The sequence below is a fragment of the Xanthomonas sp. NCPPB 3174 genome, from assembly GCF_056725205.1.
In genome coordinates, this window is record NZ_CM161517.1 from 1637717 (window position 1) to 1751616 (window position 113900).

General features: G+C 69.9%; 95 protein-coding genes and 2 tRNA genes (2 of these 97 running past the window's edge). 46 read left to right on the top strand and 51 right to left on the bottom strand.

What is annotated here, in order from left to right:
* On the bottom strand, positions 1–726 hold the 5' portion of the coding sequence (purM, locus tag AC1PK7_RS07205; RefSeq protein WP_481070626.1) for a phosphoribosylformylglycinamidine cyclo-ligase. Its footprint begins 333 nt before the window's first position; only the first 726 of its 1059 coding nucleotides appear in the window; it begins with the start codon at positions 724–726; the stop codon falls past the left edge of the window.
* Positions 727–832: 106 nt separating this feature from the next.
* Between purM and AC1PK7_RS07210 the strand changes: the two genes are divergently transcribed.
* Genes AC1PK7_RS07210 through hda form a run of 3 tightly spaced genes read left to right on the top strand, consistent with a single transcriptional unit; the run spans position 833 to position 3818 of the window.
* Complete coding sequence (locus tag AC1PK7_RS07210) at positions 833–1936, top strand: DUF2066 domain-containing protein (protein WP_481100326.1); 1104 nt, start codon at positions 833–835, stop codon at positions 1934–1936.
* Positions 1933–3102, top strand: a complete 1170-nt coding sequence (locus AC1PK7_RS07215; protein ID WP_010344087.1) for an AI-2E family transporter — start codon at positions 1933–1935, stop codon at positions 3100–3102. Before AC1PK7_RS07210 ends, AC1PK7_RS07215 begins: the two co-directional genes overlap by 4 nt.
* Entirely contained in the window at positions 3099–3818 is a 720-nt protein-coding gene (gene hda, locus AC1PK7_RS07220) for a DnaA regulatory inactivator Hda (RefSeq protein WP_481100327.1), read from the top strand. The genes AC1PK7_RS07215 and hda overlap by 4 nt, the downstream gene beginning before the upstream one ends.
* A gap of 149 nt (positions 3819–3967) precedes the next feature.
* Here hda and murU read toward each other — a convergent pair whose 3' ends face one another.
* The 4 genes from murU to AC1PK7_RS07240 form a co-directional block, all read right to left on the bottom strand.
* A complete protein-coding gene (gene murU, locus AC1PK7_RS07225; RefSeq protein ID WP_481100328.1) occupies positions 3968–4708 on the bottom strand; it encodes an N-acetylmuramate alpha-1-phosphate uridylyltransferase MurU in 741 nt (246 codons plus the stop codon).
* Positions 4705–5733 (bottom strand): aminoglycoside phosphotransferase family protein, encoded by a 1029-nt coding sequence (locus AC1PK7_RS07230; RefSeq protein ID WP_481100329.1) that lies wholly within the window; start codon positions 5731–5733, stop codon positions 4705–4707. Before AC1PK7_RS07230 ends, murU begins: the two co-directional genes overlap by 4 nt.
* Positions 5734–5806: 73 nt before the next feature.
* The gene (locus AC1PK7_RS07235) at positions 5807–6076 is read right to left on the bottom strand and encodes a GlsB/YeaQ/YmgE family stress response membrane protein (protein WP_010344083.1); all 270 of its coding nucleotides are present in this window, start codon (positions 6074–6076) and stop codon (positions 5807–5809) included.
* Positions 6077–6325: 249 nt separating this feature from the next.
* Positions 6326–7816, bottom strand: coding sequence for a M20 family metallopeptidase (locus AC1PK7_RS07240; RefSeq protein WP_481100330.1), 1491 nt, complete (start codon positions 7814–7816; stop codon positions 6326–6328).
* 204 nt (positions 7817–8020) lie between these two features.
* Between AC1PK7_RS07240 and AC1PK7_RS07245 the strand changes: the two genes are divergently transcribed.
* The 4 genes from AC1PK7_RS07245 to xopAW all read left to right on the top strand — a co-directional run bounded on the left by AC1PK7_RS07245 (position 8021) and on the right by xopAW (position 11115).
* Positions 8021–8353 carry a ComEA family DNA-binding protein gene (locus AC1PK7_RS07245; protein ID WP_010344081.1) on the top strand — a complete coding sequence of 111 codons (333 nt, stop codon included), beginning with the start codon at positions 8021–8023 and terminating at the stop codon, positions 8351–8353.
* A gap of 240 nt (positions 8354–8593) precedes the next feature.
* Positions 8594–9202, top strand: a complete 609-nt coding sequence (locus AC1PK7_RS07250) for a HutD/Ves family protein (protein WP_481100331.1) — start codon at positions 8594–8596, stop codon at positions 9200–9202.
* 117 nt (positions 9203–9319) lie between these two features.
* Positions 9320–10027, top strand: coding sequence for a response regulator transcription factor (locus AC1PK7_RS07255; RefSeq protein WP_010344079.1), 708 nt, complete (start codon positions 9320–9322; stop codon positions 10025–10027).
* Positions 10028–10359: 332 nt separating this feature from the next.
* Positions 10360–11115 carry a XopAW family type III secretion system calcium-binding effector gene (gene xopAW, locus AC1PK7_RS07260; protein WP_481100332.1) on the top strand — a complete coding sequence of 252 codons (756 nt, stop codon included), beginning with the start codon at positions 10360–10362 and terminating at the stop codon, positions 11113–11115.
* A 315-nt stretch (positions 11116–11430) separates the two neighbouring features.
* On the opposite strand, the gene AC1PK7_RS07265 is transcribed toward xopAW, so the two are convergent.
* From AC1PK7_RS07265 to AC1PK7_RS07280, 4 genes are all read right to left on the bottom strand, one after another.
* Complete coding sequence (locus AC1PK7_RS07265) at positions 11431–12405, bottom strand: FAD:protein FMN transferase (RefSeq protein WP_481100333.1); 975 nt, start codon at positions 12403–12405, stop codon at positions 11431–11433.
* A gap of 100 nt (positions 12406–12505) precedes the next feature.
* Complete coding sequence (locus AC1PK7_RS07270) at positions 12506–13198, bottom strand: Fe2+-dependent dioxygenase (protein WP_481100334.1); 693 nt, start codon at positions 13196–13198, stop codon at positions 12506–12508.
* Positions 13199–13261: 63 nt separating this feature from the next.
* Positions 13262–15556 carry a catecholate siderophore receptor Fiu gene (locus tag AC1PK7_RS07275; protein WP_481100335.1) on the bottom strand — a complete coding sequence of 765 codons (2295 nt, stop codon included), beginning with the start codon at positions 15554–15556 and terminating at the stop codon, positions 13262–13264.
* Positions 15557–16184: 628 nt separating this feature from the next.
* Positions 16185–17681, bottom strand: coding sequence for an aminotransferase class III-fold pyridoxal phosphate-dependent enzyme (locus AC1PK7_RS07280; protein WP_481100336.1), 1497 nt, complete (start codon positions 17679–17681; stop codon positions 16185–16187).
* A gap of 128 nt (positions 17682–17809) precedes the next feature.
* On the opposite strand from AC1PK7_RS07280, the gene AC1PK7_RS07285 reads away from it, so the two are divergent.
* From AC1PK7_RS07285 to AC1PK7_RS07295, 3 genes are all read left to right on the top strand, one after another.
* Positions 17810–18241, top strand: coding sequence for an Lrp/AsnC family transcriptional regulator (locus AC1PK7_RS07285; RefSeq protein ID WP_010344072.1), 432 nt, complete (start codon positions 17810–17812; stop codon positions 18239–18241).
* Positions 18242–18365: 124 nt separating this feature from the next.
* Positions 18366–19415 carry a tRNA preQ1(34) S-adenosylmethionine ribosyltransferase-isomerase QueA gene (queA, locus tag AC1PK7_RS07290; RefSeq protein WP_481100337.1) on the top strand — a complete coding sequence of 350 codons (1050 nt, stop codon included), beginning with the start codon at positions 18366–18368 and terminating at the stop codon, positions 19413–19415.
* A gap of 317 nt (positions 19416–19732) precedes the next feature.
* Positions 19733–21580: a S8/S53 family peptidase gene (locus tag AC1PK7_RS07295; RefSeq protein ID WP_481100338.1), complete on the top strand. Its 1848-nt coding sequence runs from the start codon at positions 19733–19735 to the stop codon at positions 21578–21580.
* A 259-nt stretch (positions 21581–21839) separates the two neighbouring features.
* Here the strand turns inward: AC1PK7_RS07295 and AC1PK7_RS07300 are convergent, their stop codons facing one another.
* Positions 21840–23651 carry a DUF885 domain-containing protein gene (locus AC1PK7_RS07300; RefSeq protein ID WP_481100339.1) on the bottom strand — a complete coding sequence of 604 codons (1812 nt, stop codon included), beginning with the start codon at positions 23649–23651 and terminating at the stop codon, positions 21840–21842.
* Positions 23652–23906: 255 nt separating this feature from the next.
* Between AC1PK7_RS07300 and AC1PK7_RS07305 the strand changes: the two genes are divergently transcribed.
* Entirely contained in the window at positions 23907–24734 is an 828-nt protein-coding gene (locus AC1PK7_RS07305) for a DUF4349 domain-containing protein (protein ID WP_481100858.1), read from the top strand.
* A gap of 371 nt (positions 24735–25105) precedes the next feature.
* On the opposite strand, the gene AC1PK7_RS07310 is transcribed toward AC1PK7_RS07305, so the two are convergent.
* From AC1PK7_RS07310 to AC1PK7_RS07325, 4 genes are all read right to left on the bottom strand, one after another.
* The gene (locus AC1PK7_RS07310) at positions 25106–25399 is read right to left on the bottom strand and encodes a hypothetical protein (RefSeq protein WP_209244258.1); all 294 of its coding nucleotides are present in this window, start codon (positions 25397–25399) and stop codon (positions 25106–25108) included.
* Between the two features lie 66 nt (positions 25400–25465).
* Complete coding sequence (locus AC1PK7_RS07315; RefSeq protein ID WP_481100340.1) at positions 25466–26899, bottom strand: DUF2867 domain-containing protein; 1434 nt, start codon at positions 26897–26899, stop codon at positions 25466–25468.
* Between the two features lie 30 nt (positions 26900–26929).
* A complete protein-coding gene (locus AC1PK7_RS07320; protein WP_019798027.1) occupies positions 26930–27244 on the bottom strand; it encodes a metalloregulator ArsR/SmtB family transcription factor in 315 nt (104 codons plus the stop codon).
* Positions 27245–27469: 225 nt separating this feature from the next.
* Positions 27470–28411 carry a LysR substrate-binding domain-containing protein gene (locus AC1PK7_RS07325; RefSeq protein ID WP_481100341.1) on the bottom strand — a complete coding sequence of 314 codons (942 nt, stop codon included), beginning with the start codon at positions 28409–28411 and terminating at the stop codon, positions 27470–27472.
* Between the two features lie 213 nt (positions 28412–28624).
* Here AC1PK7_RS07325 and AC1PK7_RS07330 point away from each other — a divergent pair, with 213 nt between their 5' ends.
* The gene (locus AC1PK7_RS07330; RefSeq protein WP_481100342.1) at positions 28625–29551 is read left to right on the top strand and encodes a DMT family transporter; all 927 of its coding nucleotides are present in this window, start codon (positions 28625–28627) and stop codon (positions 29549–29551) included.
* A gap of 208 nt (positions 29552–29759) precedes the next feature.
* Positions 29760–30272 carry a DinB family protein gene (locus AC1PK7_RS07335; RefSeq protein WP_481100343.1) on the top strand — a complete coding sequence of 171 codons (513 nt, stop codon included), beginning with the start codon at positions 29760–29762 and terminating at the stop codon, positions 30270–30272.
* Positions 30273–30302: 30 nt separating this feature from the next.
* Here AC1PK7_RS07335 and AC1PK7_RS07340 read toward each other — a convergent pair whose 3' ends face one another.
* Complete coding sequence (locus tag AC1PK7_RS07340) at positions 30303–31223, bottom strand: peptidylprolyl isomerase (protein WP_481100344.1); 921 nt, start codon at positions 31221–31223, stop codon at positions 30303–30305.
* A 101-nt stretch (positions 31224–31324) separates the two neighbouring features.
* The gene (locus AC1PK7_RS07345) at positions 31325–33103 is read right to left on the bottom strand and encodes an XVIPCD domain-containing protein (RefSeq protein WP_481100345.1); all 1779 of its coding nucleotides are present in this window, start codon (positions 33101–33103) and stop codon (positions 31325–31327) included.
* Between the two features lie 171 nt (positions 33104–33274).
* On the opposite strand from AC1PK7_RS07345, the gene AC1PK7_RS07350 reads away from it, so the two are divergent.
* Together AC1PK7_RS07350 and AC1PK7_RS07355 are read left to right on the top strand one after the other, a co-directional pair.
* Entirely contained in the window at positions 33275–33640 is a 366-nt protein-coding gene (locus AC1PK7_RS07350; RefSeq protein ID WP_420009417.1) for a PadR family transcriptional regulator, read from the top strand.
* Positions 33637–34566, top strand: a complete 930-nt coding sequence (locus tag AC1PK7_RS07355) for a sensor domain-containing protein (RefSeq protein WP_481100346.1) — start codon at positions 33637–33639, stop codon at positions 34564–34566. Before AC1PK7_RS07350 ends, AC1PK7_RS07355 begins: the two co-directional genes overlap by 4 nt.
* 51 nt (positions 34567–34617) lie before the next feature.
* On the opposite strand, the gene AC1PK7_RS07360 is transcribed toward AC1PK7_RS07355, so the two are convergent.
* Positions 34618–35928 carry a polyhydroxyalkanoate depolymerase gene (locus tag AC1PK7_RS07360; protein ID WP_481100347.1) on the bottom strand — a complete coding sequence of 437 codons (1311 nt, stop codon included), beginning with the start codon at positions 35926–35928 and terminating at the stop codon, positions 34618–34620.
* A 63-nt stretch (positions 35929–35991) separates the two neighbouring features.
* Positions 35992–36597: a class I SAM-dependent DNA methyltransferase gene (locus tag AC1PK7_RS07365; RefSeq protein ID WP_481100348.1), complete on the bottom strand. Its 606-nt coding sequence runs from the start codon at positions 36595–36597 to the stop codon at positions 35992–35994.
* A gap of 81 nt (positions 36598–36678) precedes the next feature.
* Here AC1PK7_RS07365 and AC1PK7_RS07370 point away from each other — a divergent pair, with 81 nt between their 5' ends.
* Positions 36679–37134 carry a CopD family protein gene (locus AC1PK7_RS07370; protein WP_481100349.1) on the top strand — a complete coding sequence of 152 codons (456 nt, stop codon included), beginning with the start codon at positions 36679–36681 and terminating at the stop codon, positions 37132–37134.
* A 152-nt stretch (positions 37135–37286) separates the two neighbouring features.
* Here the strand turns inward: AC1PK7_RS07370 and AC1PK7_RS07375 are convergent, their stop codons facing one another.
* The 23 genes from AC1PK7_RS07375 to AC1PK7_RS07485 form a co-directional block, all read right to left on the bottom strand.
* Positions 37287–38246: an acetyl-CoA carboxylase carboxyltransferase subunit alpha gene (locus tag AC1PK7_RS07375; protein WP_481100350.1), complete on the bottom strand. Its 960-nt coding sequence runs from the start codon at positions 38244–38246 to the stop codon at positions 37287–37289.
* 197 nt (positions 38247–38443) lie between these two features.
* Positions 38444–42031 carry a DNA polymerase III subunit alpha gene (dnaE, locus tag AC1PK7_RS07380; protein WP_481100351.1) on the bottom strand — a complete coding sequence of 1196 codons (3588 nt, stop codon included), beginning with the start codon at positions 42029–42031 and terminating at the stop codon, positions 38444–38446.
* 173 nt (positions 42032–42204) lie between these two features.
* Entirely contained in the window at positions 42205–42897 is a 693-nt protein-coding gene (locus tag AC1PK7_RS07385; RefSeq protein WP_481100352.1) for a ribonuclease HII, read from the bottom strand.
* The gene (lpxB, locus tag AC1PK7_RS07390; RefSeq protein ID WP_481100353.1) at positions 42894–44204 is read right to left on the bottom strand and encodes a lipid-A-disaccharide synthase; all 1311 of its coding nucleotides are present in this window, start codon (positions 44202–44204) and stop codon (positions 42894–42896) included. Before lpxB ends, AC1PK7_RS07385 begins: the two co-directional genes overlap by 4 nt.
* Entirely contained in the window at positions 44201–44992 is a 792-nt protein-coding gene (lpxA, locus tag AC1PK7_RS07395; RefSeq protein WP_481100354.1) for an acyl-ACP--UDP-N-acetylglucosamine O-acyltransferase, read from the bottom strand. The genes lpxB and lpxA overlap by 4 nt, the downstream gene beginning before the upstream one ends.
* A 19-nt stretch (positions 44993–45011) precedes the next feature.
* On the bottom strand, positions 45012–45482 hold the full coding sequence (fabZ, locus tag AC1PK7_RS07400) for a 3-hydroxyacyl-ACP dehydratase FabZ (protein ID WP_010344048.1): 471 nt from the start codon (positions 45480–45482) through the stop codon (positions 45012–45014).
* On the bottom strand, positions 45479–46501 hold the full coding sequence (gene lpxD / locus AC1PK7_RS07405; RefSeq protein ID WP_010344047.1) for a UDP-3-O-(3-hydroxymyristoyl)glucosamine N-acyltransferase: 1023 nt from the start codon (positions 46499–46501) through the stop codon (positions 45479–45481). The genes fabZ and lpxD overlap by 4 nt, the downstream gene beginning before the upstream one ends.
* Positions 46502–46755: 254 nt before the next feature.
* A complete protein-coding gene (gene bamA, locus AC1PK7_RS07410; RefSeq protein WP_481100355.1) occupies positions 46756–49176 on the bottom strand; it encodes an outer membrane protein assembly factor BamA in 2421 nt (806 codons plus the stop codon).
* 80 nt (positions 49177–49256) lie between these two features.
* Entirely contained in the window at positions 49257–50615 is a 1359-nt protein-coding gene (rseP, locus tag AC1PK7_RS07415; protein WP_481100356.1) for an RIP metalloprotease RseP, read from the bottom strand.
* Between the two features lie 26 nt (positions 50616–50641).
* Positions 50642–51847 (bottom strand): 1-deoxy-D-xylulose-5-phosphate reductoisomerase, encoded by a 1206-nt coding sequence (locus AC1PK7_RS07420; protein ID WP_481100357.1) that lies wholly within the window; start codon positions 51845–51847, stop codon positions 50642–50644.
* 5 nt (positions 51848–51852) lie between these two features.
* Positions 51853–52677 carry a phosphatidate cytidylyltransferase gene (locus AC1PK7_RS07425; protein WP_209029776.1) on the bottom strand — a complete coding sequence of 275 codons (825 nt, stop codon included), beginning with the start codon at positions 52675–52677 and terminating at the stop codon, positions 51853–51855.
* Positions 52674–53414 carry a polyprenyl diphosphate synthase gene (gene uppS / locus AC1PK7_RS07430; RefSeq protein ID WP_254460956.1) on the bottom strand — a complete coding sequence of 247 codons (741 nt, stop codon included), beginning with the start codon at positions 53412–53414 and terminating at the stop codon, positions 52674–52676. The genes AC1PK7_RS07425 and uppS overlap by 4 nt, the downstream gene beginning before the upstream one ends.
* Before the next feature lie 38 nt (positions 53415–53452).
* Positions 53453–54010, bottom strand: coding sequence for a ribosome recycling factor (frr, locus tag AC1PK7_RS07435; RefSeq protein ID WP_010344041.1), 558 nt, complete (start codon positions 54008–54010; stop codon positions 53453–53455).
* 203 nt (positions 54011–54213) lie between these two features.
* Positions 54214–54936: a UMP kinase gene (pyrH, locus tag AC1PK7_RS07440; RefSeq protein ID WP_010344040.1), complete on the bottom strand. Its 723-nt coding sequence runs from the start codon at positions 54934–54936 to the stop codon at positions 54214–54216.
* A gap of 81 nt (positions 54937–55017) precedes the next feature.
* Positions 55018–56514: an HDOD domain-containing protein gene (locus AC1PK7_RS07445; RefSeq protein WP_481100358.1), complete on the bottom strand. Its 1497-nt coding sequence runs from the start codon at positions 56512–56514 to the stop codon at positions 55018–55020.
* Positions 56515–56633: 119 nt separating this feature from the next.
* The gene (tsf, locus tag AC1PK7_RS07450; RefSeq protein ID WP_019801311.1) at positions 56634–57512 is read right to left on the bottom strand and encodes a translation elongation factor Ts; all 879 of its coding nucleotides are present in this window, start codon (positions 57510–57512) and stop codon (positions 56634–56636) included.
* Between the two features lie 151 nt (positions 57513–57663).
* Complete coding sequence (rpsB, locus tag AC1PK7_RS07455; protein ID WP_010344037.1) at positions 57664–58461, bottom strand: 30S ribosomal protein S2; 798 nt, start codon at positions 58459–58461, stop codon at positions 57664–57666.
* A 275-nt stretch (positions 58462–58736) separates the two neighbouring features.
* A complete protein-coding gene (locus AC1PK7_RS07460) occupies positions 58737–59450 on the bottom strand; it encodes a fimbrial biogenesis chaperone (protein ID WP_481100359.1) in 714 nt (237 codons plus the stop codon).
* A 17-nt stretch (positions 59451–59467) separates the two neighbouring features.
* Complete coding sequence (locus AC1PK7_RS07465) at positions 59468–59788, bottom strand: hypothetical protein (RefSeq protein ID WP_481100360.1); 321 nt, start codon at positions 59786–59788, stop codon at positions 59468–59470.
* Positions 59789–59869: 81 nt separating this feature from the next.
* Complete coding sequence (locus AC1PK7_RS07470) at positions 59870–60892, bottom strand: Csu type fimbrial protein (RefSeq protein ID WP_481100361.1); 1023 nt, start codon at positions 60890–60892, stop codon at positions 59870–59872.
* The gene (locus AC1PK7_RS07475; RefSeq protein ID WP_481100362.1) at positions 60889–63258 is read right to left on the bottom strand and encodes a fimbria/pilus outer membrane usher protein; all 2370 of its coding nucleotides are present in this window, start codon (positions 63256–63258) and stop codon (positions 60889–60891) included. The genes AC1PK7_RS07470 and AC1PK7_RS07475 overlap by 4 nt, the downstream gene beginning before the upstream one ends.
* Positions 63209–63949 (bottom strand): fimbrial biogenesis chaperone, encoded by a 741-nt coding sequence (locus AC1PK7_RS07480; RefSeq protein WP_481100363.1) that lies wholly within the window; start codon positions 63947–63949, stop codon positions 63209–63211. Before AC1PK7_RS07480 ends, AC1PK7_RS07475 begins: the two co-directional genes overlap by 50 nt.
* 14 nt (positions 63950–63963) lie before the next feature.
* The gene (locus AC1PK7_RS07485) at positions 63964–64467 is read right to left on the bottom strand and encodes a Csu type fimbrial protein (protein WP_209244285.1); all 504 of its coding nucleotides are present in this window, start codon (positions 64465–64467) and stop codon (positions 63964–63966) included.
* Between the two features lie 226 nt (positions 64468–64693).
* Between AC1PK7_RS07485 and map the strand changes: the two genes are divergently transcribed.
* The 8 genes from map to asnB all read left to right on the top strand — a co-directional run bounded on the left by map (position 64694) and on the right by asnB (position 75024).
* The gene (map, locus tag AC1PK7_RS07490) at positions 64694–65470 is read left to right on the top strand and encodes a type I methionyl aminopeptidase (RefSeq protein WP_010344028.1); all 777 of its coding nucleotides are present in this window, start codon (positions 64694–64696) and stop codon (positions 65468–65470) included.
* Positions 65471–65499: 29 nt separating this feature from the next.
* Positions 65500–68100 carry a [protein-PII] uridylyltransferase gene (locus tag AC1PK7_RS07495; protein ID WP_481100859.1) on the top strand — a complete coding sequence of 867 codons (2601 nt, stop codon included), beginning with the start codon at positions 65500–65502 and terminating at the stop codon, positions 68098–68100.
* Positions 68100–69110, top strand: a complete 1011-nt coding sequence (gene dapD, locus AC1PK7_RS07500; RefSeq protein WP_267104447.1) for a 2,3,4,5-tetrahydropyridine-2,6-dicarboxylate N-succinyltransferase — start codon at positions 68100–68102, stop codon at positions 69108–69110. The genes AC1PK7_RS07495 and dapD overlap by 1 nt, the downstream gene beginning before the upstream one ends.
* Before the next feature lie 862 nt (positions 69111–69972).
* A complete protein-coding gene (locus AC1PK7_RS07505; protein WP_481100364.1) occupies positions 69973–70749 on the top strand; it encodes a hypothetical protein in 777 nt (258 codons plus the stop codon).
* A gap of 230 nt (positions 70750–70979) precedes the next feature.
* Entirely contained in the window at positions 70980–71336 is a 357-nt protein-coding gene (locus tag AC1PK7_RS07510) for an arsenate reductase (protein ID WP_209229458.1), read from the top strand.
* Entirely contained in the window at positions 71333–71791 is a 459-nt protein-coding gene (locus AC1PK7_RS07515) for a GNAT family N-acetyltransferase (RefSeq protein ID WP_420009441.1), read from the top strand. The genes AC1PK7_RS07510 and AC1PK7_RS07515 overlap by 4 nt, the downstream gene beginning before the upstream one ends.
* A 159-nt stretch (positions 71792–71950) precedes the next feature.
* On the top strand, positions 71951–73081 hold the full coding sequence (dapE, locus tag AC1PK7_RS07520) for a succinyl-diaminopimelate desuccinylase (RefSeq protein ID WP_481100365.1): 1131 nt from the start codon (positions 71951–71953) through the stop codon (positions 73079–73081).
* 251 nt (positions 73082–73332) lie between these two features.
* Positions 73333–75024: an asparagine synthase B gene (asnB, locus tag AC1PK7_RS07525; protein ID WP_371181551.1), complete on the top strand. Its 1692-nt coding sequence runs from the start codon at positions 73333–73335 to the stop codon at positions 75022–75024.
* A 281-nt stretch (positions 75025–75305) separates the two neighbouring features.
* On the opposite strand, the gene AC1PK7_RS07530 is transcribed toward asnB, so the two are convergent.
* The 3 genes from AC1PK7_RS07530 to AC1PK7_RS07540 all read right to left on the bottom strand — a co-directional run bounded on the left by AC1PK7_RS07530 (position 75306) and on the right by AC1PK7_RS07540 (position 80229).
* Positions 75306–76379 carry a GGDEF domain-containing protein gene (locus AC1PK7_RS07530; protein ID WP_481100366.1) on the bottom strand — a complete coding sequence of 358 codons (1074 nt, stop codon included), beginning with the start codon at positions 76377–76379 and terminating at the stop codon, positions 75306–75308.
* A 336-nt stretch (positions 76380–76715) separates the two neighbouring features.
* The gene (locus AC1PK7_RS07535; protein WP_209244296.1) at positions 76716–77762 is read right to left on the bottom strand and encodes a right-handed parallel beta-helix repeat-containing protein; all 1047 of its coding nucleotides are present in this window, start codon (positions 77760–77762) and stop codon (positions 76716–76718) included.
* An 82-nt stretch (positions 77763–77844) separates the two neighbouring features.
* Complete coding sequence (locus AC1PK7_RS07540; RefSeq protein WP_481100367.1) at positions 77845–80229, bottom strand: penicillin acylase family protein; 2385 nt, start codon at positions 80227–80229, stop codon at positions 77845–77847.
* Between the two features lie 191 nt (positions 80230–80420).
* Here AC1PK7_RS07540 and bfr point away from each other — a divergent pair, with 191 nt between their 5' ends.
* The 10 genes from bfr to AC1PK7_RS07590 all read left to right on the top strand — a co-directional run bounded on the left by bfr (position 80421) and on the right by AC1PK7_RS07590 (position 91000).
* Complete coding sequence (gene bfr, locus AC1PK7_RS07545) at positions 80421–80912, top strand: bacterioferritin (protein ID WP_026143459.1); 492 nt, start codon at positions 80421–80423, stop codon at positions 80910–80912.
* Positions 80913–81480: 568 nt separating this feature from the next.
* Positions 81481–81924: a DUF2147 domain-containing protein gene (locus AC1PK7_RS07550; protein WP_481100368.1), complete on the top strand. Its 444-nt coding sequence runs from the start codon at positions 81481–81483 to the stop codon at positions 81922–81924.
* A 116-nt stretch (positions 81925–82040) separates the two neighbouring features.
* The gene (locus AC1PK7_RS07555) at positions 82041–82934 is read left to right on the top strand and encodes a TorF family putative porin (protein WP_481100369.1); all 894 of its coding nucleotides are present in this window, start codon (positions 82041–82043) and stop codon (positions 82932–82934) included.
* A gap of 3 nt (positions 82935–82937) precedes the next feature.
* Positions 82938–84581 (top strand): xylulokinase, encoded by a 1644-nt coding sequence (locus AC1PK7_RS07560; RefSeq protein WP_481100370.1) that lies wholly within the window; start codon positions 82938–82940, stop codon positions 84579–84581.
* Entirely contained in the window at positions 84568–85209 is a 642-nt protein-coding gene (locus AC1PK7_RS07565) for a class II aldolase/adducin family protein (RefSeq protein ID WP_420009447.1), read from the top strand. The genes AC1PK7_RS07560 and AC1PK7_RS07565 overlap by 14 nt, the downstream gene beginning before the upstream one ends.
* Before the next feature lie 49 nt (positions 85210–85258).
* Complete coding sequence (locus AC1PK7_RS07570) at positions 85259–86707, top strand: aspartate aminotransferase family protein (protein WP_481100371.1); 1449 nt, start codon at positions 85259–85261, stop codon at positions 86705–86707.
* 3 nt (positions 86708–86710) lie between these two features.
* Positions 86711–87349 carry a hypothetical protein gene (locus AC1PK7_RS07575; protein WP_481100372.1) on the top strand — a complete coding sequence of 213 codons (639 nt, stop codon included), beginning with the start codon at positions 86711–86713 and terminating at the stop codon, positions 87347–87349.
* Between the two features lie 84 nt (positions 87350–87433).
* Complete coding sequence (locus AC1PK7_RS07580) at positions 87434–88585, top strand: MFS transporter (protein ID WP_481100860.1); 1152 nt, start codon at positions 87434–87436, stop codon at positions 88583–88585.
* Between the two features lie 122 nt (positions 88586–88707).
* A complete protein-coding gene (locus tag AC1PK7_RS07585) occupies positions 88708–90150 on the top strand; it encodes an aldehyde dehydrogenase family protein (protein WP_481100373.1) in 1443 nt (480 codons plus the stop codon).
* 145 nt (positions 90151–90295) lie between these two features.
* On the top strand, positions 90296–91000 hold the full coding sequence (locus AC1PK7_RS07590) for a TetR/AcrR family transcriptional regulator (protein ID WP_481100374.1): 705 nt from the start codon (positions 90296–90298) through the stop codon (positions 90998–91000).
* 72 nt (positions 91001–91072) lie between these two features.
* Here AC1PK7_RS07590 and AC1PK7_RS07595 read toward each other — a convergent pair whose 3' ends face one another.
* Positions 91073–91963: an SDR family oxidoreductase gene (locus AC1PK7_RS07595; RefSeq protein WP_481100375.1), complete on the bottom strand. Its 891-nt coding sequence runs from the start codon at positions 91961–91963 to the stop codon at positions 91073–91075.
* A 97-nt stretch (positions 91964–92060) separates the two neighbouring features.
* Between AC1PK7_RS07595 and AC1PK7_RS07600 the strand changes: the two genes are divergently transcribed.
* On the top strand, positions 92061–92951 hold the full coding sequence (locus tag AC1PK7_RS07600) for a helix-turn-helix transcriptional regulator (RefSeq protein ID WP_481100376.1): 891 nt from the start codon (positions 92061–92063) through the stop codon (positions 92949–92951).
* A gap of 56 nt (positions 92952–93007) precedes the next feature.
* Here the strand turns inward: AC1PK7_RS07600 and parC are convergent, their stop codons facing one another.
* Positions 93008–95251, bottom strand: coding sequence for a DNA topoisomerase IV subunit A (gene parC / locus AC1PK7_RS07605; RefSeq protein WP_481100377.1), 2244 nt, complete (start codon positions 95249–95251; stop codon positions 93008–93010).
* A gap of 57 nt (positions 95252–95308) precedes the next feature.
* The gene (locus AC1PK7_RS07610) at positions 95309–96193 is read right to left on the bottom strand and encodes an AraC family transcriptional regulator (RefSeq protein ID WP_481100378.1); all 885 of its coding nucleotides are present in this window, start codon (positions 96191–96193) and stop codon (positions 95309–95311) included.
* Positions 96194–96334: 141 nt separating this feature from the next.
* Between AC1PK7_RS07610 and AC1PK7_RS07615 the strand changes: the two genes are divergently transcribed.
* The 5 genes from AC1PK7_RS07615 (at position 96335) to AC1PK7_RS07635 (ending at position 102789) form a co-directional block, all read left to right on the top strand.
* Positions 96335–96784, top strand: coding sequence for a MarR family winged helix-turn-helix transcriptional regulator (locus AC1PK7_RS07615; protein ID WP_209029804.1), 450 nt, complete (start codon positions 96335–96337; stop codon positions 96782–96784).
* 10 nt (positions 96785–96794) lie between these two features.
* A complete protein-coding gene (locus AC1PK7_RS07620; RefSeq protein ID WP_481100379.1) occupies positions 96795–98279 on the top strand; it encodes an efflux transporter outer membrane subunit in 1485 nt (494 codons plus the stop codon).
* Positions 98280–98289: 10 nt separating this feature from the next.
* The gene (locus tag AC1PK7_RS07625) at positions 98290–99471 is read left to right on the top strand and encodes a multidrug transporter (RefSeq protein ID WP_481100380.1); all 1182 of its coding nucleotides are present in this window, start codon (positions 98290–98292) and stop codon (positions 99469–99471) included.
* A gap of 8 nt (positions 99472–99479) precedes the next feature.
* The gene (locus tag AC1PK7_RS07630; protein WP_041500323.1) at positions 99480–101057 is read left to right on the top strand and encodes a DHA2 family efflux MFS transporter permease subunit; all 1578 of its coding nucleotides are present in this window, start codon (positions 99480–99482) and stop codon (positions 101055–101057) included.
* 199 nt (positions 101058–101256) lie between these two features.
* Positions 101257–102789, top strand: a complete 1533-nt coding sequence (locus AC1PK7_RS07635) for a GDSL-type esterase/lipase family protein (RefSeq protein ID WP_481100381.1) — start codon at positions 101257–101259, stop codon at positions 102787–102789.
* 171 nt (positions 102790–102960) lie between these two features.
* Here the strand turns inward: AC1PK7_RS07635 and AC1PK7_RS07640 are convergent, their stop codons facing one another.
* Entirely contained in the window at positions 102961–103308 is a 348-nt protein-coding gene (locus AC1PK7_RS07640) for a helix-turn-helix domain-containing protein (protein WP_029562242.1), read from the bottom strand.
* A 251-nt stretch (positions 103309–103559) separates the two neighbouring features.
* Here AC1PK7_RS07640 and AC1PK7_RS07645 point away from each other — a divergent pair, with 251 nt between their 5' ends.
* Positions 103560–103757: a hypothetical protein gene (locus AC1PK7_RS07645; protein ID WP_010343993.1), complete on the top strand. Its 198-nt coding sequence runs from the start codon at positions 103560–103562 to the stop codon at positions 103755–103757.
* 74 nt (positions 103758–103831) lie between these two features.
* Here the strand turns inward: AC1PK7_RS07645 and AC1PK7_RS07650 are convergent.
* From AC1PK7_RS07650 to AC1PK7_RS07660, 3 genes are all read right to left on the bottom strand, one after another.
* Positions 103832–103916, bottom strand: a tRNA-Leu gene (locus AC1PK7_RS07650).
* A 192-nt stretch (positions 103917–104108) separates the two neighbouring features.
* Positions 104109–105527 carry a HEAT repeat domain-containing protein gene (locus AC1PK7_RS07655; protein WP_481100382.1) on the bottom strand — a complete coding sequence of 473 codons (1419 nt, stop codon included), beginning with the start codon at positions 105525–105527 and terminating at the stop codon, positions 104109–104111.
* Positions 105528–105763: 236 nt separating this feature from the next.
* Positions 105764–106213, bottom strand: a complete 450-nt coding sequence (locus AC1PK7_RS07660; RefSeq protein WP_481100383.1) for a VirK family protein — start codon at positions 106211–106213, stop codon at positions 105764–105766.
* A 317-nt stretch (positions 106214–106530) separates the two neighbouring features.
* Here AC1PK7_RS07660 and AC1PK7_RS07665 point away from each other — a divergent pair.
* From AC1PK7_RS07665 to AC1PK7_RS07685, 5 genes are all read left to right on the top strand, one after another.
* A tRNA-Leu gene (locus AC1PK7_RS07665) sits at positions 106531–106615 on the top strand.
* A gap of 139 nt (positions 106616–106754) precedes the next feature.
* Positions 106755–109193: a ribonuclease R gene (gene rnr, locus AC1PK7_RS07670; protein WP_481100384.1), complete on the top strand. Its 2439-nt coding sequence runs from the start codon at positions 106755–106757 to the stop codon at positions 109191–109193.
* A gap of 105 nt (positions 109194–109298) precedes the next feature.
* On the top strand, positions 109299–109766 hold the full coding sequence (locus AC1PK7_RS07675; protein ID WP_481100385.1) for a GFA family protein: 468 nt from the start codon (positions 109299–109301) through the stop codon (positions 109764–109766).
* 340 nt (positions 109767–110106) lie between these two features.
* Positions 110107–110853 (top strand): 23S rRNA (guanosine(2251)-2'-O)-methyltransferase RlmB, encoded by a 747-nt coding sequence (gene rlmB / locus AC1PK7_RS07680; protein ID WP_010343988.1) that lies wholly within the window; start codon positions 110107–110109, stop codon positions 110851–110853.
* A gap of 1302 nt (positions 110854–112155) precedes the next feature.
* A protein-coding gene (locus tag AC1PK7_RS07685) for a two-component regulator propeller domain-containing protein (RefSeq protein ID WP_481100386.1) crosses the window boundary here: on the top strand, positions 112156–113900 show its 5' portion. 1198 nt of this gene lie beyond the right edge of the window; only the first 1745 of its 2943 coding nucleotides appear in the window; it begins with the start codon at positions 112156–112158; its stop codon lies beyond the right edge, outside the window.

Here is a 113900-nt window from a genome sequence, read left to right on the forward strand (position 1 = left end):
GCGCAGCAGCGACAGGATCGGCTTGACGTACAGCGCGGTCGGCGCCATCAGCGCGTCGGCCAGGGCCACGCCACCGACCTGCAGGTCGGCCGGGCGCCCGGCGCGGTCGTAGATGCGGCGGATCAGCGAGTAGCCGTTGGAATGCGGACCGGAGGAGGCGATGCCGATCAGCACGTCGCCCTGGCGCACGCGGGCGCCGTCGAGCAGTTGCGACTTCTCCACCGCGCCGACGGTGAAGCCGGCCAGGTCGTATTCGCCCGGCGGGTACATGTCGGGCATTTCCGCGGTCTCGCCGCCGATCAGCGCGCAGCCGGCCAGCTCGCAGCCGCGGGCGATGCCGCCGACCACCGCCACGGTGGTCTCCACGTCGAGCTTGCCGGTGGCAAAGTAGTCCAGGAAGAACAGTGGCTCGGCGCCCTGCACCAGCACGTCGTTGACGCACATGCCGACCAGATCGATGCCGATGGTGTCGTGGCGGCCGAGCTGCTGCGCCAGCTTCAGCTTGGTGCCGACGCCGTCGGTGCCGGACACCAGGACCGGCTCGCGGTACTTGCCGGACAGGTCGAACAGCGCGCCGAAGCCGCCCAGCCCGCCCATCACCTCGGGGCGGAAACTGCGCTTGACCAGGGGCTTGATGCGTTCGACGACGGCGTTGCCGGCATCGATGTCGACGCCGGCGTCGCGGTAGGTCAACGGGGCGGCGGCGGGGGGCTGGGAAGTGGTCACGGGCGGCGGGGTCGGCGGAAAGGCGGCGATTTTAACAGGCCGCATTGGCGCTAGGCCCGCATTCGGGCAACAATTCGCCCCGGATACGTCGAGTACTGGACCCTTCATGCGCCGCAGCCTTGCCTTCCTCCTGTCTTTCGCGCTGTGCCTGCCTGCCGCGAGCGCCCTGGCCCAGGCCGAGCTGCGCACCGAGGGCGACGTGGCCGGCGCCACCGGCCCCTACGACGCCGAAGTGCCGGTCAACAGCCAGAGCGAGGCCGACCGCAACGGCGCCCTGTCCCGCGCGCTCGGCGTGGTGCTGGGCAAGATCTCCGGCGACAAGGGGGTGATGTCGCGGCCCGGGGTGACCCAGGCGCTGCGCAACGCCAAGACCCTGGTCGACACCTTCGATTACCGCCAGGACCAGGGCACCTCGCCGAGCGGCGCGCCGACCTTCCGCACCATCCTGGTGGCGCGCTTCCGTCCGCAGGACGTGGACGGCCTGGCCGCGGCGCTGGGGCTGCCGGTGTGGCCGCAGCCGCGGCCCAAGCCGGTGGTGTGGCTGGCCATCGACGACGGCAGCGGCCCGCGCCTGGTCGGCGTGCAGCAGTCCAACGCCGCGCGCAGCCTGCTCGATCGCGCGATCGAGCGCGGCTTCCGCCTCGGCCTGCCCACCGGCAACGCCGCCGAGCAGGCCCTGGCCGGAGCGATCTGGCGCCAGGACACCGCCGCGGTGGCCAGCGCCTCGTCGCGCTACAGCCCGCCGATGCAACTGATCGGCAAGCTGTACCGCGGCAAGGCCGGCGGCTGGACCGCGGACTGGACGTTCGTGGATGGCGGCAAGGTGCTGTCGACCTGGTCGGCCAGCGACGCCGATGCGCGCCGCGCCATGGCCAGCGGTGCCGACGGCGCCGCCGACGCACTGGTCAAGCGCTACGCCAAGGCGGTCAGCGCCGGCCCGGCCGGCATCTACCGGGTGGCGATCACCGGCATCCGCAGCGCCGACGACTACCTGCGCGCCTCCGCCGCGCTGCAGAACGCCTCGGTGGTGCGGCGCATCGTGCCGGTCCGCGCCGACGGCGATCGCCTGGAGCTGGACCTGGACCTGCTCAGCGGCGTGTCCGGCCTGAACCGCATGCTCGGCCCGGACGCCGCGCTGCAGCCGGTGGTCGCGCCGGTCGAGGGTCCGGTGATCCTCAACAGCGAGCCGACGGAGTACCGCCTGAAATGACGTTGTCGCCCGAAGCCGAGATCGCGCTGTTCCTGCGCCGCCTGAAATGGACGGCGGTGATCGTTGGCGTGCTGTGGGTGGTGTGGCTGCTGGCGCCGATCCTGACCCCGTTCGTGCTTGCGCTGCTGCTCGGCTGGCTCGGCGACCCGCTGGTGGACCGCCTGGAGCGCGCCGGACGCTCGCGCAACATGGCGGTGACCCTGGTGTTCGTGCTGATGGTGCTGCTGCTGGTGCTGGCGCTGGTGATCCTGGTGCCGATGCTGGAGCGGCAGATCGTCACCTTCATCGACGTGCTGCCGCAGGCGCGCGACTGGTTCATCGGTACCGCGATCCCGTGGGCCGAGCAGAAGACCGGGCTGGAGCTGATGGCCTGGCTGGATCCGGAGCGGCTGATCGACTGGATCCGCGGGCACTGGCAGCAGGCCGGCGGCGTCGCCGCGACCTTCTTCGGCTACCTGTCGCGCTCGGGCTTCGCGATGGTGACCTGGGTGGTCAACCTGGTGCTGCTGCCGATCCTGACCTTCTACTTCCTGCGCGACTGGGACCTGCTGGTCGCGCGCGTGGCCGCCACCATTCCGCGCAACCACGTCGCCACGATCACCCGCCTGGCGCTGCAGTCCAACGAGGTGCTGGGCGCGTTCATCCGTGGCCAGTTCCTGGTGATGCTGGCGCTGGGCGTGATCTACGCCGGCGGCCTGACCTTGGTCGGGCTCAAGCTCGGCCTGTTGATCGGCATCGTCGCCGGCCTGATCAGCTTCATTCCCTACCTGGGCGCGACCACCGGCATCCTGCTGGCGGTACTGGCCGCGCTGGTGCAGGCCAAGGGCTTCGACCTGCAGTTGCTGATCCTGGTCGGCGTGGTGTTCACCGTCGGCCAGTTGCTGGAGAGCTACGTGCTGACCCCGCGCATCGTCGGCGACAAGATCGGCCTGCACCCGGTGGCGGTGATCTTCGCGGTGATGGCCGGCGGCCAGCTGTTCGGCTTCCTCGGCATGCTGCTGGCGTTGCCGGTGGCGGCGGTGGCCAACGTGCTGCTGCACTACCTGCACGAGCAGTACCGGCAGAGCGATCTGTATGCGGGCGAGAAGTCGGCGATCCTGCTGGATACCGCCACCGAGCGCACCACCATCATCGAACTGCCGCCGCGCAGCCCCGACCAGCCGTGAGCGTGCCGCAACTGCCGCTGGCTTTGCGCTATCCGCCGGAACAGCGCCTGGACCGCTATCTGGGCGCGCCGGACGGGCTGCTGGCGCAGCTGCAGGCGGTCGCCGACGGCGCCGCCGACGACTGGGTGTACCTGTCCGGCCCTGCCGGCACCGGCAAGACCCACCTGGCCCTGGCGCTGTGCGCGGCCACCGAACAGGCGGGGCGCAGCGCCGCCTACCTGCCGCTGCAGGCCGCCGCCGGCCGCCTGCGCGATGCGTTGGAAGCACTGGACGGCCGCGATCTGGTCGCCCTCGACGGCCTGGAAGCGATCGCCGGGCAGCGCGAGGACGAGGTGGCACTGTTCGATTTCCACAACCGTGCGCGCAGCGCCGGGGTGACCCTGCTGTACACCGCGCAGGCCATGCCCGACGGCCTGGCGCTCAGCCTGCCGGACCTGCGCTCGCGGCTGTCGCAGTGCACCCGCATCGCGCTGGCGCCGCTGGACGACGCCGGCCGCGCCGCAGTGCTGCGCGAACGCGCCCAGCGCCGCGGCCTGGTGCTGGAGGATGCGGCGATCGACTGGCTACTGACTCATGCCGGCCGCGACCTGGCCGGCCTGATCGGCCTGTTGGAACGCCTGGACCGCGAATCGCTGGCGGCGCAGCGGCGGGTGACGGTCCCGTTTTTGCGTAGGGTGGGAATCGGGAATGGGGAATCGGGAATGGGGAAAACCTGAGATTCCCGCAACCGAAGCCGGACTGCGGCATTCGAGAAAAACCGCGCTTCGCGCCGTGACCGGGCACGGCGCCGCTGATGTTCCGCGTGCCCCGTGCTCGGAATCGGAGTGTTCTGGAGATGCCCGCGTGCCGCCGTGGCGCAGACAACCTATGGGACCTCGGCTTTTCCCATTCCCGATTCCCGACTCCCCATTCCCAGCACCTCATCCAGTTCCGCCAATCGCTGTGGCGTGCCGACATCCGTCCAGCGTCCGTGGTGCCGCAGGCCGTGGAGTCGTCCCTGTTCGGCCTGCGCGCGCAGCAGCGGCACCACCGAGAAACGGGGCGGCACGCCCGGCGCGGTCGGCGCCGGGGCGGCGATGGTCTGCCAGTCGCGCAGCAGGGCAGGGCGGTACATGCCGATGCCGGCGTAGGTGAGCAGCGGGTCGCCGGCGTTGTGCACGTGTCCGTCGTCCTGCAGGGCGAAATCGCCGTGCGCCGCATAGGCTGGCGGATCCACCAGCACCAGTTGCGCCAGGCCGGGCGGCTCGGGAGCCAGCCGGGCGAAATCGAAGTCGGTCCAGATGTCGCCGTTGACCAGCAGGAACGGCGCCTCGCCGAGCAGCGGCAGCGCGTGCAGCATGCCGCCGCCGGTTTCCAGCGGCGTGGCGCCTTCGTAGGAATAGGCGATATGCAGCCCGAACGCGCTGCCGTCGCCGAGCGTCTGCGGGAACTGCTCGGCCAGCCAGGACGTGTTGATCACCACCTCGCGCACGCCCAGCGCAGCGAGCTTGCGCAGGTGCCAGACGATCAGCGGCGTGCCGCCCACCGCCAGCAGCGGCTTGGGCGTGTGCGCGGTCAGCGGCCGCATGCGCTCGCCGAGGCCGGCGGCGAAGATCAGCGCCTTCATGCGCCGGCCGCCGCGCGCTGCGCCAGCGCCGGCTTGATCCGCGTCTGCAGCAACTGCGCCAGCGGCTGCAGGCTGGGGTGCCGCGGCAACGCCTCGTCGAGGTAGGCGATGAAGCGCGGCACGTTGTCCAGGTACCAGGTCTTGCCGTCGCGGTAGTTCAACCGCGCGAAGATGCCCAGGTTCTTCAGGTGGCGCTGGATGCCCATCCACTCGGCGTCGCGCAGGAACTGCGCCAGCGGCGGCACCGGAATGCCGGCCTGCAGCGCGCGCGCGTGGTAGCCGGCCAGCCAGGCGTCCACCCGTGCCAGCGGCCAGCTGACCGTGGTGTCCTTGAACAGGCTGACCGGGTCGTAGGCCACCGGCCCGATCACGCAGTCCTGGAAATCCAGCACCGCCGGGCCGTCGGCCACCGGCATCAGGTTGCGCGGCATGAAGTCGCGATGCACCAGCACCTGCGGCTGCGCCAGCGCGTTGTCCATGAGCTGGCGCTGCACTGCGTGCAGGGCCGCGCGCTCGTCGTCGTCCAGGGGGATCCCCAGGTGGCGTTGCAGGAACCACTCCTCGAACAGCCCGGCATCGCGCTGCAGCAGCGCCTCGCCGAACACGCCCATGCCCGGCGGCGGCGCGATCGCCTGCAGGCGCAGCAACTGGCCGAGCGCAGCGTCGAAGTGCGCGTCCGCCGTGGTCACGTCCAGGCGTTGCGCCAGGGTCGGTTGCCCCAGGTCTTCCAGCAGCAGGAAGCCGGCCTCCGCGTCCTGCGCCAGGATTTCCGGGACCCGCACGCCGCCGCCGTGCAGCAGGGCGTGCATGCGCAGCCACGGCCGCACGTCTTCCAGGTCCGGCGGCGAATCCATCACGATGCGGCTGACGCCGTGGCCGTGGCTGCGCCAGTAGCTGCGCTGGCCGGCATCCACCGAGGCGCGCTCCAGCGTCGCCTGTGCATCGCCCAGCGCCGTGCGTGCCCAGGCCAGGCGGTGTGCGGCGCGTGCCGCAAGGACATCGGGACTGGTCGGGCTGGCGCTCATCGGCAGGCTGCGGCGGAAACGAGCCGCACAGCGTAAACGGGCGCCGCCGCCGTGGCGAGCGGCGCGCCGCGCCTCAGCGCTTGCTGGAGAACAGCCGCAACAAGGCGAGCAGGGCGATGGCGCCGAGCAGCGCACCGAGGAAGCCGGCCGGCTCGCCGCGGCTGTACCAGCCCATGTAGTGGCCGAACCAGCCGGCCAGCAACGCACCGGCGATGCCCAGCAGCACGGTGAACAGGCAGCCGGAGCGCCCGCTGCTGGGGCCGAGGAAACGCGCCAGCAGGCCGACCACGAAGCCCACCAGGATGATGTAGAGCCAGCTGTCGCTGCCGAACAGAGTGTGCATGGGAAGCGTTCCGGACGCGGAAGGGAATCAGCGTCGGATCGTGCCAGATCGACGGTGATGGCGTCGATGCTTGCGTGGGCGGCGCAGGCGGCCCAGCCAGCGGGGCTGGCCGCTCACGCTACCCAGCGATCACGCCACGGATGAGGCGTCGCATCTGGATCGACGCCTCTCCAGCAATAACCCGGGCAGTCAGTTACTCAGGAAGCCGGCTTCGCCAATCCCGAATCCCGACTCCCTAATCCCGGCCCCTCAGCAGCAGCCATGCCCGCCATGCTGCTCGCCGCCGGCCACCGCCGCGCTGCCGGTAGTCTCGCCGCGCAGGCTGGCGGCATGGTGGGAGGCGATCACCCGCGACACGCAGGCGGTGACCCGCTTGCCCATCGGGATGTGCAGGAACTCGTTGGGGCCGTGTGCGTTGGAATGCGGGCCGAGCACGCCGGTGATCATGAACTGCGCGCCGGGGAACTTCTCGCCGAGCATGCCCATGAACGGAATCGAGCCGCCTTCGCCCATGTACATCGCCGGCTTGCCGAACGCCGCCTGCGAGGCCGCTTCGATCGCATCGGTCAGCCACGGCGACTGCGCCGGCGCGTTCCAGCCGGACGAGGACTTCTCCAGCGCCAGCGACACCTCGGCGCCGTACGGCGGGTCGCGCAGCAGCACCTCCTTGAGCAGTTCGCCGGCACGCTTGCCGTCCAGCGTCGGCGGCAGGCGCAGCGACAGCTTCACCGCGGTCTCCGGGCGCAGCACGTTGCCGGCCGAGGCCAGCGGCGGCAGGCCGTCGGCACCGGTCACCGACAGCGCCGGGCGCCAGGTGCGGTTGAGCACCAGCTCGGACAGGTCCTCGTGCATCGGACGCATGCCGGGCAGGAACGGGAACTTGCTGTAGACCTCGTCGCCCAGTACCTCGGCGACCTTGCGCGCCTGCGCCAGCCGCTCCTCGGGGATGTCGGCGTATAAGCCGTCGATCTTGATCTTGCCGGTGGCTTCGTCCTCCAGCCGCGACAGCAGGTCGCGCAGCACGCGGAAGCTCGACGGCACCACGCCGGAGGCGTCGCCCGAGTGCACGCCCTCGCTGAGCACCTTGACGCTGAAGTTGCCGCCGGCCAGGCCGCGCAGCGAGGTCGTGCACCACAGCTGCTCGTAGTTGCCGCAGCCCGAATCCAGGCACACCACCAGCGAGGGCTTGCCGATCCGCGCCGCCAGGTGGTCGACGTAGGCGGGCAGGTCGTAGCTGCCCGATTCCTCGCAGGCCTCGATCAGCACCACGCAGCGCGCGTGCGGGATGCCCTGGTCCTGCAGCGCCTGGATCGCCGCCAGCGAACCGAACAGGGCATAGCCGTCGTCGGCGCCGCCGCGACCGTACAGGCGGTCGCCCTTGAGCACCGGCGTCCACGGGCCCAGATCGGCGTCCCAGCCGGTCATTTCCGGCTGCTTGTCCAGGTGCCCGTACAGCAGCACGGTGTCCTCGCCGGTGGCGTCGCTGCTGGCCGGCACCTCCAGGTAGATCAACGGGGTGCGGCCTTCCAGTTGCACCACCTCCACCTGCAGGCCGGGGATCGCCTGCGCCCGCGCCCAGCGCTCCATCAGCGCCACCGCATCGGCCATATAGCCGTGCGCGACCCAATCGGCGTCGAACATCGGCGATTTGTTGGGGATGCGGATGTAATCGACCAGTTGCGGGACGATGTCGTCATCCCACTTTTCGCTCAGGAAACGGTCGATCTTGGCACTGTCCATGAAAAACTCCGGGGTGATTGCACACGTGTGCAGCCATTCTACGCCCCGGTGCCCGTGTAGGGTTTTTCCTACACGGCGACGCGCCGTTTACCTGCTGTTTGTGACGCGCTCCGACGATAGGCTGTACCCATGTGGCGAGCGATGCTGACCACGCCGGCAGGAAAGGCCGGCGAAGTCCCCATCCAAGTCACAAGGAGCGTTGCCATGCAGTCTTTTATCGTGGTCCTGAAGTCGCTGGTCGTTGCCCTGATGCTGTCCGGTTCCGCGCTCGCCGCGGACAAGGTCAACATCAACTCCGCTGGAGCGGAGGAAATCGACCAGGTGTTGGTGAACGTGGGAGCCGCCAAGGCTCAGGCGATCGTCGACTACCGGCAGGCGCACGGACCTTTCAAGAGCGCCGAGGAACTGGCACTGGTGAAGGGCATCGGACTCAAGACGGTCGAGCGGAACCGCGACCGGATCGATGTGGGCGCCACGAAGGCACCCGCGCCGACAGCCGCCAAGCAGGCAGCTGCCAAGCCGGTGGAAAGGCGTTAAAGGGATTTGCAACGAAAGGATAGGGCCGGCGCTGGATGCGCGGCCGCAGCCTCACTGAGCAGGACGCGAAGGGGGAAGGCAGGAAGCCGACAGGGAGGTACATCGTCGCCCGGCGTTGCACAGTGACGTGCAGCCGGGCGATGTTTTTTTTGGGGCCATGGCGCGTCTTGCGTTGCCCCCGCGTCCCCGCGGGCGGGCCAGGGGACCGGCGCCGTTGCCGCGATCGTGCAGAATGTGCGGATGGATGGGTGCACGCTGTCTGCGCGGGTCATTCCCGCCAACGAGTATCGCCGCGAACGCTGGCGCAACGGCCTTGGCTGGACCCGGGAGATCCTGCGACTGCCGGCGGTCGGCGACGACTGGCTGCTGCGCCTGTCCATCGCCGAGATCGAGCAGGACGCCGCCTTTTCGCCCTTTCCCGGGATCGACCGCGAACTGGTCCTGCTGCGCGGCAACGGCGTACGCCTGCGCTTCGACGACGGCGAGGAGCAGGTGCTGCAGGACCCGTGCGCGCGCCTGCGCTTCGCCGGCGAGCGGCCGCTGCGCGGCGAGTTGCTGGATGGCCCGACCCACGATTTCAACCTCATGTGGCGACGCGACCGGCTGCGCACGCAACTGCTGCACCGACCGCTGGTCGGGCCGATGCTGTTCTTCGCCGAACCCGGTGTCGCCTGGGCCGTTCATCTTCTGGCAGGGCAAGCGCAGTTCGATGCGGCCAGCGGACTGCCGCCATTGGCGGCCGGCGACAGTGCCTGGTTGGCCGCCGATGCCAGGCGCCGCTTCGCTTTGAGCGGGGGTGGGGAGTTGCTGGCGATACGCATCGAGGCCTTGGCGACCCCCGCCGACTGAGCCTGCGACGCCGTGCGCGCGGGTCTTGCGGCGTCGGCGCCGACCGCGTCCAATGCGCGGACGCGGCCACCCGGGCCGAACAGCGGAAGCCGACAGGTGGTCTCGGATAACAGGTGGATGGCGAAAATTCTGGTGGCGGACGCGGACGCGGCCTTGCGCGACCGGATCCGCGGTTACCTGGCCTGTTTCAACCTGCAGACCCACGACGCCGACAGTGCGCCGCAGCTGCAGGCGCAACTGGCGGCCGGGCATTACGACGCCGTGGTGCTCGACGCCGGCCTCGACGGCGCCGAGGGCTTGCGCCTGTGCCGGCATCTGCGCGACCGCGGCGACATCGCCATCGTGATGATGGCCGATCGCGCCGAGCCGGTTGATCGGGTGATCGGGCTGGATCTGGGCGCGGACGACTTCCTGGTGCGGCCGCCCGACCTGCGCGAACTGGTGGCGCGGCTCAATGCGGTGTTGCGCCGGGTCCGTGCCACGCAGCCGCCGCCGGCGGCGCATGGCGGCTGGCAGGTCGATGCCGCGCGTCACCAGGCGGTGGCGCCGGACGGGCGGACGATTCCGCTGTCGCCCGGCGAACTGCGGTTGATGGCGGTCTTCCTCGAGCAGCCCGGCGAGGTGCTCACGCGCGAGACGCTGCGCACCGCACTCGGCGATGGCGAGGCCAGCGCCGCGGCGGGCAGCCGCGGCATCGATCTGCAGGTCTCGCGGTTGCGCCAGAAGCTCGGCGACGACCCGCTGGTGCCGCAATGGATCCGCACCGTGCGCGGCAAGGGGTATCTGTTCGAGCCGCATCAGGTGGGGGCGCCCGCCGTCCGCTGAGCGGGCCAGCCTGGCCGCGTGCCCAGAGCGGCGTGGCCCGGTCCCGCCGGACCTGCGTTTTCCGCCCCGCAGCGTTGCTGCCTCACCGATGGCCGGCCTCGTCTGGCCCGGGCATGCGCCGGTGCACTGGTGCCGCGCGACACCAGCCGCTGGCACGCCTTTTGGCACGCTAGATGTGAATTCAGCGTGTGTTTCAATGCTGATACAAAGCCGATATCTTGCTGACAAGCCATGCCTCGACACTGCGGGTGTCGGGTTGACCCGTCGGAGCAGCCATGACCGCAGCGATCGCTGCATTCCACGACTGCACTTCATGACACTAGGGGGTTCGCATGATCAGCAGCATCAGCAGTGGCAGTTCGGCCTATGCTGCCAGCCGCTTCAGTACGGCCAGCAGTGCGTCCGCACAAACGGCGCAAACGACGCAAACCGCGGAGCAGAATCCGCTGCAGAAGTTGTTCAAGAGCATCGACAGCGACAACGACGGCAGCCTCAGCAGTTCCGAGCTGAGCGCGGCGCTGAAGTCCAGCGAGAGCGACAGCAGTTCCAGCATCGACATCGATGGCCTGATGAGCATGCTGGACCAGGACGGTGGCGGTACCGTCAGCGAGAGCGAGTTCTCCCAGGCCCTGGCGCCGCCACCGCCGCCGCAGGGCGGTGCCGACAAGGACGCCAAGTCGATCCTGAGCAGCCTGGATACCGATGGCGACGGCGTCATCAGCAGCAAGGAGTTGAGCGCCGCCGCCAATGGCAGCGACAGCAGCGACCTGTTCGCCAAGCTCGACAGCGACAAGGACGGGGGCATCAGCCTGCAGGAACTGAAGAGCGGCATGCGTCCGATGGGGCCGCCGCCGCCGCCGCGGGGTGGCGAGGGCGGTGCCAGCGCCAGTGCCAGTACCAGCAGTGCCGATACCAGCGCCGCCAGCAGTTCGAGTTCCAGTTCTGCCAGCAGTCCCGATTCCAGCTCCGCCTCCAGTACCAGCAGCGCGCAGGATGCCTACGCGTTGCTGCTCAAGTTGGCGTCGGACCAGTATCGCAGCTACGGCAGCAACGCCAGCGCGTCGACCTCGTTCTCGGTCGCCGCGTAACCGCGACGGTCCGCCTTCGCGGCGGACCGTGGCCATCGGCGCGCGATGCGCGCCTCCCGCGCGGCGCGAGGCGCGCATCGCTGTCGAGCCTCCCGCTACACCCGCATCCGGCCGGCACGCGACGGCCCGACACAGTGCGCCGCCTGCGCTGTACCCGATGTCGCGCGATCACGCCTTCGAGCATCGCGCGGTGGAGGCGGGGTGCGATCGATGCGGTCGCGATGACACTGCAGACATGGGTGGCAGAAAACGGCGGCAGGCAGCGGGCTGTCTGCGCATTCGTGCCGAAGCGCGGTCACCGCGACCGGCGCACGCTCATGCGTCGCGCAATGCGGCGAAGGCGCTGCTGAGCTGTTCCCGCACGCCGTCGGCGTGGCGCAGCAGGAAGCGCACCGCCAGCCCCTCGCGCTCGGCGCAGGCCAGTCCGGCCTCCACGCCAAGCACGCCCAATGCCGTGGCCCAGGCATCGGCCCGCATCGTATCGGCAGCCGCCACCGTGACCGCGGCCAGCGTCGCGGCGATCGGGCGGCCGCTGCGCGGGTCCAGCAGGTGTCCGTAGCGCCGGCCGTCCTGCTCGAAGTGGTGCCAGCGATCGCCGGACGTGGCCACCGCCAGGCCATCGACCGCGAGCGCGCGTGGCGCCACGTCGCCACGCCGTTCCTCTGCAGGCGCAGCCTCGATCAGCACGCGCCACGCCTGTCCATCCGGCTTGCGGCCATAGCCGTAGAGGTCGCCGCCAACCTCGACCAATGCGCTTTCCACGCCATGCGCACGCAGTGCCGCCGCCGCCAGGTCGACACCGTAGCCCTTGGCGATCGCCGACAGATCCAACTGCAGCCCGCCCGGCTGCTGCCAGCGGCCAGCGCCGTCGACGTGCAGCCGGCGCCAGTCGCCGGAGGCGCGGGCCTGTTGCAGGGCGACGGCGCCCGGCACCCGCCGATCGCCGGCCTCGGCGCCGAACCCCCACAGGCCGACCACGGCCCCGACGGTGGGATCGAAGGCGCCGTCGCTGCGCTGTGCCACCTCCAGCGCGCAGCGCAGCACCGTGTCCAGCGCGGCCGGCAAGGCGTGCCAGCTCCCGGCGTCGGCACGGTTGTAGCGGACCAGATCCGACTGCGCGTCCCAGGTGCTCATCTGCGCGACCACCAGATCGAGCCGGGCCTGGATCGCGTCGCGCAGCATCGGCAGTGCGTGTTCGTGCGGTGCGACCAGTCTGGCGCTCCAGTGCGTGCCCATGCTGCGGCCGTGCAGGGTGGCGATGCCGGCATTGGGGCGGGATGCGGCGGTCATGCGCCGACCACGCGCTGCGCTGCAATGCCGGGATGCCGGCACCCGGCGCTGCGCGAACGCACGCTGGCGGTGCGGGCCGCGTCCGCGTCGCCGCGCACGCTTAGGTCTCCGACCAGTCGCGCAGCAGGTTGTGGTAGACGTTGGTCAGGCGCAGCAGCGCCGCCGCGTCCGCGCCGCTGGCGGTCAGCGCCTGGATCGCGGTGTCCAGGTCGAACAGCGTCTGCCGGCGGCCGGCATCGCGTACCAGGCTCTGCACCCAGAAGAACGAGGCCAGCCGCGCGCCGCGCGTCACCGGCGCCACCCGGTGCAGGCTGCTGGACGGGTACAGGATCAGGTCGCCGGCGGGCAGCTTGACCTCGTGCTCGCCATAGGTGTCGTGGATCAGCAGTTCGCCGCCGTCGTACTCCTCCGGCGCACTGAGGAACAGCGTGCAGGACAGGTCGCTGCGCACGGTCAGCGCCGGCTGCGCGGCGGTGGCGGCCTGGGTCATCACCGCGCCATCGACGTGCAGGCCGTAGCTGCCGCCGCCGGCATAGCGATTGAAGCGCGGCGGGATGGTGCGCAGCGGCAGCGCCGCGGCGAAGTACAGCGGGCTGCGCGCCAGCGCGCTCAGCACTGCCTGGCCGAGTTCCTGCTTCAGCGGCGAGGCATCGGCCAGTTGCAGGTTGCGTTTGACCTGCGCGCCCTGCGTGCCGACGGTTTCGCGGCCGTCCACCCAGTCGGCGGATGCCAGCGCCTGGCGGAACCGTGCGACCTCATCGGCGCTGAGGATGTCGGGAATGTGCAGCAGCATGCGACGCTCCGGCGGTGGACGCCCAGGATAGGGCGTCCACCGCGCATTGAAAGGCGCGGTCGGTCAGAACCGGACCTCGGCGGTCAGCAGCACCGAGCGCGGCGCGCCCGGCGTGTAGCGGAAGCCGCTCTTGTTGATCGCGGCGACGTAGTCCTTGTCGAACAGGTTGTAGGCGTTCAGGCGCAGCGCCAGGTGGTCGTTGACCGGGTAGCTCAACACCGCATCCCACACCGTGTACGATTTCACGAACGCCGGCGTGCCGACCGCGCCGTCGCGCCCGCGCTTCATCTCGCCCGAGTAGCGCACGCCACCGCCGACGGTCAGTCCGAACGGCAAGGTGTAGGTGGTCCAGGCGGTGAACGCGCTGTCCGGCGTGTAGGCCAGGTCCTGGCTGCCGTCCTGCGAGACCGTCGTGCCTTGCCGTACCCGCGCATCCAGCTTGGTGTAGCCGCTGGACACGGACCAGCGCTCGGTCAGCTTGCCCACCGCCGACAGTTCGACGCCTTGCACGCGCTTTGCGCCGCTCTGGTAGTACAGCCCGTCGCTGCTCTGCACGATCTCGTTGTTCACGTCGGTGCGGAACAGCGCCAGCGTCGCGAACAGCGCATCGTCGAGGAAATTCCACTTCGTGCCGACCTCAGCGGTCTTGGCCTTCTGCGGATCGAAGCGCGGATTGTTGGCGTTGTTGGCCGAGGCGCTCAGTTCCAGTGTGCTGCCGCCGGGCGGCTGCTGCGAGGTGGCGAAGTTCGCGTACACGCTCACGTCCTCGTTGGCCTTGTAGACCGCGCCGAGTTTCCAGCTGAACAGCGTGTCGGCGATGTCGGTGTCCAGGCCGACCACGGTGGTGCAGGGCGCGGCGGTGGAGGTGGCGGAGGTGCACACCAGGCTGTCGAAGTCGGTCTTGTAGCGGTCCGCGCGCACCCCGGCGGTGACCAGGAAACTCTCGCCGAACTTCAGCGTGTCGAACGCATACGCCGAGTAGGTGGTGGTTGTGCCGTGGCTGCGCGCGCCGTTGCGTGCGGTGCGCAGCGGCGTTGTGTTCCAGTCCGGCGCATACAGGTTGGCCGGATTGGCCGCCAGCCAGGCCGCACGGTCGACGAGGTTGTGCCCCCAACTGCGCAGTTCCTCGCGCGAGGCTTCCACGCCGGTGCTCAGGTTGTGCCGTACCGCGCCGGTGGCGAAGTCCACACGCAGGTTCAACTGGTCGGCGAGGATGGTGTACTGCTGGTCCTTGAAGGTCGGCAGGCTGCGCAGCACCGTCCAGGTCGATGCATCGGCCGGATTCGGCGTGCGCAGGTTGGCGGCGTTGGGCATGAATGCGAACAGCAGGTAATCCTGTTCGTTGCGGCCCCAGCGCGCGGTATTGGTCAGCTTGACCGTGTCGGAGACGTCGTGCTCGATGCGGAAGGTGGCCATCTTCGCGGTCACGTCGTCGTGGTCGGCGCGGGTGCCGTAGAAGTTGCTGCTGTCCACGCGCGCGGCGCCGCCGAGCCACGGCCGTGTGGGATCGGGCGAACTGTAGCCGGGCAGCCCGATCGTCGGCACGCCGCCATCGGGCACGTTGTCCTGCTTCACGTACAGCAGGTCGAGCAGGTAGCGGGTGTCGGTGCCGAGGCCGAACGCCAGCGACGAGGCCAGGCCCCAGCGCTTGTTGGCGACATGGTCGCGGCCGATGGCGTCGCTGTCCTGGCCCATCACGTTCACCCGCAGCGCGCTGCTGGCGCCCAGGGCCTGGTTCCAGTCCGCGGTCGCGCGGCGCTGGCCATGATCGCCACCGGACAGGGTGGCGCTGCTGGCGTTGTCCAAGTGCGCCTGCTTGCTCACCAGGTTGATCGCGCCGGTCGGCGCACTGCGGCCGTTGTCGGTGCCGGCCGGGCCTTTCTCGACCTCGATCTGCTCGATGTTGAACACGTCGCGCGAGATCGAGCCGAGGTCGCGCAGCCCGTCGACGAAGATGCTGCTGGAACTGTCGAAGCCGCGCATGTAGATCGCATCGCCGGTGCTGGTGTTGCCGTTCTCGCCGACGTAGAACGTGCCCACGCCGGGGCTGTTGCGCAGCGCTTCGGTGAGGGTGGTGGCGCCCTGTTCGTTGAACAGGTCCTTGCCGATGATGTTGAGGGTCTGCGGGGTATCGATCAGCGGCTGGGTGAACTTCGGCGAATCCGGCACTTCCACCAGGTAGCGCTTGGCGCGCTGGGCCTGCACGTCGACCTTGTCCAGGGTGGTGGGCTGGTCGCCGGTCTCCGCATGCGCGGGGGAGAGCAGGCTCAGCCCGCCGAGCAGCACGGCGGTGCTGAGGGTCGGTGCGGCGACCTGGCGGGTCACGGTGTGTTTGCGGCGCTTGATCGGAGAGGTCATGGGCGGTTCGGTTGCAGGATGAAGGGCGGCCCGATCGGGTAAACCGTCGTCCCTGCTGGGAGCGACGGCGGCTCGATCGGGCCGTTGGCCGAAGGGGTGTCTGCCGCGGATGCGCTGCAGGCAGGACGCTCATTTTCCATGCAAATGCGAATTGTTTGCAATATCTTTTGTGGTTGGCGCCGATCCGCGATTGCTTGCATGCCGCCAGCACACACAAAAGGCGTGTTCCGTTGGCCTAGGCGGACCATTGGTAGATGGCGAAGGGTGGGGACGGGGTTCGCCGTTTGGACGGCGCCGCCGAGCGCGGCGATGCGAGCGCTGTGGCTGCGTGAAAGTCCGAGGCGAAGGATCAGAAATGAGCGCCGCTGTCAGGCAGCGCATGTACCTGGGGATGACCTGGTGCCGACGGTGCATCGGCGCGGCCGGGCCGTCGCGCGACATCCGCGGTATGCACGGCCACGCAGCGCTGCGCCGTGCCCGCTCCGGTGCCGCGATGGAGTTTCTTGTGCCGCTGACGACGAGGCCGGGCCGGGACGGCGTATGCCGGCCGGCCAATGAAAACACACGCCGATGCGTGCGTGATTTGGCTCCTGCGGCGCCGGTGTGCCGGCGCCGTCAGCGGGAGGGTTTAGGCCGCCGCGGCCTGGGCGACGCGCGGGCCTTCGCGCAGGGCGCGGCCGATCAGCCCGACCAGCAGGTCGAGTTCTTCGCTGTCCATCGCGAAGTGCGGGGTGAAGCGCAGCGAATTCTCGCCGCCGTGGATCACGTTGACGCCGTGCTGGCGCAGCCACTCCTCGGTGGAGCCGGCGCCGTAGCACTTGTACTGCGGGGCCAGTGCGCAGGAGAACAGCAGGCCGGTGCCCTGCACCTGGGTGATGGCGCCGCCGAGCTCGGCCTTGAGCTTCTCCAGCTTCTGCACCGCCTCGGCGCCGCGCTCGCGGATGTTGGCGCGCACCTGCGGGGTCAGTTGCGCCAGGGTGGCGGTCGCCACGTCCAGCGCGCGCGGGTTGCTGGTCATGGTGTTGCCGTAGGTGCCCTTGCGGTACACCTGCGCCGCGTGCTCGGTCACCGCCAGCACCGACAGCGGGTACTGCGCGGCGTTGAGCGCCTTCGAATAGGTTTCCAGGTCCGGCGGGTCGAGCTGCTCGAAGCCGGGGTAGTCCACCACCGACAGCACGCCGTGCGCGCGCAGGCCGGCCTGGATCGAGTCGACCAGCAGCAGGCTGCCGTGGGTGCGGGTCAGTTCGCGCGCAGCGGCATAGAACGCCGGCGGCAGCGCGCGGCCGGGGTCGCCTTCGCCCATCACCGGCTCCAGGAACACCGCCTCGATGAAGCAGTTGTGCTGCTCGGCCTCGGCGAAGGCGCGGCGCAGCGCCTCCACGTCGTAGGGCGCGATGGCGATCAGCGCATCGTCGCCGCGATAGCTGGCCAGGTGCTGCAGATAGGTCTTGCGGCTGGAATCGGAATACATGCCGGGCCGGTCGGTGCGGCCGTGGAAGCTGCCCTTGACCACCAGGCGCTTGATCTTCGCGCCGGCATGGCGCGCGCCCGGGTCGGTCTGCAGCTTGGCGTTGATGTCGACGATGCGCGCGGCCAGGCCCACCGCTTCGGAGCCGGAGTTGAGGCACATGAAGCGGGCGTATGGACAGCCGCCGCGGCGGTGGCCGATCTCCGCGCGCAGCGCGCGTTCGAAACGCAGCTGCGCCAGGTTGGGGGTCATCACGTTGGCCATCACCTGCGGCCGCGCCATCGCCTCCAGCACCGCCTCCGGGGTGTGGCCGAAGCCGAGCATGCCGTAGCCGCCGGCGTCGTACAGCACGGCGCCCTTCAGAGTCACCACCCACGGGCCGCGCGCGCTCAGCGCCACGTACGGGGTCACCGCGTCGTCGGCGTAGAAATTGACGAACCCGGCCTGCAGGCGGCGGATCTGCTCGGCCTCGTCCAGTTCCAGCAACTCGCCGAATTCGGCAGCGATGCGCGCGTAGTCGTCGCCTGCCGCTTCGATCGCCGCGCGCAGCGCCGGATGCGAGGCCGCCAGGCGTTCGATGCTGGCGTCGTCCAGGCCATGGGTCAGGCGGTCGCCGGCATGGGCACGGAGCGGGGCGAGGGGGCCGAGTACGGTCATGGGCGATCTCCTGAAGGCGGGCTGTCTGGTGACGATCCTGTCTATTATCGGGACAGGATCGTCGAATGGCAGCGTGAATCCGTGCAGGAATTGACGCGATTTCGTCGATTCGACGAAAATCCGTGGTCATGAAGATCACCGCCTCCGACGACGCCCTGCTGTCGCTGCTGCGCGAGGATGCGCGCGCCTCCACCGCTCAGATCGCCCGCCGCCTCGGCCTGTCGCGCACCACCGTGCAGAGCCGGATCGAGCGCCTGGAGCGCGAGGGGGTGATCTGCGGCTACACCGTGCGCACCCGCGACGACTACGAACAGGGCCATATCCGCGCGCACATCCTGATCACCGTGCTGCCGAAGAAGATGACCTCGGTGGTCAAGGCGCTGCGCGAGATCGACGCGGTGCGCGTGCTGCATTCGGTCAGCGGCTCCTTCGACCTGATCGCGCTCGGCGTGGTGCCGGGCGTCAACGACATGGACGAACTGACCGACCGCATCGGCGCGCTGGACGGGGTGGAGCGCACCACTTCGTCGATCATTCTGTCCACCAAGTTCGAGCGGTGAGAGGCCGGGAGTGGGGATTGGTAAGAGCGCGATCCCGCTTTTGCTCCAACGAATCCCCAATCCCGAATCCCCAATCCCGGCGCCGCTACAATATTCGGCCCCGCTCCCGATCGTCCCCGGCGCCTTGAAAAAGTCCGATTTCCACTACGACCTGCCTGAAGACCTGATCGCGCAGGAGCCGCTGGCCGAGCGCTCGGCCAGCCGGCTGTTGCTGGTACCGCCGGCACCGGCGCCCTTCGCCGATCGGCATGTGCGCGATCTGCCCGAGTTGCTGCGTGCCGGCGACCTGCTGATCTTCAACGACACGCGGGTGATCCCGGCGCGGCTGTTCGGGCAGAAGAGCACCGGCGGGCGGGTCGAGATCCTGATCGAGCGGCTGCTCGGCGGCCAGCGTGCGCGGGCGCAACTGGGCGTGAGCAAGTCGCCCAAGGCCGGCGCACGCATCGCCCTGGACGCCGGCGGCGAGGCCGAGGTGCTGGGCCGCGATGGCGAGTTCTACCAGTTGCAGTTCCACGTGGACGGCGCGCTGGAACACTGGCTGCAGCAGGCGGGGCGGTTGCCGTTGCCGCCGTACATCCGCCGCGAGCCGGGCCTGGACGACCGCGAGCGCTACCAGACCGTGTTCGCGCGCGAGGCCGGTGCGGTCGCCGCGCCGACCGCCGGGCTGCATTTCGACGCGCCGCTGCTGCAGGCGCTGCAGCAGCGCGGGGTCGAGGTCGGGCACGTGACCCTGCATGTGGGCGCTGGCACCTTCCAGCCGGTGCGGGTGGAAGCGCTGGAGCAGCACCAGATGCACCGCGAGTGGCTCAACGTCGGTGCAAGCCTGGTCGAGCAGGTGCGGCGCACGCGTGCGGCCGGCGGCCGCGTGATCGCGGTCGGGACCACGGTGGTGCGCGCGCTGGAAAGCGCGTCCAAGGACGGCGAACTGCATCCGTTCGCCGGCGAGACGCAGATCTTCATCCTGCCCGGCTACCGCATCCGCAGCGTCGACGCGATGGTTACCAACTTCCATCTGCCCGAGAGCACGCTGCTGATGATGGTCTCGGCCTTCGCCGGCCGCGAGCGCATCTTCTCCGCCTACCGCCACGCCATCGCCCAGCGCTACCGCTTCTTCAGCTACGGCGACGCGATGCTGCTGTGGAGTAGCGAGACACCGGCAGAGCGCGTCGGATAATGCGTCGCGTCGCCGCGCCCGCACACGGGCGCGCTGCGGCGCCTCGCGCCCTGGATCTGCGGATGCCAGGCAGCGTGCATGCGCGCAGGATTGCGTCATCGCATCGCGACCTCGGTGCCACTCCCGATCGCCTTGCCGACGCTGCCGCAGCGATGCGACACATGCGCGGACTGTGATGCGCGGCGTGCAGCGTCTGCCTGAGTAGACGATGCCGCGCATGCGGTAGGGGAGCTGCGCATGCCTCTCGTCCTTGATGGGTGGAACCCCTGTTCCGGTGCCCCGATGAGCGGGGCATCCCCCAGTCAAAGGATGAGTCCATGAAGAAGACATCGACCGAACTGCTGCTGGCCGCGCTGCTGGCCAGCCTGGCCGTCGCCTCCGTGCACGCGCAGCCGCAAGCGGCCGGCGGCGGCAAGTTCCCGGCCAAGCGCATGCTGCAGGAAGCGACCATGCCGCGCACCGATGCGCAGGGGCGGCGCCTGTACGCGATCGACCTCAACCCGTTCGTGCTGCAGGAGACCACGCGCCTGTACGCCAAGTCCCGTCCTTCGGACTACCGCACGCTGGATCCGGCGATCCGCGCGCACGAGAACAGCACCGGCATGGTCCACTTCGCCGACCAGATCGCGCAGTTGCCGGGGGTGAAGATCGAGCGGGTGCTGTCGACGGTCTCCAGCACCGTCTATGCCTGGATGCCGGAGCGCACCGCGGCGCAACTGCTCAAGGCCGACTGGGTGGTGTCGGTGCGCGGGGTCGAGGCGGCGCACGCCACGTTCTCGGCCGCGGGCGACATCGTCAATGGTGGCGAGATCACATCGTGGGCGTTGCCGTATACGCAGACAAACGATGGATTCACCACCTCCAATCCCGCCTATCTGCTCGATGCGGTGCTCGACAATCCGCCGCATTCCGAGCTCAACGTGGTGTATCGCCAGGATTTCCCGACGCTGTCGCCGAATCCGCTGCACAGCACCGCGACGGCCGGCCTGATCGGCGCCAGGCAGAATGGGCAACTGGTGCGTGGCGTCAATCCTGGCCAGCCGATCAAGGCGTTCGGCCTTGCCGACCTGAACGAAAGCACCGTCGCCACGGCGCTGGATGCGGCAGTGCGCTACGCCGAAGCGTCGGGCGAATTCGCCGTCTTGAACATGTCGTTCAATCAGAGCCCGGGCGGAACCTACAACCCGTTCAACGCCAGCAATCGCTGGGGCCGCCGCATGCGCGCGGCGAGCAACCGCTTCTTCATCACCCAGTCGGCAGGCAATGCCTACACCGTCGGGCTCTCGCCCCTGGAGCAGGACGCGTGCAAGGTGGCGTTCGGCTATGTCGATCCGCAGACCCAGCAGGGGTCTGCACGCGACATGGACGGCATCGTCGTGGTCGGCGGACTGCAGCGCGACGGCGCGCGCTTCGGCGGCGCCCAGAACAGCGATCGGTGGGGCGGCTATGCCAAGGGATCGACGGTCGGGCCCTGCATCGAGGCGTGGGCACCAGCGCACGAAATCACCAACCTCATCTACGACGGCGGCACCGAAGCGGTTTCCGGCACCTCGTTCGCCGCGCCGATCGTCGCCGCGATCGCCTCGCGCTACGGCAATACCCAGACGCGTCCGATCGAGCGCGAGGCCTACATCAAGGCCGGCTTGAGCAACACCGGCTACAGCGAGGCGGGCCTGCCGCTGCGCAAGGTGCAGTACGTGGCGCCGTCCTCGCTCAACCTGATCAAGCGCCTGCCGATCATCGGTGCGACCTCGCCGACCAATTCGGACAACCTGGCCTCGCTGTACGACGGCCGCTTCTTCAGCGACACGGATTACTGGAACGCCCGCACCAACTGGGGCAGCGTCACCGTGAACCTGGGACAGATGCGCAAGGTCACCGGCGTGCGCATCACCGTGCGCACCGCAGCCAGCGAAACCGCGGGCACGCCGCAGCCGATCGACTTCGCCGTCTCCGCTGGGCGTCACGGTGCGGTATTCGGCGGGAGCTCCAGCCCGGGACCGGTGTACTTCGACAATCCGCAGTACTACACCGAGCCCGACCAGTCGGACGTGGCGCCGGTGTACATCGCCCTGGATGGCAGTGTCTCGCAGTACCTGAAGATCGAGGCCAACAACCTGTACTCGTGGCTGGCCTACTCGGAAATCGAGGTGTACGGCGAGTGAGCCACGCAGGCGTCGCCGCTGACGGCGGCGGCGCCTGGCAAAGTGCCTTGCGCTACTGGTCACGTGTTGGCTTGAGGCGATCGCGGTGCGATCGCAGCAAGATGGCTGCTTGCGTTGCGACCATCAGCTCCAGCCACACAATCCGGACCGCACGTTTTTCGCCGCTTGTGGCAGCCCCCTCAAGCGAGGGGGCTTTTTTCTCTGAGCATGTCAGCAATGCCGCCGTTGCCAATCCCCAATCCCAACTCCCCAATCCCGACTACTTGATCGGCTCGTCCAGCATCAGCTCACGCACGAACCGCACCGGCGGCGCGCCGTAGGACAGCACCTGGTCGTGGTAGGCCTTGAGGTTGAACTTGGCGCCGAGCTTGTCCTGCATCGCCTTGCGCAGGTCCAGGTGTTCCTGCACGCCGACGAAGTAGGTGGGCAGCTGCGCCGAGGTCAGCTGTGCGCGCACCCACTTGCCCTCGGCCTCGCTCTGCTGCTGGAAAGTGTCGTGGACCATCAGGTGCAGCGCCTGTTCCTTGCTCCAGCCGTCCACGTGCACGCCCTGGTCGAGCAGTGCGTTGGCGATGCTGCGCAGATAGAACTTCAGCTGCACCAGGTGGAACAGCGGATCGTTGTCCAGGTAGCCCTGCTCCTGCATCATCCGCTCGGTGTATACCGCCCAGCCTTCTGCGAACACGCCCGAGCGCAGCACGCCGCGCAGCGTGGACGGGAACTTGGCCGAGTGCCAGCCTTCCACGTAATGCCCGGGCACGCCCTCGTGGATGCTCAGCAGGTGGATCATGCGGCTGTTGTATTCGCGCAGGAACGAGTCGGCCTGCTGCGCGGTCCAGTCGTCGGGGATCGGCGACACCGCGTAGAAGGTCTTCAGGTTCTTGTCTAGCGGGCCGGGCGAATCGCAGTAGGCCACCGCCACGCCGCGCTGGAACTCGGGCATCAGGATGATGTCCACCGGCGCGTCGGGCAACGTCACCAGATCCTTCTTGCGCACGAAGCCGGTGGCATCGGCCAGCGAGGCCTTGGCGTCCTCGACCACCTTGTCGCGCGCCGGGTGCTGCGCATAGGCCAGCTCCAGCGCCGCCTCGATCGCCTTCTGCTGCTGTTCGTCGCTGGGCGCATCGACCAGGGCCGGTGCGCCGGGTTTGTCCTTGAGCACGGTGCGGGCGATGCCGTACATGTCCTGGCGCACGCGCGTGAGCTCGGCCTCGGCGCGTTGCTTGATCTCGGCGCGCGACAGCGAGGAGTTGAGCGCGAACTTCAGCTTCTGGTCGTACTTCTCCGCCCCAAGGCGGAAGTCGCCCTTGGCGTTGGGCACCAGGGTCTGGTCCAGCCAGGTCTGCTGTTCGGCCACGGCCTTCTTCAGGCCCTCGATCGCCGCCTGCAGGCGCTGCGCATCGGCCTGCGGCAGTTCCTGGATGTGCGGGACGATGAAGCTGTCGACGATGCTGAGGATGCCGCGGTTCTGCTTGGCCACGGTCTTGGCACTGATCTCCGACACGCGGGCCGGGTCGAGGTTGGCGCGCGCCTGCGCGAACAGCGCCGGAATCTTCTCCATGCGCGCGGTGGCCGACTTCAGGCGTTCCGGCAGCGGCGCGAACTCGCGCGCCATCAGCCCGTAGATCGCGCCGCCGGCCAGGCCGTTGTAGACCTGCGGGTCGGTCGCCCAGCCCTGCGCCACCTCGCTGTTCCAGATGTCCGACTGCAACTGGTTGCGCAGGATCGCCGCGTCCACCTGGTTCTCGCGTGAGAGCTTGGCCACGTCGAGCTTGTCCAGTTCGGCCAGCAACTGCTTGCTCGCGTCCAGGCTCTTCTGCCGGCCGGCGGCGCTGAGGTCGTCCAGTTCGCTGTCGTAGCGATGGTCGCCGGTCTGGGTGGCGCCGACCGGGGACAGCTGCATCCAGGTGTCGACGGCGCGCTTGGACAGCGCGGCGAAGCTGGCGTCGGCGGCTGCATCGGGCGCGGCCGCGGCCTGGCTGGGGGCGTTGCTGGCGGCGGGTGCGTCGGCGGGTTTCTGGCAGCCGGAGAGGGCGGCGAGCAGGGCGGCGGCGAGCAGGTGCTTGCGCATCAGGGTTCCTGGAATGGGTCGATCAGCCAGAGTAGCGCCGCTGCGGCTGCCAGCGCCCCTGCCATTGGATTACCCTGAAGGCTTTCGCCATTCAGGAGCACTGCAATGCAGGACAAGGGACGTCGCCATCGTGGCCATGTCGCAGGCGATACCGTGTTCGATCCGGAAGCCGCGGCCGCAGCGGCTGGCACGGTCGATGTCGCCGCGCCTGCGCGTCGGCGCTGGTGTCGCTGGGGCGCTTCCCTGGCGCTGGCGGTGTCGATCGCTGCCTGCAGCCGCGGCGGCGAGAGCGCGGCGCCGCCGGCCGCCCATCTCTATTCCGCCGATGCCGCCAGTAGCGCGGCCAGTGCTGCCGAGGCCGCAGCGCGGGCGGCAGAGGCAGCCGTCGCAGCGCCCCCGCCGAGTGGCGACGCGAACGCCGCGCCGTCCCTTGCCTATGAGCACGAGGTCGATGTGGCGCTGCCGGCAGCGCAGATTCCCGCACGGCTCAAGCAGTTGCAGGAACGCTGTCGGACATCCGGTTTCGGAGCATGCACGGTGTTGCAGGTCGAACAGCGCGGCGGCGAGCGGCCACGCGGCGAACTCAGCGTGCGGATCGCGCCCGCCGGGGTCGAGCCGTTGATCGCGCAGGCGGGCCAGGGCGGCCAGATCGAGAGCCGTACCACCCACGCCGAGGACCTGGCGCAGGCGGTGCAGGACAACGACGCGCAGCGCCAGCGCCTGCAGGCCGAGCAGCGGCGCCTGCAGGAGTTCCAGCAGCGCCGCGATCTCAGCGTGGCCGACATGATCGCGCTGTCGGAGAAGCTGGCCGCGGTGGAGACGCAACTGCTCGCCACCAGCCAGGAAGCCGCGCAGCAGCGCCGGCGCCTGGATACGCAGCGGGTGACATTGACGTTCTCGGCGCCGACCGCTGAGCGGAGCCGCAGCGACATCGGCGAGGCGCTGCACGACAGCGGCGAAATCTTCGCCGGATCGATCGCCTGGGCGATTCGCGCCGTGGTGGGCCTGGCCCCGTTCGTGCTGCTCGGCTATGCGCTGTGGCGGCTGATCGCCTGGCGCCGGCGTCGGCGTCGTTCGGCCTAGCGGAGGAAACGGTTCCCGTCCGACGGGATCGGGCGGGAACGGATGGAGGTAATGTGCGAGCAGCGGCGCTGCCATGCGTTGCCGACGGAACGGTGGCACGTCGTCCAGCAGCAGCGGACAATGACGGGGTGCGGGTCGCGGCTGAAGCCGCCTACGGTTCTTCTCGTCTGACACTCAAGCTTGAGCGACAGCAAACCGACTCCTGCTGGGGCTCGCGTTACATTGACTGGGTGCACTGTGGGAGGGACTTCAGTCCCGACGCCTTGAAGTCCGCTACTTGAGGCACGGCTCGCGCCGCTGGAAAGCAAGAATGCTGGCCATGGGCATGCCAGGACGCAGCGCCACGCGGCGCAACGCCCCGGATGCAGGCCTCAGCCTTCGTCCTGTTCGAACTCCACGACCACGTCCAGCTCGAACGCCAGCGCTTCCACGGCCTCGCGCACCTTCTGCGCGGTGGCGGCGTTGCCGGCGTCCACTTCCACTTCGTGGGTTCCCGGTCCCTGGTCGTCGGGCAGGCCGGCGGAGCTGGAATCGTCGTCGTCCATGTGCGGCATCAGGTCGTCGATCTCCTCGACGTGTTCGATGCCGTCCAGGCTCGACAGCAGGTTGATGATGGCGCGGGCGTCGTCCTCGCTGCCGGTGATGCGGATGCGGACCTGGGGCATGGGCCTTCCTCTTGGGGGGAAGGCGCAGGCTAGGCAGGCATCGGCTAAGGCGGGGTGATGACGCGCTCAGCGCACCGTTGCCACCACGTCCGGGCCGGCATGCTCGGCCACCGGCAGCAGCAGCGCCTCGGCGGCCGCGCGCAGCATGGTCGGGGCGATGTAGCGGCGATGCGCGGCAGCGATCAGCGCCATATACAGGTGGCCGAAGCGATTGCGGCAGGCCACACGCGTCTCCAGGCTCAGTTCGGCGCTGCCGTCCTCGCGCAGCGTCACGCCGACGCAACTGCGGAACACCAGGTGGCGGTCGTCGGCACCGAGCAGCACCTGCACGCGCCGCGCCTGCGCTGATGAATCCTGCGCCAGCACCGGGAAGCGCCCGGCGAACAGTTGCTCGCGCTGCGGCGACAGCAGCGAGGACACCGGACAGCCCAGCGGCGAGGTGCGCAGCCGCAGCGGCGCCACCAGCACGTTGCGCAGGCGCATCAGCCAGGTCACGCCACGCGGCGGGTGCTGCAGGAAGCCGTCCAGCAATGCCGCCATCAGCGCGTGCGCGCCCAGCGGCCGCAGCGCCTGCGCCGGTACCTCCAGCCGCACGCTGTCCTGATGATGGTGCGTGGGCAGTTGCTGTTCGAGCAGGGAGCCGGGCAGCAATTGCGGCGTCACCCGCGCGCGAGGTAAGCGTGGCGCCAGCGCGGCGAAGCCGGCCGGATGCCGCCATGCGCCCAGCCGCTGTCGCAGGCGTCCGCTGAGGGCGCGTAGACCGGCACACCATGCCAGGCGACGGCTGCCCGGCGAGGCCGCCAGCGACAGTCGCACGGTCGGTACGGGCAGCGCCTGCGCCTGTGGCGCCGCCAGGAGCGCCGCCACCGGGGCCGGCAGCAGTTCGGTGAGGGTGGCGATGTCGGCAGTACCGGCCAGCACCTGCGCGCGTACGTCCTCGGCAAGCGCGCCGCCGGCTTCGTCGCTGTGGCAGGACAGGGCAAAGAACGCAGGGTGCTCGGACCGAGCGCGCAGCGGCGCGAATTGGTGCCAGGTGCCGCCGCCGAAGCGCACGCTGAACAGGCAATCGGCGGGCAATTCGACATGGCGCAGCGCGGCGAGGAAATGCTGTGGATCTTCCGCCAGCTGCGCCGGCGAGGCGGTGCTGAAACGCAGCAGCGCGCCGCCGCTGCCGGTGATCGCGGTGAACATGCGATGCCCGGCATGGCAGTGGAACGGATGGCCGCCGGCGCCGACCGCGAACGAATACAGCGCGGTGGACTCACCATTGCCGAAATCGGTGCTTGCCAGGCGCGCCGAGGGTTCGTCCAGGGCGTCGCGGAACTGCGGATGCGCACGCTGCCGCAGGCAGGCCTGTGCGATCAGCGGATCGCCGGCGCCGACCCCGAGCTGGGCGATCAGGATGACCTCCACCGGCAGGCCGCCGCTGTAGGAGGGCAGGCGCACCGAGGGAAATCCGGTTTGCGCGGCGGCGTGTTCGCTGAGCGGTGCGGCGGTCATCGGCGGACTCCTGTTGCCGTGGCGGAAGGATCAGGCGGTGCGCTTGGCCTGCCTGCGCGACTCGCGCTTGAGCGGGCCGGCGCTGGGGCAGATCTCGAAGGCGAACCCACTGAGGGTGTTGACCAGGTTGTCGGGGGTGAGCCGGTAGACCACGAACTGGCCGCGGCGCTCGCTCGCCACCAGCCCGGCCGCTTCCAGCACCGACAGGTGCCGCGAGATCGCCGGCGCGCTCATCGCGAAGCGCTGCGCGATCTCGCCGGCGGTGAGTTCCTGTGCCGACAGGTAGGCCAGGATCTCGCGGCGCGGGCGCGAGGCGAGGGCTTCGAAGACGCGGTCGATGGACATCGGAGCTTAGCTAATTAACGAATTAGTTAATTAATGACGTGGTGTGTGCCGCTTGTCAATGGCGTTGGCTGCAGCCCGTGATCCAGTCGATTCGTGTGGTTTCCCGCAGGAGCGGCTTCAGCCGCGACGGGCTTTACCGGTAACGCCGCGTCGCGGCTGAAGCAACTCCTACGACGCGATCGATACCGCGGGTTCCTGCACGTGTGCCCTGCGCTTACGCCCGCGCTAGCCCGCCGTCGGCGGCAACCCGAGCAGTTCCGCCGGCAATGCCGGCAGCGGCGTGCGTTCGTCCAGCGCCTCGCGCTTGAGCCAGTCGATGAAGTGACTGGCGGCCGGGCTGAGCAGGCGGTGGGTGGGATGCACGATGTAGTAGGAATAGCGCGCGGTCAGCGCCGGCCCGGGCAGGCGCACCATTTCGTAGCGCTGCAGGTAGGGTTGGGCGATGTGCTTGCGCGCCAGCACGGCGCCTACGCCGTATACGGCGGCGCGCATCGCATCGGTGCTGTCGTTGAAGGTGTGCATCGGCGGCAGCGCCACGCCGCGCACGCCGGCGGCGCGGAACCAGTCGCGCCAACCCTGCGGCGACATGTCGGTGAGCAGCGGCAACTGTGCGATCTGTTCGGGCCGGTGCAACGTCGCCAGTTGCGGCAGGGCCGGCGAGGCCACCGGGAACAGTGCGTCGTCCATCAGGTGGTGCGAGGTCAGCCCGGGCCAGTCGCCCTGGCCGTAGCGGATTCCGAGCTCGGGGCCACCCTCTTCGAAGCGCGAGAAGGCGGAGTCGGTCTGGATCTCCAGGCGCACGTGCGGATAGGCCTGGCAGAAGCGCGGCAGGCGCGGCAGCAGCCAGCAGTACGAGAGCGAGCGCAACGTGGTGAGGCGCAGCGGCGCGGTGTCGGCCTGCGGATGCAGGTTGCCGGCCACTGCGGCGATGTCGGCCAGCGCCGCGCTGGCGGCATCGGCCAGTTGCCGGCCTTCGGCGGTCAGCTTGACCCCGCGCGCGTGGCGCTGGAACAGCGTGGCGCCGAGCAAGGCTTCCAGGCGCCGCACATGGTGGCTGACCGCACTGGCGGTGAGATGCAGTTCCTCCGCGGCATGGGCGAAGTTCTGGTGGCGCGCCGCGGCGGCGAACACGCCGAGCGCGGGCAGCAGGGACGGGCGCAGTTGCACGGTCAGACACGCGGCAGATTTGTGGCTCGCGACGATACTACGCGCTTGTCGGCCCCGCGGTACGGGGCGATGCTGGCAGCCGAACACGACATGCGCGGCCGGGGGCGATGCGAAGTCGGTGCAAAGGCGCCGACCGGCGTCCGCAACCGGCAGCGAATGCGTGGCGTCGCACGATCGCTGCGGCGCGTTGCCGATCGACCGCGAGCCTCCTCCATGCCTACCGCCGAACCCTCCCTGCAGCCGGCCATCGCCTCGGCCTCTCCCACGCCCGTGTCCGACCCTTCAGTACCGCGCGACTGGCGCACGCCCTTGGAGCTGGGGTTCCTCGGCGTCGTCTGGGGCTGCTCGTTCCTCTTCATGCGCGTGGCGGCGCCGCAGTTCGGCGCCTATGCGCTGGTGGAACTGCGCCTGGCGCTGGGCGCGGCGGTGCTGCTGCCGTTCCTGTGGCTGGCGCGGGCGCGCTTCCCACTGCGGCGCTGGCCGACCCTGGCGGCGATCGGCGTGCTCAATTCCGCCTTGCCGTTCCTGCTGTTCGCGTGGGGCGCGCAGCATGCGCCGGCGGCGATCGGCGCGATCTGCAACGCGATGACGGTGCTGTTCACTGCGTTGATCGCCTTCCTGTTCTTCGGCGAGCGCATCGGCACCCGGCGTGCGCTGGCATTGCTGGTCGGCTTCATCGGCGTGCTGGTCCTGGCCACCGGCAAGTCGGCCGGGCTCAGCGTCGGTCCGTCCGCCTTCGCCGGCGCCACCGCCTCGTTGCTGTACGGCATCGGCTACAACCTGGTGAAGCGGCACATGGGCGACCTGCCGCCGGCCGCGTCGGCGGCGGCCACGCTCGGCTGCAGCGCGCTGCTGCTGGCGCCGCTGGCGTGGACGCATTGGCCGGCCGCGCCGGTGTCGGCGCTGGCCTGGGCCTGCGCGGGCGGCCTGGGCGTGGTCTGCACCGGCCTGGCCTACCTGATGTACTACCGGCTGATCCAGCGCATCGGCCCGGCCCGCGCCTCGACCGTGACCTACCTGATCCCGGTGTTCGGCGCGCTGCTGGCCTGGTGGTTCCTGGGCGAGCCGCTGACCTGGACCATGCTGCTGGCCGGTGCGCTGATCCTGGGCAGCGTCGCCTTCAGCCAGCGCGCGCGGTAGGGCCTGGCATCCAGTCCCTGGCCACATCGCCGGTTGGCTTGGGCCTGCCAGGTGCCGCATGGCGGCGTCGGAACGCGAGCGCAGGTCCGCGGACACGATGGCCGATCCGCAGAGAGCAGGCGTGGGTGAGATGCAGGATACTGGCGCGGACGCGTGGTGCAGCCGCAAACGCCGCGTGGCACGACCACCTGGCCTGGAGGACGACGCAATGACCGAGTCCCTGCTCGCATCGCAGTTCGCTTTCAAGGCGTGGGCCAACGCCGAGATGCTGCAGGCGCTGGCGCAGATCGATGCGGCTGCGTATCCGGCGCAGCGTCAGCGTGCGATCCGGCTGTTGAACCATACCTACGTGGTGGACCGGATCTTCGCCGCGCACCTGGACGGCGGCACGCACGCATACACCGCGAGCAACACGCCGCAGACGCCGGAGCTGGAGGCGCTGGGTGCGGCGGTGACCGAATCGGACCGGTGGTATGCCGACTACGTCGCCCGGCTCGACGCGCCCGCCTTGCAGCAGACGCTGGCGTTCCGTTTCACCGATGGCGATGCCGGCCGCATGAGCCGCCAGGAAATGCTGTTCCACGTGCTCGCGCATGGTGCCTTCCATCGCGGCAACATTGCCATGCTGCTGACCGAATGCGCCGTGGAGCAGCCGCGCGAACTGTTCACCCGTTTCCTGCACGCGCAGCAGCCGCAGCGGCGCAGCGTCGGCGGCGCCTGAGCGCGCGCCGTCCGGCGCGCGCATGACGCGTCACTTCGGCGGCGTACGCACCGGCAGCGGCACGTTGCACAGGTCGATGTGGCCGGCCGGACGCTTGTAGAAATCGTCGCGGCGGTTGCGCCGCGCCTCGGCCACCTCGCGGAAGGTGCGGCTATCGGTGCGCAGCAGTTGCAGCGGCGTGCGCTCGGCGTCCGGCACGTCGCTGGCCAGGCGGATCGCGCGAATCGGCGTGCGCTGCTCGGGTTTTTCGTAGAAGCCCATCGGGTCCGGCCCGCGTGGGATCACGCTGAGCAGTTCCATGCCCTTGACCACGCGGCCGACCACGGTGATGTTGCGGTCCAGTTGCCGCGGCGACTGCCCGGTGACCACGTACAGTTCGGCGCCGATGCTGCTGTCTTCGTCGTTGTTGCGGCCGGCACCCACGGTGCCGTAGCAATGCGCCAGCCAGGCGGTGCCGTCCTTGGGGTCGCGCGCCACCGGAAAGCCGTCGACGAAGCCCACCTGCGGCGCCCAGCCGTCGCGGTCGGGCAGGGGCTGGAACGCCAGGCCCGCGGCCGGGCGCTGGAATTCGGCGGGCAGGTGGGTCTTGGCGCTGCCCAGCGACTTGGCCTTGCCCGGCTCCTCGCCGTCGGGGTCGCCGAACTGCACCACGAAATTGTCCTGCGAGCGGTAGATGCTCAGGCCGTCCCAGAAGTGCTCGTGGGCCAGGGTGCGGATGTTGCCGACGTGCTGCGGCGCGAACGCCGGCGCCAGTTCGATGATCACCCGGCCGGTGTCCAGCTCCAGGTACAGCGTGTTGGCCGGATCCAGCGTGCGCCAGTCGCTGGGCTTGGATGCGTCGAGGATCTGTTGCGGGCTGCGGTACGGCACGGCCGGCGGTGGTGGCCCCGCCCATGCGGCGGAGGCGGACAGCGACAACGCGAGGGCGAGCAGGGAAGTGCGCAGCGGCATGAGGGCGGCCCGGTCGGTGAGCGCTCGATTCTCACCGAAGCGGTGGCCGCTGCCAATGCACCGGTGGCACGGCACGATTGCCGCGCCGCCGACAGGCGCGCCTACGACAGCGCGCGCTTCTGCGGTTCCTGCGTGTCCTGCACTGGCGCCTGGCTCGGCGTCGGGGGCAGTGCGGCCAGTTGCCTGGCGCTTTCGGCGGCCGGGATGGTCGCCGCCTGCGCGGCGTCCACGTAGGCCACGCGCTTGTCGGCGGCCATCGGGTCGCCCTGCACCGCGAACACGCGGCCGTTGTCGTTGCGCAGGACGTGATCGACCTGGGTCAGGCCATCGCGCCGGGCCGCCAGCAGCAGGCCGCTCGCGACGTTGGCGTCGTAGGGCGTGAGCTTGCGTTCGATCGCCTGCTGCATCGCCTGCTGTTGCGGATCGGCGGCGGCGCGCGCATCGGGCGGGGCGGCGGTGGTCGGGGCAGCGCGCGTGGGCGCTGACGGTGATGGCGGGTCGGCGCGGTCGACCTGCGCGTCGATGCGCACCAGGTCGCCGCCCGGCGTGCCGCCGGCGCTGCTGGACACACGGAACAGGCGCTCGCTCAGGCCGTACTGGGAATTGCCCAGGTTGCGCGCCAGGCCGATCGCGAAGTCCTGCGGACTCTGCTTTGCGTACTCGGCAGCCTCATGCGCGGTCATCGGACTGGCCTGGGCGGCGCGCTGGTATTGCTGGCGCAGTGCGTCCATCTGCTGCTCGGAGAAGCGCAGGGTGGCGTTCTGGCCGGCCGCGATCGGCGTATCGGCCGAGGCGGTGTCCTTGCCGGTGAGCGCGGCGTTGAGCAGTTGCGCCTGGTTGTGGTCGACCTTGTCGAAGGTGAACTGATAGCTGCGTTCGTCCACGCGCTCCTTGCCCGCCGGGTCGAACTGACGGGTCAGGGTCATCGGCACGTTGCCGGCGTACTGCACCTTGCCGACCACGCTAGAGCTGCCGTCGGCATAGGTGGTGCGCACGTTCTCGCCAGTGTTGCGCTGGCCGCCCAGTTCGGCCTTGAACGGACCCAGGCCGAGTTGCGCGCGGGTCTCCGAACTCATGGTCAGGCTTTCGACCTTTTGCACGTCGGTGACCCCTGGCGCGTTGGCGGCAAGTCGGCCGCTGGCCAGAAAGTCGCGATAGGCGGCTTGTGCCTGCGGCTCGCGCAGGTCGAAGGTGGCGGTGCGCATGGTCGCCTGGCCCAGCGCATCCTGGCGGCCGAGCATGGCCTGGGCGACGTCGGTCTTCAGGCCCACGGCCTCCAGCCGCTCCACCGCCTGGGTCGGGCCGACCGCGACGCGCACGTGGTCGGCATCCACACGCTGTACTGCATAGCTCATGCCGGCCGCGTCGGTGCGCTCGCTGGACGTGGCGATGCCGCGGAACGCGGCCTCCATCGAAGTCTTGGCGAACACCTGGCCGTCGAGCTTGACGCTGCCGCCTTCCGGGATGGTGCCGGGGTCGAAGGGGTTCACCCGCGCAGCAGCGTCGGCCGTGGCCTCGCCGCGCAGCCGGACTTCATAGCGGCCACGCTCGCCGGTGGCCTGGGTCAGGCTGCCGTCGGCGGCCAGGCGCCCGGCTTTGAAGTCGCCCTGGATACGATGGCCCTGGGTGAACTCCATCTCGACGTTGAACACCGTGTCGCCGTTTTCCTGCTTGCGGCCGGCGCCGACCTTGCCGGTATGCACCGCCGCGTATTCCAGCGGGCCGTACTTGGCCTCGGCGGCCGTGCGGCTGTATTCGACCGAGGCCGAACCGGCCTCTGGATCGCGCTTGAAGGCGCCGGTCGAGAACTGATTGCCGGAACCGGCGAAGCTGGCCTCGGTGGCCTGCCCGGGCTGTGGGGTGGCGGGCGTCGAACTCATGCGTGACCTCCTGGATGGCATGCACAAAGGAAGGTCCCGCAGTGTAGTCAGCGCGGTGTTGCCGAAACGTTTGTCGCCGGGAACGCCAGCGGGAGCGGCGCCTATGACCAACGGCACAGGGGCTATGTCGAACTCTGCACTAGTATCCACTTCAACCTAGTGAGGGGCGCCATGGTCGAGCCGGATGCGCAGCTGAAGAAATTCCAGAAGGAGCTGAGCGCCGGCACCGTGTCGCTGGCCCTGCTGGCGGTGCTGGCCGCCGCCGAGGCGCCGCTATACGGCTATCTGATCGCCAAGCGCATGGAGCAGGTGGGCGAGGGCGTGCTCAGCGGCAAGCAGAGCGCGCTGTACCCGGTGCTGCGCAACCTGGAGGCGGCGGGGTTGCTGTCCAGCCATGTCGAACCGTCGGTGGCCGGGCCGCCACGGCGTTACTACCGCATCACCGCGGCGGGTCTTTCCACGCTGCGGCAATGGGCCGCGGCGTGGCGCGCCACCCGCGATTCCGTCGATTCCGTGCTGAAGGGGATTTCAGAATGAGCAGCGCACACACCGCACCACGGCCCTTGCCGACCACCATTCCCGACTACCTGGCGCAACTGCGTGCGGCATTGGGCGGCGCCGACCCCGCGCTGATCCAGGACGCGCTGTACGACGCGGAGGAATACCTGCGTTCGGAGCTGGCCGAGCAGCCCGGCAAGAGCGAGGCCGAGGTCATCGCCGGCGTCGCCGGCAGCTACGGCGCGCCGGAGGAGGTGGCCGAGATCTACCGCGATACCGAGGTCACGGTCAGCCGCGCGCTGAAGCCGCCGGCGCCGCCCAAGCGCAAATCGTTGCTCGGTCGCTTCTTCGGCGTGGTCGCCGACCCGCGCGCTTACGGCAGCCTGTTCTACATGCTGCTGTCGCTGGTCACCGGCATCTTCTACTTCACCTGGCTGGTGACCGGCGTCAGCGTGTCGGCGGGCTTGCTGATCCTGATCATCGGGGTGCCGCTGCTGGTGCTGTTCTTCGGTTCGGTGCGGCTGCTGTCGCTGGTGGAGGGCCGCGTGGTGGAAGTCCTGCTGGGCGAGCGCATGCCACGCCGGCCGCTGTACAGCGCACCCGAACAGCCGTGGCTGCAGCGCATCGGGCAGATGTTCACCGATGCGCGCACCTGGACCACGATGCTGTATTTCCTGCTGATGCTGCCGCTGGGGATCTTCTACTTCACGGTCTTCGCGGCCTTGCTGAGTACGTCGCTGCTGATGCTGCTGGCGCCTGCCGCGCTGTTTGCCCCGGATGTCGCGGATCTGACCGTTCATGTCGGTCCGCTGCACTGGATCGGCAGCGAGGCGTGGCTGCCGTTGCTGCTGGCCAGCGTGCTGGGCGCAGCGCTGTTCTTCGTCACCCTGCACCTGTCGCGCGGCTTCGGCAAGGCGCATGGCCTGCTCGCCAAGCACCTGCTGGTGCGCAGCGAGGCGCCCTGATGTCCTGATGCACGATCGCCCGCGGCGGGGTCGCCGCGGGCGAGATGCCGCTCAGCCGGCCTTGCGGCTGCCGCGGCGCTTGAGCGGGGTGACGTTGCCGGCCGTCGGCGCGCGGCTGGCGCCGGCATTGGCGGCGATGAAGCTGCGCACCTGCGGATACACGATGTCGCGCCAGCGGCGGCCGCTGAAGATGCCGTAGTGGCCGGCGCCTTGCACTTCCAGATGCTGGCGGCGCGCGGCAGGGATGCCGGTGCACAGGTCCTGCGCGGCGGCGGTCTGGCCCAGGCCGGAGATGTCGTCCAGCTCGCCTTCGATGCTGAGCAGCGCGGTGTCGCGGATCGCGGCCGGGTCGACGCGTTCGCCGTCGATCACCCATTCCCCGCGCGGCAGCAGGAACTCCTGGAACACCACGCGGATGGTGTCCAGGTAGTAGGTGGCCGGCATGTCCAGCACCGCGTTGTACTCGTCGTAGAAGCGGCGGTGCGCCTCGGCGTCCTGCAGGTCGCCCTTGACCAGGTTGGCGTAGAAATCCCAGTGCGACATGAAGTGCCGGCTGGGGTTCATCGCCAGGAAGCCGATGTGCTGCAGGAAGCCCGGATAGACGGCGCGGCCGTGGCCGGGGTAGGCCGGCGGCACGGTGTGGATGACGTTGTGCTCGAACCAGGACAGCGGGTTGCGCGTGGCCAGGTTGTTGACCTCGGTGGGGCTGCGGCGCGCGTCGATCGGCCCGCCCATCATCACCAGCGAGCGCGGCGTGGTCTCGCCGCGTCCGGCCATCAGCGACACCGCCGCCAGCACCGGCACGGTCGGCTGGCACACGCTCATCACGTGCAGCGATTCGGCGCCGATGTGGCGGATGAAGTCCTGCACATAGCGCACGTAGTCGTCCAGGCCGAAGTCGCCTTCGGACTGCGGCACCATGCGCGCATCGATCCAGTCGGTGACGTAGACCTTGTGGTCGCGCAGCAGGGTGCGCACGGTGTCGCGCAGTAGCGTGGCGTGGTGGCCGGACAGCGGCGCCACCACCAGTACGGCCGGCTGCTTCTTGAGTCCGTCCACGACCTTGGCGTCGTCGCTGAAGCGCTTGAAGCGCAGCAGGCGGCAGAACGGCTTGCGCAGCACTTCCTGCTCGACGATCGGCAGCGCGTGGCCGTCGACCTCGACATGGTCCAGCGCCCAGGCCGGCTTCTCGTAGTCCTTGCCCAGGCGGTGCATCAACTCGTTGCTCGCGGCCAGGCGCTCGGCGCCGGGCAGCGTCGACCACAGGCTGTTGGGGTCGGAGAAGATCTTGGCGTTGGCTTCGGCCTGATGCACCCAGGGGGCGAGCAGGTTACGGGTCAGTTCGTGCCACTGGTAGAGCATGCCGGTGTTTCCATCCTGAGCGTATGCTGCCGTGCAGCATAACGCATCCGCGCGGTTTGCACCTTAATGGGGCACCAGACCAATCGTCTCCAGCGCCGCCGCATCGCCCGCCAGCGCTGGCGCCAGCCAGCAATGACTGCCCACCGGGCGCAGCCCGAGCGCACCGAACTGGCGCCGGTACCAGCGCGCCGCGCGGGGCTGGAAGCCGGCGTGGTCGCCGTCGAAGTCGTCTTCGGCGGCGAAGGTCTCCAGGAACGCCACGCCGCCGCACAGCTCCACCAGGCCGGGCAGGCCCTGGCGCAATTCGCGGCCGGGCACGTAGTGCAGCACGTCCGAGCACACCAGCAGGTCCACCGGCGCGCATGGCCGCAGCCAGGCGAAATCGCCGAAGCGCGCCGGGTGCAGGTTGCGGTGGCGGCCATAGCGGGCGACGGCGTAGTCGCTGCTGTCGAAGCCGAGATAGCGCAGCTTCGGCCGCAGCTTGAGCAGCGGCGCGCGCCAGGCGCCTTCGCCGCAGCCGATGTCGAGCACGCTGCGGATCGGCCGTTCCAGGTAGTACTCGGCCTGGGCCACGGCGAGTGCGACCTTGCGCGCCAGGCGCGCGGCGTCGCCGATGCCGTCGCGGCGATACCAGCGCTGGAAGTAGTCGGCGTCGTACTGTTTGTCCATGCGGGCGTGTGGTCCGTGCGGGCGCCGGACGAATCGGCGAAAATGGCCGCACATCCTACGCCAGCGACCTGGAGCCAGCGCATGCAACTCTACCTGTGGATCAAGTCCCTGCATCTGCTGTTCGTGATTGCATGGATGGCGGCGGTGTTCTACCTGCCGCGGATCCTGGTCAACATCGCCGAGAGCGCAGGCCAGCCGCAGGTGCAGGAACGCCTGGCGCTGATGGGGCGGCGCCTGTACCGCTTCGGCCACAGCATGTTCGGCCTGGCGCTGGTGCTGGGGCTGACCCTGTGGCTGGGCTACAAGGTGCTGCCGGACTTCCCGACCATGGTCGCCCCCGGCCACAGCGGCTGGCTGCACGCCAAGCTTGGCCTGGTCGCGTTGATGCTGGCCTACTACATCTTCACCGGCCGCTGGCTCAAGCGCGTCGGCCAGGCCGGCGCACTGCCGTCCTCGCGCGCCCTGCGCCTGTTCAACGAGGTGCCGGTGCTGGCGCTGCTGGTGGTGATCTGGCTGGTGTTGGCGAAGCCGTTTTGAGCGGGGATTGGGGATTCGGGATTCGGGATTCGCAAGAGCGGGGTCTTCCAGCCTGGTATTGATCGCGGCTACCCACAACACTTGGGCGCCGGGAACGGGCTTTTACGAATCCCCAATCCCGACTCCCCAATCCCGAGGCGCCGACCGGCGCCTCACGCCGTCTCGTACGCGCCGTAGCTGCGCAGGCGCGCGTAGCGCTTCTCCAGCAACTGCGCGATCGGCAGCTGTTCCAGGGCGTCCAGTTCGTTGAGCAGGACCGCCTTCAGGCGCTTGGCCATCTGCGTCGGGTTGCGGTGGGCGCCGCCGATCGGTTCGCGGATCACCTTGTCGACCAGGCCCAGCGTGGACAGGCGCTTGGCGGTCAGGCCCAGTTGCTCGGCGGCGTCCTTGGCCTTGGAGGCGTCTTTCCACAGGATCGAGGCGCAGCCTTCCGGCGAGATCACCGAGTAGGTGCCGTATTCCAGCATCAGGGTGCGGTCGCCCACGCCGATCGCCAGCGCGCCGCCGGAGCCGCCTTCCCCGATCACGGTGCAGATCACCGGCACCTTCAGTTCGGCCATTTCCAGCAGGTTGCGCGCGATCGCCTCGCTCTGGCCGCGCTCCTCGGCGCCGATGCCGGGGTAGGCGCCGGGGGTGTCGATGAAGGTCAGCAGCGGCAGCTTGAAGCGCTCGGCCAGCTTCATCAGGCGCAGCGCCTTGCGGTAGCCCTCCGGGCGCGGCATGCCGAAATTGCGCGCGATCTTGCTCTTGGTGTCGCGGCCCTTCTGGTGGCCGATGATCACCACCGCGCGGCCGTCGATGCGGCCCAGGCCGCCGACGATGGCCTTGTCGTCGGCGAACGCGCGGTCGCCGGCCAGTTCCTGGAACTCGTCGCAGAACACGTTGATGTAGTCCAGCGTGTACGGGCGCTGCGGATGCCGCGCCAACTGCGAGATCTGCCACGAGGACAGGTCGCGGAAGATCTGCGCCGTGCGCACCCGCAGCTTGTCTTCCAGCGCGCTGACCTCGGCATCGACGTTGACCGCCGGACCGGTGCTGGCACTGCGCAGTTCCTGGATCTTGGCTTCCAGATCGGCGATGGGTTGCTCGAAGTCGAGGTAGTTCGGGTTCATTGGAAGCCGTGGAGAACGTGAAGTGGGGAGTTTAGCCGAATGCGGGGGTGTGGCCCGTACGGGGGGGGACGGGGGAAAAGCCGTGAATGGGGAATCGGGAATGGGGAATCGGAAGAGCGGAGCGATTCCTTGCGATCCTCACCACTGCCGGGAGGCCGGCTGTTCCGATTCCCGACTCCCGATTCTCCATTCCCGGCTCACGCCCACGGCGGGCTGTACTTGACCTTCACCGCGCGCACCGCCGGGTCGCCGCGCAGGGCGTCGAGCAGTTGCGGGTCCACGCGCACCGAATGGCTGCCGTTGAGGTCGAGCATGCCGGCGATGCCGCCCTGCGCCGACTGCAGCAGCAGGTCCAGGCGCAGGGGGGTCTTGCCCGGGCGGTGGCGGGCCAGCAGGCCGTCGATGCGCGGCCAGGCGCTGCGCTGGCGCAGGTCCAGGCGCAGCGACAGGCGCTGCGCGTGGTGCGTGCAGATCTGCTCGTAGTCCCAGCACTGGCGGATGCGCATCGCGTAGCCGCCGTTGAATTCGTCCTCGCGCACGCCGCCCTTGACGATGAGGATGCGGTCGCGGGTCAGCAGGTGGCCGAACTCGGCGATGGCGTCGGAGAACGCGCTGCACTCGATGCGGCCGCGGCCGTCCTCCAGTTGCACGAACACCTGGCTGTCGCCCTTGCGGCGCACGCCGACCACCTGGCCGGCGAGGATCGCGCTGACCTCCGGGCGCCAGGCGCGCTTCTCGCCATCGCCACCACCACCGCGGCCGCCGCCGGATTGCGCGCAGATCTTCTCCAGCGCGCTCAGGTCGCAGCCGACCAGCTCGCGCACTTCGTCGCGGTACGGATCGAACGGATGCCCGCTGAGGTAGAAGCCCAGCGTTTCGCGCTCACCGGCCAGCAACTGGCCCAGCGGCCATTCCTTGCTTTCCGGCAGGTCCAGGCGCAGCGCCGGGGCGCTGGTATCGGCGCCGCCGAACAGCGAGTTCTGCCCGGAGGCGCGCTCGCGCGCCATCTGCTCGGTGGCTTTCATCACCTCCGGCAACTGCAGCATCAGCGTGGCGCGGTTGGCGCCCAGCCCGTCCATCGCGCCGGCGTTGATCATCGCCTCGAGGGTGCGCTTGTTGAGCTTGGCCGATTCCACGCGGGTGCAGAAATCCAGCAGCGAGGCGTACTCGCCGCCGCGCTCGCGCTCGGCCACGATCGCCTCGCAGGCGCCGCGGCCCACGCCCTTGATCGCGCCCAGGCCGTACTGGATGGTGTCCGGCGTGGCCGCCTCGAACATGTACGCCGAGGCGTTGATGCGCGGCGGCAGCACGGTCAGGCCGAGGTTGCGCACCTCGTCGAGGAAGCCGACCACCTTGTCGGTGTTGTCCATGTCCGAGGACAGCGTGGCCGCCATGAACTCGGCCGGGTAGTGGCGTTTCAGCCACGCGGTCTGGTAGCTGACCAGCGCGTAGGCGGCGGCGTGCGACTTGTTGAAGCCGTAGCCGGCGAACTTCTCCATCAGGTCGAAGATCTCGTCGGCCTTGGCCTCGCCGACGCCACCCTTGGCCGCACCCTCGCGGAAGATCTCGCGGTGCTTGGCCATTTCCGCCGGCACTTTCTTGCCCATCGCGCGGCGCAGCAGGTCGGCGCCGCCCAGCGAGTAGCCGCCGACGATCTGCGCCATCTGCATCACCTGCTCCTGGTACACCATGATGCCGTAGGTGTCCTTCAGGATCGCTTCGGTGCGCGGATCGGGATAGACGATCTCTTCCTGGCCGTGCTTGCGCGCGTTGAACGAGGGGATCAGGTCCATCGGGCCGGGGCGGTACAGCGACACCAGCGCGATCAGGTCCTCGAAGCGGTCGGGGCGGGCGTCCTTCAGCAGCCGGCGCATGCCCGAGGATTCGAACTGGAACACCGCGCCGGTGTTGCCCGAGGCGAAGATGCCCTTGTAGGTCGGCGCGTCGTCGAGCGGGATCGCGGCGATCTCCACCGGCGGAATGCCGGCGCGCGCGTGGCGCACGTTGATCGCCTTCACCGCCCAGTCGATGATGGTCAGGGTGCGCAGGCCGAGGAAGTCGAACTTGACCAGGCCGACCTGTTCGACATCGTCCTTGTCGAACTGGGTGACCGGGTTCTTGCCGAGGTTGTCGACGTCGTGTTCGGCGAACAGCGGGCAGAAGTCGGACAGCGGGGTCGGCGCGATCACCACGCCGCCGGCGTGCTTGCCGGCGTTGCGGGTCAGGTCCTCGAGCTGCCGCGCCAGGTCCATCAGGTCGCGGACGTCGTCCTCGGCCTGGTAGCGCTGGATCAGCTCCGGCGAGGCCATCTCGCTGTCCTTGCCTTCGCCCATCGCATCCTTCAGCGTGATGCCGAGGATGTTGGGGATCAGCTTGGCGACGCCGTCGACCAGGCCGTACGGGAAGCCGAGCACGCGGCCGCAGTCGCGCACCACCGCCTTGGCCGCCATGGTGCCGTAGGTGATGATCTGGCTGACCCGGTCGCGGCCGTACTTGCGCGCCACGTAGTCGATCACCTCGTCGCGGCGATCCATGCAGAAGTCGATGTCGAAGTCGGGCATCGACACGCGTTCCGGGTTGAGGAAGCGCTCGAACAGCAGGTTGTACGGCAGCGGGTCCAGGTCGGTGATCTGCAGCGCCCACGCCACCAGCGAGCCGGCACCGGAGCCGCGGCCCGGGCCGATCGGGATGCCCTGGTTCTTGCCCCACTGGATGAAGTCGGCCACGATCAGGAAGTAGCCGGGGAAGCCCATCTTGATGATGGTGTCCAGCTCGAACTCGAGCCGGTCCACGTAGTCCTGGCGGGTCTTGCCGGGCGCCAGCGGGTTCTTCTCCAGGCGCGCGGCCAGGCCGTCGCGCGACTGGCTGCGGATCCAGCTGTCCAGCGTCTCGTCGTCGGGCACCGGATAGGCGGGCAGGAAGTACGTGCCCAGCTGCATCTCGATGTTGCAGCGTTGCGCCAGCGCCAGGGTGTTGTCGATCGCGTCGGGGATGTCGGCGAACAGCGCGGCCATCTCTTCGGCCGACTTCAGGTACTGCTGGTCGCTGTAGTCGCGCGGGCGCTTGGGGTCGTCGAGCACGCGGCCGGAGGAGATGCACACGCGCGCCTCGTGCGCGGCGAAATCGCTGGCGTACAGGAAGCGCACGTCGTTGCTGGCGATCACCGGCAGGCCGCGGGTGCCGGCGGCGTGCAGGGCGAACTGGTTGAACGCCTCCTCGCCGTCGCGGCCGGTGCGGGTCAGTTCCAGGTGCAGGCCATCGCCGAAGATGCGCTGCCAGTCGGCCAGTTGCTGCTCGGCCAGGTCGTGGCGGCCTTCGCTGGCCAGGCGCCCGGCCAGGCTCTCGCGGCCGGCCAGCGCGAACAGGTTGTCGCTGCCGGTCTGCAGCCATTCCGGGCGCAGCGCCACGCCGCCTTCGTTGCGGTGGCCTTCCAGCCAGGCGCGGGTCAGCAGCCGCGACAGGCTGAGGTAGCCGTCGCGGTTGCGGCACAGCACGGTCAGCCGCCACGGCGCCTGGGTGCCGTCGGCGATCAGCAGGTCGGCGCCGGCGATCGGCTTGATGCCCACGCCCTCGGCGGCCTTGTAGAACTTGACCAGCGCGAACAGGTTGTTGAGGTCGGTGACCGCCAGCGCGGGCAGGTCCAGTTCCACCGCGCGGCTGAGCAGGTTGGCCTGCTTGGCTTTCTTCGGGTCAGCCTGATCCGGTTTCTCGGGCACACGGATGGTCGAATCCGCCAGCGAGAACTCGGTGTGGATGTGCAGATGGGCGAAGCGGGAAGTGGACATGCGGAACCAGAGCGATGCCCGGGCAGGGTAGCGGCGGGGGGCGAGCCGGGCAAGGCTTGACAGCGAGGGGCGGGGATTGGGGATTGGGGATTGGGGATTGGGGATTGGGGATTCGTTGCGGTCTCACTCGGCGGTGAGTGCGCGTGATCTCCCGCCTATCCGCGCTGAACGTCCTACGCGAGCTGCAGCGACTCCAGCGAATCCCCGATCTCCACTGCCGGCTCCCGGCCCGCCAGGGCCATCCTGACCGGCGCGAAGCTGCGCCGGTGGTGGATGCAGGGGCCGTGCGCGGCCAGTGCCGCCAGATGCGCCGGGGTGGCGTAGCCCTTGTGCAGGTCGAAACCGTAGTGCGGGTGTTCGTCGTGCAGGCGCTGCATGATCCGGTCGCGGGTGACCTTGGCGACGATCGAGGCAGCCATGATCGCGCGGTCGCGGGCGTCGCCGCCGACCAGCGCCTCGGCGGCGCAGGGCAGGCCCTTGGGCACGCGGTTGCCGTCGATGCGGGCGAAGCCGGCCACGTGCGCCACGCCCTCGACCGCGCGACGCATGCCCAGCATGGTCGCCTGGTAGATGTTCAGCCGGTCGATCTCCTCGGCCTCGATCAGCACCACTTGCCAGGCCAGCGCCCGCTCGACGATGCGCGCATACAGCGTCTCGCGCTGCGCCGCGGTCAACTGCTTGGAATCGTCCAGCCCGTTGATGCGGGTGCGCGCCGGATCGAACACCACCGCCGCCACCGCCACCGGCCCGGCCAGGGGACCGCGGCCGGCTTCGTCGACGCCGGCGTAGAGCCGGGATTGGGGATTCGGCATTGGGGATTCGCACAGCAGTTCCCGCTGCGGCGATGTCGGATCGCAGCGCTTCATGCTTTTGCTTCTCCCGAATCCCGAATCCCCACTCCCGAATCCCGGCTCCCAAGCAATTCGAGCACCGCATCCGCCGCGCGCGCCGAGGCGTCCTGGCGCAGCAGCAGGTGCAGGCGTTCGTACTCGGGCTGCAGCGCCGCCACCGCCTGCGGGTTGCGCAGCCAGTGCAGCAGCGCGGCGGCCAGCGCATCGGGGGTGCAGGCGTCCTGCATCAGTTCCGGTGCCAGGTCGTGGCCGGCCAGGATGTTGGGCAGGGCGTAGCGGTCGACCTTCAGCAGGCCCAACGCCTTGACGATGCGGTAGGTCAGCGGAGCGACCTTGTAGCCGACCACCATCGGCCGCTTCACCAGCATGGCTTCCAGGGTCGCGGTGCCGGAGGCCAGCAGCACCGCGTCGGCGGCGAGCAGCGCGGTGCGCGCGTGGCCGTCCAGCACCTGGGTGGCGGTCGGCGGCAAGGCCGAACGCGCGAGTTGCGCTTCGATCAGCGCCTTGCACGCGGCATTGGCGGCCGGCACCAGCACGCGCGCGTCCGGAAGCTGTTGCAGCACCTGCGCGGCGGCGGCGAAGAAGGTGTCGCCGAGCTTGCCGATCTCGCCCAGGCGGCTGCCCGGCAACACCGCCAGCACCGGCACGTCGGCGCCCACGCCCAGCGAAGCGCGCGCCGCGCCGCGGTCTTCGTGCAGCGCGATCGCATCGGCCATGGGGTGGCCGACGAAGCGCGCGTCCACGCCGTGCCTGGCGTAGATCGGCGGCTCCATCGGGAACAGGCACAGCACCCGGTCGGCGCTGGCGCCAATCTTGGCCGCGCGCTGCTCGCGCCAGGCCCACACCGACGGGCTGACGTAATGCACGGTGCGCAGCCCGCGCTGTTTCAGCCAGCGCTCCACGCCGAGATTGAAATCGGGCGCGTCGATGCCGACGAACACGTCCGGGCGCCAGGCCAGCAGCCGCTCGCGCAGCGCGCGGCGCAGCTTCAGCAGGCGCGGCAGGTGCCGCAGCACTTCCAGCAGACCCATCACCGCCAGCTCGCTGGCGTCGAACCAGGTCCGGCACCCGGCCTGGCGCATCGCCTGGCCCCCGACCCCGGCGAACTCCGCGTCGGGATAGCGCGCGCGCAACGCCTCGATCAGCCCCGCGCCCAGCAGGTCGCCGGAGGCCTCGCCGGCGACGAGGGCGATGCGCAGCGGTGTTGCGCGGGGATTGGGGATTGGGGATTGGGGATTCGCAACAGCGGACGCGGCGCTATCGGCACCGGCAATGCTGCCGTTGCCAATCCCGAATCCCGAATCCCGAATCCCGGCCGTCATCGCAACAACGGCCGCTCGCTGGACTCGATGAACTCCAGCATCGCGCGCACGTCCTCGCTGCCTTCGGCCAGCACCGCCAACTGGTGCTTGGCCTCGGCCAGCGGCAGGCCGGCCACGTACAGCGCGCGGTAGGCGCGCTTGATCGCGGCCACGCGTTCGGGATCGAAGCCGCGGCGCTTCAGCCCTTCGCTGTTGATGCCGCGCGGGCGCCCCAGCGAATTGCCCCCGACCATGGTGAACGGCGGCACGTCGCCGTTGATCAGCGCGCCCATGCCGAGGAAGGCGTGATCGCCGATGCGGCAGAACTGATGCGCGCCGGCGAAGCCGCTGATGATCACGTGGTCGCCCACTTCCACGTGCCCGGCCAGGGTGGTGTTGTTGGAGAACACGCAGTGGTTGCCGACGATGCAGTCGTGGGCGACGTGGGTGTAGGCCAGGAACCAGTTGTCGCTGCCGATGCGGGTGATGCCGCCGCCGCTGCCGGTGCCGCGGCTGACGGTGACGAACTCGCGGATCACGTTGCGGTCGCCGATCACCAGTTCGGTGCGCTCGCCGGCGAACTTCTTGTCCTGCGGGTCGCCGCCCAGCGCGACGTGGCCGACCAGGCGGTTGTCGCGGCCCAGCCGGGTCGGGCCGACGATGCTGCAATGCGAGCCGATCTCGCAGCCTTCGCCGATCTCCACCTCGGCGCCGATCACGGTGAAGGCGCCGACGCGCACGTCGGCGGCGAGTGTCGCGCCGGGATCGATGACCGCGGAGGGGTGAATCAGGGGAGCGTTGGCGTTCATTGCAGGTCTCCTGCCAGGGTCATTCGCGGGTGCCGGCGCACAGCACTTCGGCGCAGGCCACGACCTTGCCGTTGACCTTGGCCTCGCCGTAGTACACCGCCATGTTGCGGATCACCCGCTTGATTTCCACATGCAGCTCCAGCACGTCGCCGGGCACCACCTGGCTGTTGAAGCGGGCGTTGTCGACCTTGACCATGTAGAACAGCTTGGACTGCGCGTCGCGGCCCATCGCCAACTGGGTCAGGATGCCGCCGGCCTGCGCCAGCGCCTCGATGATCAGCACGCCGGGCATGATCGGCTGGCCGGGGAAATGACCCTGGAAATACGGCTCGTTGATGCTGACGTTCTTGTGCGCGACGATCCGGCGGTTCTCGAAATCCAGCGAGACCACCTTGTCCACCAGCAGGAACGGGTAGCGATGCGGAAGCAGTGCGCGGATCTGGTTGATGTCCGGCAGGGTGGCGTCCGGCAGGGGCTGATCGTGGCTCATTCCTTCTCCTTGCTGACAGACAGGATGCGACGGGCCAGGGCATCGAGCTGTTTGAAGCGCGCGGCGTTCTTGCGCCACGTGCGGTTGTCGGTCAATGGGGTGCCGGACGAGTACTCGCCCGGCTCGTGGATGGAGTTGCGTACGACCGACTTGCCGGTGACCACGACCTTGTCGCAGATCTCCAGGTGGCCGACCACGCCGACCGCGCCGCCGAGCATCACGTAACGGCCGATCTTGGCGCTGCCGGCGATGCCGGTGCAGCCGGCGATGGCGCTGTGCGCGCCGATGTGCACGTTGTGCGCGACCTGCACCAGGTTGTCCAGGCGCACGTCTTCTTCGAGGGTGGTGTCTTCCAGCGCACCGCGATCCACGCAGGTGTTGGCGCCGATCTCGCAATCGTCGCCGATGCGGACGCCGCCCAGCTGCGGCACCTTGATCCAGCGACCGGCGTCCATCGCCAGGCCGAAACCATCGGCGCCGAGCACCGCACCGGGATGCACGCGCACGCGCTGGCCCAGGCGCACCCGGGTGACCAGGGTGACGCGGGCGATCAGTTCGCTGCCGGCGCCGACCTGGCAGTCCTCGCCGATCACGCAGCCGGGGCCGATCACGCAGCCCTCGCCGATCACGCTGCGTGCGCCGATGCTGACGAACGCGCCGATGTGCGCGCTGGCCGCGACCTGCGCACTGGGATCGATGCTGGCGCTGGGATGGATGCCGGGCGGCCGCAGCGGCGCCACGTCGAACAGCGCGGCGATCTTGGCGAAGGCAACATACGGGTCGCGCGCGATCAGCGCGGTGCCCGGCGCGGCCTCGGCGTCGTCGGCGCGCAGCACCACGATCGCCGCGGTGCTGTCGGCCAGTTGCGCGCGGTAGCGGGGATTGGCCAGGAAGCTGAGCTGTCCCGGGCCGGCTTGCGCCAGCGTGGCCACGCCATGCACCGCGACGCTGCCGTCGCCATGCACCTGCAGGCCGAAACGCTCGGCGATCTCGTCAGCGGTATAGGTCGAAGTATTCACCGGGAGATTCTACCGTGTGCCACCAGCACGGTCATACGTACGGCCGCGTAGGGCGCGGCGAACCTTACCCAAGCTTGGCTATGAGAAGGTGGCGATCAACTGGCTGGAGCAAACAACTGGCTGGAGCAAAGCCCCCTTTAGTAAAGGGGGCGCGCCGACAGGCGCGGGGATTTGGAAAGCCAAGCCCCGGCAGGTTTTCGCGCAGCGAAAACCTGGCTGCCAGGGGGAAACCCTGGCAGCGGGCGGGCAGTTCTTTAGAACTGCCCACCGAACGTAAACTGGAGACGCTCGATCTCGTCGTTGTCTTCCTTCTTCAGCGGAATCGCATAGCTGATCGAGATCGGGCCGACAGGTGCGCGCCAAAGCAGTGCGATACCCGTCGAGGCGCGCAGTTCGTTGGTCTTGAAATTGTCCACGCCGTTGAACACGTTGCCGAAATCGACGAATGCCGAAATGCGCGCCGAGGGGCTGTCGAACAGCTTCGGGAAGTACATCTCGAAGGAGCCGACGGTCTTGAACGAGCCACCCAGCGGCTGGCCGCGACTATAGGAAGCAGTGGCCTCCGAGCGCGGGCCGAGGGTGTTGTCCTCGAAGCCGCGCACCGAGTTGGTGCCGCCGGCGTAGAAGTTCTCGTAGAACGGCAGGCCCGACGCCGTCACGCGGCGGACCAGGTTGGTGCCGTCGCAGGCCTGCGCCGTATACACCGGCGTGCCGGAGCTGTTGGTGGTGGTGGTGCCGCAGATATCGCGCGACACGTCGCTGCCGTAGCTGTCGCCGTAGCCGAATTCCGCACGCGTATTCAGCACCAGCGACGAGGACAGCGGCCAGTACTTGGAAATCTGGTAGTTGAGCTTCCAGTACTCCACGGTCGAGCCGGGCAGGGTGGCTTCCAGACCCACGCGCTGGTACATGCCGCGGGTCGGCATGAAGTATTGGTCGCGGGTGTCGCGGGCCCAGCCCAGTTCGCTGCGCCAGGCGTGGAAGGTCTTGGTCCCCATCGCATCGATGTAGTTGATGATCGCCTGCGGGGTATAGCCGGGGTAGGTGGTGATCTGGTTGCTGTCGATGCCGAACATCAGCGAGACGCTGTCGGTCTCGGTGATCGGCACGCCGAAGATCACCTGCGCCGCGCCGTTGGTGCTGTTGTACTGCGCGGTGCCGAAGTCGGAGTAGTCCAGCTTGCGCCACGACAGGTTGTAGCCCAGCGACACGCCGTCGTCGGTGAAGAACGGGTTGGTGTAGGAGAACGCGTAGCGCTCCTGGTAGCTGCTGCGCGAGGCGTCCACGGCGACGCGGTTGCCGCCGCCGAGGAAGTTGTTCTGCGACAGCTGCACCGAGGTGGTGACGCCGTAGGTCTGCGAGTAGCCCAGGCCGAAGGTGAAGCTGCCCGAGGTGGTCTCCTTGACGTTGTAGACCACGTCGACCTTGTCGTTGCTGCCCGGCACCGGCGGCGTTTCCACGTCCACCGACTCGAAGTAGCCCAGGCGCTGCAGGCGGATCTTGGAGCGGTCGATCGCTGCCTGCGAGTACCAGGTGTCCTCGAACTGGCGCATTTCGCGGCGCAGCACTTCGTCGGAGGTGCGGGTGTTGCCGCGGAACACGATGCGCCGCACCGACACGCGCGGGCCCGGGGTCACCTGCAGGTTCACCGCCACCGTGCGCTTCTCGCGGTCGGTGGTCGGGATCGGGGTGACCTTGGCGAAGGCGTAGCCGATGTTGCTCAGGGTGTTGGTGATCGCGTCGGAGCTGTATTCCAGCAGCGCGCGCGAGAAGGTGTCGCCGGCCTTGGGGATCACCAGCTTCTCGATCTCTTCCTGCGGCAGGATGGTGTCGCCGGTGACCTTGATGTCGGAGATCTTGTACTGCTCGCCTTCGGTGATGCCGGCGGTCAGGTACATGTCGCGCTTGTCGGGGCTGATCGCCACCTGGGTGGAGTCGACGCTGAAGTCGACGTAGCCGCGGTCCAGGTACCAGGAGTTGAGCTTCTCCAGGTCGCCGGAGAGCTTTTCCTTGGAGTACTGATCGTCGCGGCGGTACCAGGACAGCCAGTTGTGCTCGCGCGACTCCCAGTTCTCCAGGATGTCCTTGTTGAGGAACTTCTCGGTGCCGATCAGGTTGACGTGGCGGATCTTGGCCGCCTTGCCTTCCTTGATCGCGATGGCCACGTCGACGCGGTTGCGGTCCAGCGGACTCACCGTCGGGGTGATCTCGACGTTGTACTTGCCGCGGTTGTTGTACTGGCGGGTCAGCTCCTGGGTCACCCGGTCCAGGCTCAGCCGGTCGAAGGTGCCGCCCTCGCTGAGGCCGATGTCGGACAGGCCCTTGAGCAGTTCCTCGCTCTTGATGTCCTTGTTGCCGGTGACGGTCAGCTTGTTGATCGCCGGACGTTCCTTGACCGTGACCACCAGGATGTTGCCCTGGCGGTCGACGCGCACGTTCTCGAAGAAGCCGGTGCGGTACAGCGCACGGATCGCCTCGGCGACCTTGGCCTCGTCCACGGTGTCGCCGCGCTCTACCGGCAGGTAGGTGAACACGGTGCCGGACGAAATGCGTTGCAGCCCGTCGACGCGGATGTCGCTGGCGGTGAAGGGCTCCGCTACCTGGGCCAGGGCCGGCAGGCTGAGGCTGGCGGCGAGGGCGAGGGCAAGCAGGCGGCGAGTGGGAAATCTCGTCATGTCACGTCCGGTAGAGGTCGATATCGTTGTTGCATGGGCGCCGGCGCAAGACGACAGCGGGTCGAGTGGATCGGCGCGGGTCATCGCAGGGCCTGCCCGAAGAGGTCGTTGTAGAACGCCAACCCCATCAGTCCTGCCAGCAACGTCAGGCCCACGAACTGCCCCGCCGCCATGGCGCGCTCGCTCAGCGGGCTGCCCTTGACCAACTCGATAAGGTAATACAGCAAGTGCCCGCCGTCCAAGATCGGGATCGGCAGCAGGTTCATGATCGCCAGGCTCAGCGACAGCAGCGCCAGGAAATTCAGGAATCCGTCCGGCCCTTCCTTGGCCGAGATGTTGGCGACCTTGGCGATGGTGATCGGGCCGGACACGTTCTTCAGCGAGGCGTCGCCGGTCAGCATGCGGCGCAGGATGCCCAGGGTGTCGCCGGCCAGCCGGCCGGTCTCGCCGAAGGCCATCGGGATCGCCGCCAGCGGGCCGTAGCGCAGGGTGGCGTCGTAGGCCGGCCGGCGCTGCTCGCCGATGCCGACGCCCAATTGCCAGGTCGGCGTGCCCTTGCCGGCGGTCTGCTTGAGATGGACTTCCAGCGCCAGCCGCTCGCCGTTGCGCTCGACCTCGATCAGGCCGTTGCCGCCCTCGCGGCCCAGCGCCTGCACCCGCGGCGCGACCTGGTCGGCGCTGGTGATCGGGCTGCCGTCCACCGCCAGCACGCGGTCGCCCGGGCGCAGCACGCCGTCGGCGGCCGAGCCGGGGTCGACGTTGGCGATGACCGCCGGCTGCAGGGTGAAGCGCCAGGTCAGGCCGGCCAGCGCCGGCACCTGCCGCTCGTCGAAACCGACCGGGAGCTGCGACAGGCGCAGGGTCCGGGTATGGTTGGTGCCGTCCTGCGCGTCCTCGGTCTGCACCGGCACGTCCTCGCGGTCCATGGCGGCGACGGTCAACTGCATGGCGGCCTCGCTCCAGGTCGCGACGTCGCGGTCGCCGACGCGGACGATGCGCTCGCCGGCCTGGAACCCGGCCTGCTGCGCCAGGCCCTCGGCGCGGCCGACGATGGGCGCGTAGTCCTGCTTGCCGATGACGAACATCGCCCAAAGGAACGCCACGCACAGGATCAGGTTGGCGATGGGGCCGGCGGCGACGATGGCGATGCGCTGCCACACGCTCTTGTTGTTGAAGGCTTGCGCGCGCTCGGCCGGGTCGACCTCGGCCTCGCGTTCGTCGAGCATCTTCACGTAGCCGCCGAGTGGGATCGCGGCGATCGCGAACTCGGTGCCGTGGCGGTCGTAGCGCGACCACAGCGGCTTGCCGAAGCCCACCGAGAAGCGCAGCACCTTGACCCCGCAGCGGCGGGCTACCCAGAAATGTCCGAACTCGTGGAACGTCACCAGGATGCCCAGGCTGACCAGCATCCACCAGATGGAGCCAACGAAATTACCCATGCGCGTGGCTCATGGCGGCGTGGGCATCAAGCATGGGCGAAGTGGCGGGCAATGGCGAGTTCGGTGATCTTGCGCGAGTGCGCATCCGCCGCCAGCAATGCGTCCAGGGAATCGGCCGCGACCGCAGGCAGCTCGGTCAGGGCGTTCTCGACCAGCGCAGGAATCGATAGGAAACCGATTCGGCCCTGAAGAAAGGCTGAAACAGCCACTTCGTTGGCCGCATTCAGGATCGCCGGGGCGCTGCCGCCGGCCTGCATCGCGCGCCAGGCCAGGGCCAGGCAGGGAAAGGCGTCCAGATCCGGTGCCTCGAAATCCAGGCGGCCCTGCGCCAGCAGGTCCAGCCCGGCGACCCCGGAGGCGATGCGCTCCGGCCAGCCCAGGCCCACCGCCAGGGTGGTGCGCATGTCCGGCAGGCCCATCTGCGCCAGGGTCGAACCGTCGATGAACTCGACCAGCGAGTGCACCAGGCTCTGCGGGTGCACCAGCACCTCGATGCGCTCGGGCGCCAGCGCGAACAGGTGGTGGGCCTCGATCACTTCCAGGCCCTTGTTCATCAACGTCGCCGAATCGACCGAGATCTTCGGTCCCATCGACCACTTCGGGTGCGCCACGGCCTGCGCCGGGGTCACCGCCTGCAGGCGTGCGCGGTCCCAGCCGCGGAACGGGCCGCCAGAGGCGGTCAGCAGCACCCGCCGCACCTCGGTGCCGGTCTGGCGCGAGCGCAGGCACTGGAAGATGGCGTTGTGCTCGCTGTCGATCGGGATGATCTCGGCACCGGCGGCCGCGGCCGCCGCGGTGACCAGTTCGCCGGCCAGCACCAGCGCTTCCTTGTTGGCCAGCAGCAGGCGCTTGCCGGCGCGGGCGGCCGCCAGGGTCGAGGCCAGGCCGGCGGCGCCGACGATCGCGGCGACCACGCTGTCGCAGGCGTCGCTGGCCACCAGTTGGTCCAGTGCGGCGTCGCCGGCATGCGCCTGGGTCGACAGCCCGGCCGCGTGCAGGCCGTCGCGCAGTGCCGGGTACAGCGCCTGATCGGCGATCACCGCATGCGCGGGGCGGTGCGTGGCGCACAGCGCCAGCAGCGCGTCGACGTTGCGCCCGGCCGCCAGTACGCCGGCGCGCAAGCGCTGCGGATGGCGCGCGATCACGTCCAGCGCCGAGGCGCCGATCGAGCCGGTGGCGCCGAGCACGGCGATGGTGCGGACCGCCGGGTCCTTGCTGTGTTGCGTGTTCACTGGCCTCAGAACCCGAAGATGTCCTTGCCCAGCGCGAAGATCGGCAGCGCCGCCAGCACGCCGTCGATCCGGTCCAGCACGCCGCCGTGGCCGGGAATCACGTTGCCCGAGTCCTTGGCGCCGACATGGCGCTTGAGCAGGCTCTCGAACAGGTCGCCGACCACCGAGGCCAGCACGCTGACCGCGGCCACGATCAGCAGCCCGGGCAGGTGCGGCAGGGTCACCCCGGCCAGCCAGCCGAAGCCGGCGGCCACGATCAGGCCGGCCAGCAGGCCGCCGATGAGGCCTTCCACGGTCTTGTTGGGGCTGATCCGCGGCGCCAGCTTGTGCTTGCCGAACTGGCGGCCGGCGAAATAGGCGCCGGAATCGGCGGCCCACACCGTCGCCAGGGCGGTCAGCAGCCAGCGGTGGCCGTTCGGCTCGCTGGCGTGGATCAGGCCCAGCGCGGCCCAGGCCGGCACGATCGCCAGGGTGCCGGCGGCGAGCTTGAACACCCGCGCGTAGGTGGCGTGGTCGGAGCCGAAGCGGTAGAAGCCCAGCCACAGCAGCGCCACGCACCACCAGCCGGCGCCGATCAGGGTGGTCAGCTGGAACAGCACCAGCGAGCCGGCCGAGGCCCACACCAGCAGCACCATCAGCAGCAAGTTGAGCATCAGCAGGATGGTGCGCGGCAAGGTGTCGTCGACCTCGGCCAGCTTCAGCCATTCCCACAGGCCGATCAGGAAGATCAAGGCGGCCAGCGCGACCAGCCACTGGGTCGGCAGCAGCAGGATGGCGCAGATGGCCAGCGGGGCCATGATCAGCGCGGCGATGACGCGGGTACGGGTCATGCGGAAACGTTCTCCGTCGCCGCTTCGGCGACCTGCGCGCTGGTGAGGCCGAAACGCCGCTCGCGGCGGGCGTAGTCGTCCAGGGCTTGTTGCAGCACCTCGGGGCCGAACTCGGGCCAGAGGGTCTCGGTGAACCACAGTTCGGTATAGGCCAGCTGCCACAGCAGGAAGTTGCTGATGCGCAGGTCGCCGCCGGTGCGGATGAACAGGTCCGGCGGCGGCAGGTCGGCCAGCGCCATGCGCGCCGACAGCGCGTCCTCGTCGATCTGCTCCGGGCGCAGGCGTCCGGCGGCGACGTCCTCGGCCAGCGCGCGCGCGGCCAGGGCGATGTCCTGGCGGCCGCCGTAGCTGGCGGCGATCGACAGGTGCAGGGCCTGGTTGTCGCGGGTGCGCGCCTCGGCCTGGGCCATGCGCTCGCACAGCGACGGCGCAAAGCGCGAGCGGTCGCCGATGAAGCGCACGCGCACGCCGCGCCGCTGCAGCTCGTCGACCTCGCGGTCGAGCGCGTGCAGGAACAGCTTCATCAACGCGTCCACTTCCTCCTGCGGGCGCCCCCAGTTCTCGCTGGAAAAGGCGAACAGGGTCAGCGCGGCAATGCCGCGCTCCAGGCAGAAGTCGATGGTGCGGTTGACCGCACGCGCGCCGGCGCGGTGGCCGATCACGCGCGGCCGGCGGCGACGCTGCGCCCAGCGGCCGTTGCCATCCATGATGATGGCCAGGTGGCGGGGCAGGGACATGGGGATGGGGTCGGAAGGCATGGCCGGCAGGCGCAGGCTCAGACCGCCATCAGTTCCTGTTCCTTGCCCTTGACCACGTCGTCCACGTCCTTGATCGCCTTGTCGGTCAGCTTCTGGATGTCGTCCTCGCTGGCGCGGGCCTCGTCCTCGGTGACCTTCTTGTCCTTCAGCAGGTCCTTGACCTGCTGGTTGGCGTCGCGACGGATGTTGCGGATCGCGACCTTGGTGTCCTCGCCTTCGCCGTGCACGACCTTGGACAGCTCGCGGCGGCGCTCCTCGGTGAGCGCGGGCAGGTTGAGGCGGATGGTGGTGCCGGCGGTGTTCGGGGTCAGGCCCAGGTCCGAGGCCAGGATCGCCTTCTCGACCGCGCCGACCATCTGCTTTTCCCACGGGGTGATGGTCAGCGAGCGGGCGTCGGCGACGGCCACGCTGGCGACCTGGCTCAGCGGCATGTCCGAGCCGTAGTAGTTGACCTTCAGGTGCTCGACCAAGGCGGTCGACGCGCGGCCGGTGCGCACCTTGATGAGCGCATGACGCAGCGCGTCGATGCTCTTGGCCATGCGGGTCTGTGCGTCTTGCTTGATTTCGTTGAGCATCGCCGGTGTCCGTGCTGAATCTGAATCGGACGATTATAGCCGGGAAAGGCGTGGGGCCGGGATTGGGGATTCGGGATTGGGGATTCGCAAAAGCGGCGCTTCAGGCGCAATGAGATGCGATAACGCGCCTGCGCCCGCAATGCTGCAGCGCGCAACGCCTTCGCGAATCCCCAATCCCGAATCCCAAATCCCGGGTCGGGGCATCAGCCCCGACCTTTGACCAACGTGCCGATCTCGGCGCCGCGGAGGATCTTCAGCAGTTCGCCGGGCTGGCCCATGTTGAAGATGCGCAGCGGCAGGTCGCTGTCGCGGGCCAGGGCGAAGGCGGCGGTGTCCATCACTTCCAGGTTGCGGGCGATGACCTCGTCGTAGGTCAGGCTGTCGAAGCGCACGGCGTCGGCGTGCTTCTTCGGGTCCTTGTCGTACACGCCGTCGACCTTGGTCGCCTTCAGCAGCAGGTCGGCGCCGATCTCGATCGCGCGCAGCGCCGCGCCGGAGTCGGTGGTGAAGAAGGGGTTGCCGGTGCCGGCGGCGAAGATCGCGATGCGGCCTTTTTCCAGGTGGCGGATCGCACGGCGGCGGATGAAGTCCTCGCATACGTCGTTGATCTTGATCGCGCTCATCACCCGCACCTTGGCGCCGAGCTTTTCCAGTGCGTCCTGCATCGCCAGCGCGTTGATGACCGTGGCGAGCATGCCCATGTGGTCGCCGGTGACCCGGTCCATGCCGTTGGCGGCAAGGCCGGCGCCGCGGAAGATGTTGCCGCCGCCGATCACCAGCGCCACTTCCGCGCCGGCCTGCTGCGCCTCGATCACCTCATGGGCGAGGCGGTTGATGATCTTGGGGTCGATGCCGTAGTCCCCGTCTCCCATCAGCGCTTCGCCGGACAGTTTCAACAGGATACGGCGATAGGCGAGCTGGGACATGGCGACCTCGTTGGGGGATGACGGGCAAACCACACGATTTTAGCCGATGCGCGCCAGCGCGTCTGCGCCGGCAGCGATGCTTCAGCGTTGCGCCTCGCCGCACGAGCGCGCGGTGACGCGATTGCGACCGCCGTGCTTGGCGCTGTACAGCATGTCGTCGGCCGCCTGCAGCAGTTCCTGCGCGCTGTTGAAACGCTCGCGGCCGCCCTGGGTGGCCACGCCCGCGGAGAAGCTGATGTGCAGCGGCCCCTGCTTGGTGTCGGCCATCGGCCGCTGCGCGATCTCGGCGAGGATGCGCCGCATCACGCCCAGCGCAGCCTCTTCGCCGGTGTTGGGCAACAGCACCAGGAATTCCTCGCCGCCGAAGCGCGCCACGGTGTCGCTGGCGCGCAGCATCGGCTGCAGGTTCTGCGCGAATGCGCGCAGGACCTGGTCGCCGACCAGGTGCCCGTGCGCGTCGTTGATCTTCTTGAAATCGTCCAGGTCGATGAAGGCCACCGACAGCGGCCAGTCGTGGCGATTGGCCAGCTCGAACTGCTGCTTGAGCAAGGTGTCCAGCTGGTGTCGGTTGAACACGCCGGTGAGCGCGTCGCGGCTGGCCTGTTCGGCCAGGCGCCGTGCGTGCTGCTCGTACTCGTCGGCGCGCTGGCGCACGCGGTTGGCTTCCTGCACTTCGCGCAGGTTGCGCAGCACCATCAGTTCGCGGGCATGGCTGATGATCGCGTCGACCCGCTCCGGCTGGGCGATGCGCACATCGAAGATCGGGCTGACCGCCGGCAGCGCCTCGGCGATGTGGCCCACCACCTCGTCGAAGCGGCGGCTGTCCAGTTGCAGGTCGCGATAGGCGCACTGCATGGCGTGGGTGCGCGCGGCTTCCGGATCGTCGCCAAGCCAGATGTCGGCGATGCGGCCGGATAGCTGCACGCAGATGTCGAAGGGCTCGGTCGCGGGGCTGGTATCGCCGCCGCTGCCGATACTGCGCTGCAGGTAGGTGGGCAGCTTCCACTTGTGCGCCAGCCAGGCGCCGACCTCGGCGCGGTCGGCGCCCAGGTGCTCGCGTTCCAGCGCGCTCAGCCGCTGCGGATCGCCGGCGGCCTCGTGCAGCAGGGCGGCGTAGCGGTCGTGGCAGACGTGCAGCAGGGCCAGTGCGCCCATGTCCTGCAACAGCCCGGCCAGCATCAGCTCCTCGTGCTTGCGCAACCCCGCGGCCTGGCCGAGCAGGCGGCTGGCCAGCGCCGCCAGCACGCTGCGTCGCCACAGCCGTTCCTGCGGCTCGCCGCTGCCGCCGCGCAGGCTCTGCACCATCGAGAAGCCCAGCGCCAGGCTCAGCGCGGCGTTCAGGCCGAGCATGGTCAGCGCCTGGCCCAGGTTGTCAACGCGGCGTCGGCTGGCGTACAGCGGGGAATTGGCGATGCGCAGCATGCGCGCGCTCAGCGCCATGTCCATGGCGATGGCATCGGCGGTGGCGGCCAGATCCACGTCCGTATCCTGTGCCAGTTCGATGATACGCAAGGCCACGCCGGGCGGCGAGGGCAGGTCGCGGGAGTGGCTCAGGATCGCTTCGAGTTCAGGATGCATGCACTTCCGATACGGCATGGAATGAGAGGTGGGGGAGCGGCCTGTCCCGGCCTGTGCAGCGTACACCCGTAAAAAAAAAGCCGCGACAATGCGCGGCTCTTTTCTTCCCGGGCGCGGGATCAGGCCAGGCCGGCCTGCTTCATCACTTCGGCGGCGTAGTCTTCCACCACCTTCTCGATGCCTTCGCCCACGGCCAGGCGCTGGAAGCCGACCACGTCGGCGCCGGCGGCCTTCACCGCCTGCTCCACGGTCTGGTCGGTGTTCAGCACGTAGGGCTGGCCGTACAGGGTGACTTCGTTGACGATCTTGGCGATCTTGCCGCTGATGATCTTCTCCAGGATGTCGGCCGGCTTGGCCTTGTCCTTCTCCGACATCTTGGCCAGCTCGATTTCCTTTTCCTTGGCCACGAACTCGGCCGGGACGTCGGACGCCTTGATGTGCGGCGGGTTCATCGCCGCGATGTGCATGGCGATGCCGCGGGCCAGGTCGGCGTCGCCGCCCTTGACCTCGACCAGCACGCCGATGCGGCCGCCGTGCACGTAGGCGGCGACGTTGTTGGCGCTGTCGATGCGCACCAGGCGGCGCACCTGCACGTTCTCGCCGACCTTGGCGATGACCGCGGCACGGGCTTCCTCGACGGTCTCGCCGCTGGGCAGCTTGGCGCTCTTCAGCGCTTCCACGTCGGCGGCGCCGGAGGCCAGGGCGGCCTGGACGACGGCGTCGGTGAAGGCCAGGAAGTTGTTGTCCTTGGCGACGAAGTCGGTCTCGGAGTTGATTTCGACCAGGACTGCCTTGCCGCCGTCCTGGGCCATCGCGATGCGGCCTTCGGCGGCGACGCGGTCGGCCTTCTTGTCGGCCTTGGCCAGGCCCGACTTGCGCAGCCACTCGGCGGCGTTGTCGATGTTGCCGGCGTTCTCGGTGAGCGCCTTCTTGCACTCCATCATGCCGGCGCCGGTGCGCTCGCGCAGTTCCTTGACCAGGGAAGCAGTGATTTCCACGGGATGTCCTCACGAAAGGTGGGAAAAGGCCGGCTTGCGGCCGGCCGGTAGATCTGGGAAGCGGGCGCCGCGGGCGGCGCTCGCGAAGCCGGGCGCGCCGAACGCGCCGGGCGGCGGCTGCGCATGATCGCGCAGCCGCATGGCGCGCCGGTTACTCGGCGGCGGGAGCGGTCTCTTCGGCCTTCTTGCCGTTCTTGCGCGGGCCGCGGCCCTTGTCGTCGCCGCCCTCGGCGAACTCTTCCTCGCGCACGCTGGCGGCGTTCGGCGCAGCGGCCTTGCCTTCCAGCACGGCGTCGGCGGCGGCACGGGCGTACAGCTGCACGGCGCGGATGGCGTCGTCGTTGCCCGGGATGGCGTAGTCCACCAGGTCCGGGTTGTAGTTGGTGTCGACCACCGCGATCACCGGGATGCCGAGCTTCTTGGCTTCCTTGATGGCGATGTCTTCATGGCCGATGTCGATGACGAACAGCGCGTCGGGCAGGCGGGTCATTTCCTTGATGCCGCCCAGCGAGGCTTCCAGCTTGTCGCGCTCGCGGCGCAGGGTCAGCACTTCGTGCTTGACCAGCTTGTCGAAGGTGCCGTCGGTTTCGGCCGCTTCCAGCTCCTTCAGGCGCGCCACCGACTGCTTGACGGTGCGGAAGTTGGTCAGCGTGCCGCCCAGCCAGCGCTGGGTCATGAACGGCTGGCCGCAACGCTCGGCTTCTTCCTTCACCGCGTCGCGGGCGCTGCGCTTGGTGCCCAGGAACAGGATGGTGCCGCGCTTCTGCGCGACGCTGGAGATGAAGTTCATCGCGTCGTTGAACAGCGGAACCGTCTTCTCGAGGTTGATGATGTGGATCTTGCCGCGCGCGCCGAAGATGTACGGCGCCATCTTGGGGTTCCAGTAGCGGGTCTGGTGGCCGAAGTGGACGCCGGCTTCCAGCATCTGACGCATGGTGACCTGGGGCATTGCAGTGACTCCTGATGGGGAACCGGCCGTGCGCGGGCAGGAATGGGTGAAGCGCGCGCATGACGGCGGCCTTGCGGGCCGCACGACGATTCCGGGGTTGGGCCTCCCTGCCGCCTCCGTGGCCGAACTCCTTGCGGAGCACCCCGACACGGGCGATGGCGGCAGGTGTGAATTCGCCGGTGCGTCCGGCGTGGACGGTCCATCGGCCCATGACGGGCACGACGAAGCCGCGCACTATACCTGGCGGGGGCCGCTGGCGCAATGTGCCGGGCGGTTCACTCGGCGGGCAGGGCCTGCAGCGGCGCCTCGTCGTCGAGCCTGGCGGCGAAGTGGCCGCCAGGCGCGGTCGCGGCGGCCGGCAGCGGCCAGCGCTTGTAGGCGCCGGCCAGGACGTAGCCGGCGAGGCTGGGGAACAGGGGCAGGGTGCGGCCGTCGGCGCCGACGAAGCTCAGGTCGCTGAGCCGGGCATGGGCGCTGCCGCGGTTGTGCACGACCAGCTCCGGCCCGCGCGCGCCGGCCACCAGGTGGGCGCTCAGGCGCGGCGCGGCTGCCGGGTCCGCCGCGCTCAGGAACACCGGGGTGGAATAGCGCAGCAGCAAGGGCGGGGGTTGGGTGGCGGGCGCCGGTGCGGCCGGGTCGGCTGGGGCGGGGCGTTCCTCCAGCACCAGGCGGTAGGCGCCTTCGTCGGCGCTGGCGGGTCCGGGACGCACCAGCCGCAGCAGTTGCCGCCCCTGCGCCGGGATGTCGATCGATTGCGGGCTGGTGCGGACCTCGTCGGTGCTCTCCAGGTCGTCGATCCCGTCGGTCTGCCGCCACCGGTACACCTTCACCTGGGCCTGCCAGGGGCGGTCCTGGGTGTTGCTCAACCAGATCTCGGTGCTGGTCTCGCCAGGAGCCAGTTGCACCAGGGTCGGGCTGATCCGCACCCCGGCCGCGTCGGCACTGCCGGCAAGCGCCAGCAGCAGCGCCGGCAGCAGGCGCGCACGCATGCGGCGGGCACCGCCCACTAGAACGCGACCGTGGCGTAGCGCGCCGGGATGCGCGGCGTGGCGCCCGCCGCGGGCACGCTCAAGGCCAGGGCGGTGGCGGCGTCGGGCGCGGGCATGCCGTCGATGCTGACTTGGTAGGCCAGCGGGCGGTTGCAGGCGACCGTCGGCAGCGCCCCGGGCTGCGGGCGCGCCGCGGCGCCGATTTCGCAACTGCGCTCGATGCGGATGCCGATCCGCAGCATGGCGCCGCCGCTGCCGGCCCCCGGCTGCGCCGCCGCGTCGACGCCGGCCACGCACAGGCTCGCCAACAGCAGCGGTCGTAGAAACGGCAGGCGCATCGATCGGCACTCCGGAGTAGACACAACCGATAACGGCTCCCATCCCGGCAACTTGACCGGCACCGCGGCGCCGTTCAGGCCTCAGTAGGTGACGGTGACCTTGACCACGTCGCTGTAGCTGCCCGGGACGGGGGTCTGCCGCGCGGGAACCTGCCCGTACAGGGTCAGCGACTGGGCGCTGCCGGTCCCGGTGCCGGTCTGGGTATCGGTATTCAGGGTGCTGCCCCAGCGCTGGGTGCGCGCGGCGTCGCGATACAGCTCGTAGGTCAGGTACTGGCCGCTGGCGCTGCGCATGCGCCGCACGTTGCCGCTGGCGTTCTGGCCGTTGTCCAGGCTCACCTGCCAGGCGGTGCGGGCGCGGCAGTTCATGCTGAGCGTGGTGGTGTAGTTCAGCGCATTGTCGATCAGGCCCGATTGGGTGCCGAAATCCAGGTCGGCGATGCTGGCGATGGTGCAGGTCGGCGCGGCGGTGGCGCTGGCCACGAACGGGAACTGCACCGAGGTGCCGCCGCCTTTGCCGCCGGTGGTGCAGGAGGTGGGAATCACCGCGGGGTTGCCGACCAACGGCTCGTCGTAGCGGTACTGCAGGTTGGTGTACACGCCGCTGAAACTGTTCTGGTAGGTCCCGGTGGCGATGCCGCTCTGCAGCGGGACGCGCGCATAGATGGTGTAGGTGGCGGTGCCGGTGCCGCCGGTCGCCAGCGACGAATAGGTCAGGTCCACCTGCAGTGGGGTGGAGCCGCTCAGGGCGCTGCCCCAGATCAGGCTGCGCGCGCTGTCGCGGTAGAGCTGGAATCCCAGGATGTCGTTGAGCGGGTTGAGCATGCGCCGCGGGGTGATGCCGAAGCCGGCGCCCTGCGCGCCCTCGCCGATGTTCAGGCACATGCGCACGTAGATCGTGCCCAGCACGCTGATCGCGCCGGTCTGGCAGGTCACCAGGATCTGCGCGGTGGTGTCGGTGGCGGCGGTGTCGGAGAGGGTGCCGAAGCTCGCCGCCGTCGCCTGCGCGGTACAGGTGGTGGTGGCCGCGGCGCGCTGCGGCAGCAGCGCCACGGCCGCCAGCAGCAGCGCCGTCAGCGCCATCGGCCAGGCACGCGCGCTCATGGCGCCGTCTCCGGCACGCAGCGCAGCGGGCCCAGCCGGGTGGGCGGTGCCTGCGCCGGGCGCTCGATCCGCAACCGGCAACGGCTTCCTTGCATGTCCACCTCCAGGTCGTTGCGGCCGGGCGCGAGCCCTTCCACATAGGCCTGGCCATCGTAGCCCACCACCGTGTCGACGCCCGCGCCGCGCACCCGGCTGCCGACCGGCAGCGGGAGGTCGGCGGCATCGTGCAATTGCACCAGCACGCCGTCGCTGCGGCGGATCGGGAACGCCACCACCACCCCGGTGCGGTCGCGCGGCACCACGATCTGGTCGACCTGCTCGGGCCGCAGTTCCGCCGGCAGGCGCATCGGATCGATCGACAGGCGGTTGTGCTGCCAGGCCAGCAGTGGCGTGACCAGCAGGAAGCCGCGCGCGTCGGTGCGGCCGATCGGCCGGTTCTCCAGCAGTACCGGCACGTCGGCGACGCCGCCGGTGGAGACCAGGGCGAAGGCCTGGTCGAGATCGCGGCCGCGGAACCAGCCGCCGCCGATCCAGGCCAGGCCGCCCGAGGCTTCGGCATAGCCGTAGGTCTGGCCGCCGGCGCTGGCGATGCCACCGGCATAACGGGCGCTGGCGCTGCGCCAACTGGCTTCGGCCAGCCCGCCACCACCGTCCTGCCCGCCGCGCGCCTGCAGGCGCCAGCCGCTGCCGCCGTCGGCGGCGGCCGCCTGGCTGAGGTCCGCCGTCGCATTGGTGCGCGCGCCGATGCGCTGCATGGCCACGCCCGCCTGGCGGCGGCCGTCCAGGGCGATCGACCAGCCCAGGTACACACTGCGGTCGCTGGCCTGGTCCAGGTTCTGGTTGATGCTCAGGTTCAGCGACGATTGCCGCGGCAGGGCGCGGGTCCAGAACAGGCTGGCATAGCGCTGGTCGCCGCTGTCGGGGTAGGCCAGGCGCACATAGCTCAGGGCGATGTTGCCGACGCCGTTCCAGGTGCTGCCGAACAGGGCGCGCTCGCTGACCCGCGGCGGCGCGGCGCCGTAGCGCGCGGCCACATCGCGGTAGCCGGCCTGCGCGCGCTGGGTGTCCATCGCCAGGTTGAAGCGGCCGTTGTTCCAGCGGTAGCTCAGCGCGTACTGCAGGCCGTGCTGGCCGGCAGCGCCGCCGTGCGCCAGCGAGGCGCCGAACACGCCGGCACGCGGCAGCAGCCACAGGCCGCCGACCCCGGCGTTGCGCACGCCGGCCCCGGCCTCGGCGTGCGCCTCGGCCGTGAAGCGCGGGCCGAGGCCGCGCCGCCAGCTGGCGCTGCCGACGGTGTCGCCGGCATAGGCGAAATCGGCGACGCCGTACTCCTCGCGCACCCGGCCCAGCGCCAGCGACCAGTCGGTCAGCCCGCTGGCCAGCAAGTCCTGGGTCGCATAGAACGGAAACGCCAGCGAGCGGGTGCGGCCGTAGGCGTCGGTGATCACCACCTGGGCATTGCCGGCGCCGTCCACGCCCGGCGCCGCGGATAGCTGGAACGGCCCGGCCGGCAACTGCGCGCCGTACTGGCGGATGCCGTTGACGTACAGGTCCACGCTGGACGGCACGGCGACCTCGCCGAGGAATTCCGGCAAGGGGGTGATCGCGCGATACGGCTGCAGGCCGAAGTCGCTGCCCACCCGCACGCCGCCCAGGCGCACGGTGCGGCTCCAACTGGTGCTGCTGCTGAAGGTGTCGCCCAGCACCACGCTGGTCATGCGCTCGGGCAGCGACCACTGCCATTGCGTGTCCAGGCGGATCGCCTGGGCGCGCCAGTCGCGTTGCGGCTCGCGGTACAGGCGGCCGACGAAGGACTGCCGCAGCAGGCCCGGACCCAGGCCGAACGCGCGCAGTTCGCCGCTGGCGGTGAGATTGCTGGCGCCGCCCTGGCGGCTGGCGTAGAGGTCGTAGTCGAGCAGGGCGCCTGGGGAACTGGTCGCCGGCAGCGACGGCACGCCGCCGCGCGCGTCGATCCGGGTGGTGGCGACGTCCAGCAGCGCCACCGGTGCGTCGATCTCCAACGTCTGCAGGTTGGCGTCGTAGCGGAAGCGCACGCCGTCCAGGTCGCCCAGGGCGATCGCCGCGCTGGCGTCGTCGCCGTCCACGCGCAGGCCGAGCTGGCGCAGCGTGGCGGCGCTGGCGCGCAGTTGCTCGCCGTCGCGCTGGAACTGGAACAGGCCGGGCTGGCGGGTCTGGTTCAGAGTAACCTCCAGGTACAGGGTCTCCTGCGCCGGTGCCGCGGCCTGGGGCTGGGGCAGGACCTGCGGCTGGGCGACGGCGAGCGCGGCAGTGCCGACCCACAGCGCCAGCAGCAGTTCAGGGTGCCGCGGTGTCCACGACCAGCGACTGCGCGTGCGGCTCGCCATTGATCCTTGCCTCGAACGTTCCCTGTGTCTGCGCCAGCGCCGCCGGCAGCGGCCAGCGCTTGCGCTGGCCCGGCAGCACGTAGCCGGCCAGGCCTTCGGCGATCGCGGTGCGCCGGCCGTCGCCGGCGACGAACTGCAGGTCCACCAGTTGCGCGTGGCCGTTGCCCTGGTTGGCCACTTCCAGCGCCTCCGCGGCGCCGTCGCGGACCAGCCGCGCGCGCAGCGTCGGCGCGGTGGCGACGGCCGGCTGCAGGAATACCGGCACCGAATAGCGCAGCACGAACTGCAACCCGGCGCTGGCGCCGCTGGCCGGATCCTGGCCGGGCAATTCGTCGACGAGGATGCGGTAGGCGTCCTCGTGCGCGCCGGGCGCGGGGTCCAGGCGGATCACCCGCACCAGTTGCCGCGCGTGCGGCGCCAACTCCAGCATCGGCGGGCTGAGCGCGATGCGGTCGCTGGGGTCGAGCACATCCTCGCCGTCGCGCTGCTGCCAGCGGAACACGCGCACCTGCGCGCGCAGCGGTACGTCGCCGCTGTTGCTCAGCCACAGGCCCTGCGCGGTCTCCTCGGCACGCAGCGATACCGAGGTCGGCGCCACCTGCAGACTCGCGGCGACAGCCGCGCCGGCCGCCGCCAGCCACAGCGCGGCGAGCGCCGCCAGGCGCAGGAAGGAAGGCAGTCGCGAACGCATGCAGGCGGCTCCGGTTACCAGGTGACGGTGGCGGTGACCACGTCGCTGTATGAACCGGCAGGGTAGTTGGTGCTGGCGACCTGGCCGTAGACGGTGATCGGTTGCACTGCACCATTGCCGGTGCCGGCCTGGGTGTCGGTGCCGATGGTCGAGCCCCAGTTCTGCGTGCGCGCGGCGTTGCGGTACAGCGCGTACGGCACGCGTGCGGTATTGCTGGCGTCGGCACTGCCCATGGTGCGGGTGGTGACCGTGGCGCCGGAGCCGGAACCGGCATTGAGCGCGATGTTGTACGGCGTGCCGGAGGTGCAGCGCACGTTCAAGGTGCCGGTGCTGTTGATCGAGGTCTGGGTGGAATTGACGCTGCCGAAATCGACGTCGGTGGGCGCGGTCTGGATGTCGCAGACGCTGGTGATCTGGATCTTGACGTTGAAGGTACGCGAGTCGGACTGGGCCCAGGCCAGGCCGGTCCCGGCGGCGAACAGCACGAGGAAGGCGAGAACGCGATGGAAGAGGTACATGGCAGGGTTCTTCGGTGATGGCGGACAACCGCCGGTGCCGCTGCCAGTGCAAAATGCGCGCCAGTTCACACTATTTTGGATCGCTATCCAGCTTTCACATGAGATGACGACCACGCCGCGTCGCGTTCATCACGGTGAAGGCGCGGATGGTGACGGCCGCGTGCCAAAAAGCCGCCAAAGCGCCCGGCGCGTTCAGCCAGCGCCGGGATGAGCGATAATGACGGCCATGACCGTCAATCTGAAAACTCCGCAGGACATCGAGAAGATGCGCGTGGCCGGCCGCCTGGCCGCCGAGGTACTGGACCTGATCGGCCCGTACGTGAAGCCCGGCGTCACCACCGCCGAGCTGGACCGCATCTGCCACGACCACATCGTCAAGGTGCAGGGCGCCGTTCCGGCCAACGTCGGCTACCGCGGCTACCCGAAGACCGTGTGCACGTCGGTGAACAACGTCATCTGCCACGGCATCCCCAGCGACAGCAAGGTCCTCAAGGACGGCGACATCGTCAACATCGACGTCACCGTGATCAAGGACGGCTGGCATGGCGACACCAGCCGCATGTACTGCGTCGGCACGCCCTCGGTGATGGCGCGGCGCCTGATCGAGGCCACCTACGAAGCGATGTGGCGCGGCATCCGCGCGGTGAAGCCGGGCGCCACGCTCGGCGACGTCGGCCATGCCATCCAGCAGTACGCCGAGAGCGAGCGCTTCAGCGTGGTGCGCGAGTACTGCGGCCACGGCATCGGCAAGGTCTACCACGACGAACCGCAGGTGCTGCACTACGGCCGGCCGGGCGACGGCCTGGTGCTGAAGCCAGGCATGACCTTCACCATCGAGCCGATGATCAACGAGGGCACGCGCTACACCCGCGTGCTGCCGGACGGCTGGACCGTGGTGACCAAGGACCGCAAGCTGTCCGCGCAATGGGAGCACATGGTCGCCGTCACCGACGATGGGGTGGAGGTCCTGACCCTGTCGCCGGGCGGCCTTGGCGAGCCGTGAGCCTGCTGCCGGCCGGCGCCGATGCCGGCATGCCCGGCGCCGGTGTCGACGACGCCGGCTGGGCGGCCGCGGTCCGGCAACTGCTGGCGCAGACCGATGCGCGGCTGAGCAAGCGCTTCGACCAGGGCGACGACATCGACCGCCTGCTGGCGCTGCGCGCCCGCGCCCTGGACCAGTTGATCCGCCATGCCTGGAGCCGTTGCGTGCCGCGCGAGGCCGGGCTGGCCCTGTTTGCGGTCGGCGGCTATGGCCGTGGCGAACTGTTTCCGCGCTCGGACATCGACCTGCTGGTGTTCGGCGAGCTCGACCCGGCGCACGAACCGGCGCTGGCGCGGCTGTTCCCGCTGCTGTGGGATGCCGGTGTGCCGGTGAGCCATGCGGTGCGCTCGGCCGCGCAGTGCACCGCGGCCTGCGCCGACCAGACCGTGCTGACCGCCTTGATCGAGGCGCGCCCGCTGCAGGCCGACGCCACGGCCAAGGCGGCGCTGGCGGCGGCCATCGCGCCGCAGCGGGTGTGGCCGCCGCGCGAATTCTTCATGGCCAAGCGCGAGGAGTTGCAGGCCCGCCACCAGCGCTTCGGCGACACCGCCGACAACCTGGAGCCGGACATCAAGGACGGCCCCGGCGGCCTGCGCGACCTGCACACGCTCGGCTGGATGGCGCTGCGCGCGTTCGGCGTGCGCGACCTGGAGCCGCTGATCGGGCTGGGCCACGTCGGCGGCGACGAAGCCGCGGCGCTGCGCCGCGAGCGTCGCGAACTGGCGCGCTTGCGCTACGGACTGCACTTGGTGGCCAACCGCCCGGAAGAGCGCTTGCGCTTCGATTACCAGAAGGCGCTGGCGCAGCGCCTGGGCTTCTCCGACGACCCCGAGAGCCTCGGCGTGGAGAAGATGATGCAGCGCTTCTACCGCAGCGCGGCGATCGTGCGCCGGCTCAGCGACCGGCTGCTGCAACGCTTCGAGGAACAGTTCGACGGCGAAGCACAGCCGCAGCCGCTGCACGGCGGCTTCTCGCTGCGCCGCGGCTACCTGGCCGCCGACGACGAGCACTGGCCGCAGGCCGACCCGGTGCAGGTGTTCGCGTTGTTCGCCACCTGGGCCGCGCACGGCGAGATCCGCGGCCTGCATTCGCTGACCGCGCGTGCGCTGGCCGAGGCGCTGCCGCACCTGCCGGCCTACGCCGACGCCACGACCACCGCGCGCGAGCGCTTCCTGGCGCTGCTGCGCGGCCCGCGCGCGGTGCAGACGCTGACCCGCATGGCGCGGCTGGGCGTGCTCGGGCAGTGGATCCCGGCGTTCGCGCAGGTGTCCGGGCGCATGCAGTTCGACCTGTTCCATGTGTACACGGTCGACCAGCACACGCTGATGGTGCTGAAGAACATGGCGGTGTTCGCCAACGCGCGCGCCGACGAGCGCTTCTCGATCGCGCATGAAGTGTGGCCGCGGCTGCGCAAGCCGGAACTGTTGCTGCTGGCCGGCCTGTTCCACGACATCGCCAAGGGCCGCGGCGGCGACCATTCGGAACTGGGCGCGGTGGATGCGCGCGCGTTCTGCGCTGCGCATGCGCTCAGCGCCGCCGACACCGACCTGGTCGCCTGGCTGGTCGAGCAGCACCTGCGCATGTCGGTGACCGCGCAGAAGCAGGACATCGCCGATCCGGAGGTGATCCATCGCTTCGCCAGCCTGGTCGGCGACCGCGAGCGGCTGGACTATCTGTACCTGCTGACCTGCGCCGACATCGCCGGCACCAGCCCCAAGCTGTGGAACGCCTGGAAGGACCGGCTGCTGGCCGACCTGTACTTCGCCGCGCGCCGCGCCCTGCGCGAAGGCCTGGAGCATCCGTTGCCGGTGGCCGAGCGGCTGCAGGAGGCGCGCGAGGCCACGCGCGCGCTGATGCACATCCAGGGCCACGACGACGTCACCATCGACCGCCAGTTCGCCGGCATGCCGGACGAGAGCTTCCTGCGCTTCCGCCCCGAACAACTGGCCTGGCAGGCGACCTCGCTGATGGAGGTGGAACTGGGCGGCACCCTGGTCAAGGTGCGCCCGGTCACCCCCGACGACGCGGCGCTGGAAGTGTTCGTGTACTCGCCGGACCGCGACGGCCTGTTCGCCGCGATCGTGATGACCCTGGACCGGCTCGGCTACGGCATCCATCGCGCGCGGGTGCTCGACGCCCCGCACGACGCGATTTTCGATACCTTCGAAGTGATGCCCGCCGATGCCTTCGCCAGCGGCGACCTGGCGCAACTGCAGGCAGGGCTGCGCGAGGCGCTGGACGGCGACCTCGCGCGCCTGCGCCCGGCGCGACGGGTGGTGCCGCGGCAACTGCGGCATTTCCGCTTCGCGCCGCGCATCGAGTTCCGCGAGAGCCTCGATGGCCGCCTGACCCGGCTCGGCCTGGTCGCGCCGGACCGCCCGGGACTGCTGGCGGACGTGGCCCAGGTGCTGCGCCGGCACCACCTGCGCGTGCACGACGCGCGCATCGCCACCTTCGGCGAGCGCGCCGAGGACCTGTTCCACATCACCGACGAGCACAACCTGCCGTTGCCCGAGGCCGCCCGCCAGGCGCTGCAGGCCGCGCTGCAGGCATGCCTGGACCCCGATACCCCGCCTGGAGACCCCCGCTGATGGCCACCAAGAAGCCCGCCGCCAAGAAGTCCGCTGCCAAGCCGGCGGCGCCCGAGAAGACGGCCCCGAAGAAGACCGCCAAGCCGGCCGCCGCCAAGCCGGCGACGCCCACCGCGGCAGCCAAGCCGGCCAAGCCCGCGCCGAAGCCGCTGCGCGCCAAGCCGGTCGCCGTGCCCAGCGCCGACGAACTGAAGTTCACCATCGACAGCGCCTTCGAGCGCCGTGCCACGCTGACCCTGGACGAGATCGAGGGATCCACTCGGCCGGTGGTCAACCGCGTCATCGACGGCCTGGAGAGCGGCGAGTTCCGCGTCGCCGAGCCCGACGGGCACGGCGGCTGGAAGGTCAACGAGTGGCTGAAGAAGGCGGTGCTGCTGTACTTCCGGGTCAACGAGATGGCCGTGGTGGAAGCGCAGCCTGCGCCGTTCTGGGACAAGGTGGAATCGCGTTTCGCCGGCTATCACGAAGCCGAGTTCCGCAAGGCCGGGGTGCGCGTGGTGCCGGGCGCGGTAGCGCGTCGCGGCAGCTACTTCGGCAAGGACGTGGTGCTGATGCCGAGCTTCACCAACATCGGCGCGCACGTTGGCGAGGGCACCATGGTCGACACCTGGGCCACGGTCGGCTCCTGCGCGCAGATCGGCAAGCACTGCCACCTGTCCGGCGGCGCCGGCATCGGCGGCGTGCTCGAACCGCTGCAGGCCAGCCCCACCATCATCGAGGACCACTGTTTCATCGGTGCGCGCTCGGAGGTGGTGGAGGGCGTGGTGGTCGGCCACCACAGCGTGATCGGCATGGGTGTGTTCCTGGGCCAGAGCACGCGCATCTACAACCGCGCCACCGGCGAGATCTCCTACGGTTACGTGCCGCCGTACAGCGTGGTGGTGTCCGGGCAGTTGCCGTCCAAGGACGGCTCGCACTCGCTGTACTGCGCGGTGATCGTCAAGCAGGTCGACGCCAAGACCCGCAGCAAGACCAGCGTCAACGATCTGCTGCGCGGGCTGGCCGACTGAGCATGGTGGGACCGGGCCCAGCCCGGTCTCGCTTTGGTGTGCTGCTTCCTGTCGATGTCGTGGTCAGGCGGAGGCCTTTGTGTGTTGCGCGGTTATTGTGCGTGTTGGTGTCTGGTGCGTAGGGCGTGACATTGGCGGAGACGAGCTGCCCCGCGGCACCGCATTGCGTTGACGTTGAAGCCGCTTTACATGTCTTGAGCTTTAGGCAACAGCAAAGGCTTTCGCCCTGTCGGGCGAGTTACTTTTCTTTGCTCGCGCAAAGAAAAGGTAACCAAAAGAAAGCGCGCCCTGCCTTGCGCCCTCCGCGCTACGCGCTCCGGGTCCGCGGATGCACCGGGGATCCGCGGAAGGGGCTTGGCTGCTTTGCAGCCAAGTCCGGGGCAGTCGCCTCACGGCGCCAGCCCGCCCGCCGGGGCGAAGCAGTGCTTCGCCTTTTTCCGGCGAGCCCTGCCCCTGCCGCGGACGGCGCACATCCATGTGCGCCGCCCTTCGGGTTTTTCCCCGATGCATCCGCCGCTGCGGAAGGGAACCCGGTAGATCAAAAGCAAAAGCAACGGCGGTAAAGCACGCTGTGGCTTCCGTCGTCATCGGTATGCTGACATGCCGAACCTCCAGCGAATCCGACGCCAGTGCCCCATCTGCGGGTAGGCCGGGCACATCATGTGGTTGTCGCACGTTGCGACGCGGTTGCCTCGCAGGGCCCGCGATCTCGCGGCCAGGGAAGGGCGCACACCCGACGTACATCGGCGCCTGGATATGCTGCCGCACGCAGGTCTGGGCGCTGTTGCGTCGGTGCGTATCGGACCCGATGTCCGTTGCAAACCGTCGCCGGGTGCTGCCACTACCACGACAGGAGACACCGATGCGTACGATCATGTGGGCTTGCTGGATGACGGCAGCGTTCGTGCTGTCAGGGTGCGGCCGTGAGGGCGCGCCGGCACCGACGGCGCCCAAGGCTGGTGACACGCCAGCGGTGGCGGCCGCTGCGCCAAATCCCGCTTCGTCCGCGACACCTGCGCCTGCGCAAGCGCCTGCGACGACGGCGCAGAGCGCCAGCGCCGCAGGCGAGCCGCTGTCCTGTGCCGACGAGATCGGCGCCGACGCCGCGGCGGTGCGCGTGGACACCTGTCGCGCGGTGTCGCCGGCCACGCATCCGCCCTGCAATGCCGCCAATAGCTGCGCGATGATCGACGACGAGATCGCCCGCAGTTGCGCGCTTCTCGGCCGCGACGAACCGACCACGGTCGGCTGCGGCCCGGCCGCCGACAGCCCGCAGGCGGCGGCAGACGTGGTGCGGCGTTATTACGCAGCGATCAACGCGCGCGACTACGCCACGGCCTGGCAGCAGTGGGGCGAGGACGGGCGGCCGGGGCAGTCCTATGCCGCGTTCAAGGCCGGCTTCGCGCAGACGCGCGCGGTGAAGGCGACGATTGGCACGCTGGGCCGCGGCGACGGCGCCGCCGGCTCGGTGTATCAGCCGGTCCCGGTCACCGTGGAGGCGACGCTGGCCGACGGCACGCGGCAGCGCTTCCGCGGCGACTACGTGCTGCGCCGGGTCAACGGTGTGGACGGGGCTTCGGCGGCGCAACTGCGCTGGCGGATCGACTCGGCGCAACTCAAGGAAGTGCCGGCGCAGTGAGGCCTGGCGGCTTCTTCTTGCGCCTGGGAAGCCGATGGCGCGCGCGGCGGGTAAGATCACGCGCGCTGCGGCCTGTCGATGACGGAGTGCCCGGTTCGTCTCCTGATGGCATCGCCCGCCAAGAGGCGGTGCGCGGCGCTTTGGGCGGCGATCTGTCCTGGCCGACCGACCCTCACCCCAACCCCTCTCCCGGTGGGAGAGGGGCTTCATTCGCTTGAAGGGATGTTTCGATGACGACGTTGTACGGATTGAAGAACTGCGACACCTGCAAGAAGGCGACGAAGTGGCTGGATCGCTTCGGCGTGGCCTATACCTTCGTCGATTACCGCGAGCACAAGCCGACCCCGGAAACTCTGCTGGAGTGGGCCGGCCAGGCCGGTGGGTTCGACGCGCTGGTCAACAAGTCCTCCACCACCTGGCGGCAGTTGCCCGACAACAAGAAGACGCCCGGCTCCGATGCCGAGTGGAAGCTGCTGCTGCGCGAGTATCCGCAACTGATCCGGCGACCGGTGGTGGTGACCGACGACGGCAAGCTCAGCCAGGGCTTCTCCGACAACGGCTTCAAGCAGCGGTTCGGGATCGCGTGACCATCCGCCCGTACCGGGCCGAGGACTGGGCGCGCCTGTGCGCCATCCACGACGCCGCGCGTCTGGAGGAACTGCAGGCGGCGGGGTTGCCCGATGCGTTCCTGCCGCTGCCGATCGCGGCCGAGCGAGAAGGCCTGTTCGACTACCGCGTGCAGGTCGCCGAGTGCGATGGCCAGGTGCTCGGCTTCGTCGCCGACGATGGCGAGGAACTGGCCTGGCTGTACGTGGATCCGACCGCACGCCGGCGCGGCATCGGGCGGGCGCTGGTGACGGCGGTGCAGGACGCCAGCCCGGCCGGCCTGACCCTGGAATTGCTAGACGGCAATGCCACGGCGCTGGCCTTCTATCGCGCCTGCGGTTTCGTCGAAACCGGCCTGCAGCATGGACGCATGCCCGGCAACGAGGCCTTCGCGGTGCGCGTGCAGTGCATGCGCTGGCCGGGCGTCGCGTTGTAGCGAAGCCGCGACCGCGTCGCGCATCCGCCAGGCGACACTGGCAGACCCTTCGAATCCGCCAGCAGCGCTCGTACACTGCGTTTCCGGCGCCGCCCGCACGCGACGCTGCCGCTGGCGATCCGCATCGCGTCTCTCTCGTGTCTTCCAACGGTGTCCTGCATGTCCGATGTCCTTGAACTCGCCTGCGACCTGATCGCCCGCCCGTCGGTCACCCCCGACGATGCTGGCTGCCAGGCACTGATCGCGCAGCGGCTGCAGCGCGCCGGTTTCGCCATCGAGCGGCTGCGCTGCGGCGAGGTCGACAACCTGTGGGCCACCCATCGCGGCGGCGACGGTCCGGTGCTGGCGCTGCTCGGGCATACCGACGTGGTGCCGCCGGGGCCGCGCGAGGCCTGGAGCAGCGATCCGTTCGCACCGCAGGTCCGCGATGGCGTGCTGTACGGGCGCGGCGCCGCCGACATGAAGGGCAGCGTGGCCGCCTTCGTGGTCGCCGCCGAGCGGTTCGTGGCCGCGCAGCCGCAGCACCCGGGCACGCTGGCGCTGCTGCTGACCAGCGACGAGGAAGGCGATGCGATCGACGGCGTGCGCCACGTGGCGCGCGTGTTCGCCGAGCGTGGCGAGCGCATCGACTGGTGCATCACCGGCGAACCCTCGTCCACCGAGCGGCTTGGCGACCTGCTGCGGGTCGGCCGTCGCGGCAGTCTTTCCGGCGCGCTGCGCGTGCGCGGCGTGCAGGGGCACGTGGCCTATCCGCACAAGGCGCGCAATCCGATCCACCTGGCCGCGCCGGCACTGGCCGAGTTGGTCGCGCGGCATTGGGACGACGGCTACGAAAGCTTCCCGCCGACCAGCCTGCAACTCTCCAACATCCATGCCGGTACCGGCGCCAACAACGTGATCCCGGGCGAACTGCAGGTCGCCTTCAACCTGCGCTATACCCCGCACTGGGATGCGCCGCGGCTGGAAGCGGAGATCGCCGCGCTGTTCGATCGCCATGGCTTGGACTACGAACTGCGCTGGCACCGCAGCGGCGAGCCGTTCTACACCCCCGAAGGCACGCTGCGCCGGGTGGCGCGCGAGGTGCTGAGCGAGGTCGCCGGCGCGCCGCCGGAGGAGAGCACCGGCGGCGGCACCTCCGATGCGCGCTTCATCGCGCCATTGGGCGCGCAGTGCATCGAGGTCGGCCCGGTCAACGCCAGCATCCACCAGGTCGACGAGCACGTGCGCGTGGCCGACCTGGAGGCGCTGCCGGACCTGTACCTGCGCCTGATCGAACGGTTGCTGCGGTAACAGTTGCGCCGGCCCGCGTGCCGGGTTACGGTCGTCCCATGACCTCGCTGTCCGTCCTCCGCTCGAGCAACGCCAACGGCCGCAATAACGCGCTGGCGAATAATCGTGCGCGGCCGATGCGGGTCTGCGACTAGGCGCTACCAGAAACACCACGCCCAGCCACCAGAAAACCCGCATCGGCCGATGCGGGTTTTTTTGTGCCTGGGTGTCTCCCCCTTCGCAACCACCACCCCACGATCAGGAGCTTTCCCATGTGTTCGATCTTCGGCATCTTCGGCCTGCAACCGGGCGACGACCTGCAGGCGCTGCGGCGGCAGGCGCTGGACTGCTCGCAGCGGCAGCGCCACCGCGGCCCGGACTGGAGCGGCGTGTATGTTGACGACGGCGCGATCCTGGTCCACGAGCGCCTGGCCATCGTCGACCCGGCCGGCGGCTCGCAGCCGCTGCTCTCCGACGACGGGCAACTGGCGCTGGCGGTCAACGGCGAGATCTACAACCATCGCGAGCTGAAGAAACAACTCGCCCAGCCCTACGCCTTCCAGACCGGCTCGGACTGCGAGGTGATCAACGCGCTATACCGCGAGACCACGCCGGAGGCGCTGCTCAACCGCCTCAACGGCATCTTCGCTTTCGCGCTGTGGGACAAGGCCGCCGGCCGCGTGCTGATCGCGCGCGATCCGATGGGGGTGTGCCCGCTGTACTGGGGCCATGACGCGCAGGGCCGCCTGCGGGTGGCCTCGGAAATGAAGTCGTTGGCCGACAGCTGCGCCGACGTCGCCCAGTTCCCGCCGGGCCACTACTACGACAGCGCCAGCGGCGCATTGGTGCAGTACTACCGCAAGCCGTGGCGCGACTACGCGGCGGTGCAGGGCGTGGAGGTGAGCAAGCAGGAACTGCGCGAGGCCTTCGAGCGCGCCGTGCATCGCCAGTTGATGACCGACGTGCCGTACGGCGTGCTGCTCTCCGGTGGACTGGATTCGTCGCTGGTCGCCGCGGTGGCGGCGCGCTTCGCGCGCAAGCGCATCGAGGAGAACGACGAGGCCGAGGCCTGGTGGCCGCGCCTGCACTCGTTCGCGATCGGCCTGAAGGGCTCGCCGGACCTGGCCGCCGCGGCGATCGCCGCCGAGGCGCTGGGCACCGTGCACCACGGTTTCGAATACACCTTCGAGGAAGGTCTGGATGCGCTGCCGGAAGTCATCCGGCACATCGAGACCTACGACGTCACCACCATCCGCGCCTCCACGCCGATGTTCCTGCTGGCGCGGCGGATCAAGGCGATGGGGGTGAAGATGGTGCTCTCCGGCGAAGGCAGCGACGAGATCTTCGGCGGCTACCTGTACTTCCACAAGGCGCCGAACGCACGCGAATTCCACGAAGAACTGATCCGCAAGCTCGACGCGCTGTACAACTACGACTGCCTGCGCGCCAACAAGTCGATGATGGCCTGGGGCGTGGAGCCGCGCGTGCCGTTCCTCGACGTGGAGTTCCTGGACGTGGCCATGCGCATGGACGCCCAGTACAAGATGGCCGGCACCCGCGCCGACGGCAGCAAGCGCATCGAGAAGGCGGTGCTGCGCGAAGCCTTCGAGGGCTACCTGCCCGAGTCGATCCTGTGGCGGCAGAAGGAGCAGTTCAGCGACGGCGTCGGCTACGGCTGGATCGATGGGCTGAAGGCGCATGCCGAGGCGCAGGTGAGCGACCGCGAACTGGCCGCGGCCGACAAGCGCTTCCCGGTGAACCCGCCGCAGACCAAGGAAGCCTATTACTACCGCAGCCTGTTCGAGCGCGTGTTCCCGACCCCGGCCGCGGCCGAGACCGTGCCTGGCGGCAAGTCGATCGCCTGTTCCTCGCCGGCGGCAATCGCATGGGACGCGAGCTTCGCGACGATGGCCGATCCCTCCGGCCGCGCGGTGGCCGGGGTACACGCGCAGGCGCTGGGATGAGTGGGGCTTGGTGCTCCGGCGTCCTGCCCTTGCGCCAGCAAGCCGGATGTCGGTGAAACGTGCCCGGCGCCGCCTAGATTTACGGGCACAGGCGCTTGGATCCATGCGAACCACGGCGTGTGGTTCGCATGGATCATGCTAACGCTTTCAGCGTGTTGTGGATGGCTGTGTACAGCACTCCGATCAGTGACACATACGTCAGCCGACACTCTGTGGTTGGCTCATGCGATCGATTCAGCGCGCCGTCGCGTGTGCGATTGGCCTGCGCACTGGTGCGGTGGTTACAAAGGCGCCGCCTCCGGTAGCGTGGCGTCGCTAACGCGCACCGCCGACGTTGCGGCCACCGCCACAGCGCAGTCGAGGCGGAGGCTGCCGTGGCCGTCTTGTCGGGCGGCGGACAGCGCGCGGTCGGCGCGTGCGAGCAGGTCCGACACCTCGCCGCCGGCCGGCAGCGAGGCCAGGCCGACGCTGCAGGTGAACGCGGCCCCGTCCACGCGCAGGTTGCGGATGCGCTGCTGCAGGCGCTGCAGCCGTTCGCTCGCCTTGGCCTGCGACACGCCCTCGAACAGCAGGCCGAATTCCTCGCCGCCGAGGCGGCCGACACGGCAGCGCGGATCCAGCCGCACCAGCTCCGTCGCCAGCGCCTGCAGCACCGCATCGCCCACGTGATGGCCGTGCTCTGCGCCGATCCGCTCGAAGTCGTCGATCTCCAGCATGGCCAGCTGTACGGCGTGCCGGGCGCCGATCGCTGCCTCCAGCTCGGCGATGAGCGCGCGCCGGTTGGGAAGACCGGTCAGCGCATCGGTAGCGGCCAGGCGTCGATCGTTTTCCCGATGCGCGTAGTTGCTGCGCAGGGCGGTGACGACGACGTGGTTCATGGCCAGCCCGATGATCGTCACCGCCGCCACCAGGAGTTCCAGCAGCGGCAGGTCGGCCGCGCTCGGCACCAGGCTGTCGTGCCAGCCGAGCATGATCGCCCAGGTGCAGGCCAGGGCAAGCAGATAGTCGCGCGCGTGGCTGAACAGCACGCTGTAGCCCAGGCTCAGGGTCACCGCCACCGGCAGCATCCAGCTCACGCTGGCGCTGCCCATGTGATGCAGTTGCAGCCGGAACGCGGCGTCGAACGCGATCACCGACAGGAAGGCGCCCAGCCGCCATTGCCAGGATTGCTTGGCCATGCGCATGACCAAGCCGCTGCCGAGCATGGCGACGAACGCCAGCGCGTAGCGCGGGTCCAGCGGATGGCGCAGGTAGGGGTTGCACAGCAGCAGCGCCAGCCAGACGCACAGGGTCAGGCCCTGGATCGCCAGGATCGGCCGGTCGAGGGTGCGGCGGACATGAAGGTGGTAGTTCATCTGCTCTCCCAGAGCGCGCGGCGGCACTCCAGCGCCTGCGCGGCACGGTCGATCGGTGATCCAGCGCGGTCCGTCGGTCGCTGGGGCGTCGTCACCGGTTAGCGGCCGCCGCGGGGAGAGCTTGAGCGGCTTGCCGCGGTCGCCGGCGCACCTGCCGTGGTCAGCGTGGCGGGCAGGCGTCCGGCGTCGGGCGGGCGAAGCAGGGGAGACAGGGCGCACAGACCCTGGCGCCGTCAGGCGCAGGCGCGAAGCCTGGCGGGCGCCTGCCGCGCCAGGCCGTCACGCCACCCTGCCGGGGCAGAAGTGGCGTGCCGCAGGTGCGGCGGCCGCCTGCGCTTACTCGAAGCGCACGCAGTGGCCGTAGCGTTCGGGCTGGATGTCGATGCCCGAGGCATCGGCCTGGTTGTTCTTGCGCCACAGGTTGGGGCGGAAGTCCGGGCCGGTGCAGTTGGCTGCGCTGTCCACGCCGATGGTGTAGGTGTAGGGATTGCCGCGGAAGGTGTTGTTCTCGAAGGTGTTGTCTTGGCTCATGCTGTTGTCCCAGCACAGGATCTGCGGCGTGCGCTGGCGGATCGAGCAGGTCAGGTAGAGCCCGGCGCCCTTGTTGTCGATGAACTGGTTGCCCGCGAACAGGTTGCGGCGTGCGTCGGCCAGGTACACGCCCTGGCTGCCGTTGCGCTCCAGGCGGTTGTCGCGGATCTCGCTGTCTTCCAGGTGCTCGGTGGTGATGCCGGCGGCGACGTTGTCGTGGATCACGTTGTCGATCAGCTTGACCTTGGCGGTGCGGTTGAACGACACCCCGTCCCAGGTCGCGCCGGACACGTCGTTGTGCGCGATCAGCAGGTCGCGGCTGTCGAACTCGCTGAGCAGGCAGGCGCTGCGGCACTTGCTCACCCGCAGGTGGGTCAGCTGGATGTTCTGGCCGTTGCGCACCACCACCAGGCTGTTGCTCAGGTACGGGCGTTCGGGCATGAACTCCTTGTCGATGGTGCCGCCGACGATCTGCAACTGCTCCACGCGCACGTCGCGGATCGGCCGGATCGGACGCTCGTTCTGGTAGTCGCCGATCACGATGGTGGGTTGCTGCACGTGGTCGCGCATGCGCAGCACGGTGCTGTCGCCCTGGCCGCGCAGGCGCAGGCCGTCGCGCTGGATCGAGATCAGCTTGCTCACCGGGAACTCGCCCGCGCTCAGGCACACGGTGGCGGGCTTGCCGTCGTTGGGGACGCGGTCGATCGCGGCCTGCAGGTCGTCGCCGGGTTCGGCGCGCACGCTGCAGTCGGCGGCGGCAGTGGGCGCGTCGGCGGCCGGCGCGGCGCTGGCGGAGAACGACACGGCCGCGGCGAGCGGCAGCAACAGGGCGAGCAGGGGAGGGCGCTTCATCGGTAGGCAGACTCGGCAGTGGGGGGAGGGAAGGCGGTAAGCCAGCGCAGGCGGACAGACGCCGGCGCGGACCCATATCAGGTCATTGTGGTGCGGTCGGGCTTAATGTCAGCGTGTACCGGGTCGGGCCAGGCAGGAACTTTGTGGCACGGCCCTGCACCCAGTCGGCGTGGCCGGCGCCCCAGAACGGCGACAGTGGGTGGCCGCTCTGGCCGCCCGGCATGTGCACGATGCCGTCGGCTTCGTGGCCGGGCGCCACCACCATGCGTTCGGAGGCGCCGAATTCCGGGCGCTGCACCCGCGGCATGTTGTCGTCGCCGGGGAGCGGGGTGTCCGGCATGCACAGCCAGCCGCGCAGCGGCCCGGGCAGGCCCTGCGCCAGCGGATGGCAGATCGCCGCGCGGTTCTCCAGGCCCCAGCGGCGCGTGTCCAGCGGGCCTTCGGCCTGCAGGTGCGTGCTCACCTCGGTGGCGGCGTCTTCCAGCAGCGCCTGCCAACTGCCGTAGCGGCGCGGCAGCAGGTGCAGCGGCTGTTGCTGCAGCAGCGGCCAGGCCACGCCTTCCAGTTGCGGCAGCGCCGGGGGCGCGGCATCGGCGTCCGATCCTGTACGCGCCGGTGCGATCAGGCCGTCGCGGATCCGGGTCAGCACCGCCAGGCGCCAGGCGCGCACCAGGGTGTAGCTCACCGAACCGGTGCTGGCGCGGCCTTCCCAGTGCTTGGCCGCCTGCGCCACGGCGTGCAGCGCCGGCGTCGCCGCACCGGCATCGCGTTGCTGCAGCAGCGCCCACCAGCGCTGCAGGAACAGCGCGCGGTCGTCGAGCTGGATCGCCAGCAACTGCCGTTCGTCGAGGTGCGGATGCAGGCGCACGTCGTCGCGGATCTGCTGCGCACGCGCGCCCAGCGCGTAGCCGCCGTCGCCGAGCGGTGCCAGTTCGGCGCCGCCGACCACGCGGGCATTGGCGGTCCACAGTTGCCCGTCGGCGGGATCGATGCGCTGCGGCGACTGGGTGGTGGACAGCGGCCACGGCGCGCAGCGCGCGTCCGCCGGCACCGACGCGCGCACGTCGTGCATGACTGCGTCGGCTGCGCAATGCGGGCCGCGCAGCGGCAGCGGGCCGAGCACGCGCCAGCCGATATGGCCGTCGCGGTCGGCCAGCACCAGGTTCTGCGCGGGCGTGGCGATGCGTTGCGCGCGGGCGAAGGCATCGGGGAGGGACGTGGCGCGGGCGAAGTCGGCCAGGCCCAGGTTCAGCGCACCCGGCAGTTGCGCCGCCCAACGCAATGCCAGGGCACTGCCGTCGGGTTCATGCTGCAGGATCGGACCGTAGGCGGTGTCTTCCACCTGCAGCACGGTGTTGGGCGCGCCCGACACCCGGATCCGTTCGTTGTGCACGCTGACCGGCGTGCAGCCGGGTTGCGGCGTCGCGGCACATGGGGTGAGCCGGTACCAGTCGGCGGTATCGGCATAGCTGTTGGTGAAGCCCCAGGCGATGTGGCCGTTGCTGCCGACGATCACCGCCGGCAGGCCGGGCAGGGAGAAGCCGGACACGTCCACGCGGCCGCCCGGCGCCTGCGCATCGGCATAGCGCAGGCGCACCCGGAACCACAGGCTGGGCGCGCGCAGGCCCAGGTGCATGTCGTTGGCGACGATGGCGCGGCCGTCGGCAGTGCGGCTGCCGGCAATCGCCCAGTTGTTGCTGCCGGGCGCGGCAGGAGCCACCGCGTCGGCGTTGGCCTGCGCGGCCCCATCCGGCAGCCTGCGCAGATCGACCTGACCGGCGTCGGGCAACACTGCGTCGCCGACCCCGCTGCCATCCAGCGCGGCGTCCCAACTGCTGCCTTCGTGGCGCAGCAGGGCGTACAGCGGCGCCGGCAAGCGCTGCTGCAGCCGGTACAGCTCCAGCTTGCGATCGAGCTGCTTGCCCTGCAGGTCGAAGTACATCGCCTGGCCGGCCAGCGCCGAATCCACCGGCTGCCAGTCGCGCGGCGCGGCGAACAGCAACAGGTACGGCCACGGCCGCACCCGCAGCGCATGCAGGCCCTGGTTGACCCCGGCGCTGTAGGCCTGCAGCGACGCCGCGTGCGTGCCGGCGAACGCGGCCAGTTGCGCGCTGCTGCGGGCACGCAGGCGCTGCGCACGGCGCGCCTTGTCCACGCCCAGCGCGTGCGGGCCGACCAGTTCGGACAATTCGCCAGCGGCCGCGCGGCGCAGCAGGTCCATCTCGAAGAAGCGCTCCTGCGCATGCACGTAGCCGAGCGCGCGCATCGCATCGGCTTCGTCGGCGGCCTCGATGGTGACCGTGCCCAGTGCGTCGCGCTGGATGCTCACCGGCGCCCGCAGGCCTTGCAGCGGCGCGTTGCCGTCCAGCGTGGCCAGGCTGCCGCGCAGCAGCAGCCAGACGCCCAGGACTAGGGCGGCCGCCAGCAGCAGCGTGCCCAGCAGCAGGCGTTTCCATCGACCGCGCATCGTCTCTCTCCGGTGACAAGTCTCCGATTCTAGACACGCATGCGTGTCGTTCCCGCGTAGGCGCGGCGCGCTGTGCGCGGGGTCACGCATCGTGGGTGGTGCGACTCGGGATGTGAATGATTCCGATTGGAACGCGGCGCGGCGGCATCGGGCACTATGGCGCCCTCAGTCGACCCCACGGAGCCCGCCCCATGAAGGGACACCCCGACGTTGTGCAATGCCTCAAGGAGCTGCTGCGCGGCGAACTGGCCGCGCGCGACCAGTATTTCATCCACTCGCGGCGTTACGAGGACCAGGGCCTGCTGGCGCTGTACGAACGCATCAACCACGAGATGGAAGAGGAGACCGAGCACGCCGATGCGCTGCTGCGGCGCATCCTGTTCCTGGAAGGCGACCCGGACATGCGCCCGCATGCCTTCGAACCCGGGCGCACGGTCGAGGAAATGCTGGAGAAGGACCTGAAGGTCGAGTACGAAGTGCGCGCCAACCTGGCCGCGGGCATGAAACTGTGCGAGCAGCACGGCGACTACGTCAGCCGCGACGTGCTGCTGGCGCAGTTGCGCGACACCGAGGAAGACCACGCCTGGTGGCTGGAGCAGCAGCTCGGCCTGATCAAGCGCATCGGCATGGCGCTGTACCAGACCTCGAAGATCGACGGGCACGTGTCCGGCAAGGACGCCTGATCCAGACGCGCGCCTCCCGCTTGCGGGAGGCGCCGATGCACTGAGCGGGGAGTTCCCCGCCACCGCGGCCGTGCGATCGCCGGCTGCCTGCGACCAGCCGCTCGTGCCGGTCGCCACCTCTCGCACTGGCCTGCATCGGCAATGCCGCCCCGTGTGCGCGGCGGCCCCACTTTCGATGCCGTGGCGATTGCCGCTGCAGTCTGCTGGCCGCAAACCCCGACCAGCGTTCTGTCCTCCTCGTTTTTTGAAACTGCCGATTGAGTCGGGCGGCGCGCCGCGCTCGGCTGTGGCGTTGGCTGGTGTGGCCGACGCGTTCGCCGCATGCATTGCGATGCCGTGGCCGTGACGTGCGCCGAGGTGCGGCCGCTGTGTTCGCTGTCGGCTGTTGCAATGCCGCAAAGGCCGGTCGGCGCACGCAGGGTGCCTTTCAAGCAATCCCTTTGAATCCAAGCGGTTGCGCGCTTCGTCGCGCCCGCGGCGAACGCCGTGCGGACAATGCTTGCAAAACGGTAGTGATCGCTATACGGTAGTTTTCACTACTTAATTGCGCGATGGCGGGGGGCGTTCGATGCAGGCGAGTCCGGGAATCAAGTGGTACTGCGTGGTCGGTGTGGTCGTTGCGGGTTGGTTGCTGACGCCGGCTGCGGCAGGCGCCGCACCGGCCGGGGCGCAGGGGCTGTGGCTGACCGCGGCCAAGGACGCGGTGGTGGAGTTCGCGCCGTGTGCGGATGCGGCCACGGCCTTGTGCGGACGCATCGTCTGGGACAAGGACGCCGGCACCGCCACCGATACCTGCGGCGTGCAGATCGCACGTCTGGCGCGCGAGGACGGCGACACCTGGCGCGACGGCTGGGCGTTCGATCCGCGCAGCGGCAAGCGCTACAAGGCGACGCTGCGCGCCAGCGGCAAATCGCTGGACCTGCGCGCCTTCGTCGGCGTGGAAGTGCTCGGCGAGACCGAACGCTTCACCCGCGTGCAGGCGCTGCCCAGCACGCCGGTCTGCGCCAGGTAGTCACCCGCCGCGCGCGCAACGCGCCGGCACCCTCGACGTGCGGTGCCTGCGACGGCCGCCGCGCGTCCCACCTTCCTCAGCGAACAGGGGAGATTGAGATGACTGCAGTCCGCTTCATGGCGACCCTCGCGGGCGCACTGGCCCTGCACGGCGCCTGCTGCGCCCGGGCCCACGCCCAGCAGGCCGACGCCGATGGCATGGTCAACTACGAGTTCCAGAATCAGATCAAGCTGATGAGCGAGCAGCGCACGCGCGGCGTGTCCGACTCGCTGATGCGCCCGTCGCTGAAATGGACCACCCAGTTCGTGCACGCCAGCGGCTTCGTCGCGCTGCTGGAGGTGGCCAAGGTCAGCAAGAAACAGTTCCTCGATGGCGACGGCCTGGGCATCACCGCCGCGGCCGGCTATCGCTTCGGCAATCCCGATGCATGGCATGCCGGTGTCGGCCTGGCCACGGAACGGTTCCCGGGCGCCAGTTTCCTGGCCCCGCATCAGATCGATCTGCAGACCGGCACCCCGGCGGACATCCGCCGCACCGACTACGATAGCAATTTCGGCGTGCTCGAACTCGGCTACGGCGCGGTCGAGGGCCGCCTGTTGTACGTGTTCTCCAAGACCTACCGCGGTGCCGACACCGGTGGCGTGTGCGCGCAGATCCTGCAGTTCGCCGCCGACCCGACGACGGCGCTGCGCTGCTTCGCCCGTGGCGAGCACGACTCGCGCGGCACGCTGCTGGGCGATCTCAACTACCAGACGCCGCTGCTGCCGTCGGTATTGCCGTCGACCACGCTGCGCCTGCACGCCGGCTACCAGAAGCTGCGCAATTTCAGCGAGGGCAGCTTCGCCGACTACCAGATCGGCATCACCCACAAGCGTTGGGGCCTGGACTGGAACCTGGACTGGGTCAGCACCCGGGTCAACGCGCACGAGCTGTACTGGGTGCAGGACGGCGCGCGCATCCGCAAGACCGATGGCGACACCCTGGTCGCCTCGATCGGCTACACGTTCTGACCGATGCGCAGCGAACTGCTCGATGCCGACCGGGGCGGCGACCAGCCACTGGTGCTGGCGGTGGACCTGGGAACCTCCGGCTGCAAGTGCGCGCTGGTCACCCTGGACGGCCAGGTGATCGCCTGGGCGTTCGAGCCGGTGCCGCTGCACGTGCACGGAGTTTGTGCCGAGCAGGATCCGCGCGACTGGTGGAACGCGCTGCTGGTCACCGCCGCGGCGGTGCTGCAGGGCGGCGAGGCGTTGCGCCGGCGGGTGACCGCGGTGTGCTGCTCGACCCAGGGCGAGTGCACCGTCTGTGTGGACCGCGACGGCCGCGCGCTGGGCAACGCCATGCTGTGGCTGGACATGCGCGGGCAGGCGGCGATCGCGCGACGCCTGCGCGGGCGCTGGCTCAACGTGCGCGGCTATGCGCCGCTGAAACTGCTGCGCTGGCTGCGCCTGAGCGGCGGCGCGCCGGCCGGCAGCGGCAAGGATTGCGCCGGTCACATCGCCTACCTGCGCGACCACGAGCCGCAGCGCTACCAGCGCACGCACAAGTTCCTCAACGCGCTGGACTATCTCAACCTGCGCCTGACCGGGCGCTTCTGCGCCACCGCCGATTCGGTGCTCACCACCTGGGTCACCGACAACCGCGACCCGATGCGCATCCGCTACGACGACGGCCTGCTGCGGCTGCTCGGCATCGAACGCGACAAGCTGCCGGACCTGGTGGCCTCCACTGAAGTGCTGGGGCCGCTGCTGCCGGGCGTGGCCGCGCAACTGGGCCTGTCGCCGCAGACCCGGGTGATCGCCGGCGCCATCGACAACTCGGCGGTGGCGGTGGCCGCGGCCGTCGAGGATTACGCCGCGCATCTGTACCTGGGCACCTCGTCGTGGCTGGGCGCGCACGTGCCGCGGATGAAGACCGACGTGTTCAGCAACATCGCCGCGGTGCCGTGCGCGGTGAGCGGGCGCTACCTGGCCACCGCGCTGCAGTCCACTGCCGGCGCCAACCTCTCGTTCCTGCGCGACCGCATCCTGTTCCATCCCGACGAACTGCTGCGCGACGAAGAACGCCCGGACGTGTACGAGGTACTCAACGTCATCGCCGCGCGGGTGCCGGCCGGGGCCAACGGCCTGGTCTACATGCCGTGGCTGTTCGGCGAGCGCACCCCGGTGGAGGACCACAGCCTGCGCGCCGGCTTGGTCAACCTGTCGCTGATGCACACCCGCGAGGACATCATCCGCGCCTTCATGGAAGGGGTGGCGTTGAACACGCGCTGGATGATGGAGCCGTTCGCGCGGCTGCTCGGTCGCGATCCGGGCGTGATCGCCGCGGTCGGCGGCGGCGCGCAATCGGACCTGTGGTGCCAGATCATCGCCGACGTCAGCGGCCAGGCGATCCGGCAACTGCACAATCCGATCCAGGCCAATGCGATCGGCGCCACCTTCATCGCCGGTGTGGGCCTGGGCCGGCTGCGCTTCGCCGATCTGCCGGCGCTGCAACGCGCACGCCGGGTATACGAACCGTCGCCGCTCACCCGCGCGCTGTACGACGACCGCTATGCGATGTTCCGCGAGTTGCAGCGCACGCTGGCGCCGATCTACCGGCGCATGAATCCCGTTCCCGAGTGCGTGCCGGAGGTTCCCCAGCATGTTTGCCCATGAACAACGCGCGCGCGTGGTCGCGCTGTGCGTGGAACTGTCGCGGCGCGGCTATCTGGCTGGCACCGGCGGCAACGTCGCCTTGCGCCTGGACGCCGAGCGCTTCGCGGTGACGCCCTCGGCCATCGATTACCTGGCGATGCGCGCCGAAGACATCTGCGTGGTGCGCCTGGCCGACCTGCGGCAACTGGATGGCGCCGCCACGCCGTCGGTGGAGACCGGGCTGCATGCGCAGGTGCTGCGCCGCCGGCCCGATGTGGCCTGCAGCATCCACACCCATCAGCCGGTGGCCAGCGCCTGCGCACTGCTCGGTGTGGCGCTGCCGGTGGAGGACCCGGCGTTGCAGGTGACGATCGGCCACAGCGTGCCGATGGTCGGTTACTTCCCATCCGGCACCGGGCTGTTGGCCTGGCTGCTGGCGCGGCAACTGCGCCCATCGCGCAATGCCTATCTGATGCGCAACCACGGCGTGCTGTGCTGCGGCCGCAGCCTGGAGCAGGCGGTGGCGGCGGTCGATGCGCTGGAGCAGGTGGCGCGCGAACACCTGACGCGCCGCATCCGACGCCGTGCCCTGCACGACACCGGCCTGGCCGCGCCGTTGCGCGCCGTCCTCAACGCACTGGAGGCCTGACCCCATGCACGCGCTTTCCGTTTCCGCTCCCCCGAACCCGGCACCGACCATGAGCCAGACCCCCGCCATTTCGCAATGGCCCGATGTGGACCAGTTGTACGCGCGCTTCCATGCGCTGGTGAACCAGCCGATGCGTCCGATCGGCGCCGCCGGCATGGCCAAGGTGATGCGCTATTTCGACGAGCGTTGCCAGGGCTCCAAACGCCTGGGCGAGGCGGCCAAGCAGGTCATCCCCGGCGGCGTACAGCACAACCTGGCGTTCAACCATCCGTTCCCGCTGGCGATGCACAGCGCCGAGGGCGCGCACCTGACCGACGTCGACGGCAACCGCTACATCGACTTCCTGCAGGCCGGTGGCCCGACCCTGCTCGGGTCCAATCCGCCGGAACTGCGCGAACACGTGCAGGCGGTGCTGGACCAGTGCGGTCCGGTGACCGGCCTGCTGCACGAGTACGAGGTCAAGCTGGCCGAACTGGTCTGCGCCAGCATGCCGGCGGTGGAGATGCTGCGCCTGCTCGGCTCCGGCACCGAGGCGGTGATGGGCGCGGTGCGCCTGGCCCGCACCCACACCCGCAAGAAATGGATCATCAAGATCGGCGGCGCCTACCACGGCTGGAGCGACCAGTTGGTGTACGGCATGCGCCTGCCGGGCACCGGACGCATGGAGGCGATCGGCATCCCGCGCGGCGCTACCGCCTACACCCAGGAATGCCATCCCAACGATCTGGAGGCACTGCGCCGCAAGCTGCAGTTCAACCGCCTGCGCGGCGGCACCGCGGCGGTGCTGCTGGAACCGCTGGGGCCGGAGAGCGGCACGCGGCCGGTGCATCACGACTACAACCGGCAGGTGCGCACGCTCTGCGACGAGTTCGGCGCGCTGCTGATCTTCGACGAGGTGGTCACCGGCTTCCGGCTCGGCCCGGGCGGTGCGCAGGGCTACTTCGGGGTCATGCCCGACATCACCGTGCTCGGCAAATGCCTGGCCGGCGGCTATCCGATGGCCGGCGCGATCGGCGGCCGCCGCGAGGTGATGATGAGCCTGGTCGGCGGCATCGGCACCACCGCGCGGCGGGCCTTCGTCGGCGGCACGCTGTCGGCCAATCCGCTGTCCTGCGTGGCCGGCTACCACGCCTTGCTGGAGGCGCAGCGCAGCGACGCCGCCGGCCAGGCCGGCCGCGCCGGCGATCGCCTGCGGCAGGGCCTGGAGGCGATCATCCGCCGTCTCGGCCTGCCGTACGTGGTCTACAACATGGGCTCGATCGTGCACCTGCAGACCTCCGGCGTGCTGCTGCTGGACACCGGCAACCTGTACAAGCTGTGGCGCGTGCGCAACGAGGCCAAGGAGCGCAAGCACATGATGGAGGAGATGGGCGCGGCGTATTCCGCGCACGGGCTGATCACCCTGGCCGGCAGCCGCATCTACACCAGCCGCGCCGATACCGATGCGGTGGTGGACGAGGCGCTGAATCGCTTCGACGACGTGTTCAAGCTGGTGTAGCGCATGCCCACTCTCTCGCACATCGAAGCGCTGTGGCTGCAGACCCGCGAGCGGCTCGCCGCCAAGCGCCTGCTCGGCGATGATGCGGCGGCGCTGGCGCTGCGTTGTCCTGGCACCACGGCGATGTGCTGCGGCGCGCGCGATGCGGAGCGGCCGCAGTGGCTGGACTGGCGCGACCCGGCGCTGCCGGCCGCGGCGCAGGTGCACGCGCAGGTGTACGCGCGGCGTCCGGATGTCGGCGCCAGCGCCTGGTCGGCCGGCGTGTTCGGCCTGCGCTTGGGCGACGTCGGCGGCGTGCTGCCGCAGGTGTTCGACGAGCAGGCCCGACACATCGGGCCGATGCCGGCGCCGTTTCCTGCGGTCGACGCGTTGGCGACGGCCGCGCCGGGCAGCGGCAGCGTCTTGCTGTTTGGCGCACGCCCGCTGTGTCTGGGCATCACCGCGCAGCGGCTGGCGTTGAACGTGGAATTGTTCGAAAAATGCGCCAAGGCCTACGTCCTCGCCGCGGCCACCGGCGGCCGGGTGCGGGAGCTGCCCTGGTGGGTGCGGCGCATCGCCAACGGGCGCCTGCGCAAGGACCAGCGGCGTGCCGCCGCGGCTTTCGCCGCGGGCGACTTTCCGGCCGAAAGCAAAGGCTACTGAGGGTCCACTGCGATGACCGCCATGCCATCCCCGTCTTCCAGCGCGGCAAGCGCCGTCCAGGCCACGCGTCCGCTCGCGGCGGCCTTGTCGATCGGCGCCATCGCCCTGCTGATCCTCGGCGTGCAGCCGATCGTGCTCGGTGCGCTGGTCGAGCAGCGCCTGATCACGTTGCCCGGCGTGGGCGTGGTGGCGATGGGCGAGATCATCGCGCTGGGCATTGGCGTGGCGCTGGGCGATGCGCTGCTGTCGGTGTCCTGGCAGCGTGCCACGGCGGTCGTGGCGGCGCTGCTGGCCGCAGCGCTGAACCTGGCCACGGTGCAGGCGCAGGGCGATGCGGCCTTCGTCGCGCTGCGTGCGGCCGCCGGCCTGGCCGAAGGGTTGTTGGTCTGGGTGGCCACGGTCAGCATCGTGCGCGCGGCCACCCCGGACCGGGTCACCGCGGTGTTCATGGTGTTGCAGGCGCTGGCGCAGATCGCGCTGGCGGCGGCGCTGGCACTGTGGGTGTTGCCGGCGGCCGGCTGGAAGGGTGGCTTCGTCGCCATGGCCGCGACCTGCCTGCTGGTGCTGCCGCTGGCGGCGGCCCTGCCGGCAGCGGCGAGCCAGGCCCCCGCCGCCGGCGTCCAGTGCGCGACGACCGCCACCGCCAGGCTGCGTTGGTCGCCGGCGACGCTGGCGCCGCTGCTGGTGGCGTTCCTGCAGATGTCGGCGATCGGCGCGTTGTGGGCCTACCTGGAGCCGCTGGCGCTGCGCGCGGGACTGGACACGCACGCGGCGCAACTGCAGACCTCGTGGGTGCTGGGCATGCAGATCGTCGGCGGGCTGGCGGCGATTTACTGGGTGCGGCGGCTGTCGGTGACGGCGACGCTGACCCTCGGCAGCCTGGCGCTGTGCCTGGTGGCCGCGGCGATGTACCGGGTTCCCGGCGCGCCGGCACTCGGCTTCGCCGCGGTGTGCGTGGCGTTCGGCTTCGCCTGGATGTTCCTGATGCCGTTCCATGTCGGCCTGGCGCTGCGCGCCGATGCGCAGGGGCGGGTGGCGGTGCTGGTGCCGGCCGCGCAATTGATCGGATCGGCCTGCGGGCCGTTGCTGGCCTCGCTGCTGCTGCACGCCGACGATCCGGCGCCGGTGCCGCTGGTCGGCCTGGGCTTTGCTTTCGCCGCGGCGCTGCTGGCGTTGTGGATCGGCCGGCGGCAACGCCATGCGACTGCCTTGCAGGCCGGCTCGCATGCAGGGTGATGGGCGCCATGCGCGTGCGCTGATCGCCGTCGCGATGCGTGCCGGCATGCCGCGCGGGGCGCAGGGGAGGGCGCTGCTGCGTGCAGCGGGATCGCCGACCTCCGCCAGGCAGGAGAACGGCGATGTCGCCTGAGCCCGTGCGGGACACCGCGCCGGAGACGATCGCGGCGCTGTTCGCCGCGCAGCAGGCCACCGCGCTGGCCTGGCGCGGCGCCTCGGCGAGCGCGCGGCGCGCCCGCCTGCGTGCGCTGCGCGATGCGCTGCTGGCGCGACGGCAGGCGCTGGTCGCCGCCTTCGCCGCCGATTTCGCCAAGCCGGCGCTGGAAGTGGAGTTGACCGAAGTGCTGCCGGTGGTCGACGAGATCGCCACCGCGATCGCGCAGTTGCCGCGCTGGATGCGTCCGCGCAAGGTCTCGCCCACCTTGCTTGCCCTGGGCACGCGCGCGCGCATCGCGTTCCAGCCCAAGGGCCGCTGCCTGATCATCGGGCCCTGGAACTACCCGGTCGCCACCGTGCTGGGGCCGCTGGTGTCGGCGTTGGCCGCCGGCAACACGGCGCTGATCAAGCCCTCCGAATTCACCCCGCAGGTCAATGCGGTGCTGCAGGCGGTGCTGGACGAGGCATTCGCGCCGGAAGAGGTGGCCCTGGTGCAGGGCGGTGCGGCCACCGCGCAGGCCTTGCTGGCCTGTCCGTTCGACCATGTGTTCTTCACCGGCTCGGCGGCGGTGGGCCGGCAGGTGATGGCCGCGGCGGCGCGGCAGCTGACGCCGGTGACGCTGGAACTGGGCGGCAAGTCGCCGGTGATCGTCGACCGCAGCGCCGACCTGCGCCGCGCTGCCGAGGTGATCGTCTGGGCCAAGCTGGTCAATGCCGGACAGACCTGCATCGCCCCGGATACCTTGTTCGTGCATCGCGACGTCAGCGCGCGCCTGCTCGAGCACTGCCGCGCCCTGCTGGTGCAGCGCTACGGTGCCGACGCGGAGGCGGTCGCCGCCAGTCCGCACCTGGCGCGCATGATCCATCCGGCCCATGCCGCGCGCGTGGCTGCGCTGATCGACGAGGCGCGCGCCGATGGCGCGCAACTGCTGGCCGGTGGCGAGCACGACGCGGCACGGCGCTACGTGGCGCCGACGCTGCTGGCGCAGGTGCCGGCGCAGGCGCGCATCGCGCAGGAAGAGATCTTCGGCCCGGTGCTGCCGGTGGTCGAGTTCGAGCAGCTGGAGGAGGTGCTCGACCGACTCGATGCCGCGCCCAAGCCGCTGGCGCTGTACCTGTGGAGCCGCGACCGCGCCGGCATCGCGCGGGTGTTGGCGCGCACCAGTTCCGGCAGTGCGGTGGTCAACCACTGCCTGCAGCAGTTCGTGCACAGCGGCCTGCCGTTCGGCGGGGTCGGCGCCTCGGGATTCGGCAGTGCGCACGGCGTGCACGGATTTCGCACCTTCTCGCACGAGCGCGCGCTGCTGCACGGTGGGCGCCTGCCGATCGTCAAGGCGTTCTTTCCTCCGTACACCGCCCTGCAGCAACGCTTGGCGGCCGGCCTCAGCGGTTGGTTGGCGCGGCGCTGAGCGTCGTTGCCGATGGGCCAGCGACGCGCGCGGTAAGATGCGTTGTCGGCGCGTGCAGCGGCGCTGCGGCGCCGTCCGCGCGCGCAGGGCCGCGGCGATGCGCGCCGCAACGCGGCCTGTGCCGCTTCATCACCATCGAGATCCCATGCCCGCCGACACGCCGCGTTCCCCCGCACCGCACCGCCCGCGCCTGACCGGGAACAAGGTGCCGGCCCAGCATCGCGCCACCGAGACCTATGAACAGATCCTCTCGGTCACCGCGCAACTGCTCGGCGACGTCGGCGTGGAGCGGCTGTCCACCAACCTGGTGTGCGCGCGGGCCGGGCTGACGCCGCCGGCGCTGTACCGCTATTTCCCGAACAAGTACGCGCTGCTGTCGGAACTGGGCCGGCGGCTGATGGAGCGGCAGAACCAGCTCATCCCCAAGTGGATCACCCTGCAGGCGATGAGCGGCACGCGCGAGGCGTTGCAGCGCGCGCTGGCCGGACTGGTGCTGGATACCTACCGCGTCACCAAGGCGACCGAAGGCGGTGTCTGGGTGCTGCGTGCGTTGCGCGCGGTGCCGGCGCTGCAGCAGGTGCGCCTGGATTCGCATGCGCAGGTGACCAAGGGCCAGGTGCGCTTCCTCAGCGAGGCCTTCCCCGATGCCGACCCGCGCCAGTTGCGGCTGGTCAGCCGCATCGTGGTCGACCTGATCTATGCGACCGTGGAGTTGCTGTTCGACACCCGACTGAGCGCCCGCGCGGTGGCCGATACCGTGGCGGCGATGATCGCCAGCCATATCGAGCAGCTGCGCGACGGCGCGGCGGCGGATGACAGCGCGAAGCGGGCGTCGACAGACGCCGCTTGAGCCAGCAGCGACGCGTCCGCAGACAAGGCGCGGCACCCGCAGGACGCTGTACATGCCGCCCCGACCGCGCGGCTAGGCGGCGAACTTGCCTGCGTCGAGATCCGCGATCAGCGTCGGGCCGGTCGGCGTCCAGCCGAGCCTGGCCTGGGTCAGCGCGCTCGAGGCCGGCATGTCGAGTTGCACGAACATCGCCATCCAGCCGAAATGCGCGGCCGCCTCGCCGGGCGCGATCGACACTACCGGCAACTTCAGACCGCGCCCCAACGCCTCGGCGATCTCGCGGCTGCGGATGCCTTCCTCGCCCACCGCATGATAACGCGCCCCCGGCTGCGCCCTCTCGATCGCAAGACGATACAGCCGCACCACGTCGGACAGGTGGCCGGCCGGCCAGCGGTTGCGGCCGTCGCCGACATAGGCGACCACGCCCTTGTCGCGCGCGATCGCCACCAGCGGGGTCACCAGCCCCTGCCGATACGGGGTATGGACCTGCGGCAGCCGCAGCACCGAGACATTGACGCCGGCCTCGAGCAACGCGTTGCCGGCCTGCTCGGAGGCGATGCGCGGATTCGGGTGGGTGGCGTTGAACACGTCCTCGCTGGCCGGCTCGCCGTGTTCGCCACTACCCACGCCGGTGCCCGAGGTGATCAGCAGCGGGCGATCGGAACCCCGCAGCGCCGCGCCGAGGGCCGCGATCGCGCGTCCGTCCTTCTCGCAGTTGGCGGCGAAGTTGCTGAAATCATGGTCGAACGCCGCGTGGATCACGGCATCGGCCTGCGCGGCGCCACGCGCCAGACTGTCCGGATCCTCGAGCGTGCCGTGGTGGACCTCGGCGCCGGCCGCGCGCAGCGCCTGCGCGCCGGCCTCCGATCGGGTCATGCCGAGCACGCGATGGCCGGCCTGGAGCAGTTCGGGAACCAGGGCCGAACCGATGAAACCGGTCGCGCCCGTCAGAAAGATACGCATGGTGCACTCCGTTGTGTCGGTGCGAGCGACTCTCCGGCATCGGCGTATCCCGTTAAAGTAGTGACGTCATCGTAGTAAAGCGACTAACAGGCTCGCCATGCATTCCGATCCAGCCCATTCCCTGGGCGACTTCCTGCGCAGCCGGCGGACCCGGCTCGATCCTGCCAGCTTCGGCTTCTCCGGCCGTCGGCGCACGCCGGGCCTGCGCCGCGAGGAAGTCGCGCAGCGCGCCAACATCAGCCCGACCTGGTACACCTGGCTGGAACAGGGGCGTGGGGGCGCGCCGTCGGCGCAGGTGCTGGAGCGCATCGCCGGCGCGCTGCTGCTGACCGAGGCCGAACGCGACCACCTGTTCATGGTCGCGCTGGGGCGCCAGCCGGAGGTGCGCTACCGCGCGGTGGCGGGGGTCGACCCGCGGTTGCAGCGCGTCCTCGATGCGCTGGAAACCAGTCCGGCCATCGTCAAGACGCCGACCTGGGACGTGGTGGCCTGGAATCGCGCGGCGGCGGTGGTGCTGACCGACTACGGCCAGCTTCCCGTCGGCGAGCGCAACATCCTGCGCTTCCTGTTCTGTCATCCCGCCACGCGTGCCAAGCAGCACGATTGGGCGAGGGTGGCACGCTTCGTGGTGGGCGCGTTTCGTGCCGACGTGGTGCGTGCGGGCATCGCGTCGGACGCGGCGGCCCTGGTGACCGAACTGTGCGCGCGCAGCGCCGAGTTCGCGGCCCTGTGGCACGACCACGAGGTGTTGAGCCATGGCGAGGGCGATGGCGAAAAGCGTCTCAGGCATCCGCTGCTCGGCGAGATCGCGCTGGAGTACTCGGCCTTCGCCGTCGATGGCCGGCCGGACCTGGGCATGATCGTCTACACGCCCGTCGATGCCGGCGTGGCCGCGCGGATTCGCGCGCTGGCGACCGCGCAGGGTGCGGCCGAGGGCGCGCGGATCGATGCGGCGCCGGTATCCGTGCGACCTGGCGAAACGACTTAGAGAAGCGGTGCGGATGCGGTCGCGCCGTCCTCTGGGCCTTGCCTGCGAGGCGGTGCTTACTCCACCGCCAGATCGTCGACCTTCTGCCAGCCGCGCGGCAGCAATCCGCCGCGGCTGGCGCGGGCGCCGAGGTAGGCGTCCAGGTCCTTGAACGACAGCGACATGGTGCGCTGGCCGCTCTTGACCAGCAGCGTGTTGCCCGGCGCCACCGCGGCGATCGCCACCACCCGTTCGGTGCTGAGCTTGGCCTTGGGGATGTCGATGATCTTGTTGCCCTTGCCCTTGTCCAGCTCGGGCAGGTCGGCGACCGGGAACGCCAGCAGGTGGCCGGCGCTGGTGACCGCGACGATGCGGTCGCTGCCGGCGCCGCTCACCGGCGCGGGCGGCAGCACCTTGGCGTTCGGGGTCAGGTTGAGCATGGCCTTGCCGGCCTTGTTGCGGCTGGTCAGGTTCTCGAAGCGGGTGACGAAGCCGTAGCCGTGCGAGGACGCCAGCACCAGGCGGCTGTCGTTCTCGCCGCTGGCGATGGCCTGGAACGATGCACCGGCCGCGGGCGAGAAGCGCCCGGTCAGCGGCTCGCCGTTGCCGCGCGCCGAGGGCAGGGTGTGGACCAGGGTCGAATAGGCGCGGCCTTCCGAATCCAGGAACGCCACCTGCTGCGTGCTGCGTGCGCGCACCGCCGCCAGCAGGCCGTCGCCGTCGCGGTAGGACAGCGCCGCCGGGTCCACGTCGTGGCCCTTGGCCGCACGGATCCAGCCCTTCTCCGACATCACCACGGTCATCGGCTCGCTCGGCACCAGCTCGGTCTCGTCGATGGCCTGGGCCGCGCCGCGCTGCACCAACGGCGAACGCCGCGCATCGCCGAACTTCTTGGCGTCGGCCATCAGCTCGTCCTTGATCAGCTTCTTCAGCTTGGTCTTGCTGGCCAGCACCGCCTGCAGCTGCTCGCGTTCCTTGGCCAGCGCGTCCTGCTCGCCGCGGATCTTCATCTCTTCCAGCCGCGCCAGCTGGCGCAGGCGCGTTTCCAGGATGTAGTCGGCCTGTTCCTCGCTGAGCGCGAAGCGCGCGATCAGCGCCGGCTTCGGCTCGTCCTCGGTGCGGATGATGCGGATCACTTCGTCCAGGTTGAGGAACGCGGTCAGCAACCCTTCCAACAGGTGCAGGCGGCGCTCGACCTTCTCCAGCCGGTGGTTGAGGCGGCGCACCACGGTGTCGCTGCGGAAGCGCAGCCATTCCTCCAGCAGGGTCTTGAGGTTCTTGACCTGCGGGCGGCCGTCCAGGCCGATCACGTTGAGGTTGACCCGGTAGCTGCGCTCCAGGTCGGTGGTGGCGAACAGGTGACCCATCAGCTGCTCGGCGTCGACCCGGTTGGAGCGCGGCACCAGCACCACCCGCACCGGGTTGGCGTGGTCGGACTCGTCGCGGATGTCTTCCAGCCACGGCAGCTTCTTGGCGCGCATCTGCTGGGCGATCTGCTCGATCACCTTGGACGGCGACACCTGGTAGGGCAGCGCCGTGACCACGATGTTGGCGTTTTCCTTCTGGTAGGTGGCGCGGGCGCGCACGCTGCCATGGCCGGTTTCGTAAATGGTGCGCAGGTCGGCGGCCGGGGTGATGATCTCGGCGGTGGTCGGGTAGTCCGGGCCGCGCACGTGCTCGCACAGGTCGGCGACGCTGGCATCGGGGTCGTCGAGCAGGCGGATCAGCGCGCTGACGATCTCGTTGAGGTTGTGCGGCGGCACGTCGGTGGCCATGCCCACGGCGATGCCGGTGGTGCCGTTGAGCAGCAGGTGCGGCAGCCGCGCCGGCATCCAGGTCGGCTCGTCCAGGGTGCCGTCGAAGTTCGGCGACCAGTCCACCGTGCCCTGGCCGAGTTCGCCCAGCAGCACTTCGGCGATCGGGGTCAGCTTGGACTCGGTGTAGCGCATCGCCGCGAACGACTTCGGGTCGTCGGTGGAGCCGAAGTTGCCCTGGCCTTCGATCAGCGGGTAGCGGTAGGAGAACGGCTGCGCCATCAGCACCAGCGCTTCGTAGCAGGCGCTGTCGCCGTGCGGATGGTATTTGCCGATCACGTCGCCGACGGTGCGCGCGGACTTCTTCGGCTTGGCCGTCGCGTTCAGGCCCAGCTCGCTCATCGCATAGATGATGCGCCGCTGCACCGGCTTGAGTCCGTCGCCGAGGAACGGCAGGGCGCGGTCCAGCACCACGTACATGGAGTAGTCGAGGTAGGCGCGTTCGGCGTATTCGCGCAGCGGCAGCTGTTCGAAACCATGGAAGGCGGGGCGGGCGAGATCGGTCATGCGCGGGAAGTACCTGTAGGGGAACGCGGCGCCAGGCGCCGCAGGTCAGCCGGTCGATTATCCGGATGCGGCTGGCGATGCCAAGCCGCGCGTGCCACCGGCGCTGGCCAGGTAACGGGCCGGAGGATGGCCGAAGCGGCCGCGGAAGGCGGTGACGAAGGCGCTGGGGCTGCTGTAGCCCAGGCGGAAGGCGGTGTCGGCGACGCTGGCGCCGTCGCTGAGCCGGCGCAGCGCCTCGGCCAGCCGCGCCTGCTGGCGCCAGCCGGCGAAGCCGAACCCGGTCTCGTCGCGGAAGTGCCGGCTCAGGCTGCGCGGCGACAGCCCGGCCCAGTGCGCCCACTGCGCCAGCGAGCGGTCGTCGGCCGGGGTTTCCAGCAACTGGGTGGCGATGCGCAGCAGGCGCCGGTCGCGCGGCATCGGCAGGTGCAGGTGCTCGACCGGGGCGTTGCGCACCTCGTCCAGCAGCACGGCGCACAGGCGCTGCTGCTCGGCCTGCAGTTCCTGCGGCACGCCCCACTGGGTCATCCGCCGCAGCACTTCCCGGAACAGGCCGTTCATGCCGATCACGCAGGTCCGCGGCGGCAGGTCGGCGCAGACGTCGGGGCGGAGCAGCACCAGGTAGCTGCGCACCCGCCCGGACACCTGCACCGTGTGCAGTTCCTGCGGCGGCATCCAGCCGGCGCAGCCCGGCGGCAGCGACCATTGGCCGTGGGCGGTACGCGTGCCCAGCACGCCGTCCTCCACGTAGATCAACTGGCCGCGCAGGTGGCGGTGCCAGTCCACCTCGCGCCGCAGCGACACCGGCGAATGCGCCAGGAACGCGACCGCTGGCGGCCCGTCAGCGCGTTCGAACCACTCCAGGGCGCGCGGGTCCAGGGCACTGTCGGATCCATTCTCGACCGGGGAGTGCACGGCGTGGGTTGGCGCGATTTCGATATCCATTGTCTCGATTGTAATACCGAGCCAGGCCTGGCCGCCGCTACAGTGCGCTCGCCGTCAGCGTTCCTCCGCTGCAACGCAGCATCTAATTTCCATGGGGATATTTTCTTGACATATATTTCTAAATGAAAATAATAGGCGCCCATGAACTGCGCTCCCTCCCTGCCTGGCCCGCCCTCGTTCGGCCTGCTCCTGCGCCAGGTGCGTGACGGCCTGATGCGCCGCCTCGACCAGGCCATGACCGGGTTGGAGCCGGACCTGGGCTTCAGCCACTACCTCGGCATGAAGGCCCTGGCCTACATGGCGCCATGCACCGCCAACGAACTGGCCCAGGCCATCGACCAGAACCCCAGCGCGGTGACGCGCCTGCTGGACAAGCTGGAAGACCTGGGCTGGGTGCGCCGCGAGGCGCATGCGCAGGACCGCCGCGCGCTGCAGATCGTGCTCACCGACGACGGCCGCGCGCTGTGGCAGCAACTCAAGCAGCGCGGCGACGACGCCATCGCCGACGCGCTGCGCGATCTGTCCGCAGAAGAGCGCGAGCAGCTGTTCTCGTTGTTGGCCCGCGTCCGCGACTCCCTCAATTCGCACTGAACCCGCCCACATGACTCTGTCTTCTTCTCCTTCCCGCCTGCGTCCATTCGCGGTCGCGGCCCTCACCCTGGCGCTGGCGGCCTGCGCCAGCAGCCGTGGCCTGGAACCGCAGGGGCGCCGACTCGATGCCGACCGCCAGCTGCACATCGACAAGACCCTGGCCGCCGACGCACTGGCGCCGGCGCCGTGGCCGCAGCAGGACTGGTGGAAGGCGCTGGGCGATCCGCAGCTCGACGCGCTGATCGCCGAGGCCCTGCAGGGCACGCCCAGCCTGGACGCCGCCGATGCGCGGCTGCGCCTGGCGCAGGCACAGGCCGGCGCCGCCGATGCCGACCGCGGCGCCAAGCTGTCGCTGTCGGCCGGCTACACCGGCCTGCAACTGCCCAAGGGCCTGGTCGGCGACGAGATCGGCGGCAAGTACATCCACAACGAACAGGCCCTGCTGGACTTCAGCTACGGCTTCGACCTGTGGGGCGGCAAGCGCGCCTCGTGGGAGGCGGCGGTGGACCAGGCGCATGCGGCCGAGGTCGACGCGCAGGCCGCGCGCCTGGACCTGTCGGCCGGCGTCGCCCGCGCTTACGCGCAGTTGGGCTACGCCTGGCATCTGTACGACCTGGCCGGCGCCGAACTGGCGCGCTCGGAGAACAGCCTGAAGCTGGTGCGGCAGCGCCGCGATGCCGGCATCGACAGCAACCTGCAACTGCGCCAGGCCGAGGCGCGGGTGCCGGCGGCGCGCCAGCAGCAGGCGGCGGCGCAGCAGCAGGTCGACGAAGCGCGTACCGCGCTGGCGGCCTTGCTCGGCCGGGGCCCGGACCGCGGGCTGCAGATCGAGCGGCCGCGCCTGCTCGACCCGCAGGCCGCGCGGGTGCCGTCGGTGCTGCCCAGCGACCTGCTCGGCCGCCGACCCGACGTGGTCGCCGCGCGCTGGCGCGTGGAAGCCGCCTCGCAGGGCATCCATGCGGCCAAGGCGCAGTTCTATCCCAGCATCAACCTGAGCCTGCTGGGCGGCGTCGCCGCCACCAACCCCGGCGACCTGTTCAAGAGTTCCTCGGTGCTGGGCCTGCTCAGCCCCGGCGTGAGCCTGCCGCTGTTCGACAGCGGACGGCTGCGCAGCCAGTTGGCCGAGCGCGACGCGCAGTACGACCTGGCGGTGGCCAACTACAACCAGACCCTGGTGGCGGCGCTGCGCGAGGTGGCCGACCAGGTCAACGCGGCGCGTTCGCTGGCCGAGCAGGCGCAGCAGCAGGCGCAGGCGCTGGAGACGGCGCAGGCCGCCTTCGACCTGTCGCAGCAGCGCTACCGCGCCGGCATCGGCAACTACCTGGACGTGCTCAGCGCGCAGCAGCAGTTGCTCGACGCGCAACAGCGGCTGGCGTCCCTGCAAGCCAACCAGATCCTGGTCTCGGTGCGCCTGAATCAGGCGCTGGGCGGCGGCTACGACGCCACCTCCGCCGCCGACGCGCCGAGCTCTTCTTCCGCACCTTCGCATTCCTGAGATCGCTGCAATGAATCAGACAACGACCCCCGCTTCCTCCGCTCCCGCCTCCAGCCGGCGCGGCAAGCTGCTGCGCGGCCTGGCCGTGGTAGTGGTGCTGGTGCTGATCGCGCTGGCGATCTGGTACTTCCTGGTCGGCCGCTGGCACGAGGACACCGACGACGCCTACGTGCAGGGCAACCTGGTGCAGATCACCCCGATGGTGGCCGGCACCGTGGTGCGCATCGACGCCGACGACGGCATGCGCGTGGAGCGCGGCCAGCCGCTGGTCAAGCTCGACCCGGCCGACACCGAGGTCGCGCTGCAGCAGGCCGAGGCCAATCTGGCGCGCACCGTGCGCCAGGTGCGCGGTCTGTACCGCTCGGTCGAGGGCGCCCAGGCCGAACTGTCCGCGCAGCAGGTGACCCTGCAGCGCGCCCGCGCCGACGTCGCCCGCCGCGCCAGCCTGGTCGCCACCGGCGCGATCTCCGCCGAAGAGCTGGCGCATGCCCGCGACCAGCTGGCCGCCGCCGAGGCCGCGGTCAGCGGCTCGCGCGAGACCCTGGCGCGCAACCGCGCCTTGATCGACGAGAACGGCGTGGCCGACCAGCCCGACGTGCAGGCGGCCGCCGCGCAGGTGCGTCAGGCCTTCCTCAACAACGCCCGCAGCGCCATCGTCGCGCCGGTGTCCGGCTACGTGGCGCGGCGCTCGGTGCAGGTCGGCCAGCGCGTGCAGCCCGGCACCGCGCTGATGGCGGTGGTGCCGCTGAACCAGGTGTGGGTGGACGCCAACTTCAAGGAAACCCAGCTCAAGCACATGCGCCTGGGCCAGCCGGTGGAACTGGAGTCGGATGTGTACGGCAGCGCGGTGACCTACCGCGGCACCGTGCAGAGCCTCGGCATCGGCACCGGCAGCGCGTTCTCGCTGCTGCCGGCGCAGAACGCCAGCGGCAACTGGATCAAGATCGTGCAGCGCGTGCCGGTGCGCATCGCCATCGACGCCAAGCAACTGGAGCAGCACCCGCTGCGCATCGGCCTGTCGATGAAGGCCGACGTCAACCTGCATGACCAGAACGGCGGGGTGCTGCCGACCAAGCCGGCCAGCGGCGCGCTGCTGGATACCGACGTCTATGCGCAGCAACTGCAGCAGGCCGACGCGGCCGTGAAGCAGATCATCCACGCCAACCTGCCCGACGCCGCCAAGGCGAACTGAGCCCGGTCATGTCCAACCAAGCTGCCGCTCCCGCCGCGCCCGGGGCTCCGGGCGCACCGGCCGCCGGGTTCCGCCCGGCCAGTGTGGCGTTGTGCACGGTGGGCCTGGCGATGGCCTCGTTCATGCAGGTGCTCGACACCACCATCGCCAACGTGTCGCTGCCCACCATCGCCGGCAACCTCGGCGCCAGTTCGCAGCAGGCCACCTGGGTCATCACCTCGTTCGCGGTCAGCAACGCCATCGCGCTGCCGCTGACCGGCTTCCTCAGCCGCCGCTTCGGCGAGACCAAGCTGTTCGTGTGGGCCACGCTGGCCTTCACCGCGGCCTCGCTGCTGTGCGGCCTGGCCCAGAGCATGGGCATGCTGGTGGTGTCGCGCGCGCTGCAGGGCTTCGTCTGCGGCCCGATGTACCCGATCACCCAGAGCCTGCTGGTGTCGATCTATCCGCGCGAGAAACGCGGCCAGGCGCTGGCGCTGCTGGCGATGATCACCGTGGTCGCGCCCATTGCCGGGCCGATCCTCGGCGGCTGGATCACCGACAACTACAGCTGGGAATGGATCTTCCTGATCAACGTGCCGCTGGGCATCATCGCCGCGACCGTGGTCGGCTCGCAGTTGCGCGACCGTCCCGAGCCGACCGAGCGCCCGCGCATGGACTACGTCGGCCTGATCACCCTGATCATCGGCGTGGGCTGCCTGCAGGTGGTGCTGGACCTGGGCAACGACGAGGACTGGTTCAACTCGACCAAGATCGTCGTGCTGGCCGCGATCTCGGCGGTGGCGCTGGCGGTGTTCCTGATCTGGGAACTGACCGACAAGGATCCGATCGTCGACCTGCGCCTGTTCCGCCACCGCAACTTCCGCGCCGGCACCATGGCGCTGATCGTGGCCTATGCGGCGTTCTTCAGCGTGTCGCTGCTGATCCCGCAGTGGCTGCAGCGTGACATGGGCTACACCGCGATCTGGGCCGGCCTGGCCACCGCGCCGATCGGCATCCTGCCGGTGATCATGACCCCGTTCGTCGGCAAGTACGCCTCGCGCTTCGACCTGCGGCTGCTGGCCAGCATCGCCTTCATCTTCATGGCCACCACCAGCTTCATGCGCTCGGACTTCAACCTGCAGGTGGATTTCCCGCACGTGGCCGGGGTGCAGTTGCTGATGGGCGTGGGCGTGGCGCTGTTCTTCATGCCGGTGCTGCAGATCCTGCTGTCGGACCTGGACGGGCGCGAGATCGCCGCCGGTTCCGGCCTGGCCACGTTCCTGCGCACGCTGGGCGGCAGCTTCGCCGCCTCGCTGACCACCTACCTGTGGGCCAAGCGCACGCAGCTGCACCATGCGCACCTGACCGAACACATCTCCACCTACACGCCGGGCATGCAGGAACAGGTGCAGATGATGGGCAACGGCAGCCTGCAGAACGGCGCGGCGTTGCTCAACAACACCATCAACCACCAGGCCTCGCAGATGGGCTTCAACGACATCTTCTACCTGCTGGGCTGGACCTTCCTCGGGATCATCTTCTTCCTGTGGCTGGCCAAGCCGCCGTTCGGCGGCGGTGGCGGCGCGGCGGCCGCCGGCGGCCACTGAGGCAGCGACGGCCGGCGACGTCGTTCGCCGGCCGGTCATGCAGTGTGGTCTTTGTGCGGCGGCGTGTCGTCCGGGCACGCCGCCGCGTCGCGGCAGCGCGACCCGCGTGCCCGGCGTCGCGCTCCGGTGTCGCGCCACTTGCCGCCGCTGCGGCCCGCGCACCAGAATCGGCGCTCCGCAGGCTTCGGCAGCCCCGCCCATGCAGCGTCTTCTCCGCGCCCTCGGCGCCCGCTTCGTCACCGCGTCTGCAGGCGCGATCGTCTTCGCGCTGCTGTGTCTCGGCGCGCCTCCGGCGCATGCGCAGGCCGCGTCGCCGCCGGCCGCCTCGCCAGTGCCGGTGACCCCGGCCGACCGTCTGCACGAGGCCTGGTGGGCCGAGCGCCACCAGCAGGTGCTGGCGCAGGTGCGTGCGCAGCCGGAGGCGCCGCTGCTGCTGATCGGCGATTCGATCACCCAGAACTACGAAAAGGCGCAGGCGCCGGACCAGGACTTCCAGTCGACCTGGCAGACCTTCTACGGCAGCCGCGGCGCGCTCAACCTCGGCTTCAGCGGCGACGCCACCGAGCACGTGCTGTGGCGCCTGCAGCACGGCGAAGTCGACGGCCTGCGGCCCAAGGTCGCCCTGGTGCTGATCGGCACCAACAACACCGGCCACGAGGGGCAGGGCGCGGCGGACACGGTGCGCGGCATCGAGGCGGTGGTCGCCACGCTGGAGCAGCGCCTGCCGCATACGCGCATCCTGTTGCTGGGCCTGCTGCCGAGTGCGCTGTCGGCGCAGAAGAGCGCACGCGATGCCGAGGTCAATCGCGCACTGGCGGTGCGCTACGGCGACAACCCGCGGGTGACGTACCTGGACATCGGCACCGTCTTCCAGCGCGCGGACGGCACGCTGGAACAGGGCCTGTTCTACGATCCGCGGCAGCGGCCGGGCAGCGGTGCGCTGCACCCGGATACGCGCGGGCAGCGGCGCATGGCCGAGGCCATCGAGCCGACCCTGGCGCGGCTGCTCGACGACGCGCCACGGGTGCCGCTGGACGCGATGACCGACGTCGACACCGCGCGCATCGCGGTGCCCTGGCTGGAGCAGGATTCCTACGACTGGTACGGCCGCCACCATGCCGCGCTGGATGCCGCCCGCCAGCTGCAGCCGCAGGTGGTGATGCTCGGCGACTCGATCACCCATTTCTGGGCGGGCGCACCACAGGCGATCCGGGTGAACGGCGCGCAGGCCTGGCAGCGCACCTTCGGCGGCGCGCGCGTGCTGAACCTGGGCTTCGGCTGGGACCGCACCCAGAACGTGCTGTGGCGGCTGCGCCAGGGCGAGGTCGACGGCCTGGCACCGCGCTGGGTGGTGATCAACCTCGGCACCAACAATCTCACCGGCACCGAGCATGCGCGCGCCAACTCGCCGCAGGAGACCGCAGACGGCGTCGCCGCGGTGGTCGCCGAGGTCCGGCGACGCCTGCCGCGCAGTCGGATCGTGCTGATGGGCATCTTCCCGCGCGGCTTCGCCGCCGATGCGCCGCAGCGCGCGCCGATCCTGCAGACCAACCGTCTGCTGGCCGCGCGCTTCGGTCACGATCCGCAGGTGCGCTGGCTCGACATCGGCGCGCGGTTCCTGCAGCCGGACGGCACGCTGCCGGCGGCGCTGATGCCGGACAGCACCCATCCCAGCGAAGCCGGCTACCGCATCTGGGGCGACGCCTTGCGCGAGATCGGCGTCGGCGGCTGAAGCTCGCGTCGAACGACGCGCTTTTGCTGCCGCTCGGCGGCAGATGTCATTGCTCAGGTAGGAGCGGCTTCAGCCGCGACCAGGCACTACCGACCAGCCTCGTCGCGGCTGAAGCCGCTCCTGCGCGTGGCTTTCCGGCATTACGCGAGGGCCACGGCCGCGAGCGCGACCTCAGCCGCTGCTGGGCTTGAGCAGTTGCAGTACCGCTTCGCGGTGGCCCGGCGGCGCGTTGCGATAGCGCGCCAGCAATGCGCGTTCCTGCGCATCCTGCGCCAGCAACGGATAGTCGGAAGGCAGGTCCTGCACGCGCTTGCCCGGGCCCACGCCGCACACCAGCTCGTCGAGCGAGCGGTTCAGCACGCTGCGCAGCGTCGGCAGCAGGCGGAAGCTGGGCGTTTCGCGGTCGTTCTCCCAGGCCGAGACCGACGACTTGGTGACGTCCAGCGCGAAGCCCAACTGCTCCTGGGTGAGCCCTGCGGCTCTTCTGGCTTCGCGCAAGCGCTCGCCGAAGCTATTCATCGCGGTGGGCCTCGGGGGACGGCGGGCCTACCAAGATATGGAGCATCCGCCGGCTTGTCGTACAGCTGTGCTTGACTCGAATTGTTCGGAAATACAATACTCACGCGGTGCGGAACGCACGGACGCGCGAGGATGCGCATGCAGCACAAGGACGTCATGGACACGAGGGTGTCGGCACCGCGGTGCGCCGCCGCGCTGTGTCGGCCGATAGCGGCACGACACGGCGCCCGCCGGTGCGTGGGGGAGGGCGCATGGCCACCTACGAAGTGAGACTCCGGCGCGTCGCGCAACTGGAGCCGTCCTTGCAGGTGCTGGTACATGCCGCCAATGCCTACCTGGCCGCGCGTGCGGCCGAGCGCCACAACCCGGGCTACCGTGCCTACAAGGTGGCGGTGTGGGTGAAGGGCGTGCGTGTGGACATCGGTCCGTTGCGTCCGCCGCAGCGCTGAGCGTCGCGGCCTGCATGCAGCCAACAAAAAACCCGCCGAAGCGGGTTTTGAGATCATGCTCGACCTGTCGGTCGTGGTGCCCAGGAGAGGACTCGAACCTCCACGGTTTTACCCGCTAGTACCTGAAACTAGTGCGTCTACCAATTCCGCCACCTGGGCAACTCAGAACGAGAATTCTGCGCGTGGCGGCGGACACTGTCAAGCGCTTTGTCGTGCCAATTCGGCCGGCAGGGATGAACCCTTGACGGCGCTCGCCCCGGATCACAGCACCCCGCCGATGCGCGACGCCGCAGCGCGCGTCTCGTGCGATGGCTGCGCGTGCGTGCGCCTCGGCAGGACGCAACCGACGTCTCAATAGCGCAGCACGGCTGCCCGGATCTTCGTTGCACGCGGCTCGGGCAGGTCGGCAGTGCGCTCGGTGATGGCGTCCAGCAGCGCGCGCTTGCGTTGCTCGCCCAATGGCGTATAGGTGTCGCTTCGGTCGATCCAGTCGTCGATTGCCAGCAGCCACCAGTGACGGTCCGCTTCGCGCACGTGCAGTACCAGCAGCTGCGTCAGACCGTCCCAGAGGCTGCGCATGCGCATGAGCCTGTGCAGCCGCGCGCGGCAAGCGGCGTCCGTCGCTGCATCGCCAAGGACGTGCAGGATCAGCGCAGCGTCGAGCGTCACCGCGCTGTTGCGGATGGCGTCGTTCAATGTCTCCATAACCCTGCCGCCACCCAGTTGCAGGAGCCGGCTGATGGTATCCGGGGGAATCGGTTGCCCGAGGCGCAACAGGCCCTTCAGTGCCTGCTGGCGCACGCTCGCGCGCGTGGCGAGCAGACGCAGGCGCAGGCGCGCCGCGTCTTCGGGCTCGGCGTCTTCGGCAAGCGATGCGAGGGCGCCGATCTGGGCGTCCTGGCTGTCCTGGTCCAGTGCCGCGCGCCATGCGATGCGCGGGTCGGTGCCTTGTTCCCGCGTGAGATAGGCCGCAAGGCGGCGGACGCCGGACGCGCGATCCAGCAGGGCGCGCGGCAGCGCAGTGGCGGCGGTCGCCGGGTCCGCCGACGCAAGTGCGTGCAGACATTCCCGGCGCACGGCCGGGTGCGGCGCATGCAATCCGGCCGCGGCGATCGCCGCGATGGATGCCGCATCGAGCGTCGCCTGGGCATGGCGCAGCGCATGCAGACCGATGCGCGGGTCTTGCTGCATGAGCGCCTGCCCGTGCAGCCGGGTGTTTCCGCATTCGATCGACGCCCTGTAGGCCCAGGCGCGCAGCGCCGGATCCGTGGACGCACGCGCCCGCTGAAGTAGAGCGTCGTTGGACGGGGCCAGCATCCAGCCTTCCACGCTCGCTTCGAGCCATCCGTCGGATGCGCGCTCCCATCGCTGCAGCCGCAGGACCAGCGGCCACGCGTCCAGCACCGCATCGGCGCTGCAGCCGTCCAGCAGTCGCTGGACCGCCTCGCGCGCGGCGAAGCGCACTTGCGGTACCCAGTCGGCGGATCGCAACAGCGCAGCGACCAGGCTCAGATAGCAAGGGAACTGGCCGAGATTCCAGACCGCCTTCTGCCGTTCCCGGCCATCCGGATGCGCGCATGCCAGGAACAGCAACGACTGCCGCGCGTCCTCGCGCATCGGACACATCAGGATGCTCCGCAGCGTGTCGGCCGACCACGTTGCGTAGGCAGCGCTGGTCCAGGCACGCAGCTGTTGGTCGATGATCGCCAGGCCGTTCGCGCTGGTCGTAGGCAGGAACGTCTCCGTGACCTCGGGGCGACGGTTGCCCATCAGTGGAGCTAGCGCCTGCAGCAGGAGCTGCGGCAGTCCGGCGCACGCCGTGGCAGGCGTGGGTGGCTGTTTGGAGGTCCGGAACAGGGCGGCCACCAGGGACGGAAGCGAGGCAGGAAGTCTCGCACCGGTGGAGACGGCTGCCAAGTTCACGGGCCGCCCCGGAGATGAGGCGGCCCGCGTGTCTGCGGCAGGCATCCTCCAGACGCCTGTGCAGCGGCTGCTGACCGCGCGGGTCAGTAACCGACGTTGAAGCGCAGGCCCTGGTTGATCGCGCAGCGATAGCCGAGGGTGCTGCCGGTCTGTTGGTAGCTGGGCAGGGCGAACACGAACATGGTGAAGTCGATGCTGTTGTCCGGATGCACCTGGTAGCGCAGGAACTGCTGGATCGGCTTGCCGTCGCGGCCGACGGTGACGTGGTCGTCGGCGAAGGACAGGGTGCCGTCGGCGGTGACGCGGTAGGCGCCGATGCGCAGGCCGCCGCGGGTCTGGCTGGGCGTGGCGCCGCCGGAGGTGGGCGTGCACTGGCTCAGGTCGATCGCCACGGCGACTGAGGCACCGCTGTCCAGGGCGCGCTGGATCTCGGTGAGGGAATTGAGCGTGGCGTCGTCGGCGCCGGCGGCGGAGGCGCTGGTGGCGCTGGCAAACAGGGCGGCGGCGAGCAGGGAGGCGGACAGGCTGTGCATGGGGATGCTCCGGAGCGTGGGGGAGGGCGACGGATTGCCGGATGCAAACTAGCGGGGCGCCGATCCGGGTCAACCGACAAAATCGCGAACTTCCGTTGCCGTCACGCCGGTTCTTCGAAGCGGGTCCGCTTATGACAGCGCCGTGTCGGAATCCGCGTTGCACCTGCGGTTTTCCGCCGACTGCGTGCGCCGCCGACGCGCGCGGGGCGTGGCTGCTTGTCCGGTGGGGGCGTGGCATCGGCGCAGGCGATCGCGAGCGAATGCGAAATAGGCGTTGACAAGGTCGCGCGGGCACCGCAGAATTCGCGGCCTTCAGCGCCCAGGTGGCGGAATTGGTAGACGCACTAGTTTCAGGTACTAGCGGGTAAAACCGTGGAGGTTCGAGTCCTCTCCTGGGCACCAAAAGCAAGACTGCGAGAGCGCTGAACTCTCGCACCGACCGGCCCGCTGACGCGGGCTTCGTCGTTTCTGGGGGCACGCTCGCGGGGCTCGCACCGCCCGGTTCGGGTGGTGACCACCCTCATGGGAGTACCATGCCCGGATGACAACCCGCAAAAGCAAGTCCGGCAAGCCCGGCAAATCCGCCTCCAGCGACGCTTCCACCCCCGACACGCCGAAGAAATCGCGTCTGCCCGCCTGGATGCCCAGCTTCCTGCGCCGTGGCCCCAAGCCGCCGCTGCAACCGCTGCACCCGCCGTCCCCGCCGCGGGGTGGCACCCCTGAGACCGCACCCCCGGCCGCCGCGCCGATCCAGGACCCCTACGCCGCGCGCGAGGCCGAGCGCTATGCGCAGCCGATCGCCAGCCGCGAGGCGATCCTGCAGTTGCTCGAACGCTGCGACGGCCCGCAGACCCTGGACGAACTGGCCGAACAACTCGGCCTGACCGAGCCGACGCGCAAGGAAGCGCTGAGCAAGCGCCTGGGCGCGATGCTGCGCGAGGCGCAACTGGTGCAGAACCGCCGTGGCGGCTACGCGCCGCTGCAGCAGACCAACCTGATCCCCGGCGTGGTGATCGCCAATCCCGATGGCTTCGGCTTCCTGCGCCCGGACGAGGGCGGCGACGACCTGTTCCTGCCGCCGTACGAAATGCGCAAGGTGCTGCACGGCGACCGCGCGCTGGCCAATGTCACCGGCATCGACCGCCGCGGCCGCCGCGAAGGCAGCATCGCGCGCGTGCTCGAGCGCGGCCTGACCCGCATGATCGGTCGCTTCAGCCTGGAAGCGGGCATCGCCTTCGTGGTGCCCGACGACAAGCGCATCCAGCGCAACGTGCAGATCCCCGCCGACGCCGTCGGCGAGGCCCGCGACGGGCAACTGGTGGTGTGCGAACTCACCTCCGCGCCGGATGCGCGGCGGCCGCCGATCGGCAAAATCATCGCCGTGCTGGGCGACAAGCTGACCCCGTCGCTGCTGGTGGAAGCGGCGATTCACGGCCACGAGCTTCCCTACGAATTCCCGCAGGAGGTGCTGGACGAAGCCGCGGCGGTGCCGCTGACGGTGGAGCCGGCGGCGATCAAGGGCCGCGTGGACCTGCGGCAGACGCCGCTGGTGACCATCGACGGCGCCGACGCCAAGGACTTCGACGACGCGGTGTTCTGCGAGTCCAACGCCGACGGGTTCCGCCTGGTGGTGGCGATCGCCGACGTGTCGCACTACGTGCGTCCGGGCACGCCGCTGGATACCGAGGCGGTCAAGCGCGCGACCTCGGTGTATTTCCCCGGCTTCGTGGTGCCGATGCTGCCGGAGACGCTGTCCAACGGCATCTGTTCGCTCAACCCCAAGGTCGACCGCATGTGCTTCGTCTGCGACATGCAGATCGACCGCCAGGGCGAGGTGGCCGGTGCGCGCTTCTACGAGGCGGTGATGAACTCGCACGCGCGGCTCACCTACGAGCAGGTGTGGCAGGCGGTGGGCGAGAAGGACGAACAGGTGCGCAAGGACGTGGCGGCGGTGCTGCCGCAGCTGGAGCGGCTGCACCAGCTTTACCAGATCCTGGCCAAGGCGCGCGCGCGCCGCGGCGCCATCGAGTTCGAGTCCTCGGAAGTGCGCTTCGTGCTCGACAACACCGGCGAGGTGACCCAGGCCGGCATGCTGGTGCGCAACGACGCGCACAAGCTGATCGAGGAATGCATGATCGCCGCCAACGTGGCCGCGGCGCGCTACCTGCTGGAGACGCACATCCCGGCGCCGTTCCGCGTACACGAGCGGCCGCCGGAATCCAAGTACGCCGACCTGCTGGAGTTCCTCAAGGAGTTCAAGCTGAGCCTGCCGGCATGGAGCAAGGTGGTGCCGGGCGACTTCACCAAGCTGCTGAAGAAGGTGCGCGAGCGCCCGGATGCGGCGCTGCTGGAATCGGTGCTGCTGCGCAGCCAGAGCATGGCGGTGTACTCGCCCGACAACGCCGGCCACTTCGGCCTGGCGCTGGAGGCGTACGCGCACTTCACCTCGCCGATCCGCCGTTATCCGGACCTGCTGGTGCATCGCGCGATCAAGTACGCGCTGACCCGCGGCGCGCCGGACAAGTACCTGTACGCGCCGCGCGCGATGGCGGCGCTGGCGCTGCAGTGCTCCGAGCGCGAGCGCCGTGCCGACGAGGCTGAGCGCGAGGTCGACGAGCGTTACCGCGCCGCATGGATGGAAAAGCACGTCGGCGGGCAGTTCGACGGCGTGGTCAGCGGCGTGACCAGCTTCGGCCTGTTCGTCGAGCTGGACCAGTCCAAGGTCAACGGCCTGATCCACGTGACCCAGTTGCCGCAGGACTATTACCACTTCGACGCCACCCGCAAGACCCTGACCGGCGAGCGCCGCGGGCGCGAGTTCCGCCTGGGCGACCGCGTACGCATCCTGGTGCTGAAGGCGAGCATGGAGGAGCGCAAGATCGACTTCCGGCTGGTCGAGGAGGGCGGCCCGGCACACGACGAGCCTGCGCCGCCGCCGCCGCGTGGACAGCCGGCCAAGCGCAAGAAAAAGAAGTACTGACGGCGCAGCGTCGCGGCCGGCCGCCTGGCGGCCGCCGCGATCGCGCTTTCCTTGCGTCGTGCGGGGGCGACATCTGCGCGATGCGGTCCGCAGCGGAGAGCAGGCATGGAGCAGGAGTACAGCGGCGGTTGCCAATGCGGCGCGGTGCGCTTCCGGGTACGCGGGCGCCTGCACGACGCCTCGATCTGTCATTGCCGGATGTGCCAGAAGGCCTTCGGTGCCTACTACGCGCCACTGGTCTCGACCCGCGGCGCGGAACTGACCTGGACCCGTGGCACGCCCAGGCGCTTCGCCTCGTCCAACCTGGTGCAGCGCGGCTTCTGCGCCGACTGCGGCACGCCGTTGACCTACGAGGCCCCGGATGGCATCGCCATCGCCGCCGGCGCCTTCGACCATCCGGAGGCGCTGCCGCCGACCATCCAGTACGGCATCGAAGCGAAGCTGCCGTTCGTCGACGCCCTGCATCGCCTATCGGCGATCCGCACCGAAGGCGATCTGGCCGCCGCCTCGTTCCTGGCCGATGTCGTCTCGCGTCAGCATCCGGACCACGACACCGAGCGCTGGCCGGCGTGAGGCGCTATCGCCGGTGCCGACGTCGCGCGGAGCGTTGTCGGGAGATCGCTGGCGACCTTTGACAATCGGTCGCGCCAGGCAGCAGGCCGGGGTTCTCCAAGTCATCGCGTCGGGACTGAAGTCCCTCCCACAAGGCCGCGCCGCGACCTGTCTGGATGGCGTTGCATCGGCGACCCTGCGGCCGCGACAACATGCCGCGAGCCTCGCTGAAAGCAGGACGTCCCGGCCAAGCCGCTTCTGCCAATCCCGAATCCCGAATCCCCAATCCCGGCCCCTCAGGCATGACGCCAGCGGCCACAACCCCTACCATGCCCGCTTTCCTTTCGCGTAGTCCCGCCTCATGAGCAAGCAGAACCAGTGGATCGTCGGCGTCAATGCCGTGGCCTCGTCGATCGAGAACGACGCGGACAACGTGCGCGAGGTGCTGGTGGAGGCGGGCAGCAAGAATCCGCGCCTGCAGGAGATCGAAGAGAACGCACGGCGCAAGGGCATCGACGTGCGGCGGGTGAACACGCAGGCGCTGGATGGCGTCGGCGGCGCGGTACGCCATCAAGGCGTGGCTGCGCGCTACGCCGCGGCGCGGACCTGGTCGGAGAACGAGTTGGAAGGCCTGGTCAGCGCCGCCGAAGGCCGCGCCCTGCTGCTGGTGCTGGACGGTGTGCAAGACCCGCACAATCTCGGCGCCTGCCTGCGCAGTGCCGCCGCGGCCGGGGTGACGGCGGTGGTGATTCCCAAGGACAAGTCGGCGCCGGTCAACGCCACCGTGCGCAAGACCTCGGCCGGCGCCGCCGACCGCCTGCCGATCGTGGCGGTGACTAACCTCGCGCGCTGCCTGCGCGACCTGCAGAAGCAGGGCGTGTGGATCTACGGCCTGGCCGGCGAAGCCGAGACCTCGCTGTACGCGCAGGACCTGCGCGGCAACGTGGCGCTGGTGCTGGGCGGCGAGTCCGACGGCCTGCGCCGGCTGACCCGCGAGCATTGCGACGGCCTGGTCCGCATCCCGATGCCGGGCGAGATCGAGAGCCTCAACGTCTCGGTCGCCGCCGGCGTGACCCTGTTCGAGGCGGTACGGCAGCGCATGGGCTGAGCGCCCCTTCGAAACACCATAACCCCTCTCCCTACGGGAGAGGGGTTGGGGTGAGGGTCCGAGGGCGAAGCCCCTAGAGCATCAGGACGACACCAAGCTTTCGCGCTTCACCCTCAACCGCCGCTGCAATCGACGTTTCCCCAGGCTGCGCCCGCACCCTCATCCGCCCCTTCGGGGCACCTTCTCCCGAAGGGAGAAGGGAGGCGCGCGGCGCCTGGAGAGCCCCTCTCCCTCCGGGAGAGGGGTTGGGGTGAGGGTGCGGGGCGAAGCCCCTCGCGCATCCGGACGGCACCAAGCTTCGCCCCTTCTCCTCAGCGGTCGCCGCAATCGACTTTTCCCCAGGCTGCGCCCGCACCCTCATCCGCCCCTGCGGGGCACCTTCTCCCGGAGGGAGAAGGGAGGCGCGCGGCGCCTGGAGAGCCCCTCTCCCTCCGGGAGAGGGGTCGGGGTGAGGGTGCGGGGGCAAAACCCCTCGCGCATCAGGGCGACGCCCAGCTTCGCTCCTTCTCCTCAGCGGTTGCGGCAATCGACTTTTCCCCAGGCTGCGCCCGCACCCTCATCCGCCCCTTCGGGGCACCTTCTCCCGAAGGGAGAAGGGAGGCGCGCGGCGCCTGGAGAGCCCCTCTCCCTCCGGGAGAGGGGTCGGGGTGAGGGTGCGGGGGCGAAACCCCTCGCGCATCAGGGCGACGCCCAGCTTCGCTTCTTCTCCTCAGCGGTTGCGGCAATCGACTTTTCTCCAGGCTTCGCCCGTACCCTCATCCGCCCCTGCGGGGCACCTTCTCCCGGAGGGAGAAGGGAGGCGCGCGGCGCCTGGAGAGCCCCTCTCCCTCCGGGAGAGGGGTCGGGGTGAGGGTGCGGGGGCAAAACCCCTCGCGCATCAGGGCGACGCCCAGCTTCGCTCCTTCTCCTCAGCGGTTGCGGCAATCGACTTTTCCCCAGGCTTCGCCCGTACCCTCATCCGCCCCTTCGGGGCACCTTCTCCCGAAGGGAGAAGGGAGGCGCTGCGCTTGCACGGGCCAGCCCGGCTTAACCGTCGCGCAATCTTCACGCGTTCTTTTTCGGCGGCCTGCTAGCGCCTGCACCCGCAGCGCCACGTTTTTGCCTACCATGGGCGCTCGTCCCGTGTTCTGTTCCGGTAATGAGTCTGCGTCGCCCCCGTCCCCTTGACGCTGGCCCCCCGCGCCAGGGTCCTGTCGCGCCCCGCCTGCGTCGGATCGGGTCGGGACAGTGAACGTCGCCAGGGGGAGGGGGGAAGCGGCGCTCGCACGCGACCGCGGGCGCGCGTGGCCGCCTGCATGGCAGGTGTTGCTGATCCTGGTGCTGGTGCTGGGCGTGGCGTGGCGCGCGGTCGCCGCCGACGGTGCCGCTGATGGGGTGCCCCCGCTGCGCGACTACGCCGTCGATTCCTGGACCTCGCGCAACGGCTTGCCGCACAACTCCTTGCGCGATCTGGCGCAGACCCCGGATGGCCGCCTGTGGTTCGCCACCTGGGAAGGACTGGTGCGCTACAACGGCCTGGACTTCACCGTCATCGACCGCAGCACCCGCCCGGGCCTGCCCGACAACGGGGTCGGCTCGCTGTACGTGGACCGCGCCGGCGCACTCTGGCTCAGCGATTCGCGCGGCAATCTCGGCCGCCACGATCCCGCCGGCCACTGGCGGTTCTGGCGACAGCCGCCGGGCTGGCCGCATGCGCTGATCCACGCGATGACCCAGGACCGCGACGGCCGCATGTGGCTGCTGTTCGAAGGCAACGGCCTGGGCTGCCTGTGGCCGGACGGCCGTTTCGATTACCAGCCGGCGCCGCGCGACCTGCCGTTGGCGGCGAGCTTCCCGCACCTGGCCGCAGACGACCAGGGGCGGATCTGGATCGGCAGTCTCGACGGTCTGCTGTACCGCGACCCGCAAGGCGTGCTGCGGCGCGCGCCGGCCGCGTTCGGTTTGCCGCCCGGGCTGGCCTGGCCGTATCGGGCGCCGGACGGTTCGCTGTGGCTGGTGGCGGGAGAGAACCTGTACCAAGTGCAGGGCGAGCGCGCCGTGCTGGTGCAGCACCTGCCGGGCTACGGCCATTTCACGTCGATGCTGCGCGATCGCGATGGCGCGATCTGGCTCGGCACCGAGAACCAGGGGTTGCTGCGGATCAGTGCGCATGGCATCGAGCGCATGCTGCCGGGCGACGTGCTGCCCAACGGGCGCATCGTCAGCCTGCTGCAGGATGCCGAGGGCAGCATCTGGATCGGCGCCAACGGCGGCCTGTTCCGCCTGCGCGAGACCCTGTTCGCCGGCTACACCCGCCGCGACGGACTCAGCGGCGACTACGTGCGCGCGCTGCTGGAGACGCCGGACGGCGCGCTGTGGATCGGCAGCGCCGCCGGGCTGGACCGGATGGCGCCGGACGGCCGCATCGCCCCGGTCGCGCTGCACGATGCGCCCTCGGTGCTGAGCCTGGCGCGCGGCAGCGACGGCGACCTGTGGATGGGCACTTATGCCGACGGCGTGTTCCGCCTGCGCGATGGTCGGGTCGTGCGCCACTACGGAACCAACGAGGGCTTGCCCAGCGGGCAGGTGCGTGCGCTCAGCGTCGATGCCGCCGGGACGGTCTGGATCGGCACCCGCAGCGGGGTGATGCGCATCGACGGCGACCGGCTGTCGGCGCCGGACGTGCCCGGCCTGCCGCACGGCCTGATCACCGCGCTGGCCAGTGTCGACGGCGCGCTGTGGATCGGTTCGGTGGAAGGCGCGGCGGTGCTGCGCGACGGCCGGGTGCGGACGCTGGCGCTGGAGCCGCTGGGCGGCGCGCGCACCGTGTTCGGGTTCCAGGCCTTGGGCCGCGACATGTGGATCTCCACCGATCGCGGCCTGCACCGCGACCGCGATGGTCAGTTGGCGCGGGTGGGGCTGGAGCAGGGCATGCCGGTGGACACGGTGTTCCAACTGGTCCGCGACCGCCTCGGCAACGTCTGGATCAGCAGCAACCGCGGCGTGCTGCGCACCACCGCGGCGGCGCTGGACGCGGTCGCCGACGGCCGCCAGGCGCGGCTGCAGGT

Bases quoted from the DNA above. Each gene is read 5' to 3' on its own strand.
- AC1PK7_RS07210 (WP_481100326.1), top strand. From the start codon at position 833: ATGCGCCGCAGCCTTGCCTTCCTCCTGTCTTTCGCGCTGTGCCTGCCT.
- AC1PK7_RS07215 (WP_010344087.1), top strand. From the start codon at position 1,933: ATGACGTTGTCGCCCGAAGCCGAGATCGCGCTGTTCCTGCGCCGCCTG.
- murU (WP_481100328.1), bottom strand. From the start codon at position 4,708: ATGAAGGCGCTGATCTTCGCCGCCGGCCTCGGCGAGCGCATGCGGCCG.
- AC1PK7_RS07230 (WP_481100329.1), bottom strand. From the start codon at position 5,733: ATGAGCGCCAGCCCGACCAGTCCCGATGTCCTTGCGGCACGCGCCGCA.
- AC1PK7_RS07235 (WP_010344083.1), bottom strand. From the start codon at position 6,076: ATGCACACTCTGTTCGGCAGCGACAGCTGGCTCTACATCATCCTGGTG.
- AC1PK7_RS07240 (WP_481100330.1), bottom strand. From the start codon at position 7,816: ATGGACAGTGCCAAGATCGACCGTTTCCTGAGCGAAAAGTGGGATGAC.
- AC1PK7_RS07245 (WP_010344081.1), top strand. From the start codon at position 8,021: ATGCAGTCTTTTATCGTGGTCCTGAAGTCGCTGGTCGTTGCCCTGATG.
- AC1PK7_RS07250 (WP_481100331.1), top strand. From the start codon at position 8,594: ATGGATGGGTGCACGCTGTCTGCGCGGGTCATTCCCGCCAACGAGTAT.
- AC1PK7_RS07255 (WP_010344079.1), top strand. From the start codon at position 9,320: ATGGCGAAAATTCTGGTGGCGGACGCGGACGCGGCCTTGCGCGACCGG.
- xopAW (WP_481100332.1), top strand. From the start codon at position 10,360: ATGATCAGCAGCATCAGCAGTGGCAGTTCGGCCTATGCTGCCAGCCGC.
- AC1PK7_RS07265 (WP_481100333.1), bottom strand. From the start codon at position 12,405: ATGACCGCCGCATCCCGCCCCAATGCCGGCATCGCCACCCTGCACGGC.
- AC1PK7_RS07270 (WP_481100334.1), bottom strand. From the start codon at position 13,198: ATGCTGCTGCACATTCCCGACATCCTCAGCGCCGATGAGGTCGCACGG.
- AC1PK7_RS07275 (WP_481100335.1), bottom strand. From the start codon at position 15,556: ATGACCTCTCCGATCAAGCGCCGCAAACACACCGTGACCCGCCAGGTC.
- AC1PK7_RS07280 (WP_481100336.1), bottom strand. From the start codon at position 17,681: ATGACCGTACTCGGCCCCCTCGCCCCGCTCCGTGCCCATGCCGGCGAC.
- AC1PK7_RS07285 (WP_010344072.1), top strand. From the start codon at position 17,810: ATGAAGATCACCGCCTCCGACGACGCCCTGCTGTCGCTGCTGCGCGAG.
- AC1PK7_RS07295 (WP_481100338.1), top strand. From the start codon at position 19,733: ATGAAGAAGACATCGACCGAACTGCTGCTGGCCGCGCTGCTGGCCAGC.
- AC1PK7_RS07300 (WP_481100339.1), bottom strand. From the start codon at position 23,651: ATGCGCAAGCACCTGCTCGCCGCCGCCCTGCTCGCCGCCCTCTCCGGC.
- AC1PK7_RS07310 (WP_209244258.1), bottom strand. From the start codon at position 25,399: ATGCCCCAGGTCCGCATCCGCATCACCGGCAGCGAGGACGACGCCCGC.
- AC1PK7_RS07315 (WP_481100340.1), bottom strand. From the start codon at position 26,899: ATGACCGCCGCACCGCTCAGCGAACACGCCGCCGCGCAAACCGGATTT.
- AC1PK7_RS07320 (WP_019798027.1), bottom strand. From the start codon at position 27,244: ATGTCCATCGACCGCGTCTTCGAAGCCCTCGCCTCGCGCCCGCGCCGC.
- AC1PK7_RS07330 (WP_481100342.1), top strand. From the start codon at position 28,625: ATGCCTACCGCCGAACCCTCCCTGCAGCCGGCCATCGCCTCGGCCTCT.
- AC1PK7_RS07335 (WP_481100343.1), top strand. From the start codon at position 29,760: ATGACCGAGTCCCTGCTCGCATCGCAGTTCGCTTTCAAGGCGTGGGCC.
- AC1PK7_RS07340 (WP_481100344.1), bottom strand. From the start codon at position 31,223: ATGCCGCTGCGCACTTCCCTGCTCGCCCTCGCGTTGTCGCTGTCCGCC.
- AC1PK7_RS07345 (WP_481100345.1), bottom strand. From the start codon at position 33,103: ATGAGTTCGACGCCCGCCACCCCACAGCCCGGGCAGGCCACCGAGGCC.
- AC1PK7_RS07350 (WP_420009417.1), top strand. From the start codon at position 33,275: ATGGTCGAGCCGGATGCGCAGCTGAAGAAATTCCAGAAGGAGCTGAGC.
- AC1PK7_RS07355 (WP_481100346.1), top strand. From the start codon at position 33,637: ATGAGCAGCGCACACACCGCACCACGGCCCTTGCCGACCACCATTCCC.
- AC1PK7_RS07360 (WP_481100347.1), bottom strand. From the start codon at position 35,928: ATGCTCTACCAGTGGCACGAACTGACCCGTAACCTGCTCGCCCCCTGG.
- AC1PK7_RS07365 (WP_481100348.1), bottom strand. From the start codon at position 36,597: ATGGACAAACAGTACGACGCCGACTACTTCCAGCGCTGGTATCGCCGC.
- AC1PK7_RS07370 (WP_481100349.1), top strand. From the start codon at position 36,679: ATGCAACTCTACCTGTGGATCAAGTCCCTGCATCTGCTGTTCGTGATT.
- AC1PK7_RS07375 (WP_481100350.1), bottom strand. From the start codon at position 38,246: ATGAACCCGAACTACCTCGACTTCGAGCAACCCATCGCCGATCTGGAA.
- dnaE (WP_481100351.1), bottom strand. From the start codon at position 42,031: ATGTCCACTTCCCGCTTCGCCCATCTGCACATCCACACCGAGTTCTCG.
- AC1PK7_RS07385 (WP_481100352.1), bottom strand. From the start codon at position 42,897: ATGAAGCGCTGCGATCCGACATCGCCGCAGCGGGAACTGCTGTGCGAA.
- lpxB (WP_481100353.1), bottom strand. From the start codon at position 44,204: ATGACGGCCGGGATTCGGGATTCGGGATTCGGGATTGGCAACGGCAGC.
- lpxA (WP_481100354.1), bottom strand. From the start codon at position 44,992: ATGAACGCCAACGCTCCCCTGATTCACCCCTCCGCGGTCATCGATCCC.
- fabZ (WP_010344048.1), bottom strand. From the start codon at position 45,482: ATGAGCCACGATCAGCCCCTGCCGGACGCCACCCTGCCGGACATCAAC.
- bamA (WP_481100355.1), bottom strand. From the start codon at position 49,176: ATGACGAGATTTCCCACTCGCCGCCTGCTTGCCCTCGCCCTCGCCGCC.
- rseP (WP_481100356.1), bottom strand. From the start codon at position 50,615: ATGGGTAATTTCGTTGGCTCCATCTGGTGGATGCTGGTCAGCCTGGGC.
- AC1PK7_RS07425 (WP_209029776.1), bottom strand. From the start codon at position 52,677: ATGACCCGTACCCGCGTCATCGCCGCGCTGATCATGGCCCCGCTGGCC.
- uppS (WP_254460956.1), bottom strand. From the start codon at position 53,414: ATGTCCCTGCCCCGCCACCTGGCCATCATCATGGATGGCAACGGCCGC.
- frr (WP_010344041.1), bottom strand. From the start codon at position 54,010: ATGCTCAACGAAATCAAGCAAGACGCACAGACCCGCATGGCCAAGAGC.
- pyrH (WP_010344040.1), bottom strand. From the start codon at position 54,936: ATGTCCCAGCTCGCCTATCGCCGTATCCTGTTGAAACTGTCCGGCGAA.
- AC1PK7_RS07445 (WP_481100358.1), bottom strand. From the start codon at position 56,514: ATGCATCCTGAACTCGAAGCGATCCTGAGCCACTCCCGCGACCTGCCC.
- rpsB (WP_010344037.1), bottom strand. From the start codon at position 58,461: ATGCCCCAGGTCACCATGCGTCAGATGCTGGAAGCCGGCGTCCACTTC.
- AC1PK7_RS07460 (WP_481100359.1), bottom strand. From the start codon at position 59,450: ATGCGTGCGCGCCTGCTGCCGGCGCTGCTGCTGGCGCTTGCCGGCAGT.
- AC1PK7_RS07465 (WP_481100360.1), bottom strand. From the start codon at position 59,788: ATGCGCCTGCCGTTTCTACGACCGCTGCTGTTGGCGAGCCTGTGCGTG.
- AC1PK7_RS07470 (WP_481100361.1), bottom strand. From the start codon at position 60,892: ATGAGCGCGCGTGCCTGGCCGATGGCGCTGACGGCGCTGCTGCTGGCG.
- AC1PK7_RS07475 (WP_481100362.1), bottom strand. From the start codon at position 63,258: ATGGCGAGCCGCACGCGCAGTCGCTGGTCGTGGACACCGCGGCACCCT.
- AC1PK7_RS07480 (WP_481100363.1), bottom strand. From the start codon at position 63,949: ATGCGTTCGCGACTGCCTTCCTTCCTGCGCCTGGCGGCGCTCGCCGCG.
- AC1PK7_RS07485 (WP_209244285.1), bottom strand. From the start codon at position 64,467: ATGTACCTCTTCCATCGCGTTCTCGCCTTCCTCGTGCTGTTCGCCGCC.
- map (WP_010344028.1), top strand. From the start codon at position 64,694: ATGACCGTCAATCTGAAAACTCCGCAGGACATCGAGAAGATGCGCGTG.
- AC1PK7_RS07495 (WP_481100859.1), top strand. From the start codon at position 65,500: ATGCCCGGCGCCGGTGTCGACGACGCCGGCTGGGCGGCCGCGGTCCGG.
- dapD (WP_267104447.1), top strand. From the start codon at position 68,100: ATGGCCACCAAGAAGCCCGCCGCCAAGAAGTCCGCTGCCAAGCCGGCG.
- AC1PK7_RS07505 (WP_481100364.1), top strand. From the start codon at position 69,973: ATGCGTACGATCATGTGGGCTTGCTGGATGACGGCAGCGTTCGTGCTG.
- AC1PK7_RS07510 (WP_209229458.1), top strand. From the start codon at position 70,980: ATGACGACGTTGTACGGATTGAAGAACTGCGACACCTGCAAGAAGGCG.
- dapE (WP_481100365.1), top strand. From the start codon at position 71,951: ATGTCCGATGTCCTTGAACTCGCCTGCGACCTGATCGCCCGCCCGTCG.
- asnB (WP_371181551.1), top strand. From the start codon at position 73,333: ATGTGTTCGATCTTCGGCATCTTCGGCCTGCAACCGGGCGACGACCTG.
- AC1PK7_RS07530 (WP_481100366.1), bottom strand. From the start codon at position 76,379: ATGAACTACCACCTTCATGTCCGCCGCACCCTCGACCGGCCGATCCTG.
- AC1PK7_RS07535 (WP_209244296.1), bottom strand. From the start codon at position 77,762: ATGAAGCGCCCTCCCCTGCTCGCCCTGTTGCTGCCGCTCGCCGCGGCC.
- AC1PK7_RS07540 (WP_481100367.1), bottom strand. From the start codon at position 80,229: ATGCGCGGTCGATGGAAACGCCTGCTGCTGGGCACGCTGCTGCTGGCG.
- bfr (WP_026143459.1), top strand. From the start codon at position 80,421: ATGAAGGGACACCCCGACGTTGTGCAATGCCTCAAGGAGCTGCTGCGC.
- AC1PK7_RS07550 (WP_481100368.1), top strand. From the start codon at position 81,481: ATGCAGGCGAGTCCGGGAATCAAGTGGTACTGCGTGGTCGGTGTGGTC.
- AC1PK7_RS07555 (WP_481100369.1), top strand. From the start codon at position 82,041: ATGGCGACCCTCGCGGGCGCACTGGCCCTGCACGGCGCCTGCTGCGCC.
- AC1PK7_RS07560 (WP_481100370.1), top strand. From the start codon at position 82,938: ATGCGCAGCGAACTGCTCGATGCCGACCGGGGCGGCGACCAGCCACTG.
- AC1PK7_RS07565 (WP_420009447.1), top strand. From the start codon at position 84,568: ATGTTTGCCCATGAACAACGCGCGCGCGTGGTCGCGCTGTGCGTGGAA.
- AC1PK7_RS07570 (WP_481100371.1), top strand. From the start codon at position 85,259: ATGAGCCAGACCCCCGCCATTTCGCAATGGCCCGATGTGGACCAGTTG.
- AC1PK7_RS07575 (WP_481100372.1), top strand. From the start codon at position 86,711: ATGCCCACTCTCTCGCACATCGAAGCGCTGTGGCTGCAGACCCGCGAG.
- AC1PK7_RS07585 (WP_481100373.1), top strand. From the start codon at position 88,708: ATGTCGCCTGAGCCCGTGCGGGACACCGCGCCGGAGACGATCGCGGCG.
- AC1PK7_RS07590 (WP_481100374.1), top strand. From the start codon at position 90,296: ATGCCCGCCGACACGCCGCGTTCCCCCGCACCGCACCGCCCGCGCCTG.
- AC1PK7_RS07595 (WP_481100375.1), bottom strand. From the start codon at position 91,963: ATGCGTATCTTTCTGACGGGCGCGACCGGTTTCATCGGTTCGGCCCTG.
- AC1PK7_RS07600 (WP_481100376.1), top strand. From the start codon at position 92,061: ATGCATTCCGATCCAGCCCATTCCCTGGGCGACTTCCTGCGCAGCCGG.
- parC (WP_481100377.1), bottom strand. From the start codon at position 95,251: ATGACCGATCTCGCCCGCCCCGCCTTCCATGGTTTCGAACAGCTGCCG.
- AC1PK7_RS07610 (WP_481100378.1), bottom strand. From the start codon at position 96,193: ATGGATATCGAAATCGCGCCAACCCACGCCGTGCACTCCCCGGTCGAG.
- AC1PK7_RS07615 (WP_209029804.1), top strand. From the start codon at position 96,335: ATGAACTGCGCTCCCTCCCTGCCTGGCCCGCCCTCGTTCGGCCTGCTC.
- AC1PK7_RS07620 (WP_481100379.1), top strand. From the start codon at position 96,795: ATGACTCTGTCTTCTTCTCCTTCCCGCCTGCGTCCATTCGCGGTCGCG.
- AC1PK7_RS07625 (WP_481100380.1), top strand. From the start codon at position 98,290: ATGAATCAGACAACGACCCCCGCTTCCTCCGCTCCCGCCTCCAGCCGG.
- AC1PK7_RS07630 (WP_041500323.1), top strand. From the start codon at position 99,480: ATGTCCAACCAAGCTGCCGCTCCCGCCGCGCCCGGGGCTCCGGGCGCA.
- AC1PK7_RS07635 (WP_481100381.1), top strand. From the start codon at position 101,257: ATGCAGCGTCTTCTCCGCGCCCTCGGCGCCCGCTTCGTCACCGCGTCT.
- AC1PK7_RS07640 (WP_029562242.1), bottom strand. From the start codon at position 103,308: ATGAATAGCTTCGGCGAGCGCTTGCGCGAAGCCAGAAGAGCCGCAGGG.
- AC1PK7_RS07645 (WP_010343993.1), top strand. From the start codon at position 103,560: ATGGCCACCTACGAAGTGAGACTCCGGCGCGTCGCGCAACTGGAGCCG.
- AC1PK7_RS07655 (WP_481100382.1), bottom strand. From the start codon at position 105,527: ATGGGCAACCGTCGCCCCGAGGTCACGGAGACGTTCCTGCCTACGACC.
- AC1PK7_RS07660 (WP_481100383.1), bottom strand. From the start codon at position 106,213: ATGCACAGCCTGTCCGCCTCCCTGCTCGCCGCCGCCCTGTTTGCCAGC.
- rnr (WP_481100384.1), top strand. From the start codon at position 106,755: ATGACAACCCGCAAAAGCAAGTCCGGCAAGCCCGGCAAATCCGCCTCC.
- AC1PK7_RS07675 (WP_481100385.1), top strand. From the start codon at position 109,299: ATGGAGCAGGAGTACAGCGGCGGTTGCCAATGCGGCGCGGTGCGCTTC.
- rlmB (WP_010343988.1), top strand. From the start codon at position 110,107: ATGAGCAAGCAGAACCAGTGGATCGTCGGCGTCAATGCCGTGGCCTCG.